This window comes from Paenibacillus sanguinis 2301083 = DSM 16941 (genome assembly GCF_000374825.1).
Lineage (GTDB): Bacteria > Bacillota > Bacilli > Paenibacillales > Paenibacillaceae > Fontibacillus > Fontibacillus sanguinis.
This window is the reverse complement of record NZ_KB895377.1, coordinates 230,686-345,747: the sequence shown is the minus strand read 5'-3', so window position 1 is coordinate 345,747 and position 115,062 is coordinate 230,686. Positions and strand designations below refer to the sequence as shown.

The window sequence follows — 115,062 nt, the reverse complement described above, 5'->3', positions numbered from 1 at the left end:
TATAAATCAGCAGTGAAATAAATATACCGTTGCGAATCGCCCACACCTGGGTCACTCCTGAAAAGATGCCTTCAAGCTGCAAGCCCCATACGCCAGCTTAACTGTATAAGGCAATCCAGATCATATGCTCCCTCACCACTAACTGCACCTCGTGGTTTGCTGTGAACAATGAAATAATTCCGGACGGAAAGCCCAACAGAATCGAAGCCAGCAATACAGCAAAAATAGTGCCCCAGACTGCCGACAAAGTATAAGAACGGCGGTAACTTCGGTAGCTGCCTGCTCCTAGCGCTTGTCCGGCAAGAATGCTGGAGGCATTCGCCAGCCCGCTGAATACGTAGGCCAGCAAGTAGTGAAGCTGCAGCAAAATCGCATTGCCCGCCAGTGTCAGCTCATCCATGCGAGCTCCCTGAACCATGAACAAGCTAGTCATGGTCAGCAAGCAGACCGTTCGCAGGAACAGGTCGCGATTCACAACCAGCATTCTCTTCGCATGGCTCGGTTCGAACAGCTTCCCAAGCTTTAGCTGCTCCAGGGACCATTTGCGACTATAACGCATAATGATGAAACCGACGATAACGCCAAAGATTTCTGACACCAGCGTAGCGACGGCAATCCCTGCTACTCCTAAGTCCAAATACAAGGCGAACCCGACGCTAAGCAGCATATTCAGCACATTCACCAACAGTTGAGAGACCAGGGTCCACTTGACTTTGGACATCCCTAGCAGCCAACCGGTAATGATATACTGGGTCAGAGCAAACGGCGCACCCCAGATACGGATGTTAAAGTAAATGCTCGCTTGCTGAAGCACCAACTCACTTCCCCCGATCAACTGTATGGAGGCCAGGAGAATGGGCTTTTGGACAATGATAAAGACCATGCCCGTCAGCAGAGCAATCAGCATGGGCCTCAAGCAGGCATAAGCAAGCTGATCGTCTTGCTTCGCTCCTAAAGCCTGAGCCGTAAACCCTGTGGTACTTACTCTAAGAAAGCCAAACAACCAATACATATTGTTGAAAATGAGACTTCCTACCGCCACCCCACCAATATAAGCAGCGTGCTCCAGACGACCTGCGACGGCCGTATCCACCGCGCCTAGCAGCGGTATTGATAAACCGGATAAAATGAGCGGTATGGCAAGCTTGAAATACTGTTGATGTGTCATGTCGCTCCTTTTATATGTAACTTTTACGATTTAAGGGCAATAAAAATGGGCATACTCCTGTATGAATGAATATTGACTTGCAGACAGGAGCATCCCATAAGCATATCTATATGATTGCATCTACCATTAATCGTACATATTACGGATAAATTATATTAAACAACATTTAGCCTTGTCAAGGCTAAATGTATTCACAGCAGAGGTGATCCATGTTTTGTTATAGTAGTATTTGCTTGCCCCGGCAGGTTGTACGAGGATCAGTCAGCAACGTTTCAGACACCGTTACGTCCTTTGCTTGGAGGTGATTGCCTTTCAGTATCAGTATTTTTGTAACACATGTATACAATCCTGAACAACCACTCGATAAAGATATGTTTATAGTTCTATAGTCCCAATTCAAACAGGTCGTATAATGATAATTATCCGACAAAAGTCATGGGTAAAAATGTAGAAAAAGATAGATTTTTGTTGGGTATTCATTTCGATTATAGGTCAAACAACCCACTTTTGCATAGTCCTAATTCATAAATTCTCTTAAGCAATCCTGCACATAATCGGGAGCTGCTTTTTTTATTTGGTCCACAGTATGGAGATAGCGCTGGGTTGTATTGATATGCGCATGCCCTAAGGTTTCTTGAACCTGTTGGAGCGAAGCACCTCCAAGCAAGGCTAATGTCGCGTTCGTATGACGCAGCCAATGAGGAGTCAGCTTCTTTGTAATACCGCTTTGTTCCCCCGCCTTGCCTATAATTCGCTCGATTTGTCTTGTTGTAATAGGAAATAATTTTAGCCCGGCCGGGGGATGATCCTGCTTTGAAACATGCTTCGCATAGGCTTCAAAGCGTTTCCATAAATACTCAGGAACCTTGATTGCTCTTGTCCTCCCCCCCTTAGTATATTGGAGTATGAGCCATACCCCTGAGTCCATAATATCTTTCTGAAAGTCCCCCCACACCATCGAGGTAAGTTCGGACACTCTTAAGCCAAGCATAACAAGAGATAAGCCGATCAAATAGTTCCTTTGGCCCTGCTGCTGCAAGCGGCCAAGCAATAACCCCACTTCATTCTTGGTCAAATAATTCCTGTGACTAGTCACCTGAATCATTGGCAAACGCACGTTTGAGGTTGGATTACTGGTGAAAAATCCTATGCTGGCATCACTTCCCCATCTGTACAACGACTTTAGTGGAGCTAAGGAAGCCGCAATGCTGGCTGGCGCCAGCGCCTGCCTAGATACCAGGTTTGGACGTTGTTGAAGGTATAGCTTGAAGGCTTCTATTTCTCTCCAGCTTACCGAATTCAGTCTTCTGTAGTTAATAAACTCCCGAAAGCTACTGATAGCCCGGAGATAACTCCTTTGTGTATTTTTTGCTGTGCAACAAGTGCTGATGAACATCCCTACAATTTTGTCGTCATTACAGCTATTTTGATTAAGCTCTAGCAAGTCTAGAGAATCTGTAAATTTTTCATTCATTTGTGTATTCATAGGTTCCCTCCAGGACATGACGTAACGAGTCGGAATATGTCGGATAATTATCATTATACGACATATTCCAACGCATCTTGACTACTACCTGCTTCATTGTACAAGGAAAAGGGCATAACGTTGTGAAATTTTTTCGATTGGAGATTATCTCGGAAGAAAATTTTGAAACTATTCAACGAGGAGGATAAGATATGAGCTCCTTGCAAGATGCTATTGTGCATCAGGAGTTGATCAAGCTGGATGCATCTCCCTTGTTTCAATGGATTGACTTTATGTCCGAAGAGCGACCTGATTTTTATCGCCACAGCCTTCGAGTCGCTATGATCGCAGATCGTCTCGGTACACAGATGAAGTTAAGCTATGCTGAACAGGAAAATTTACTGCGTGGCTGCTTTCTGCATGATCTGGGGAAGTTAACGCTTCCTCTGGATTTGCTGGAGCAGGTTCAACCTCTCTCTCAGGAGCAGTGGAATATGATTAGGCTGCACCCTCAGACAGGCGCTGACCTCGTACATACACTGTCCGAATTTGAAGAATCCGTAATTGAAGTTATTCTCCATCATCATGAACGTTGGGATGGTCAAGGCTACCCCCATGGGCTTCAGGGATCAGACATCCCTTTACTGGCGCGAATCTGCGCGGTAGCTGATTCCTTTGATGCCATGCTGAGTCCACGTCCATACCGCCAGCCCCTGTCGGCTAATGAGGCTCGGCTAGAGCTGATCAACCACAGTAATCTCCAATTTGATCCTGATATCGTCTGTCAGATGCTTAAACTGGTTGATTCGGAAATGTCTTATTGCAGTTTTATACAAGAAAGGTAGGAAGATTAGCTATGGCTATGCCATCGACAGACAAGGAGCAATACATTGAGTTCTGTGTAGATGAAGAGAACTATGCCATTCCCATCTCAGAGATTCACGAAATTATTAAAATGCAGGAGATTACGGAGATTCCTAACAGCTTCTCATATGTTCAAGGGGTTATTAATTTGCGTGGACGGATCGTTCCCGTCATCAGCCTGCGGAGTCTGTTCTTGCTGGAGCCAGATGAATACGGCAAGGCAACACGCATCATCGTTGTCAATCATCAACAGGAAGCCGTAGGAATTATCGTAGATAGGGTAAGCAAAGTAACAACTTTTAGCGATATTCAACCCCCTCCTGACAAAATTGCCAATATTAACGGCAGTTATTTTACAGGGATCGGGTTCGCCGCGGATGAAGGACTGGTCGGAATTCTTAAGCTGGATGAAGTGCTTATTGGAAACAACTAGGAGGGAAGCTTGGTGACAGATATGTCTGGTTACCGGGAGTTGTATTTGGAAGAGTTGGAAGAACAACTCCAATACATTGAGGAAGAGGTGCTGCATCTCGAGGATGAAGGAGCAACGAACACGGCCATTGACCGTCTGTTCCGTGCCGCACACACTTTAAAGGGCTCATCGGCAGCCATGGGCTACCAAAAAATGAAAGAAGTGACCCATCAAATAGAACACTTGCTGCATCAGGTGCGAAATGGCGAGCTTCAAGTAACCAAGCCCTTGATTAATCTGATGTTTGCAGGACTGGATGTTATGAAAGGACTTCAGGAAGAAATCGTAAGAACCGACACTGAGGCCTCCGATATCGCTCCTCTGTTGTTGCAGCTTCAACAGTTCAATCAACATGCAGCAGCCGTTGAAATAATGATAACAGATGAAGCTCCGGAGAAAAATTCAGGCGATCCTTTCAAATCCACTGTGAAGCAAGCGATTCAATCTGGCCTCCAGGTCTACCTGGTTTCTGTAGTTCTCGCTCCGGATACATTAATGCAGCATCCTCGATTGCATTTAATTGAGCATGAGCTCAAGGACGTTGGCCAAATCATCGGCAATACCCCCCTGGAATGGCGCAGCCTGAAAGAAGAGGAATTGAGAAAGGTTACCTGGATTCTAGCCACAGATGGAGAGAAGGGTGACGAACTGCACAAACTGATCAGTTCAATGCTGGATGTCGAGAGCGCAGAGGTCACCCCCTACTCTTCTACCTCTGTTGCCGAGGGAACAGCCAAGCAAGCTCCCGGCAGTCAAGAACTGATTATTTCACAACAAAGCGCTCCTGTTGAAATCAAGAGCAAAGCACAAACGATTCGGGTCAATCTGGAACGATTGGATCATTTAATGAATCTGGCAGGCGAATTAGTTATCGACCAGACCCGTGTGCAGCAAATCAAAACGCTGTTCCGCCAAAAGTTTGGACCTGATGATTTAGTCGAGGATTTGTTTGTACTATCCGATCACCTGAGCTTGCTGGTAAGCGAATTGCAGGATGGCGTAATGAAGGCACGCATGCTGCCCATAGAACAATTGTATAACCGCTTCCCACGAATGGTTCGCGATCTGGCAGATTCACTGGGCAAACAGGTTGAGCTTGTGCTGCTGGGCAAGGATACCGAACTAGACCGCACTCTCATTGAGGAAATTGGCGATCCACTAATTCATCTGCTGCGAAATGCCGTTGACCATGGTATCGAATCACCTGAGCAGCGCTCCCTGAACGGGAAAAAAGAGCGGGGAACTGTTACGCTGTCGGCAGCACATCAGGATAATCATGTTGTCATCTCTATACGCGATGACGGCGCTGGCATGGATGCGGACAAGCTGCGTGCCTCTGCTGCAAGCAAAGGGCTGCTGTCAGAGAGCGAAGCCCGTCGTTTGAGTGATGATGAAGCGGTTCATCTGATTTTCAAGCCTGGATTTTCAACCGCCTCACAGGTGAGCGACATCTCTGGACGTGGAGTAGGCATGGACATTGTGCGCAACGATATTGAACGAATGAGCGGCATGATCGATATTGAGACCACGAAAGGGCAAGGCACCGTCTTTCGTATACGTCTCCCTCTTACCCTGGCCATTGTGACCGGACTGCTCGTCGATATTAGTGGGCGAATTTTCATTATTCCGATGAGCAGTGTGGCTGAAATCACCCGAATAGAAGCCGAAGAAATAAAAAGGCTGCGCGGCGAGCCCGTGATCAAAATTCGCAATCAGGTCATTCCGGTTGCATGGCTGCATCATCATTTTGGCTATCCTGCACCATCCCCCCGACACTATTTACCCATGGTTATTATCGGAAGAGGAGAAAAGCGCGTTGCCTTGGCCGTAGACCATCTGCTCGGCAATCAGGAAATTGTCATTAAAAGTCTGGGCCGCTTTATCGGAAAAGTTGCTGGTATTTCAGGCGCGACCATTCTGGGTAGCGGCAATGTCGCACTAATCCTGGATATCGATGGTGTAATCAAGCTTTTAGGAAACATATAACCTACTAACCTTTTGGGAGGCTTTAAATCCATGAAATTTTTTTACAATTTAAAAATCAGTGTCAAGCTGATTTCCTCATTTCTAGTTATCTCTGCACTTCTTACCTTTGTCGGTTTGTTTGGTCTGAATAACCTTGGCAAGATGAACAACTCCGTTACATATATGTATGAGGATGGTCTACTGCCAGTTGAGTATGTACAGTCTGCTCAAATCAGCTTCACCCGGATTCGCCTACTGCTCCGCAGCATTTACATTGAAGAGGACAAGGCCACCCAACAGAGCTTTATAGATCTGCTGGATACCGAAAAAAATGCGTTGACTTCCAGCCTAGCTAAATTCCGTAATAATGCTAATCTGAGTGAACAATCGAAATCTACCCTTGCCCCCTTCGATGAGCTTTGGAGTACCTACGTCAGCTTGATTGATGAGGCAGTTCAGGCTGGTGCGAATGGAGATCTTGAAAAAATGAACAGGCTGATTGGACAGGAAAGTGAAGCGGGCAACCCGATTCGGGATGTATTGTATGCTCTGATTGACATCAATATTGCTGAAGCAACAGATGCCAAAGAATACATCTCTGCCATGTACGTATCCTCCCGCAATGTTACGATTATAACTATCGTAGCAGCGGTGCTGGTCTCTATTCTGCTCGGATATCTTATTTCTCAGATCATCTCCCGGCCGCTGGCCCGCGTTACTCATCTCGTTCAGCAGGTGGCTGATGGGAATCTGAGAAATACGCTGGATATCGATTACAAGGATGAGATCGGACAATTGGCTAAAGGCATGAACAGCATGATCGTCAGCCTGCGCGAGATCGTTAACAATATTATAAACCACTCTCACAGTCTGGCAGCTGCATCACAACAAATTTCCGCCAGCACGCAGGAAATTGCCAGCGGAAGCGCCAGCCAGGCAAGTGATGCTCAAATGATCAGCGAGCTGTTCAAGGAATTGTCCACAGCGATTCATGCTGTTGCCTATAATACAGAACAGGCTTCGGAATTGTCGAATGAGACAGTTCGCATCGCCGAAGAAGGCAGTGGAATTATCCAATCGTCGAGCGATAGTATGAAATCGGTGAGTCAGCAAATGACCCAACTGGAGGATGACTCGCAGAAAGTCGGGGACATCATTGGTGTAATCGAGGATATTGCCGATCAAACCAACCTGCTGGCCCTCAACGCAGCGATTGAAGCCGCACGTGCCGGCGAGCAAGGGCGCGGCTTTGCCGTTGTCGCCGACGAGGTTCGCAAGCTAGCCGAACGCAGTGGTGAGGCAACCCGGCAAATTACCGGCATCATTAAGGGAATGCAGGAGAACACACGATCCAGCGTTCAATCCGTACAGGAGAGTGCAGAACTGTCAGAACGCACCGGCGAGGCCTTTGAACGGATTGTCAACCATGTGAATGACGCTGGTCAGAAGGTTGTGGAGATTGCTGCGGCAAGCGAGGAACAGGCCGCTCAAACCGCTACCGTCCTCTCTGCGGTAGAGAATATTTCGGCAACCACACAGCAGACAGCCGCCGGCAGCGAGGAAACTGCGGCTACAGCTCAATCGCTGGCCCAGCTTGCTGAGGAATTGCAGCGCTCCGTCTCGGTATTCAAATTGAATGCTTGATACTAGTCACCTGTCAAGAGACCATGCATAGCAGCATGGTCTCTTTGCTTTGTTTTGTTTACTAATCTTGCTCACGAAGCTCCAGCAACTGCTGCAGCTTCGCTTCTGTAGGCGTTCCCGCCGCCGGGGTATAAATGCTGCATCTTAGATCGTCCGGACCGTACACCTTCAGGGAGGTTAGTTCGTAGACCATTTTGCCCGCCTTCGCATGTCTGAATTCCAGATGAACATCCGGCGCATAGCTAACCTCACTTTGCTCCCACATTTGCCGGAATTCCGGATAAGCCTCTTTCATCTCCGTAATGAACTGCTCATACCATTGATCCTCCACGTACTGACCGTAATAGCTGCGGAACATGGACAAGAACCCGCCGGAGAACTGCTCCCAATTCACCGCTAATCGGCGGAACTCCTGCCGGGTAAATAGCAGCCGGATTACATTCCTCTCTTCTGGCGGAATCCGCTCAAAATCCACAAACACATAGGCCGCTGCCTTGTTCCAGCCCACGATATTACATTTGCGGTCGGTGATCAGAACAGGACAATACTTCAACTCGCTTATCATCTTTTGCAAGGAAGGACTAAGCTGCACTCCCTCTGGCTCCATCGCATATTTGTCTTTGTCCGAAGTGTTCCCGAAGGCCAATGAATAGAGGTAACGCTTCTCATCCGCATTCAATTGGAGCGCTGCCGAAATGCCCTCCAGAACAGACGCAGATACCTGAATATCTCTCCCCTGCTCTAGCCAGGTATACCAGGTTGTGCTTACGTCGGCCAATTGAGCTACCTCTTCCCGGCGAAGTCCCGGAGTTCTTCTACGAGAACCCGCGGGAAGCCCCGCAGATTCAGGAGTCATTCTTGCTCTTTTGTTTTTGAGAAAATCGGATAGAACCTGCCTTCTGGCATCAGTCTGCACGGCAAATAGCTCCTTCCATCAGAATTTATACCAGTATAATGTACAACTTGTAATAGGATAATTCGTGTGTCATTATAACATTCAATAGAGGAAAAAAGAACTACTCAGGGAGGTTATCCGTTCATATGGAAAGAGTTGTTATTACAGGAGCGGGAGTCATATCGCCCTTAGGCAATCAGGTTGATACATTATGGTCTAGCATGCTGAAGGGGATATCCGGAGTCAAGGGTATTGAATGGCTGGATACGACAAGACATAAGGTGAAGATTGCCGGGACTATAGCCGACTTTGACCCCCTCGACTACCTGGATGCCAAGGAAGCGCGGCGAATGGACCGCTTCTGCCAATTTGCACTGGCGGCGGCAGATCAAGCAGTGACTCATTCCGGGCTGGATCTAGCGCAAGTCGATCACGAACGACTGGGCGTCTATGTCGGCTCGGGGGTGGGAGGGATACAGACATTGATGAAGCAAGCGGAGACGCTGGGGACACGGGGGCCGGAGCGAGTGAGTCCGACACTGGTTCCGATGATGATCTCTAACATGGCTGCGGCACTGATTAGTATCAAATATCAGGCGCTTGGGGCAACGCTCTCTCCTGTTACTGCTTGTTCCATTGGCAATACAGCTATTGGAGAGGCCTTCTTCTCGATTCAGGCAGGCAGGGCTGATGTAATTATTGCCGGGGGAGCCGAAGCGTCGCTGACCGATATCTCGCTTGCCAGCTTCTCCAATGCTACCGCTCTTTCCACGCGGAATGAGGAGCCCACTCGGGCAAGTCGGCCATTTGATGCGCATCGCGACGGGTTTGTCATGTCAGAGGGGGCCGGTATGGTGATTCTGGAGTCGCTAACCCATGCACGGCAACGTGGCGCCACCATCCTGGCCGAGGTTATCGGATATGGAGCCAGTTCAGATGCCTATCATATGGTAGCCACCCCTGAGGATGGTCATGGTGCCGCCAGGGCTATGCGCTTGGCTCTGGCTGAAGCCAAGCTGCAACCTGCGGATGTGGATGTGATCAGCGCCCATGCTACCAGCACCTGGATCGGGGACCGCTCCGAGACGGCGGCTATCAAATCGGTGTTTGGGGAAGCGGCTTACCAGATTCCCGTGACGGCCAATAAATCAATGACAGGCCATATGCTGGGAGCATCCGGTGCCGTGCAAGCCATCGTTCTGATCAAATCCCTGCAAGAGGGGTTGATTCCTCCAACCATCAATCTGGAAGAGCCAGACCCTGCTTGCGATTTGGACTATGTTCCCCATCAAGCCAGGGAAGCCAAGCTTCGTATCGGGATATCCAACTCCTTTGGCTTTGGCGGGCATAATGCCGTGATTGTATTGCAGGCCTATCCCGCCGGTGCCTAGCTTAAATGATGCTTTTCCATCGTCTGAAGCAGCTCGATCAACAGCGCATTGGACTGTGCCAGAAGAGAGGGCTGCTTCACCATCTCACCGGGAGATTGGACATAAGGGCCGCCAGGCTCCAGTTCATCCGCACAATGCTCCAGCAGTTTGTCGATGCTGTCATCACCGCATTCCAGGTGGAATTGCAGCCCAACCACATGTCCTTGGTATTCAAAAGCCTGATTGGCACAGCCAGCACTGAAGGCCACCGTCTCTGCGGTTGGCGGAAGCTCAAAGGTATCTCCATGCCAGTGATAGGGAAGCAGCTCGCGCGGGAATTTTTTGAAAAACACTGATTCCTGGTAGCTTTCCTTCATGCTCACCGGATACCAGCCAATCTCTTTATATGGATTCCGGTAGACCCGTCCCCCAAGAGCTTCCGCTAGCAGTTGAGCGCCCAGACAAATGCCGAGAATCAGCTTTCCTTGAGCAATGGACTCTTGAATCAATTTTTTCTCCCGAGCCAGCCAAGGATGCTTCTCTTCATCGTAAACTCCCATCGGGCCTCCTAAAACAACAAGCATATCGAACTCCGACGTAAAAGGCACATCCGCTCCTTCATATAGTAGAGTGCCTGTTAGCTGATGTCCCCGCTCCATAGCCCAATCCGCGATGCGGGCCGGAGACTCAAATGGAACATGCTGTAAATAATGAATTTGCATAATAACGCTTATCCTCCCCTGGATTGACTGACAGGTCAATATTATGGCTATAATAGCACGTTCCTTCCGGCAGGAAAATAAAAAAAGCGAACCACATCCGGTCCGCCTCATTTTAACTAGGCTCCTCTTGATAATACCTTAAGCCTACAAAACGCTTATTATCCTCATCCCAGAGTCGATAACGAAGGGATTGCAAGCTAAGGCGAAAGCCAATAGCCGGGACATTCTTCAATAAATCATTACTTTCGTGTATACGCTCTAAAAAATAATTGGGGGCTTGAGGAACCAGATGATGAATATGGTGATAGCCAATATTTCCGGTTATCCATTGCAACCACTTAGGCAACTTGTAAAAAGAGCTGCCCTGTACGGCCGCACGGACATATTCCCACTCATCCTCATACTCGAAATACGTATCCTCAAATTGATGTTGCACATAAAATAACCAAATGCCCGCGACTCCTGCCAGGTATAGGATCGTCCCTTGGATCAAGAGAACTTCTTTCCAACCCAATAACCAGCCGAGTACAGCCATCAAGCCAACAATCATTATATTCGTGAAGTAAGTGTTTAGCCGTTCTTTACGCTTGGCTCCCTTACGATTCCACCGATATTCAAAAAGGAATAGAAACACAGGTCCAAGTCCAAACAAAATTAGCGGATTGCGATATAGCCGGTAACCAAGACGTTTCCAAAAAGGTAGACCAGCATATTCCTTCACCGTCAAGGTCCATATATCGCCCGTACCTCTCCTGGATAAATTTCCGCTGGTTGCATGATGGACAGAATGCTCATTTTTCCATTGGCCAAAGGGGAAGAAGGTAATAATGCCTGTTATTGTACCGACAACTTCATTTGCTTTCTTTCCTTTAAAAAAAGCTTGGTGACAGCAATCATGAAAAATAATGAAGATACGAACCAGAAATCCCGAAGCCGGAATGATGAATGCCAACGCTAGCCAGACAGAAACCGAAAGACTCATATATGCTAGGCTCCACAGCAGGATAAAGGGCAGAATGCTATTTATTAATTGCCATATACTTTTCTTTAATACGGGCTTGCTGTGAGATATGACCTGTTTCTTCCAGCGATTGAATTGCTGTATTGATTTCATTACACTCCCCGTTTCCTCACGTAGTCCCTATTCGTGCAAGCGTTATAAAGCAAACAGCCTAACACAAGGCAACTGCCCCATAGAATGAGAGTCATTGAGGTAAAAATCCCCTTAATCGTACTTATCCACCGAGTATTCTTCACAAGCCTCACAGTTCGATTATATACCATCAAATTTTCACATCCTCATCTATGCAATCCTCTAACCAGTGAATATCTTTGATTTATATAAATAACCAATTTTCTGATGGTTCCCATCATTATTTTAACCTTATTTCCAAATTACTTATTCAAAGCTTTTTTCAAATCAAGCCCTGCCGTGAAGATAGGTACGTTCCCTGCCGGAATTTCTATCTTTTCCCCTGTTTTCCGGCTTGTCCCGGTACGTGCTTCGCGACTGCGAACATCAAATTTCCCAAAGCCAGCTAACCGGACCTCTTTACCTTCCGCTAAAGCTTCAAAAATAGAATACAGCACATGAGTAACTGCCTTCTCGGCATTCTTTTTTGAAAATCCACTCGATTTTGCAACCTCTGCCACTAACTCATCCTTGTTCATTATACGATACCTCGCTTATTTGAATTTGAATTTCAAAAAGACGGTGATTACGTGTCATTGTTGCAAATGTAAATAAACAAAAAGCTGCCCCATGAGAGCAGCTTTCCAGAAAAAATTAATAAACTTTAGAAACATTCTCAGCTTGCGGTCCGCGATTTCCCTGAACCACATTGAACTGAACACGTTGTCCTTCGTCTAACGATTTGTATCCTTCACCTTCAATAGCGCTGAAGTGAACGAATACATCATTACCTTCTTCGATTTCAATGAAACCAAAGCCTTTTTCTGCATTGAACCATTTAACTGTACCTGTTTGCATGTGAATCCTCCAAAATTGTATTTAACACGAGCATTAGATCTTTAACAAATCCATCATTGATGTCCGCTAATGTTTCGGTTAAACTAACGATATCATGTCCGCTAATGTAAGTCAAGAAGACTTCGGAGGTATGGAAAATGAAAGAAGCTTACGAAATTTCCAAGCAACGTGGACAGGTGATTCAGAACTTCATCCATGTTCTCACTACACAAAAGGATCTCAGTGCCAAGACGCTGAGAGAATATGCAAGTGATTTGAAACATTTTATCCATTGGTTTGAAGCCTTGAACGGTGTTGAAAACAAAGAGACCTTTCCCATTGAACAAATCGTCACGTCTACCTTAATGAGTTATCGGGAAGACATGCAACAAACTATGGGACTAAAAACGACAACGATTAATCGTCGACTGGTTACTTTGAAACGTTTCTTTGATTGGGCTACTTCAGAAGGCATTATTGCCGTTGACCCTTCCAAGTCCGTCAAGCTGTTACACGAAGACAAAGAAAAGCCGAGGAAAATGACAGACCCGGAAGAAGAAGCACTTATTAATGCTACTCTGCAATTTGGTTCCCTCCGGGATCAAACCCTGGTATTTCTAATGCTGCATACGGGATTATGGCCGATGGAAGTATGTAATCTCAAGCCTGAGGACATCCGCTTGGATATGCCATCTCCTTACCTTATTGTTCAATCCGGAGTACGAAATAATTATCGAGAGGTCCCGCTGAATGCTGATTGCAGCACTGTATTAAGAAGATACCTGGCTAACCTTTCACCAAATTCCATATACTTATTTTCATCTGAAAAAACCGGAGATCGATTAACGGAGCGCGCACTTCGTCATTTAATCAGAAAATATATGAAAGCCGCTCAGCTCGAAGGACTTCAGGCTCACCATTTACGTCACCGATTTGGATATGTTATGGCAAAAACAACCCCTGTGCACCTATTGGCCAAAATCATGGGACACGATAGACATTCTACAACCATGATTTATATGGACGCCAACAGTACAGAGGGGCTATAACAGGCACTTATATCCTATTTTCTCTTAACCTAAAACAACTTCATCAACAAGCACTTTCTTGCGAGCTGCTCCACTGCGGATAGCGGCCTTCACCACCGCTGTCCGGATTCTCTCCACAACGCGATTATCAAATACATCCGGAATAATATAATTCTCGTTCAGTTCTGACACCTCAATCACGGAAGAGATGGCTTCCGCCGCAGCCAGCTTCATCTCATCATTAATATCCGTTGCCTCGCAATCCAGCGCTCCACGGAAAATACCGGGGAAGCAAAGCACGTTATTGATCTGATTCGGATAATCAGAACGCCCCGTCGCCATCACCTTAACATAAGGAGCAGCGATCGCAGGGTCTATCTCCGGCATCGGGTTAGCCATGGCAAACACAATCGGGTCCTTGGCCATATTCTGCAAATCTTCTACCTTTAATGCCCCTTGCGTAGAGACGCCAATAAATACATCCGCCCCCTTAATCACCTTTGATAAAGGTCCCTGCTCGTTATCCGGATTTGAGATTTTGGCAAATTCAGCCCAATGCTGCTTCTCATAGGCTGCGCTCCGGTTGATAGCGCCTTCCCGGTCAACGCCGATGAGACGAACCGCTCCTGCCTGAAGCAGCATTTTAGAGATGGAGATACCGGCAGCACCTACCCCATTCACCACGATCTTGGCCTGACGAATGTCCTTGCCGCATACCTTTAAAGCATTAAGCAAACCAGCCAGCACCACAATCGCCGTTCCGTGCTGATCATCATGAAATACGGGAATATCCAGTTCTTGTCTGAGCCGTTCCTCAATGGCAAAACAGCGAGGTGAGCCGATATCCTCCAAATTAATGCCGCCAAAGGTGGGTGCCAATGCCTTGACGATGAGAATAATTTCTTCTGTATCTGTGGTATCCAAGCACAGCGGAACGGCATCTATGCCTGCAAACTGCTTAAATAGAGCTGCCTTCCCCTCCATGACAGGCATGGCTGCTTTGGGTCCAATATCGCCCAAGCCGAGTACGGCCGTGCCATCCGTTATTACGGCTACCGTATTGCGTTTTGTAGTCAACTGGTAGGCCTTCTCCTGGTCTCCATGGATTGCTTGACATACCTCGGCAACGCCCGGCGTGTATACTTTAGAGAGGTCCTCCTTGCATAAAATCGGATGCTTGAGCATCACTTCCAGTTTCCCGCCTTCGTGCAAATGCATAATTTCATCTAACCTCTCCACGATTGTCGCCTCCCCATTTGATTCCAAGTTAACAATTCCCCATCCGATAGCAGACACTTTGTCTGATTTTATATGAGAACATTCCAGAATAACAAAGCCACATGCAAATCATAAACCAGTCCACCGCAACAGAAAGTCAAATTTATCACAATTTTAATTAAAACTGCATCTTTCTCAACTCGATGCAAAAAAGAGAAGACACTCTAAACGAGCGGCTTCTCTATAATACTTCCGTCTGTCTCTTGTAAATCTCGTAATTTTCTTCGTCAAAACAAACAAATTGTATGTTCTTGATGCCATCATGCATATCTATATATTCCTGAACTGTACGAATAGCAATTTGCGCGGCTTCCGCTTTGGGGATCTACCTTGGACTTCGTAATATCTCCGTATATGACCTCTATCGTTGCTTTGTTCATTGAGATTTCACCATCGTTGCCTTTCTTAGTCTGGTTTCTATTATGTCTAGAACCGATCTCTATTCCTTATGTGCCCCAGCTTGTCATTTAATTCATCGAGAGATTTCTGCAATTGTTCCATCTTTCTTAAACCTACCGTCTGATTGCCGATAATTCCAGCAAAACCAATAATCAGAAATAGTCCTAAAATAATTTCCATGTTGATTTCGTATCCCTTCTATTCCTTGAGTTCCCTACTTTTCTTTGTAGCAATCTCGTGCTGCTTCCATTTCTGTTATTTGCTGATTTTGGCATCAAGAAAGCCCCAGCCTTCAGAGCGCTCGATCTGTAAAGGTTGGGACTTTTGTTGTCTGAGCATATATTAATTATACACTATTCCTTGCACGCAGACTGATCGTGATTACAGCGCTGGGCCACTTTATCCAAGGCGGATTGAAGTGTATATTCCCGCAAATATTGATACAGATGTTGTTCTGCACCAATCATCACTTCTTCAATGACGCATCCATCCCGATTGACAGCTTGGGGTTTCTCAGCAGTCTGATCAGCAAGTAAATGATGCTGCTGAGAGTCCGAATTGGAGCATTCAAACAAATGCTGTCGCCCCTCTATTACCTGAATTACATCCAGAAAAGATACCTGTTCCGCCGATTTTGACAGCTCGTATCCGCCGTTCACTCCCGGTGCTGCCCGTACGATTCCATCTTGTCTCAGCTTGGACATAATTTTGGACAAATAGCTATCCGAAACACCAAGAACTGAGGACAATTCCTTGATACCCACATTCTGCTGCCGCTCCTTACGAGCTAAATAAAGCAACGCATGCAGTGCATAGTCTGTACTCTTGGAGAATTGCATGATGGTCTCCTTTCGCTCAAGATTGTATCCATTAACGATATTTATTGTCCATAATATAGGCTTAAGGAAGCTTTTTCAACTCCTTAAATCACTGCTTCCTTTGTCTGCATCTCAATCAATATACTATCTTATCTTGAGCAGCGGCCATTTTTCCAGCCATTTTTTGCTTTGTATTCTTTGATGAAAAACATCATCATTCATATAGAGTGGACTCTTTTGAATAACCAGATCAAATAAATCCTGTAATCCGTAGGGTGCGAGAATGACAATATTGTCCTCATCATCAAGGCTAATCCCCACAGCAGTAGCTGTTTCCGGCCACCTCTTCATCGCATCCGCCACCGATAAATAAGGTTCATCTTGATTTCTGATATGCATGCGGGCTTGATTTTTACATGACCAATGGTATACATTCCACTGCTCTCTCAACACCAATTCATGTCTTTTCTCTATTTCCTCACTAAGATTGCTTGGATCGAAATAAAGAATGTCCACATCGTTGAGCGGGGTGGGATCGGCGTAACCATGCAAATAATCCCAAACCCGATTACGTACATACCCCGCAGCAATATACCACTCAGGCAGCCCTAACTGGCGAACCAGTTCAAGATCTCTGAGCAAATACTCATTAGAGCGCAATATGTCAATAAGCTTTTGTTCAAGCATGTTCAAGCTTACCTCCCTTCCCAACCATTTTGTCAGATTTGTAACTGCTCTGCAATATACCTGGTTTATTCTCGATGCTTGAATCCCCCTCCGGCGATAGACAGCCGACAGGGGGATATTGTAAACCATCCATATTTAGAGAAATTTCAAAAAAGTTTGTGACGCTAAATATGTGAGCTATGATAAACGCCTTTGGTGGCCTTTTTTTATACTATTGTTAAGGAAACCTCTGGTGCTATAGAAGGACGTCCAAGGGACAGATAGTGAAGTCCATATCGTTGGCAATTCTCGGCCATGACCGTAATATCCAGCATATTTCTGGCATCTAAAATATATGGTGATCTCATAACCTCCCGCAATCTCCCCCAATCCAAGCACTTGAACTGATCCCAATCGGTGACAAGGATCAAGCAATCACTCCCTCTGACCGCCTCATACATGTCTGTCGCTACATCCACATTAATCTGCCGATCCGGCAAGCAAGTGACAACCGGATCATAGGCAGTGATGCGCGCTCCCGCTTCTTGCAGCATTGAACAGATCCTGAGCGCAGGCGATTCGCGCGTATCATCAGTGTTCGGCTTGAAGGCCAGGCCGTAGAGCGTAACCCGCTTATTCCGCAAGCTGCCAAGCACCTCCTCCAGCCTGCGGCGAATGACCTGGACGCGCCGCAGATTGATCGCCTCGGTTGCTTTTAGCAGTTCCATATCCAGATGCTCCTTCGCCGCTAACGCCATAAGCGCACGCAGATCCTTGGGGAAGCAGGAGCCGCCATACCCCGCCCCGGCGCGCAGAAACTCGGAGCCGATCCGATGGTCAAGGCCCATGCCCTTTGCAACCGCATCAATCGAAATCCCCAGGGCTTCGCATAAGTCCGACATCATATTGGCATAAGATATTTTCATGGCTAAAAACGCATTGGAAGCACATTTTATCAACTCGGCTTCTCTTAACGAGCATTTGATGATCGGGGATTGTATACCTGCGTAGATTTTCTCCAGCCGATGATGAATCTCTGGACGAGAAGCGCCAAAGACGATACGATCCGGCGCAAGAAAATCCTTAACCGCGGAGCCCTGCCGCAGAAATTCAGGATTATGAGCGACCGCAATGGATGAAAAATCAGAGGCTAGTGATTGCGAAAGTTGTGGATTAAGATAGGCTTCAATTTGCTCACAGGTTCCTGCGGGAACCGTGCTTTTGATAATGAGCAGTGTGTCTTTGCGCAGCAGCGGTGCAATCGAAGCGATGACCGACCACAAGGCGGAAAGATCAACCTCACCGGAATCAGAGGAAGGCGTGCCGATGGTCAAAAAGACAGCGTCGCTTGCAGGTACAAAAGCAGCGGCATCTGTCGAGTAATCCAGCAATCCCCGAGGCTCGACCTCGCGGATCATATTTTCAAGCCCCGGCTCCCAGAGCGGCATGACACCGGATTTTAACAGCTTGATCTTCTCTTCATTTACGTCTGCACAGACCACTTGATGACCAAGATGAGCCAGCGATGCGCCGGTGACCAGACCGACATAACCCGTGCCGATGACTGTTATTCTCAAGCGGATTCACCCTCTTTCCGCGGATACCCGTTTCGGGCTGCTTCCGAATGCTGCTCGCTTTGGACAATCTGCTGACAACGGGTGTAGATCGCTCCCATCGCCTGATCCCAAGTGCGGCCTTCCGCCTGCACTCTGGCCTCCATACCGAACCTGCGCCATTTGTCCGGTTCATCGAACCAGTCACACAAGGCCGCAAGAAAGCTCTCTACATTGCCCGCCTTGGCGTGCAGCCCGGTTCCCTCATGCCGGACAATTTCGGTGACGCCTCCCCTGTCGGCTACAATTGCAGGGAGACCGGAGGCAGCCGCCTCCAACACAACGTTACCGAAGGTTTCGGATGCAGAGGGGAATACGAATACATCAGAGGATGCATATAGAGCAGCAAGCTCATCCCCGTTTTGAAAGCCGGTGAAGGTGACATTCTGGGGAGCCTCTCTCCGGCCTTGCTCCAGCAGCGGGCCATCGCCGACGACAAGCCAATGCACTTGACTGCTTATGCGTTCAGGCAACCTGTGCATTAATTGAAGCAATACATTCAGGTCTTTCTCTGGAGCCAGTCTGCCAACATATAGCAGAAGATATCGTTCCTTGATTCCGTAAAGCTCGCGGACAAGGCCGGAACGCTTGGCAGGGGTGAACCGATCGCAGTCAATCCCCCGCGACCATAGCTCCAGATTGCTTAATCCATTGGACTGGAGCTGTTGAATCGTCTCTTGTGAAGGGGCGAAAACAGCGCGGCAATGCCGATGGAACCATTTCATGTAAGACCAATACCAGGAATGAGCAAACGGGAACCAATAGGATTCAAGATACTGGTTGAAGTGAGTGTGGTACGAAGCAATGATGGGGATTTGGAGCTTTTGAGCGGCATACATACCAGCGAGACCTACGCTAAATGGGGTGGCAATATGAACAATGTCTGGTTTGAATAGAGAAAGCTCCTTGCGGATACGCAGTAAATTGGGAATAGCGAATCGATAACCCGGGTAAGCCCAGAACGGGATGCTAGCCAGTTGGAACACCAGATTCTCATAGACTGGCTCTGGTTCCGTGGGCAAGAATAGCCTGCATTCATCTCCCCCAGCGGACAGATACTCGGTCCAACGCTTTAGGGTTAGCGCGACGCCATTGACCTGAGGGACAAACGTGTCTGAAAAAACCGCAATCCTCATTTAGCAACTCCTTTCTCATACCTGTTCCCAAAGTAACACGCCATCATAATCGCTGATTCATCGCAAAGTAATCTTTATGATAAAATAAAGGCATAAGTCGCCATAGCAAAACTGCCCTCCATTTATCATGAGGGCAGTTTCTTTGTTCCATATTATTTTTATTATTTTTTCTAATTTCTCATGTTTTGGGGATTAGACGGCACATGCGGTTCTTGCATTCCATTAAAAGCAAATTGGTTGCTTGAAGCAGATTGCTCGAGTTGTCTGCAAGTCTGCATCACTTGTTGCATTTGCTGAATGGCGGTTTGATGCCCCTGCAGAGCAGTTTGAATAACCTGCACGGCATTTTTTTCTCTTTGTGCCAATTCCTCTAACTTGACGGCATTTTGCTGCTCTTGTTGGAGAAGCTGCTGATAATTCTGAGAGGCCTGCTGAGTCTGGGCAATTAACTGATTTACGATCTGTTCACATTGTTTAATCTGGTTTGTAAAGTCCATATTCATGGATTTTCCTCCTTAGGGGTGGTTGCATTCAAGTGTAGAATGCTCATTCCGCCTACATAATATCCATTTATAACCTGGATAACCTTCTTTACAGCGCATCCTTACAATTTTATATCTGCAATTATGAATAAGTCCGAGCAATCCAATTCTAATTTGGGGGCGCTGCCTCCCTGATCAGACTCTGACCAGGAACAACCCCTTTCTTCTTATCGCATGGCTTAATCCGTTCCTTGCCGTTCCTTCGGCAAACGCCGCTCCCTGACACCTCGGTTCTGAATAAGCAAGGCTTCTCCACTGATGTTATCTATCAAATTGTAACCGATCGCTTTGCCGACGGGGACGCTGTAATCTAATTGCCGGTTACACGGGGGATACCAACAATATCAACCACCACAACAACACAACAGATACCTGCTTCAAGGAAGCCATCAAGCTCTGGCTTGATATGGGGATTGACGGAATTCGGGTAGATGCGGTTAAGCATATGCCACCGGGCTGGCAGAAGAACTGGATGGCTTACATTTCAGGTTACGAGCCCGTATTTACCTTTGGTGAATGGTTCCTTGGCGTTGGAGAATATGATCCCAATAATTTGGCAGCCATAATATCTAAGCACAAGAACATCAAGGACCAACCCGGGTTATCCAGCTGGTCCTTGTTAAGTTTCATTATACCATTTTGGCTTGAACAGCCTGAAATAATCATGAGCCTCTAGCACTCTCTCAATCTTCTCCATCATTATCCCTCCCCATTCAATTCCCATAATTTACTATATCGTATCCCAGTGCTGTGGACGAGTGAGGACTAAAGGTAGCTCTGTGCTATGATTTCCTTTAGCCGAGCTGACTTGGGATTGGGTCAGGAAGATGCTGCGAGACAGGTTCGCCCCCCGGAGATCAGCATCACGCAAATCTGCTCCAATGAGAACCGCGCCGCTAAGATCGGTACCTCTAAGGTCGGCAGCGATTAAGAGAGCGCCTCTTAGATTTGCTCCCCGGAGATCCATTTTTCTCAAATCCGCACCGATCAGGTCCGCTCCGCGGCCGATTTGCTTCTGACGCCGCGAGGGGATCGGCGGATGCTTGAGCTTGCTGAGGGCCTGCGTCCGCACAAGCTCACTCGTTTGAAGTAGCAAAGTATTAACAGCCTGCCGATGCTCTGCCATATCGAACCTTATGAGTTCTTCCGGGCTGAGAAGGGTGTGTCGCTCCGTCTGGTCAAGCATATCCTGAAGGTCCTTCTTAATGGTGCGCGTTGCTTGCTGGTCCAAGGCTTCAGATAGATGCCAGAGTAATTCATGAAGTTGTAGCATAATCAAAAATACTTTAAACATCGACTCCGCAGAATTCGGTGTTGACTTCCAATCATTGCCGCCAAAGGTGACTTGAGAAACCCGCTGTCCTGCTCCAAAGCAATCAAACGCGATACAGCCTTTGAGCCCCTGCTTGCCTAGCGTTTCATGAATGTCGCAGCGAAAATCGGTCTGTAAATGAGTACAGGGACGTCCTGCTGCCTTGTCCGCCGGAAAGCCTTCCGAGGCTGAGAAATATAAAGCCGTGCAGCATAAGCCAAAGCACCTCTGACAATCTGCACGCAGATGCTCCCTACTCTCAATCCGCTCATTTTCTATATTAGAATGTTTAATCAGACTCACCTCATACATGCAGTTTCATTGGCTTACATACTCCTGTATACTTGCCGAAACTATTATATCAAGAATTTCGAGTGAAACAATCTTACATTTATTTAATGAAGCTCACCAAGATGGTTATTATTCTGAATACGATTGAGAACGGTATGCTGGCAAGCATAAAAAAGCCGCAGTCATACCCTAACGGGGCGTCTGCGGCTTACTCTCCTGGCATCATAATCATCAAAAGAATTGGGGATATTGCCTGGACATACGATCCACTTGCTCCAGCAGGCTGCCCGAATGATCCTTCACTGCTTGGCGCAGGGACTCGGCATCACGACGACGAATGGCAGCCACCATGTCCTCATGCTGAGAAATATGGGATTGCCGCGCCCCCTCCATCTTGCCATATAGCAGACAAATCCGGTTATAGTGGGATGCCACCTCTTCGATGGTATACCAGGCAAGCGATACTCCCGCTGTCTCAAAGATCAGTTGGTGAAAGCGATTGTCCTTATGGTAAAACTCGATAAAATGCTTTTTGTCCATATACTTCTTCTGCATATTAATCAGTTCCTGCATCGTATCCGCAACCAATTCGCTGCATTTGCGAATAAAATCATCCACCACAGCGGACTCCAGAGAAGTCCTGATGAACCATTCTTCACGCACGCGCCCCAAGTCAATCTTGGACACTACCGTTTTGCGTTGCGGATAGATTTCCACCAAGCCGGACTGCTGCAAGCGAACCACCGCTTCCCGGACCGGGGTTCGACTTACCCCATAACGTTCGGATAGCTTTTGGACGCTCACGTCCATCCCTGGCTCGAGTGCCATGTTCATGATGTCTTCTTTGATTTTATGGTAAGTTACATCGTTTAATGAGCTGCTGTTATTCATGATCTTCAACGGCTTCCCTACACCTTCCTGAACCCACTCCTAGAACGTCACGATATATGCGCTCCGCGTCGGAGGAATCGTAACTGAAATACAACAGAAAATCCAGAATAAACGGGGAATAGTCTAATCTATTTAATTCTCGAGTAAATGACATGGCAGCAATTTCACTCAGCGCGCGTACCCTAGAATAGTTCTTCCAACCCAGAAAATTCCATAGTTCAATTTTCTTGGTTCGGGTATATATATCCGATTCAAGCCGTTCTTCTACAGCATGAAAGATTTCATGCCCCAAGATAGTATTCATTATATCATCCTGCCGGAATAGTTCAACCAAGCTCGCGGCCTTCCGGGATACCAATGAGGCCGCCCTGCGTAGGGGCTCATCCATAATAACGATGTGATTCGGTGGCGTATAGCAGGCGAACAGAATCCGGTTGCCTGTGATGGAAGATGACTCCAGTTGGACCCGAATCTTCATCTTCTCGGCAAGCAAGCGTACATCCCTACAACCATAATCGGTAATTATTCGCTGAGCGTAATCTTTACCGCAGCGGATGGCCTCCTCCGTCATCTCTATCATTTGCTCCGGGGGTATTCTGCGCTTTAATACATCTCTGGAGAAGGCATACGTTCCCCAGGTTTGGTCATCCAGCTGCAACAATATCCCGAGCATATCCTCCAACTGGTTAATATCCCGCATAGCCCCTCCATTTCCCGGACGATCTTAGCTTTGCTTCATATTGGCCGCAACCACAACGATTTCTGTATCTGGTTCAAAGGTAGATACCTCGATATCCATCAGCAGTTCCAATTGCTCAAATTCGGATGCCGTGAAGTCCATGACTCTCGCCCCGATACACAAATAATAGTCAGGCCGGGCGATAAGCTCTGTTTTATATACGGCCATATCCTCCCACAGCTTCTTCACCGCTTGCAAATAGTTGCCAGCCGTCGTCTTGATCACTAGCGCACGACCGCGCTGAATTTTAATAAAGCCTTTATTGTCTACAATGCGAATGGCTCCGGCTTCTCCTGGCTTGTTGGTCTTCTCGCCAAAAATATGAAAGTATCTCGTCTTTTGCAGGAGGTGCGTCCGTTCCACCGGAATTCGCATATCGCTTGCGGAGATTTCCTGCAGTTCCTCTTCGCTGCATTCCTTCAACAATTCATTGGTTTTCACTTCTGTAGAACCGGTAGCAATGGCCGTGACCTTCGAGGTTTGCGGATCGATGTCGATATGGATTTCTACGCTTTCCGGTGTGGCCCCACTTTGGATGGCCTTATTCATCGCTTCCATCTTGATGGCACTGATTTGCTCTTTGGAAGGCGAGGGGATGATCCGCTCCACCACGTCCCGTACCATGGCCAGTGCAACACCAATGGAGGAAATGACCTCCGCATTTTCAGGGATGCTGTATTTCAGCCCCATTTTTTCGGCAAAATAAACAATCAACGAAGCTGCGCCGCCGCCGACACCCACAAGAGAAATCTGATCTTTCTCCAGCTTGTATTTATCTGCCAGCGCCAAAATAACAGGCTCAATCTTGGCGTACGCCTTCTCCATGATTTGCCGGGCAATATCCTCGACTGTCGAACCGCAGTAATCGGCTAGCGCCTGCATCGCCTTTCTGGCCGCTTCCACATTGCCATGGGAGAAGTGATCTTCCTTGACCAAGCCAAGCACGTTGGCTGCACAGGAATTGGTAATGGTCACCCGCTCCCCGTTCTCCAGCCGAATCGCCACATAGTCTGCAGGGTCGCCAGGCTTGGGCGAGAAGAACTCAACCTTAGGTTCTTGGATGTTGGCCGGGTCGGTAAACACAGCGTAATCAAGCCCGGCAATATGCGCAGACCTTGGCCCCACATCGATGATCCCGTTCTTGTCAGCCCGCACAATGGAGCCTCCGGCTACCCCAAGCACCCGGACGTCCAACGAATTAACATAGGTAGGATGACCACCAACGATGGAATAGTCGATGGCAGGGCGACCATTCTTAATCACTCCGATATTTGTTGTGGTTCCACCCACCTCGAAATACACTCCGTTAGAAGCTCTTAAATACATTAAAGAGCCCATCACCGAAGCGGCGGGACCGGACAGCATCGTGAGGATGGGACGCTTCTTCATCTCGCTAATCTCCATCACTCCCCCATCGCCACGCATAATCATGAGCGGCACATGCACGCCAGCCTCATTAACCGATTGCTCCGTGGAATTGGCCGTATCCAGCATCTTGGGAAGAATGCTGGCGTTAATCGCTGCCGTTCTTGTGCGACGGGTCAATCCATATAGCTTGGTAATATCGGAAGCCATGGTGGTAGGAATGCCTTTGTTCTCTGCTTTCTCATAGACGAGTTGCTCCGGTCTGCCATTATCAACGCCGAAGGCCATGGACGGGACAATGACCTGAGCACCTTGCTCCTCCAGATCCTCAATCACTTGCACCACGGTCTCTTCCGTCATCCTTTTGACATTGACAAAATGGTTGTAAATTTTAATAGCCTTGCCATTACCCAAGTCGATATCAGACAGCTTCGTTTGTCTCTTTGCCAGAAATCCTTCAAATCCACCCTTGCCCATGCCGATAACCCCAACTTGGGCGATGTCCCCCTCAATCAGCGCGTTAGTGGCCTGTGTTGTGCTATGCGCAACAAAAACAACGTTCTCTGGCTGAATTAGATTTTCCGTCAGGCAATTCTGGAAGCATCTCACGACTCCGGCAGCTACACCTCGAGGGTCGTCATGCGTTGTTTTGACCGAGGATTTCCCGATAATATCATGGGTTTCATTGTCGATGGCTACCGCCTTGGTATGGGTTCCCCCTACGTCAATGCCCATGCGAATTATTCTACTCATGTTTGTCCTCCAATCCTTATATAGCCGGCTGCCGCCCTTAAGCAACGGCAACCAGCTTGCTCTATCGGCTCTCCGCCTAGTTGTTCACCACACTTTTTAAACCAAGCTGCCGTACATCACGAGTACGACGATACAAAGAATTATCCCGATCATCCAGCCGGAAGGAATGGACATCTTCATGAAGTCTTTGGCTGGCACCTTGGTATAACCAAATCCCCAGGCAACCCAGGATTGAGTAACATCCAAATGCTGTGGTGCAATCGTGGTCACGGCGAACAACGGGTACAGAAATTGAACGGGCCAGGCCGCCGTCGAAACGACTACAGCCAGAATAGCTGACCCCGAGCCGACCAGGTTCATCGGTCCGCGGAAGAAGCCAAGCGGTGTCAGGATGGCAAACACAATACATAATAACAAGGCCGTCTGCGGCATCACTCCACCAAATAGAATTTTAAAATAAGGTGAGGCATATGTAGCTGCATTGTTGAACATCGCCAGGCTCAGCAAAAATCCGATCATCGGCGCTACATCAATGGCGCCATCTGCGAATTGCTTGGATAACATCCGGCAAACACTGACAAATCCGCCCTTTAGCTTGCCGCAGGTTAGCAAGGCGAACAGGCCCGCAAAGATAAATCCGAAAATAATCGGAATTTTGAACACTACTACACCGATGACCGGCAAAATAATAGAGACCCAGGAAATAGCCGGCGCATCCTGAGAGTTCTGTTCTTCAGGTGTAGTAGCTGCCCAGGCACGAGAGATTTTTTTATTGTTCATAGACAGATTGGCTACAATAAGCACGATGACCAATGAGACGGCCATGGCAATCATTCCAAAGCCAAAGTAAGCATTATAATCATAGCTGGCATAGCTTTCATTAGCCGTAGCAAAGATGGCTTGATACTGCTTGAAGTTCACGATATTTCCGAAAATCCCGGCCATTATGGAGCCCATGAAGGAGAATAAAGCCACTGAGGAAGGAATACCTAAGGACAACATGATCGGTAGCACGATAACAGCAATTGAAATGACGGGGCCGATCCCGGTCATGGAGGTGAAAATAACGGCTGTCACAATACAGAGCAATGACATCGTCACACGTGGTTTGTCTCCGCCTAGCTCTACCACTTTACGAATCAGTGTGGCAGCAATGCCGGTATCCATCAGGATTCGGCCAAAAAACGCCCCAAAGAAAACGTTTACAAGAATGGCCTTGCCATAATTTTCCGGTCCGGTCTGGAACACATTAGTTAGCACGGAGACGATGGTTTGCCCCTCCATCATGGAATTAGGCGCAATCGCATTGCCAATCAGAGCGATAGCCGTCCATAGTACAGACATGATGAAAAAACCAACCATGAGATTGTACCCCTTCACGCAATACCACACAAGCCCAAAAAATGATAGCACCATCAAGAAGCCAATTACATAATTCGTTACATCCACAAAATGCCCTCCTTTAATTAGGAATAAAAAAGCAAGGACTAACATACTAACATGCTATTTCTCTTACTGACATGTTAGTTATTCGGTCAAATATTAACATGCTATCTAGATAACGTCAATATGTTTACGCACACAAAGCTTGTTCCGTTCTGTAAACGGAAAAACTGCTTTTCTTGATTAGAAACTAAAAGGGAAACCATGAAAAATTCATAGTTTCCCGTAATCTATGATATGGAACTAGGAGGTCCGCTCTACTTTGATGGAAGAAGTCTTGTCATTGAAGTCAACACCCAGGTAGGAAGCATCCCCCAGCAGCACTTTGGTTGCTCCCTGAAAATCGCCATGCTCATAAAGAGTTACCTTGTAGCCGCTTGGTACTTTCAGCGAAGAGATGGAGTCGTTGGGGATCCCCTTTGCGACTAGATCACTTACGTTATAACTGCCAACATCCAGGCTGACAGCAGCCCCCTTGTAATTGGCATCAATATAAACGACAGGTATTTTTTCTACTTTGAGGGATGATGTCTTATCATTAAAATCGCCAAGCGATGCCGTGTCTGAAGTAACAACCCTTTGCACACCACCAAAATTCAAATGTTCATAAAGGGTCACCTTAATGCCAGGAGTCACCTTCAACGAAGAGAGTGTATCGTTTGCAATACCGGCTGCTACCATTTCATTATAGTTATAGGAGCCTGCTCCAAGTGCTACGGCATACCCGCCATAATTGGCGTTCCCGTAGAAGATAGCCCCCTCGGAAATCGTCTCCCCATAGGTGACTTGAGGGAATTCCCGGCGTGCTGCCTGATATTGACTTTCGAATTGACTTGGCCAGCCAAAAGCAGTTATGGCGAGCGACTTTAAATCAGCCTTGGCTGCACCACTCATAAAGTGTACGTACTCGCCCATATTCATATTTCTCGTATATTGGCCGGATGAATTTTTCGGATAGTGTTGAGCCAATAGCTGAAAATATCTATTTAGCACTTGCTTTTCCCCATAGCTGCTATAAATCGGATAATACCAGTTCTTAAACCAGTAGGTTCCTGCTTGCGGGAAGTTTTCCGCCTTACTGGTGAAGCTGTTGTAAATTCGTTGGGCTTCACTGTTTAAACCTAATGCTTTATAAACATCATATTGATAAATTTCAGCCCACTTGCTGTCTCCCCACAATCCAAAGGCGGGGGAACCCTTCGTGCCATTGGTTGCAAATTCTACGATATGGGCTACTTCATGAACCAGGATATCCAGATTCCAGCCGCTTGGATTTTTGAAGTCGGAGCCACCGATATCGATGACATTGCGGTAGTCGTGGTCGGCATTGTAAGCGTAGCCCGGATGACCGCCGCTATACTTCTTATTATGGACAATGACATAAAGTCGACCATCCCCGCCCATGGAGCCATACGTTTGCTTGGTGTATTTCCATACATCGGCAGCGGTCGAATAGATCCAGTTTATTTGATTCGGGTCAATATCATCATCTACATAAACCGCCACCTCATCATTGTAGTGCGCCAGCTTGAGCAGCTCCCTGTGCTCGAACCAGTGCTCTTGCCAGGTTGAGGGCGGAGCGCTCGCGGCTCTTGCCGGAGCTTGGGGAAGGGAACATAAAACGATGACCAACATCATAAAGAAAACCAATGATTTCTTCACAATCCATTCCTCCTCGTTTGTTCTTCCTTGAATTTTAATATTTTGTAATATTATTACATTACATGACTTAGATTAATAAATTTTGGTAGATAATGCAACCTGAAAATATACCTGAATCCGTGAAACTACTGATATGATTCTATTAGAAAACTGCTCTAAGATAGAGGATAATAGAGGAAAGAAACGATTTCCTTGTATTTCCGACTTCACCCTGGAGATGCACGATAAATCCTGTACGTTTCCAACTGGATCAATCCCTTGAGCAGCTAACGGCCCATTCCGGTTCGCAACTATAGGCCCGATGGCTGTTTCCTGTGCGGATGTGTTAGCGGCCGGGAGTATGGCGACTCAGACTCTTTATGCATAGAAGAAACGCATTTTGCACAGCAGCACTTTGCTATCTGTGCTACTTTTAGAGTAAGGAGGGATGGTTTTGAATGCTTTTGAGAGGATGAACGAGGTTGTTCGCTATGTGGAGGAGAACCTGACGGAAGCAATCGATTATGACAGGGTGGCAGAGATTGCATGCTGCTCGAAACAGCAGGTGCAACGGCTTTTTTCCTATCTGACGGGCTATACTCTTACCGAATACATAAAGCGCCGCCGGCTGACTCTGTGTGCATTTGAACTGCAACAGCAAAAAACGAAAGTCATTGAGATCACGGGGCGTTACGGTTATGAATCGCATGCTTCTTTTGCCCGGGCGTTTCGTGACTATCACGGGATTTCTCCGACGCAGGCGCGTGATAAAAGCGCTGTATTTCAAATCTGTCCAAAGCTGACCTTTCAAATTCAACAATTTCCGAAGGAACGGGGAGAGACGAAAATGGCGGTATTGGGAAAAATCGAATTCTATGACTTGCCTGCTACTCGGATGATCGGCAAGCGGGTAGTTAACGGCGGGGGAGAAAATCCCGTTCCGGCCTTATGGGAGGAGTGTTTTCGCGAAAATACCTTCGCTGTGTTGGACCAGCAAAAGGCCGTTGTGGGATACTGGGTGGGGTGGATGGGAGAATATCAGCCGGATACGGCAACCTTCACTTATTTGGCAGGCCAATTGATGCCTGAGGGGACGAAGGTGCCCGAGGGATTTGACTACCGGGATTTACCTCCATGCCTGCTGGCAAACGGGTTTATCAACGGGGACTTTGAGAACGGAGATATCTTCGCCCACTCCCATGAATTGACGCTCGGCGGAATCGCCGCGAGCGGTTATGAGCCGGATTATGCTTACGGCTGGAGCGCCGAAGCTTATGCGTATGATTTGTCCTTTGCAGCGAATGAAGGCACGCTGAATTATCTTTGTCCATGCAAGCGGAGGTAACCCGGCGATGCAGTCGAGAGTTAAGTTATTCCCCATATCGGAATCCGTCCACAGCCCATGGTTTCCGGTGTTCCGACGTCTCTATACTACGTTGACTGGTTAAAAAAATGAGTTCAGACATTCCCATTCGGGTTGCCTGTTGGCATGCCGCTGCTTTCCCATGCCTATCTTTAGGTGCCTCTTCTGGATTTTGGCACGCTCTTCAAACTGTCCCTTAGTAACGAGATTTCACGGCTTCAGGATATACTTTATGAAAAATAAATAAACATCTGCTAGGCACAGATGCAGGTTAATCCCAAACTTGATCTAATCGATCCGCGTAAAATGATATGGCCTTCTTGTAATCCTGAATCCCTTGATCCGTGCTCGTTTCTGCCAATTGCTTCAACAGGATTCCCATCGCTTCACTATGTGCCTGCTGATTGTATAGAACCATAGCGTAGAACACCTGAAATTCACCGCGCTCCGGGAATTCTTGTATAGCATTCTCAAATATGGCCTGGGCCTCATCATACAACCCTAAAGTCCTGTAGGTACTTCCCAGTCCTAAGATCGCCCCTTGTTTTTCCACGCCTGCTAACCCAAGCTCTAATGCTTGTTTATAATAAGGCACAGCTTCACTTTCTAAGCCCATAACATCATGAATCCAGGCACATTGATACCAGATGGATGGATTCAGCGGATGCTCATCCAGTAACCCTAGCAATAACGAGCGTGCTTCTTCATGGCTCCCGGATTCTCTTAATTGAATTGCTCTATTTAATGGATCCATTCCTCTCATCCTTTATGCTAATTTAAGTTAGTGCGTCCGCGAATAAACCACAGCCCCGCCCGACCCCAAAATGACTAGACTCTTGCCGGTTGGAGAGAATCCACATTTGAGGTCACCATCCAACCGCTTGATATCAAGCAGCGTCGCATCCTTAAGATATTGATAATTTGCTCTAAACAGATGCTCAAGGATTACCGAAGCTCTGGGCCACCAAGGATAAATGACTTGAACCGACCACCCATCGTTAGTTACTTTAATCCCGTCCCCGGCCTCAAATCCAAAAATATCAATAACTTCATCATCAATAGGAAGCTCAAAGGATAATTGGTTATGACTCATTCTACTATCCACCAATTCAGCATCCCGGTCCCTATGGATCAAAGCTCCTGTTGCCACCTCTGTTATGCTATACCCCAAGCTACTAATTAGTACCAGGTTCTCATTTCGATCCCAGCCACACGCGATACATCCGGAGGCAGGGATCAAAATCTCATTCTTCCAGGGAGACGGTGGGCTGGACTCAGACATCCCTTGCGCTTGATGCAACAGGTCCATTTCAAATTGGGTTCGCACTTCATGATTGGGTTTCTTCGGAAAATCCATGATTTCTCTTCCTCACCTCGGTTGGATGGATCATCTGATTATCTTTATTGTACGGGGAAATGAACATTAAGCCAAATACACCTAAGCCTACACCTGGATCATCGTAGATGTGCACAGGCAGCTTAGAGCAGCAGGCCATGAAGCCCTAAAGCATAACAGCCACCCTATTTAACAGGAAATCCTCCAGTTAAAATTTTTAATAGATAGAATCATTAACCATTATAGGGAATTCATCCATATAATTTGGCTTAAATCGCTGAATATGGGCTAATAGTATGGAATTATTTGGAGCTTTTCCAGTTAAACTCCAAAATTCAGCTCATTTGCATAAATTAGCTGGAGGATTTCCCACTCATGTGCATCAGCATCAAGGGACATTATGCAACAGCAGCTTTTACTATCTCAATTTGGTATGGGCATTCCCCTCTTAATCTATTTTATAATGGGCAATTTGCTGTTTGTCTTTTTTTGTGCTCAGTGGTTATGTGCTTAGTGGTTATGTGCTTAGTATCGGGATGTTGGAAAAAGAATACGATAGTCAAACTTATCAAAATTTGCTGCATTCCAGCGCCATACGTAGATATATTCGGCTTGCCGTGCCAGCAGCGGTATCCGTATTTCTAGTTTACTTTGCCATAATTTCATTCATTTTACCTTTTTAAATACGTTCTCAGCATTCCTGTTCAGTAAAATAATATCTTATTTCAGCTATAATGTTGCTTATGCTCTCACGTTTATGGTGTCTATGGTACCTTTGTTTGTATTGTCGCACTACTTATATGAAGTATATTGATCAAGGTGCACTAAAGCTGGCTCGGCAGGTTGAAAGCAAGATGACAGGCTAATGCTGATTGAATCCAGCGGGTTAACCCTAAATACAACTTGTTGCTTGAATCTGTGAATCGCTAGGCTTGCTCCTACAGTTACTGGAGGTTATATAATGGGGCAAGAGAGGAGGAAGTGACGATGGACGCGACCTATTATTCCGTCGGAAAATTTGCCGAGCTAAGCGGCATTCCGATACGCACACTTCATTATTATGAAGAAGTAGGACTGCTGAATCCGCGCCGTCAGGATAATGGACATCGTATTTATGGTTCAGCTGATTTAATCACCTTGCAGAAAATTATCGGCTTGAAGTCGCTGGGCTTTTCTTTGGAGCGTATTCGCCAGTTCATTCATCAGCGGGAACCGGAGATGAACTTCGCCAATGCCCTGCATATGCAGCAGCAAGCCCTGCAAGCCGCCCGCATTGAACTGGACAAGTCACTGGAAATCATCGAGCGACTGCAAGCCATCCTCCAACATGAGGGAGAACTGGAGCATGACATGATGTTTCTGCTGATCCGCAACATGCTAAGGGAGGACAAGCAGCGCAGCTGGGCGGCGGAGCATTTGTCGGAGCACACGGTCGCCAACTTGTTCGATATCTCCCGGAATACCGCCGTTGAACGGGATCGGGATATGCTCGACTTTGCCGAAGCCGTCAGACATCTATCGACCGGTGAACCCGATACTTCGAAGGTCGAAGAAATGCTCGGCTTCTATATGCAACGAATCCTCCACTTTCTGGATGACAAAGCGATTGCCAGCTTTGCCCGGATTCCGGAGGAACAACATGATCAATTGGACAGGCTGGTCGATATGCCCTTCAACGAACGGGAAATCGCCTGGCTGAATGAGGCGTTAGCACACTATGCAAGCAAATTTGGCCTGCCTGGAATCGATAGGTAGTAGAACATAGAACAGCACAAACACCAATGAATGCAGGAGTGTCACCTGCTTTTTTTTGCAAAAGCTATTGAAGAATTAAGGAGGAACAAACATGCCAGGAAAATTGGAGGAGCGATCAGCACAATTAGCTGCGCTCATGCAGCAGATTAGAGAACAGGAAAGCTTTAATGGTGTAATCCTGGTTGCCGAGCAGGGAGAGCCTTTGCTTTATGAAGCCGTGGGTTTCGCAGAACTGAGCCAGGGGCAGGAACCGGCGCGTATGCTTACGACAGAGTCGATGTTCGAGTTAGCCTCGGGCTCCAAGCCGATTACGGCGCTAGGCATCATACGCTTGCAGCAATTGAGGCATCTGAAGTGGGATGATCCCGTGTCCAGATGGCTGCCCGAATTGCCTTATCCGGGCATTACCGTCCGACATTTATTGAACCATACCTCCGGGCTGCCGGATTACATTGCGCTATTTAGCGAGAAATGGGATCATGCACAGATCGCTGTCAATCAGGATGTCCTGGACATGCTCGCCGCTCATCGCCCTGCTCCACTGTTTGCGCCTAATGATCATTGGATGTATAGCAATACGGGCTATATTATGCTTGCTCTTCTGATTGAACGAATCAGCGGCCAATCCTATGCGGACTTTCTGTCCGAGCAGATTTTTCAACCGCTAGGCATGGCACGAACGCGCGTCTATAATCGTCGTCTTCATCCTGGAGCTGTTCCGGCGGACTATGCCTGGGGCTACGTCTACCGACTGGAGCATCATGGATACGTGCTGCCGGACATTGTTCCGGAAATGAATTATGTCTACTACCTGGACGGCCTGCAAGGAGACGGCATGGTGAATAGCACCGCGATGGACCTGCTTCGCCTGGATCGTGCGCTGTATGACGACAAGTTTATTCCGCCGCAGCTGCGCGAAGTCATGTTCACCCCTGTGACACTCCATAACGGAGAGACGTTCGACTACGGATTCGGCTGGCTGATCGAGCAGCATCCGCAGTTAGGCCGAGCGGTAAGCCATAGCGGTGGCTGGCCGGGATATGCTACGTTTGTGAAACGCTATATCGAGCGGGATTTGACACTCATCCTTCTGCAAAATGGAGAACGGGATTACAACTATACCCAGCAGTTGATCCGGAGTGTGGAACAAGCACTCGCCGGCGAGCAAATGGACATGCCGCAGTCAACAGCTCCACGCACCTTAATTTCACTGTCTGCCGAGGATTATGAGCCGCTTCTTGGCGAGTACCTGTTCAAAGAACAGGAGCAATCGCTGCAGGCAAAGGTCTATGTGAAAGAGAGTCAGCTCTGTATGCGACTTGACAACGGGATGGTATTTGTATTGCTGCCCCTCAGCCCTACACGCTTCTACGAGCAGCAAACCGCAACTGAGCTGGAATTCGACGAGTTCAAGGCGGGCAAGAGCTCCCGGTTGATCTGGTATGATCCCGAAAGCGATAGCGTGGCAGAACGCATTTAGTCGCGATTGCAGCACTCACGCAAGGCCTGGGTAGGAGGAATACGAACCAGGCCTTTACATAAGCTTGAAATGCAGACTGTGCATCATATGATGTACAGTCTATGTCAGAACTTCTCCACTGCGAGCATCAATGATATATGGGCAATCGATCATGTACATCAATTGATAGCTCCCCTTCTGCGAATGCCAGACGTAATAAGGCTTGGATACCACGGAGTCAGCAATTTGTTGAAATGCCTGCTCCTGATCTAGGACATCCGGGACTTTCTTGGGCAAATCCCCAATGCTCATATCGCTGATGATGTTGAAGCTTTCCCGATCTACCATTACCTTAACTGGAAATGCAGCCGTATATCCTGCATCGCAACGCTCCACGATGGCTACAAGCATTCCGCTCTTACGCAAAACCCGATGAATTCTCCATTGCCCCGATTCCTCGGGATAGGTTCTGCGGCCCCATCCACATACAGCCTCATAGACCCGTTCAAGCTCCTCACTGCTGATAGGAACAGCGTCGGGATGCACGGCGTCCCAGTCAATCACCCCATCATAGCATTCACTGAATGACACATGCTGTACGATACGTTTTCCTATCTTACCTGGCGAGTGGATCGTCTCCGGCTCCTGTAGCCGCGCAAAATTTTTGGCAAAGATTATCAATATTTTTGGCAAAAATAACATGCTGTCTATGCGTTAATCTTGATTAGCCAAGATATCATTCTTTAGAGCTGTTTTCATGAATATTGGGAAAGATTTTGCAACGTCATTATGATTCTTATAACTTTGGATGTCCTCGATCAAAGTGTATCCTTTATTATTAATATCCTTTATCAGATCGAGCACATGCTCTTGATATGTATATCGGTCATTCACAGAATAGTGCAAATAAATCTTTGTTTTTGTATTTCCCTCAGAAATAGCCTGTGGTAATAATGTGTTCAGGAAATTAATGCTTACTTCTTTTGTATCTCCCATGATGCCTTTAAGAATTTTGCTGTGCCAATCGGCTTTTAAATAGCTTCCTATGTAATATTGTGGGGCACCAGCAATAATGTAATCAGCTTCATGCTTAGTTCCAAAATATAAAGCAGAAGTCCCGCCTTTGCTGCTTCCTAGAAATACGGTTTTTGTTATCCCGTATTTCTTTTTGATTATTTCAATTAATTCATCTACAGATTTTTCTACATAAAAATCGTTGTTCTCACCTAAATAGTATGTCCCTCTATTACCATATCCAAAGTTGTCGAGGATAAATAATTTGTTGGTTCTAATGTTATTTAAACTCCTAATGTAGTTATATTTTGGTCGTTCATTTTCACCTGAAAACCCGCTAAATATGACAATCAAAACACTTGATTTTGCCTTCGAAAATAAATAACGCAATGTACGGTTACCGTTTTTATATTTTTTTTCATTAAATCTAATAATCGACTTAAGGACAACTGATTTTACTGATTTTTTTATATTCATAAAGAACCTTCTCTCTTCAACTAAGAATATACCTTCTCTAAAAGTATATCTTAATTAAAGAGAGAAGATAATGGTAGTTATTGATTATCTATTGTTGTGTAATCAATTGAGAAACTAAATTCTCCATGTACGTCTTTTGGGCCATTGAAACAACAAACCTATTTTCGTACTTTGCGGGAGAACTAGTCGTTTCAGGCAAAACTTCAATAGGTAAGAATGATAGGCTCATTCTTATAGTGAAATTTTCATGTAAAAAGTCACTATCCCCATCAATGATTCTAATTTGTTTTGTGTTTTCCTCATTCCCAAACAAACTTTCTAATTGCGCAAAATCGGTGTTATTGGGGTCGAAATGAAATTCGTAAATCTCTCTATTGGCATTTTGATAATAACCTTGCTTCCCATTAACCGTAATACATGGCAGCTCAACACCATTGTTAAACTTAACATTCATTTTCCATTTCTCCTTTTCATATTATTCGAGCCATAAATTAAATGTTGTGGTTTTAATGTTCGGGACATTAGCCCCTCCACCAATTCGGATATGTACCCGAATATAGTGATATCCTGTTAAATTCGATACATCAACTTCGGTTATTTCTCTTGAGAACGTCTTTGTTTTAAAAGCACTTGCATTTGATTCAGTATAACTCCCTGTCTTATTGGTACTTGCGATAACATAACTCCAAAAGTTGTCTGAAAAATTATCTACACTTTGCCAATCTATACATACTTTGCTGAAAGGGCCTAAGTCTATGGGTACATCCGTTACATAAGATGCTTCTGTTACAGAACCAACATTTCCAGTGAGTTTAACATCAATACTTCCGGAGTTTTTAGAGATCGTACCGTATGTTGTATGATAACCGGCAACCAAAGTGATATTTTCAACGCCTGCTTTATAAATATCGAGGAGGATAGACCAAAAATTACGTATGACCCCATCAACGTTTGACTGACCTTTTTTTGCATCACGGATCACTCCGCCAATGCTTGTCTGTACTTTTTTTACTGAAGTAATTACCCCGTTATAGTTAAAGCGGATCGGCAATTTTATGCACCTCGCTCTCCTTAATATATGAACCCAATTTCGCCATTGCCGAGTTCAGATGAAGTAAAATCCGTAGCAGATTTTAGAGCAGTATTCCTAGGTCGTTTTGTTGTATAGTCTGTTCCAGGACCTGTTTTACTTGCATTCCAGGCCGCATCTGCTTTATCATAAGCAGCTTTCACCGCACTTGGAGTCGCAGCCTGATCGGTAGCTGTACTACTGGTTGACGTGTTAAGTTGTGTAACGCCTCGCGCTTGCGTGGTTGCAGAAGGCAAGTCGGATGCTGTATGTGTATGAGACTTTTTCGCCGCATTTAAATCGGTATAAGCTTTTGCATTTGATTCCGAAGCATCCCAAGCTGTTCGTTCCGCTGCCGTAATATGAATCTGAGAGTTATTAGCATGATTTTGGAACTCCACGCTCGATACAATGCCGTTCTGGGTGGGGTTGGTACGAATACTTTCAATCTGTGTTTGCAGCTCTTGATCGTTTTCATAAAGCGTATCGATCGGATTATTAAGTACGTCCGCATGGCCCTGATCCGTAACGGTAAAACGTCTCGGTGGTTTTATTGGCATTTCATTTCGCCCCCTTAATAGATGTCATCTACCTCAAATATAAATTCCATATCCCCATCTTTAAGCTTGTTCCCCATGGTTCGTAGGGCCGTGAATTTACCTTCCGTATCCACCAACGCCAACTCATTTATGATCTGTCCGGTAAGCTCATTTTCCGCTAACGGGCAGCGGTAACGTATCGTAGCAGGAGCAATGAATTCATAGCTGTCGATATCCTTTCGCAGCAACTCATTGCGAAGCGTTTCTTCAGTTCCATCCACTGGCAAAGGATTACCCGAGGAATCAACGCCACCATTTCCGAACGCCATTTGTACCACCTTGGTTAGGCTACCACCTTCAGCCCGAGCACGCGCTACTTGTGCACGCGCATAAGCTGTTGTAACCGTCAATACCTGTTCTGCCATATTAACCTCCTAAATATTTACGATTGTCTCCGAAGAACTCAATAGCCGCGATCCGTCCAAGGGGACGGAACCGTCAAGTACCCAGTAGTTGTGCCGCTGTCGAATAACGGCATCTTGGCTGGCTTCATTTCTGTTTTTACTCCGGATGACCATCTGATTATTGAAACGTGGTCGGTTCCCGGCCCACCCTGACAAAGAGGGATGACCATTAAGGAGTTGAACACCGTCCAAGTACCATGGATATCCTCCGAAAAAATTCACTCGCGTCCGAAGTCGAAGCAAAGTGTCTAACTGACTCTTGTTATGAAAATCAAACCTTATCCCATAATTCGGCTTTGAACGAGCTGGTTTGATCTTCATTACTTCAGCATTGATAACAGAAAGACTATTAACTCCTGGTGGTGTCTTGCTGCCAAGGTAGATGATGAACTCAGCCCAGCGATCCGGATCATATAGATAATAGGGTTCGATGTAAGACTGATCGTATCCAAGAGCCTTCAATGCGGTCAGAATGCCATTCTTCGTCCCGGCTTGTTCGGCGATGACGTTTTTCATGAGCAGCCGCATTCTGTAGCTTTCAATATCCTCACCCTTTAGTCGGGGCATGTCCCGTTCGCGGCCATGTTCTTCGAGAATCCGCTCACTGGCCGAAATAATCATGGACTCCTCGCGCACCCGGAAAATGTCCTGCTTGGTCTGGTCGAACAGCTTACTGATCACCTTGAAAAAGATGTAGAACTGGTTGTTTTTCTTGATGACCTTTTTCAGGGGGCCGAACAGGAGGTAGTACATATAATCGACGAACTTCTCGAACATGGCCATTACCCCCTCAAAATAGTGATGCTGACCGATCCAAGCACAATCACCTTGTTATTGTCCAGGACAACGTCCTGCGGCGGATTAGTGACCTTGACGTTCTTGCTTATGCTGATTCCGGAGCGGATCGCATAGATAATGTCTGCGTGGTTCAGCACGTTCAGGTCTCGGCCTTTCTTGATGCGCAACAGTTCTGTCAGGATGGCCGTGGCCTTCGTTTCGATGCCATCCTCCGAGGCATCCACTGGAATCCAGACCGTGACAGCGATGTCCTGCGTGACGGTTTCGGAGGGCTTAGCAAGAACATTATCGTCCGGTCCTTTAATGGAATCAGCTGCAGCCTGAACTTGGGCGAGCAAACCTTCGCTCGGTGTTCCGGCGGTGCCGGTGACGATAATATCAACGGTTCCTTGGCCGCGAGGATGAAGGTCGTCCACTTGAACAAAGAGAACGCCAGGGATCGCCTCACAAACCGATTTGTATTTCGCTGCAATAGGGAGAGTCGAAAGCTCTGACCAGCTGTTCAAAGTGCGCGCCCGAAGGCTTTCAATGTCCTCCAAGTCGCTACCCTCGCGAGAGATCCAATCGGCTTCATTCATGATTTCGTCGATCCCTTCAATATGCGTCAGGGAGCGCCGGATCTGACCCGGCGGCACGTTGTAGGCCGAGCCCACTTTCTCAGCTTCCACCGGCACGCGATAGGTGAGGGCATCCGCTGGCATCGTGACGTTCTCCAGGACAACGAATCGAAGCTCCTCGCCCATGATGTCCGCTTCGGTTTTGAAAATATCGCCCTTGGCTATCCGGATCGCTTCACCGGCTGCCGCACGCTTCAGCGTAACATTACCCCTGGTCTTCACCGGCTGCTTGCGCTTCTTGGAGAAGTCGGCAGCCTTCAGCTCCAGCCAATCGCCTTCAGCGTGAGAAACGAACATATTGTTTAAGACGTTGCGGAAGAGCGTGACCAGGTCGATCCGGATCTGAATGGCGATCATCATCAGCGTGTAGAATATGCCGCCAGGCGAGAAGTTCGTGATGCTGAAGCCTTCATCTTGTAACTCCTCCTGGAGAGAGCTTGCGAGCTCGTCTCGATCAGGAACGGGGAGGATCTGATTCATCACCTGATCGTCGATCATACGATTTTCACCTCAACTTTCACTCTGTCCAGCTCGATGTCGAGCTGATATTGCAGATCGTCGCCTTGGAACTTGAAGGATATCTGGACGCCGATCTTGTCGTCGGCAAATTGAACATTGGCCGCGATCGTCTCCGAGTTGATTTCCTCGCGTCTAGATAGCTTCAGCTGAACGCGCTGGGCGAGTTCAAGCCTGGTGAGCTCATCGTCCGTTGATTGGATAAAATCAAGCAGCGACCAGCCCCAAGTTTCGTCATAGAACAGCTCGCCTTCTTGGGTCATCGCCTCTAGTCGGATGTCCTGAAAGAAACAGTCCGGTCCGGAAACCACAAGCGCATCGCCATTGGCCGCAGGGGCGAGCTGCCAATCCTCGTTTAGCAGGATGTCTGTGTCGTTTAATCCAGCCATCAGCTCACCACCTTGCCGACGATGTAGGGATCGAGCTGGCCATACATTAGCAGGATGGCCACCGTGTCATCCACTTCAAAAGCTTGATCCGACTTCACGTTCGGGATCTCCGGGAATCGATCATCGACAGCGCCGGTATCGTCCAGAACTTTGAGATTATACTGGCCAGCGGCGGCGCGGGTAATCTTGGCCCGCATGGCTGCCGGATACAGAAGATGCGGATATTCGGTTTTCATGCGCTTGTCGATTGCCGCATTGGTCATTTCAACGATCGACATGGAAACCACCACCTAAAAATAGATTTTCGTCCGGATGAAGCCGGTGACCTCCGTGGTGAAAACCACCTTCTTCACCGCGAATTGGCCGGATACTTTCGGATGTGAGACATTGATTAAATGAGAGTGCCGCACAAATGGAGCGGCGACCGTTTCTAGCTGCCAAAGCCCTCCGAATTTTTCGAGGGAAACGATGTTCTCGGCATACTCGAATTCATAGATTTTGTCCTGCTCTGGCTGCTCGCCCCAGTAAAAGACCCCGGAAGAGAAGAAGAATGGCTCTTTGATCTTCCAGAGGGAATGAACGGTTTCGATGACCGAAATGACGTTCTTCCGAAAGATTGGCACGGAGGCTTTCTTTGCGTAAATCTTAGATGAGATCCTCGCTTCGCTGATTCCGGCCTTGCCCAGGCAAAAGGAAAGGATCTCCTGGGGCGTTGCATCAAGAAAGGTGTTCGTGATCAGCGTATCCTCCAACAAAACCATGGCGTCCTTCAGGATGATCTCGTCCTGGTTGCTGCCGCCGGAATACGGGCTGACAACGAATCCCTGGAACACTTCGTCCAGATTGCCGTTATATCCGATCTTAACGACAGCGGCGTCCCTTTTGGCAACGGAAATCTGCTCCTGGAACCGGTCAGTAAATCGGACCTTACCCCAATCAAAATAAGAGTCTGCCGAAGAGTACACTTCGATCTCAATCCCTTGCGAAAGTCCATAGGGGCCAAGCTCGACGTTGATTTCCGGATAGAACAGATCATCATCCATGGCAATCGCTCCTTTACATCGGCATCCGCAGGATTCCGTTTTTGTAGACCGAGGTGTTCTTGTTATCGACGGCAGCCGTTTTGGATGTCTTATTCGTCGTCTTCGGAGCCGCACCGCGATCGCTGGTCAAATAACTCTTGTAATCGGCACTCAGTGTTGAGCTGGGCTTGGCGGCTGCTTTGGCGGTCGTCTTTTTGCTTGAGCTCTTGGAGCTGCCTTTTTTGGTGGCCGTAATCTTCGTGGCTACGTATTGCCAGAGCTCAATAGTCACCGCGATCGACGAGGTATTGTTTTGCTCACGCGAGGCTAAGGACTTGAATATGACTTTATTGATCCCCCGAACGGATGAGTGCGAGCTGACGAACGTATGCACTTCCGGCTTTGTCTGGCCAGGCTTCTGAAAGAGCTTCTGGATGATCTCCAGCCGCCGAAGCTTAGTCATGTTTGGGCTGTCCTCCAGGATTAACTCCAAGGTGATTTTGCCATCCTCGTAACCGGTGGCTTGTTTGGGCTTGGCCGTTTTGCCTTGGACTTCTTGCTCCTCGACCGTGGCCTCGCCTTTGATTTCGATGCTTTTGAAAAGGCCGGGGAGGACAACGCCTCCAACCTTCACGCCGGTATCATCGACATAGATCATGGGTGTCCTCCTATCCAGCCGGGGCCGGTGTCGGCCCGTTGCCATTGTTGTAATCTTCGATTTCCTTCAGCAATGCGAACAGCAGCGGCAAGTCTTTTATCTTGCTGATGTCCGGATTGATATTCAGGGTATGGATGTACAACCCCGTTTCTTTCTCGGTCGTTGTATTGTTGCTTTCCGATTTCTCGGTAAAGGCCTCGCGCAAGTTGATTTTTTTGACTTCGCCATCGCGGCCAAGTCCCATTTGTCCAAAGGCCTTGTCCGTCATTTCAGCCGGAATATCCTGGCTTTGCTCCATGCCGGTTCCGATCGTTTCGAATACTCGGCGTCCGGAAAGGGTCAACTGCGAGAGCGGTCCGGTGTGCGCATCGGAGAATGGGAGCAGCTCGCGGACTTTAGCCAAGCCGTTTTTGACCATTTCCACCGGCTTGTTAATTACGCTCTTGATCCCGTCCGTAAAGGTGGTGATCACCTTGGAGCCGGACTCGCGGAACCAGGTTAATGCGCCGGTTATAATGTCCTTGGCTTTCTGAATGCCACTTCTGAAAAGTTCAGTGACCCCATTCCACAAATTCACAAAGAAGGCCTTAATACTTCCCCAATTGTTTATTATCAACATTGGAATGCCTATGAACGGCAGGAAGGCGGCGATGGCCACCTGAAGCCATACCGGCATCCCGGCAAACAAGTTCTTGATCCAGTTGAACCCGGCGACGATGCCATTAATCGCTGAGTTCCAAGCGCTCTTGATCCAGCTCGTGACCCGGTCCCAATTCGTCCATAACAGGATGATCGCCGCGATCAGGGCGACGATGCCGATAACGATCCATGTGACCGGATTGGCCAGCAGGGCAGCGGTGAATGACCATACCGAAGCGATCATTCCAGGCATTGCTCGGGCAGCGCTCAAAATGCCTTTGCCGAAAGCTCTTATGCCATCGCCAGCGTATAGAGCGACTATCCGCATTGTTAAAAAGAGGTCGCTCCCCATTTTTAAGACCTTGTAAAATCCGAGGAAAATGCTCACGCCTTTTGAAACGATAAGCCCGATGCCGCCAATAGTGGTTATGAGTGTTCCAGCAGCTGCAAGCAATGTACCGATAGTGATGATTGTCAGCATGATGTATTTGGTTAGCTGCTGATGACTATCGATCCAATTAGAAACCCTCGATACAACTTGCTCGCCTCGATCAATAAAGGCGTTGAATGTCGGGAGGAGCATATTCCCTACATCTTCGCCGACGTTATGGATTTTCTGCTGAAGCAAATCCCACCTATCCGGGCTGGTATCATTGATTGCATTAGCCATTTCCTTGACTTCGCTGATCCCTTTACCCATGGAGTCATACAGCGATAAAATGCCATCTTGAAGATCTCCCGTTTTGTTGTACATGAGATCCACCATGGCTACGGCTTCATCTGTACCGAACGCCTTCTGAATTTGCATCTTCTCGGCAGCGTCGAGGGTATCTCCAAATTTGCCCCTGAGCTTATCAAGGATCTGAGGCAAGGAAAGAAGCTGGTTATTCGCGTCCGTGAATTTAAGCTTTAAGGTATCCCCGGCCCTGGCCGCCGACTGCAAGAATGCCCGGTACTTCGTCCCGGCCTCGCTGCCGCTCATGGTTGCCTGAAGCATGCCAAGGATAGCGAATTGTTCTTCCATCGGGACTTTGGCCGAAGTCGCCGCAGCTCCCAAGGAGGAGATCGCTTGCGCCATTTGCGGACCGTCCGTCTTAAAGATGTTGGCCGCATGGCCAATACCAGCCGCAAACATCTCGCCAAAGTCGATATCACTCATATCTTTGTAGAAGCCTTTGTAAATCCCGTAGCCGGTCGCGAACAACGAGGTCATCTCTGCGATGGTAGCTTTCGTTCCTTTGGCCGTAATACCGGCCATTTCCGTATATTTCGCAACGGCTTCGTCATTCAGGGATGCGATCCCTGATTTGATGTCATAGGCAGCGGAGATAAATTGAGCTTTCGACGTTCCGGCCCAAGTGTCGGAGAAGTTCTCTGATGCCTGCTCTAGCGCCTGCAAGTCCTTAACCCCAACGGATTTCAGTTCGCCAAGCGCGCGCTGCGTTTCGAACGTTGCTTCGACAGGGGCGAGGGCTGTGTCCGTGATTTGCGCGCCGAGCCCGGTCATGACAAGTCCCGTTTTGGTCATACTGCCGAAGCTTTGATTTAGCCTATCAATCCGGCTAACCGAGCCGTCTACCGTGGAAGAGATCCGGCTCATAGGTCCGGTTAGCTGGTCGATCATGCCGACAATGACCGACAGCCTGAACACAGAATCGAGACTCATGTTATGGCCTACCTCCTTTCTTTTGTGATTATTTGTGATATATTGGAAACAACGATTCGTAAGGAGGAATACAAGTGACTGCGATTTGGTTCATGGTTCAAGTATTGTTTTTTGCACTCTGCGCTGGTGCGATTATATCGGTCCTCATCTTTGTCCCACTCGGAATTTACATAATCCCTTATGCTTTATGGATGGGAAACCAGCATACGTTGGGCCGACACCTTGACAAGAAAGATGAAAAGTTTTGGAAGATCGTGAAGCACGCGACCATACTTTATAAAAGCTGGATTCGCCGCCAGAAACCGTCCTTTTAAGGGCGGTTTTTTTAATCCCCGAATACCCTCACAATCGCCTTCGCCAAAATGATCTCTTCAACTTCCTGAACATACCTCGCCTGGGCGAGAGTATGAATGAACTCCTCCAGATCCATTTGCCCCGGTTCGGTCTTTAGAAGAGCAGGAGGCAAAAAGCGATAGATTTCCAGTGTTCCGGATTCTATAACGTTGCCTTTTACCTCCTGAAGGGCACTCTCTAAAGCTGCTTTAAATTTACGTCTTTGCTAAGCCCAAGCATGGCCAGCAGCTTCTCGCCGATCGCAAGCGAGAGCGCCGGATATTCTTCCAGATCCGCCTCAAGCTTCGCGGCCTGTTCTTCCACGATGTTATCCAGGATGAAGTTCTTCAGCGCTTTGGTCGGGCTTTGCGCCGTGCCTTTTACGTACCGGTCATAGCTGGCCGTGGCGGGGCGCTTGAAGCAATATTCCAGATCCACCGTAGTCGCGTCATCAGGTTCGATCGTTGCTTTGACCTGGTAGACCTTGCCGTACTTCGATTTATACTCCTCGACCTTGGACGCTTCTTTAGGATTGCTCATGGGTATCTCCTCCGAATTTGTCATTTTTTTTTGATAATTTGATAGGGAAGATGAAGTCTTTAAACCGGCTTGACTCCGTCCCGATCGATGCCGTTTACAATGAGCAAGTCGAGATCCACCTTCAGGGATTTGTCGCCTTGTGCATTCTTCTGATCGGCCTTCGTAATCGTCACGGTGTTAAGGACATCCGTTCTCGTCCTGCCGCCATCATTGGCGTAACTGACGACGATCTTGGGGATGACCAGCTTGTACAGAGGGACGCCTTGCGATTTGCAGTAGTCAATCAAATCGTCGAAGTCATCGCGAAGAAGGGACATCTTTCCTTCCGATTTGTAATTCCCTTCACCGTAGCCTCTCGGGCGCTGGCCACGACCATAGGCGACTTCTTTCTCCAGCTCGTCGTTGTAGCTGATTTCCTGGAGCTCAAGGTTCAGGCCGGGAACGGCCACCGTAACATCGCTCCAATCGTATACCTTGCCGTTAATAATCGACATGAATTAAGCGCCTCCTGTAAACGGATTTTCCATGCCAAGGTCGATATCGATTTCCCGAATCCGGCCAATGGGTACGAACCGAATGATCACCTTGAGCGTTTCGCTGACTAGAATATCCTGGTCTTCAGGAACGATGATCCGCCCGGAGGAGATCTCCTTGGCGCGGGCCATATCGTCGATCGGGGTTTCGATGAACTTAGCGATCGCTTCCAGACTGCCCTGGACATCCGACATATCCACCTGGCCTTGCAGCTGCTTCAGGGCTTCTTTCCGTGTCTCGCGGATCAGCTTGTTCTTAACCCGCACGTCCTCGGCGTACCGGTAGTCCGATCCATCCGGCGCCATCATTCGAGCGTTCGTGACATAGAAGCCTTCCAATCCTTCGTATTTCCGGAACGTGAGATACTTCTCGTCATCCAGCAGGCCGATGTAGTCTTCGATTCCTTCCGGCAGCAGCTTCAGCATTTTGGACTCCGTAACGCTGAAGGCTTTTGTCTCGCCAATAGATTGCTGCACACCAGCCAGCGAATACCAACCGCACACGATCCCGGCGTTGTTGATGTCCATCGTCCGTCCATCGGACTTGGTATACAAGCTGCGGGCGGCGATGACCTGAACGTCGGTATGACTCAAGCCCTTCCGTTCGTCCACAAGACGCTGATAGTACGCATCGACGGTTTCTCCCGCCTCTGGGCGCGGGGCTTCCAGCACGGCGAAGACTGGCTTTTTGTACGTATCTCGCAGGGTGGTCAGCTCCGTAGCCACCGCAAACCAAAGCGCTCGGGATGAATCTCCGACAATATGGATGAATTCAAAAGAGATCGAGGCGTTCCGAAGCGTGGCCAATGCATCAAGCATGTCCTGGTTGGACATTTGCGGTGCTTCGGATTTGACTCTAAACTCATCGCCAACCTGGAACGAATTCACCGGATCGGTGGCCGCCTCTGAGAATTTGAAGGTCAAGCCCGTCTCCGGGATCACCAGCTCGCCACTTAGCGGCACAGTCATTTCATCGCTGAAGGAGTATCCACCATCAACCGAATAGCGCAGGGCTGCCGCATTCAGGCCGCCGGATTCCGTTATTTTGACGATGATTTCATAGGCATCGTTGGGCTTCCCCGTAACCGTTACCTCGCCGGTTCCGGAGCCGGTCTTTTGTACCGCTTCGACCGTACCGTCCACGCTGGGCGTAACCGGGATACAATAGATCTTGCCCGATCCGTTATCGACACTGTCCAGGACAGCATCGGCAAGCGGGGAGAGGCCGAGCAGCTGTTTGATTTTAGCTGGGCTCATCGTACCGCTGATCGTGATCGGGGCGGTAGACTTCACAGGGGAGACGCCGATCTTTACGTGAACCCCCGTTCCGGATGCCGTCCCGACGCCCAGGCCTCCGTCGGTAATCGTTGTTTTGACGTCTCTAAGCATTCTTCTTCACCTTCCTTTTGACCATGACCGGACTCTCGCAAAAACGTTTGATGGCCGCTTCAAAATCGGCCTGGCTCACTTGCCGCCCAGGTTTCCAGTTTTCTGCGGCAAGAACGCCCTGATAGATGTTATCCGGCACGTTAAGGCTTTGCTTCAGCTCGCCAATTTCCAGAAGTTCAGGGGCCGGCCCCTGAGAAATTGATGCTTCTTTACTCGCTGCCATGTACATCCTCCTTTACTTGTTCAATGCTCTGCACGTTGTAATCCGTGACAGGAGCAAAGTCTGTGTCTTTATAAATGCCGCCGAGGAACTTCACCTTCAGTTGCACGGCGATTTTGGCGGCAATGATGCTGTCATCCTTATCAACCCAATCGGCTTCCTCGACTTCGATAGCCGTAAAGTTCCCGTCGATGTAAATACCGGCGTCCAGGGAGGCCATGAAGGAGCTGAAGATCCGATCGCATTTTTCCTGGTCGTACTCGCCGATCACAACCGTGATGGTTATTGTTCGGTCGTACAGCTTCCGGCGTTTGTGCTTGCTCCCATCTTCAGCGAAATAAACCTTCTTGGAGGAGGCTCGCGCAAAGGCGTCGCCTTCGGGGATGACAGCCCCGACGTGGCTGTCTCGGAATTCCTTCAGCGATTTCATGCTCGTCCGAATTTCCGACTTGATCCCGGCTTGTTTGAGTTTTGAAATTAGATACTCTTTGCACTCTGCGATCATGGTCTATTCCTCCGCCAAGGCATCTTCCAGCGTGCCTTTGATTTCCAACATGTCTTCCTCGCTGATTCCGAGGAACGGGCGGGCCGGGATCTTGATCGTGACTTTGACCTGTTGTTTACGAATCCAGCGCTCGCCGATCCGGAAGACAAGGCCTTTCGACGTCTTGGCCCGGATCGTGACTTCGCGGCCTTTTTCTCCGAATTGATGGGTGCGGGCATAGATTTTGTTCGTGCCGACCGCAAACCCGCTAGCGGAAACGCTGCTCTTGATCGAGTTCTTCAGGCCTGCCGTATCTGTCAACGTTGTGCCGCCGTTTTGGGAGGCTCGGATCGACGACTGCCAACCTTTGCCGTCCGGCCCTTTTTCCTCCTTGAATCGCTCGCGCGTCGAAGTCCGTATCGCTTCGGCCAAGACCCGGCCCACACCTCGAATATCGACTTCTTCAAGCTGCCGCAGCCGCTTCATCAATCGCCGGACGTCGCCCTCCAGTCGAATGCTGAACATGATCACATGCCCCGCATGCTATCTCGCGAGAATCGCCTTTCGCTTGAATGAGCGGAGAAGGCGGCGCTCGCCTTTTGGGCGTTACCGACGCCGCTGACGCCGATATCGATCATGCCTTTGGCTACATTCTCAAAGAAGCGGATCGCGGCATTGTACCGGTTCAAGTAGTTCTTGTCCTTCTCGGACTCGTCAATGCCGATGCGGGAAAACAAGTTGTATATGGCGATGTCCTTGGCAAACTTGTTGATGGCCTTCGGAACGACGGAAAGGGGGACGGGGTATCTTTTTGCAAGATACCCGTCAATTTCCCCAGCGGCGTCGGCAATGGCCCCGGCGATGATCGGGGCGATCTTCAGCTCGCGCTCGTCCGGATCGTCGATATATTCGTTACCGATCAGCACGTTCAACGCGTCGTCTTTGATCATGCCCCGAACTTCTTCGTTGGTGCAGTACATCAGAACCACCCTTTCAGGCCGATAGTTTCATAGCTTGAGGAGTATTAAATCTCTTCGCCAGTAGACCCGTAGGCCATTTGCCAGAAGCCATAACCGGCATTGCTGCGGCCATCCACACCATAAAGGAACTGCTTCTTCATGAAAACGTTCGTGTCCGTTTCATTTGTCAGAGATACGAACTTCGGCTCTTTCCGCTTTTGATAAATGAGCGGTTTGAGCGGGCGGTTCGTGCAAAGCAGATACCAGGCGTCATCCGCTCCGGCAAGTTCCGGAACAACCAGCAGTTCCGCTGTTCCTTTCAAAGTGTTCGTCGTGCCGTCAATTTGATCGGCCAGCAGAATCTTGCGGCCTTCCTTTTCGTTTGCTGGAGCCACAACCAACAAATTCGGAACCAGTTTCAGCGGCTTGTCTTTCTCGTCGGTGAGTGACATGATCTCCGTTCTGGCCGCGCTATACGAATCGGGAGAAAGCTTCTTCTTACCCTTGTTGCTGACCGTCTTCTTGCCTAGCTTGTGATCTGTGGCAAAGAAAGGTTTCTTGTCATAGCAAGGTTTAGTGAACCCCTCACGAAGTAACCCGAACACAAGATCATCTGGATATAAGGCGGCACTTTGGCCCATTTCTTCGACAATCGGGGTATAGATCCCGATACTGTCATCCTCAATGTCGTTACGATCCACGCCGACCGTCAATTCATGGTCCTTGTTCTTGATGGTATAGTCGGATGCTTCCAGGTTCTGAATTTCACGGTCGCCAATCCATTCCCGCATCTTAGGAAATTTGCCTAACCACTTGTAGTTTTCTTCGCGGGTCGTGCTAGGAACGAGGGTCGCGACTTGCTCCCATTTCGTTTTCGATTGATCAAAGGCTTTCTGGAAGATCACCTTAAAGCCGGTATAGATACCCCGAAGGGCTTGCTGGTTTACGATCATATGAATCTATTCCTCCTCGATAGTGTTTTTTGATTCATTCAAGCGAATGTGATGAAGGACGGGATTACAGGATTTCCACGATGACTTCAGATCCTTCAAATCCCAAGACTTTTCCGGCCACGCTGGAATCCGTGGCTGTGACGGAAACAGTCTCATCGTCTTCGATATAGCAGTTCTTCAGTACATCCTTTTGAGCGATAGCTCCGGTCGCCGAGTTATTGAAGGTAAATACGCCGCGGGCAACCCGGACTGTAGCTGCGCCATCCGCCCCGGCTGTGTTATCGACGAATTCTTCGGATCGACCGGCTGCCGTTAAATCAGGCGCTTTTTCACCGGGGATCGCAAATCCATCCGCATCAAGGGCGACCAGGGCTCCATCAAAGATTTTGGCCCCGCCTTTTACGGGGAGTACGATCAATCTTCCAGCGAATTCCGTAGTGTTTCTTCCTTGCGTCAGCATGCTTTTAGCTCCTTTCAGAGAGTAATTGTTATTTGTCGCCGTATTTTTCGAGGTCTTCCTGGGATACGCCCAGCTGCTTGCATACGGCCAGCGTCGTTTCGTCGTTCGCCGGGGCTTTGTCCTTATTGGCTTCGATGTCGAGCTCGCCAAGAGGAACAGTTTGCGGCGCTTTCTCAACAAATTTGGCAAACCCCTGCGGATCTTTGAGTGCATAATCCTCAGCCCATTCCTTTTGAGCTGCGGAGATCTTGCCGTCTTTCAGAGCTTTTGTGACCAGCTCGTCCGAATCCTTTTTGTCGAGCCGGGCTTTCAAAGCCACAAAGTCAGCTGCCGGTACAAATCCGTTCGGGTTTTTAAGCGCCATGATTGCAGCTGCAACATCCTCGGTTTTTGCAGTCTCAGGTACGCCGAGCAGGCTAGTGATGGTCTTATTAGCTACCATGCCGTCTTGTGCGGCAAACTGTTTGCAGCATTCCTTTACTTTTGCAATAATTTCCTCGTCTGTCGCGTCGTCGGGTAATCCCAGCATCTTCGCGCATTCCTTCAAAAATTCATTCATCTTGTTTCCTCCTTGTTCATTTTGGATTTCTTCGTACTCGGTCACGTCAATCGAGTTGACGATCGGGAACATACCATCGATCGCCGGGGTATTCGTCAAAGCAACCGAGTGTAAAACAACAGCTTTGGTATCAGCTTTTCGAACCAGGACGACAGGTGACAGGTAACGGTATTCCTTATTCTTGAGGTACTCCACAGCCTTCGGTGTCCATTCCACTTTGGCGGCAATCGCGTCAGGCTGGAGGATGATCTCTTTGATCCAGCCTCCTGCAGGAGCCTGCACATTGTCGAGGGTTTGATGCTCATAGTCCACAACGATGTCCAGGTTCCGTTTTTCCATGGCTGCCTTCATCGCCTGGAAAGACTCGTCATCGACGACAAAGTCTCCTTTTTGCGATTTCACCAGGCCAAGGGGCAGTATCTTAACGATGTCCGGAACACCTTCAACCTCGGTGGCGGCAGCCGAGCAAACGATCAGTTTTTTGATTGTGATCACCTCCTTACCCGTCATTTGCATCTGTAACGACGTTAGAACGCGTTATAACGTCGTTAATAGATTCATAGCCACTATTCGGTAGTCAAAATAGGAAGGCGTCTTAAACGGCCTTCTAGGGGCTCGTTTTCGTTTTTCGTTTCTCTCGCTGCTCAAACGCCTTTCGAAGCGGCTCAGGGTAGCTGCTGACATCCGGTTTGAAAGCATCCTTGGCCGGGTTCGTCGCGAAGTTTGGATCGGGAATGATGTTCGTGAATCGTCCGTTCACTTCTGCCGATACCGGCGGCGATGTTTCGACCGTTAGGCCGCGCTCTCGAACTTGCCGCTCGGAAAGTGTCTTGACGCCGCAGCGGCAGCGGAAGCCGTTCGGCGGATACCAGGTATTCCAGATCGGGTCATCCGCCCGGAAGACCCGGCCATCCATCGCAAGGTGTGAAGGTCGGGTGTGCTGATCGTTCACGGCATCGTACTGCCAGTATGGCCGCAGCCGCAGGACGGACGGATCGGTCATTTGCTTGTAATGCCCGACGTTGTAGGCCGTCTGAACGTTGGTACGGAAGATATTGTCCGCCTGAAAGTTCGTAATCCCTTCGTAGCCTCTGCGCTCCAGAAAGTCGTTCATCCGATCCTTGAATTCCCGCATCGTCCGACCTTCCTCAATCGCCTTCAGGAGCTCGTCCTGAAACTTCTTGAGGATCTGAATCTTGCTATACCCCGAAACCGTAAATGCTTGATGCCGGTATTCCTCGGCCAACTGATAAAATTCAGAAGACTTCAGAAGGAGCTTGTTTCCGAAAAACTCGGCTGCCTCCTCAAACTTGAAGTCCGGCTCGGTCAGCAGCTCAAAGAGATCCTTCATACATCATCAGCTCTCCCCGTCAGGTCGGCGTAAAACATCGACTTTGCCAACAGCTCGTCGAGATCCTCGACGTCCATCTTGGCATATAGCGAGTTTACGAAATCCTGATCCTCCAGATTGGCCTTCAGCTCATTCAAGCTTTCAGCCTTGCCAACCATATTGAGAATCGGGGCGAAAATCTTAGAGAATACATCGGCGTTATGCTTGATGGCCATATCGGCCAGGGCATCAATTTGCGCCTGTGTTGATGTGGATTTCCCTTGATCTTTCAAAACCTTCAGATCGGAGAGCGACTCCTTGAACGGAGCAGCTACGGCCACTGGCGGCGTAGCGATTTCTTCGTCAGCTTCAGGCTTTGGAATGCTGAACTTCTTGTAAATGTGCGATGTAGGAACCTTGAGCCCAACCTTGGAGATCAAGGTGTCGTAGATCTCGGCTGTTTGTTTAAGGTCGTCCGCTTCTTCACAGTCAAAGCGAAGGTAAGGAATCCGTCGATCCTCTCCAAAATTGAAGTAGACCAACGGGCGGATCAGATCTCGCCGGAGCGTCGCCGCCAGCGCTTTACAGTCAGCGACCGTTAAGTCGTGCCGGACCTCGTTGTGCGTTTTCGATTGGGAATATGATCCGCTTCCGGAATCCGAAGTTAGCGTTTGGCCAAGGATCGCCTTGGAGATCTGCTCGTCGCAATATCTTGCCAGTGACTCATATACATTGATGCTCGTCGTCTTGCTGGATTCCTTGAACTCGATCTCCGTACCGTTCGGAATAATTCCGGCGGCGTCGGTCCCGATCTGGATCAACGCACGCATCAGGGCAAGCTTGTCATCTTCCGAAGCAGACGGATCGTATTTACCAAGCCGCAGCGGCATGCCAAACACTTCGCAAAAGCTAACCCAATCCTTCAGGTCGTAATTTTTGAACAAGTACATCCAGGCGACAACGCGTAGCACCCCCGCCCTGGATGGATGTCCGGATCTTGCTTTGTAGCGGTGAACTACAAATTTATTAGGCACGAGAGGTACTCCGTTTGGAGACTCACGAGTTGCGATTTTCAATACATCGTCGTTATCCCATATGAGGCGTTTCGGATGACGCCATTTGATATCCTGGATGACGGTATGGCCATCGTCGTATTCCCATATGATTTCCGATACCGAAATGCCCTTTCCGATCGCGTCGAGAAGGTCGATGAAAATGTCTTCGAGGTTCTCCAAAGCTTGAACCTGTTCCTTGACAAATTCAGCGATCTGTTTGTCGAACTCATCGTCCGAAAAGGGGATGATCTCGTAGTCGAGGCCGGTTACGGCATTCTTACGGGTTTGGAGCTGGCTAAACAAATGAGGATCTTTCTCCTCCATTTCTTCAAATAACTCCATCTGCCGGAGCACATCACCAGCATCCGCTTCCCGGAAGATTTGCGCGAGACGCTGCGGAGTCAACCCGTTCGACGGGTAGCTCGAATATTTGTCTTGAACCTGGGCGACGCTGATTTCCGTCATATCCGGTTTGGGGGTCGGGGCAGAGCGTTGTTGCTGTTTGCCTTTACGTTTTGCCAATTCGATTCACCCCCTTAATATCCGCCGCGCCGAAATTTCAGCGCCCGGCTGATGACTGATTTGTAATCTACTTTGTTGGTCGTCTTGATGCTGAGTGCCAGGCGAACGGCCATTTCCAAACCGTCCGGGCCATCGTCGTTCCGGCCCATTGGAAACTCCTTGAGCTGCTGAAGCAGCGTTTTGTGTTTACGGGAAAACTTCAGGTATCGGTTCTTGACGAGCGGTTGCAAGCTTTCAATCCGCATGAATTTGTTCTCGCGGCTTTGGATCTCCTCGATCGGGAGGTACTCGCCAGCTTCCGCCGACTTCTTCGCCAGGACATCCTTGAAGTAGTGTTGGAATTGCACCGTCTCCACGCCGAACCGGTAGAATGGCTTTTTCAGTTCCCGTTTGGCCCGTTTCGACATTTCGATGGCGTCGTCTATAATGACGTCTGGATGGCGCTTTTCAATCGACGCTTCGGCCACATACATGTAGCCGGTGACGGTGTCCTTGGCGATGACGATAATCGAGCTGGTATCCGATTTCTTGTTCTTCCCGAGCGACGGGTCGTTTGCCGCAACAAGAATGAATTTCGGTGCCGAAAAGTCAATGGAAGGATCGTCATCGTAAAAGTCGAACCATTCCTCGTTGAAGGTACAACTGTCCGGATCGATCGGATCATTTTGGATTTCCGAGTTAAAGGATGCGTCGCCCTCGGAAAGCTTGATGATCATCAGGTCGTAATAGGAGAGCTTCTCCTCCCAAAGGACTTCTGTTCCTTCCAGCATGGCTTCCCGGTTTTCCTCAAAGTACGCAAGAGCGTCTCCCTCGCGAGCCGGATTGTCCAGATCGTTATAGATAACTTCCCATACTTCCCACAGGCTTTCCTCGGTTGAGAAGCTGATAACCCCGCGATAAGTAACGCATTGATAAGATGGGTTCTTCAGCACCTTGGATAGCAGGGAATCGTAGTGCAGAATCGTACCGATATACACGATATCTGTATAGGTGTCCCCGGCCTTCGAAACCGCTTTGTAAAACCAGCTCTCCAGCTTCTTTCGCTGCTCCGGCGTGTTGACATTCTCGTCGTTTTCAACATCGTCCAGGACGAGGAGATCCGGACGCCAGTTCCGATGTCGGCGGCCGCGAATCTTCTTGCCGCTGCCGATCGCTTCGACCTTGATGTCCGTAGACGTCAGCAGCACGCTACCTTTCCAGACCTTCCCCTTTAGGCTGCCGAAGTCTTCAATGACTGCGGCATTGTCTTCCAGCTCGGTCTTGATGTCGGTGAGGAAGCCTTCGGCCTGGTCGCTGCTGTCCGACAAGATAATCGGGTAATGCTTGTACTCATAAACCACGGCGTGAAGGGTATCTTTGAACGTGAAGTTTGTCGATTTTGCATGACCCCGGGGAGCAGCAGTTCCCCGATGGCAGCCCTTGGCCCGGGAGATCTTCTTCTTGTCGGTGATCGGGTTCAAGCCCTTCATGACGCCTTGCGTCCAAATTCGGTCCAACTCGCCGTGAAACTTGGGCGACTCCCGTACAAAGTAATGGGGTAGGTATGCCCGGCCAAAGTATTCTAGATCGATCGCGCCAAGCTTTTTCCGTAGCCCGTTCGGTCCGGTCAACTCATCGCCTGCCTGGTACGCCTGCCAGAGTGATTGGCGGTACTCAGCGTGTTCTTCATTCCTACAAACGTAACGCTCGAAGAGATCCCGCTGATAGGCGAGGTTCTGGATCTGCTCCTTGGCCTCGTCGTCCTCCTCCAGTTGGCGGATATAATCGTCCAGCTTAATCATCGGCCATCATCTTTTCCTTGGCTTTTTGCAGAACCTCTTTCAGTTGGGCGGCCAGAGCAGCGTCCGACTTGATCGCCGCCATGATGTCGGATTCCATTCCGGAGAATGCCAGGTCGATTTTCTTCTGCATGTCCTGGCGGACCTTGTCCTTGTAAACCTTGCTACGGGACAAGGCGACCATCAGCCGTCCGGCCTTATCCAGATCCATTTCGTCCCATTCCTCTTGAGCTTGCGCCATCTTGCGCGTCAGCTCACCGGCCATGATCTGCATAGCGCCCTCGGTATAGTCGGCATCCGGGTTTTTCTTAATCAGTTCAACCAGAGCTCGGGTCTGTTCTTGAGCTTCCAATAACCGCTGGGTCGATTTATCCAATCGCAGGGCATAGCGACCGACTGCCGATTTACTGATCGCATAACCTTGATTGTCCAGGTACTCAACGATTTCCCAATACGTGATTCGAGTATCGGCCAGCATGGAATCGACCTGATCCTTGATGTGTAGCGGTAGATCGTCAATAAGACACCGTGTTCTGCGCTTTGCCATTAGAGCGTCACTCCCGGGTCATTCGGCGTGGAGCCCTCCAGGAGGTCGATTCCTTTGACGGTCAGCCGGATAACAGCATCATTGGCGTATGCCGTATAAGAGTTGATCCTGGCATCCGTAAACTCGATGTATTCTTTGCCTATGAGGTAATCCAAGTGTTTGGAAATGTCCGGACTCACGATTACGCCATCATTGACCATGACGTTAACGAGCTGCCGACAAAGTAGGGAATTGTTATAGCCCTTGACCAACGACCGCAGAATGTAGCCGCGAACCGCCTTGTTGTGCTGTGCTCCGCGATATTCTTGTTCATCCAGTGCCATGTTGGTTGCCTCCTTTCAGGAGCACGTCGTGGATCTTCTCCAACTTGTTGTCCACGTTGTTCATCGTGCGGATGAAGTCCTCCCGGGTGGTGTAGATAAAGGGAAGATCCGACTTGAGATTTTCGAGCTTTTCCTCAAGCGCATCCACACGTTCTTCAGTCTTCTTGTTTTGAGATTTTACTTCGGCGAGCGTTGACTTTAGAAAAAAGCCGATAACTCCGATGCCGAGCATCGTGGCCGACTGAATGATCCAGGAGTAATCCACTAGGCCGCCTCCTTCAGCTCCAGGACCTTGGACTCGATCGTGTGCTGGATATAAGCGTCTACGTCGCCGAGGGTTGTCGTCAGGACGGCGAGATATTCCGGCTCCAACATCTTGAGCACTTCATCGAAAGCCTGTTTCCCCAGTGCGAGCAATTCCTCCCTAGAATTTGTTCCGCTTTTGATGCCTTCCCGAATCGCTTTGGCCGCCGTTTGTTCGGTCGATTTGACCGTCTTGGTCGCCACATCGTCGAGTCGAGTGAGGGCCGTCAGGACAAGAGAACGCTGCTCATCATTGTCAATTTTCTGCGCCTCAAGCCGCAGCTTGGCGACGGCCTTCTTGATGTAGTACATGACGGCTGCACAGAGCAAAGTCAGCACGCCGAGCGCGAGGTTTGTCAGTATGTCTTGGATGGAGTTTTGCATCGTGATCCTCCTTCTTTTTGAGAATAAAAAAACCAGTATAGGCAATGTCCTATACTGGTATCGTAACTTGCAGCGCTATTCGTTTTTAGAAGGGGTTCCCCACGTAAATGCCCCGTTTTCCACAATTAGGGAAAACTGATTATCATCAATGATAGCGGGCGGTTTTTCGCCTTCGACGATCTCCCGAATACGTCGTTCACTGAGCTCATACTTCCGTGCTAAGTGCTTCTCGTTGTATCCCGTGTATTCCTCACGGATTCGCTTGTCCCGAATAGGGCGTTTGAAGAAATCGAGCGTCGGGAGGTAGATCTCATCACCGCCGGTCATCTTCACAAGCCTTATCAAATTATCAATGCCAATCGCCTTGGCGTATGAACAGTAGGGTTCCGGGATCATGTCGGCAGTCAATTCATTGAGCCAGTCTTCCACGGGAATATCACCTCCCATTATAGCAGGGTCATTTTATTTGGCAATCACCCGGCTTTCAACCCCGAAGCCAAACGGACTTGATCTGCGAGGCGATTAAACTCGTCCCGGGCCTCTTTATATTCCTGAACGATGTACCAACCGGCAGAGAGGAAGCGGATGATCTTTTCGGCGTCACCGGGCTGAATGTCCGTTCCCCGACGCAGCTCGTCCGCCAGGCGGTTGAACTCGTCCGCCATGTTCTTTTGAAGAACGAACCAGGCAGCAGAGAGAAAACGGATGATCTTTTCGGCGTCGCCGGGCTGCACCTTGTGTTTGATCGCTGGAGGCGTAACAGGCTTGTCCGCTTCGGAAGTATCCCACCAGCCTTCACCGCCGTAAGATTCATTGAAATCGACGGTCATGCCCGTAAGAGACTGACCGTTTTTGTACTGATAGACATTAGCCTTCGAACTCTTTTTACCACCCGACCAGGCGTAAGTTTGCCAAAAGGCCGATGCTGCTTTCCGCTTCGACATCTCTTCGATGACCCGGTACGATCCATAGACACCAACTTTATATCCGGGAATTTGGGAAGCAGCTGCCTTCAGATATGCTTCGATTTTATCGAAATCCTTGGCCTGGGCGTCATAATCCACGGCAAAGTAGATGACGCTACCGACCGGCTGCTTGATCAGCTTCGCCTCCTTGAAGGCTTCGGCTCCATCTACCTGGCCCGCCGCCGATCCTCCAGCCGGACGCGAAGCCGAAGTCTCGAAGACAGAAATCACTTTCATTCCAGCGGCAGTAATGGCCTCAGCTTCAGCACGGTTCAGGCGTTTCCATCCCAGGCGCTGCGGCACTAAATACCGAGCGGCAAATGTGTATCCAGCTGTCGCGATTTTTTTGGCATTCGCCGCCGTGATCGGGGCGGCGCAATCAATTCCTTTTTTCATTGTTTTCTTCCTCCTTCTGGATGGATGTGTATTTTTGCTAAAACGACTTTTTTCTGAATGTGCATTACTCTTTAACTTCCCAACCCCAAATCATCCATGTTGCGGGATTGTACCATTTCCCTTTGTATACTCGTCTTGCCGTTACAGAATCAACCGAATTTTGTTCGCCGCACTTAGGGCATACCGGCATGAGGAGAGGGATCGAAAAAGTCATTTTCCCAACGATTTCATTACAATGATTGCATCGTGCGTATTCATCCCACACTTCATTCACTCCTTCGTAATCTTACTATAGTGAATTTCCAGCTTTAGTTCCGCCGGATCATAGGCGATCTCAGCGATTTGTCGATCTACCGGTTGCTTGTGTACTTGCTTAAGCAGACTTTCCAGGCTAACGGCTGCCGATCCGGCGGTCAGCAACCTGCTAGGAAACAATACGAATGATCGATTAGGATCGGGAGGAGTTGCAAATGGTATCGGCTCAGCACTAGGTTTTGTTTTGGCCATTAGGATGCACTCTCTGAAGCCCTACGAATAATTCCTTTGATCATATGGCCGTTTCCTTCTTGGTAGGCCTGGTCGGCAAGCCGCTTCACTTGATAGTGGAATGAAGACGATCGTCGCTTTTTAGAAATGACTACAGCTTCAACCGGCTTTGATCCGTCCCGCTTGTAACCGCCTAATAGCGGGTTAGGAACCAGCTTATCCACAAGGACGATATCTCCGATATCCGCCGATTCTCGAATGATCAGAATTTCTTTGACCTTTTTCGTGACTTCACGCTTAAGGGCGGCCTTTTGCTTTACTGTCATCTTAGAAACATTGACTGCGTATTTACGGAGATAAATAGCCCGCATGGCTAAATCGAATTTATTACTGTTATTTGCGCATTCCAAAGCTAGGGCATTGATGCATCCAAGCTGATCGATCCATTGAAACTTCTTAGGGTTTAAGAGGGAAAGCTCTTCCTCATCATTGAATGTCATTTCCTTGAGTCCTCCTTTGCCAAAAATTTTGAGAATCAAACTAAATCTTTGAATCGAAAATTCAGCAGCAGCGGATCTTCATCCGAGCCCAGGAACATTTGGCCGATATACTTTTTTTCTGTCTTGGCGCTCCGAGACTTTTCGAACAGTCGACCGGCGGTAGCCTCCGAGAGGAAGCCGATCAGATCCTCGAAGTATTCGCTGGTGTAAATGATCGGCAGCCCCTTACGATAACGGAAATCAACAATGCCGTAAAATTCCTTGACCCAGGTGTCTTTTTGACTTTCTTTACAAACGTCATCCACGATCAGGATCTCGCAGTTATAAAGCCGCTTTCGGATCTCGTCCACTTTGTAAGCCTCATCAGGGATGTTGTAATAGGCCATCCACTCCGTGAACCCGGAAACCCAATTAAAGAAAACCGGCTGAACGCCAAGCTCGACGAGCGGGACGACGGCAGCCGTTGAAAGATGCGTCTTGCCAGATCCCGACTTCCCCAGGATGCCAAGCCAAGGAACCCCTTGCAGCCCCTGGCCTTTCTTTACGCGAGCGGCCAACGTATCGGAATACTCCTTGACCAGCTTGTACACTTCGGCCACCCGGCGATCCACGCTTTGAACATCGAATGTGTCGAATGTCTTTTGGACAAATTCCTCGCTGATATTGCTGGACTTCAGCATCCGCTGGACCCGCTTTCGCTCCTGGCATTTGCATTCTACAGCGAGGTTCTGTTCCGGATAGAAGACGATGCCTTCGTCTTGACATAGCGGGCAATCAAAGACCGGAGAGTCTTCGACGGAAGGCTTCTTGGGCGTCTGTGTCGCGCCCTGGGCTCGCAGCGCCTCGACCCTTTGCAGCAGGCCGGGGAGGTACTGGTCGATCGCTTCCATGTGCTGCGCCTCCTTTTTGGTTCCGCTTGTTCCGCATGATGCCCCGGGTGTAATCCTCCCGGTGGGTCGGATATTTTTCAATATGCGTTGAGAGGGACTGGATCACGACGTCGGAATCGAACTTGTCCCAGTATTCATATTCGCGTTGCTTTATGTTCTCGGAGATTTTCCCTGAGCGACGGGTGAAGCGTACCGTTTCCCAATATGCTTCAATGACTGCCTTTTGCGCCGGTGTGTACCGATCCAGCAAGTTTGCCATCAGCACGAACTCCTTTCGTAGACCAGCGGCATCCTGGCCAATCTCTTTCAAAGATGAACTGCCGCAGCTGCTCGTCAGTCTTACCTTCTATTTCATCAAGGGGTAAGGAGCAGGGCTCCCCGGCGTGAGCTGCGTAACCAACATAATCCCGGGCCGTCTTAATCAGATCGGACCGACTGAAGCGACGAAGAATACCCCTCAGCTCCTGGCTGTCCGATGGCGTAAGCATGACAGGGTTAGCCATTGACCGATGATCCTTTCTCGCGAGCTCGGCGTTTCATGTTCTTCAGCGCCTCGATCGTTTTACTGGCAGCTTCCGGCGAGAGGTAGCTCGGGTGACTGACATGAAGCCGGTTCTCCAAGAAATGCCGAAGCCTGCGCGGATCGCTTTTCCAGCCGAGTTCTTCCGCCAGTTTGTTGATTTGCCAGATTTGATTCGGCGTCGCACGAGTTGGCGGATAACCCTTGAGAAGCGAGGTTAAGCGGTCAATGACTTTTATAGCTTGATTCTTGCTCAGGGCCTTAATGCTAGTAGACCTGGTCACAACTTGGACCAGGTCATGCAGTTCGTCGTCATTCAATTTGGCTTGCTTTGCGAGGCCGTAGATCTTCTTGATTTGCGGATAGGTGATCTTCTCCATGGCGGGCACCTCACAGATCGGCCAGCTTCTCGCGGTCTACCTCATACCAAAATGTATCCTCGACCGTGAGCGTCGCGCCGACCTTCAGGATTTCATTTTCCGGGTACTTCTTCAGGTTGTCCTTATCGATCTTCTCCGGTGGCTGGACGATACAGTCCGTCATGCCGAACTCCTTGATCTTGCGGATCACTTCCGCCAGCTTGGCAGCAGCGCGAGGAAGCGCAATCTTCGTACTCTTCCGATAGCCGGTCCGGCCGAAGTTAATCTCCTTTGTCTTCCGATTTCCCAGGTCGTCGCGGTTCGCCTCGACGAACTCCTTCATCTGGAGCTCCAGCAGCTTGATACTTTCCTTGTGCGGCTTCGCCTCCATTTCGGCGGCGAGCTTGAGGTCTGAGATCTTCGTGTTCATGTCCGCCTCGATGCGCTCGACGGCGAGCTGACACTCGCCGATTTCCTTCAGCGTCAGGTCCACGTCGTCCCAGCTTTTGAGTGCCGGAGCGTCCGGCAGTTTTACTCTTGCCATGCTAATTCCTCCTCGTGTTCAATTTCAATGAATGTATGGATATGCTGACCGGCTGCACAACTAAAAGCGCAATGCTCCTCGCGGTACAGCTGATCGGCGTCAAACACGGTAATCACTTCCCAAAGATGGCGTTCCATTTCCTCCATATTCTGCTGAAAAGGATCTCTGATGAAAATCTGACCATCGATGACCGCATAGTCCGGAGATCCGCAAAGAACGATCCCAACCTCGCGATCCGTAAGCCCGGATATAATCGCCACCGGTCTTATGGCGACCGGCAGCACAACATGACCTAAAAGTGCGAAGAGACGAGAAATAGGTTCGGTTGGATTGGTGAAGGCAGTCATGGCCGCACCCCCTACAGCATCATCATGGCCGTGGCGTTCTTCACCGTTTCGGCGGTGATCAAGCCGCTGCCGACGCTGGCATCGTCCAGGCATTTCTGGAGCAGCTTGGACAGCCAGCGAATGCCGCCCTTGGATGTGCGGGTAATCAGGCCGACGATTTGCGATTTCGCCGCATCGTTCATGTCGTAGTCCTGGAGGATGGTGAGGATCTCGTCGCGTGAGAGGCCTTCCGTCTTATAGAGGTAATCGATACGGCTATCAATCTGCCCGTAGTTCTCCCCGATGGTCCGCTTCTTGAGTTTCTGTTCAACCCACACCGGACCGGCCATGATCAGGCTGTTGCCGTAGTCCTTGGTTTCGTCGTGAATGGTCCGAAGGATCTCGATCTTGGTTATGTTCTTAGCTGGCATCAGCTGCTCGATCTCGTCGATGATCAGGACGCGCGGGGCTTCCCGCAGCGTCTCGATGATGTCCTCAAGCATTTCCTCGCCGCGCCCGGCAGGGGTAGCACCCACGGCTTTCGCGATGGCTTTCAGCAGACCGGACCGACTCATCATCCCGTTAGCCCGGATAAAGACCGCTTTGTCATTTCGGGATGCGTACTCCCTCAGGGCGTGGGTCTTGCCGGTTCCCGCATTCCCCAGCACCGCGCCGATACCATTCATGGCTTCGGTCGCGACGCACAGGCCCAAGATGTTACTGGCGTCCTTGGTTTTGACGAAATCAGCTCGTTTGGTCGCGGCCACTTCAAGGGCAGCCGGTTGCGGGCCGATCGTGTCGTACATGTACTTTTCCAGCGCTGTCAAAACCTCCTCAGAGGCTTGGCCGGTCTTGCGAAAATTCCAAATGTATGTGTGTGACTTGCCGATTGCATCGGCGATTTCCTTCTGTTTCACGCCCTGACGATCAATGCGGTCGGTCAAAAACTGCTGAAGTGTGTCGATTCGTTTGGTTTTATTCATATCAAGAAGAGCCATTGCCATTGTAATTCCTCCTTGTTATCTCACGTTTTGAAGGAAGGCCTCGCCGATCTTGCCGAAGAAACTGCTGGCTTCGGTAGAGGTTGATCCTTCGGATTCTTCATCCAGCTTTTTCATGTCGCTTGCCATTTTGCTTGTCCGATTCAGGCGAACCACATTCGATGCGGCAGCCGGCTTTTTGCGGGTGTTCTTACCACAAACGATATCGAGGATCTCTTCATCGTCGGTGTAATCCTCCAGGACCATTCTCCGGGCTTCAGCCGCAGTTACGCCGTAACTGTCCAGGGCCTCTTGTGTGGATCTGCGAGCAGCCGCTTTTCTGCGCTGGAGTTCCTTGTGTTGTTCCTCGGTCGCGAACATGGACAGCATTTCTTTGGTTTGTGCCTTACAATGCAGCTTGCCATTGTGGTAAACGTAAAGCTCGTCCAATCGGTTCGGATCGTAGCGAACTGTAACCGATTCGCCTTGCAGATTGTACAGCGCGTCGTCGTGGAAGAATACGCCGAATTTCTTGATATCCCCGCCCGAGGAAACGGCGGCTTTATCCGACTTCATCATGAGGAGATCCAGTTCTTCTTCCTGCGGCATGTCCAGACGATAGCGCTCCTCAGATTGATAAACCTCCAGCGGAGTCATGCCGTTCAGTCCGGCATGCGGAGTGTTGTTGTACTTCTTCATGTACCCCTCGATCAGCGTGGCGACCTGATCGATGGTTAGGCCCGATATAAAGAGCTCCTTCTCGTTCAGATCGTGAGGCCGTTCAGCCGGTGACTCTCCGCAAAAGCCAAGCACGTAACGGCTCATCCGATCACTGAAAGTTCGAAATGCCCGTTCGATCGGTTTGGCTTTGGCGTTATACGGAAGCGCGAACCGTGTGCCGATCTCTAGAGATTTGAATAACCCTTCCTGCTCCAACGTGAAATCGTGAAGCGGTGTCCGTTTGCCGCCGTTCAGGTGCTTGTTCTTGTATTCCTTCCCGTTATCCATGTACACATAGCCCGGCAGCCCCCATATCGGGGAGTCCTCCTTCGGAAGGATTGCATGCCGTATGGCCAAACCGACAATGTGACTGCTGCCGTGGGGGCCGATACACCAGCCGACGAAAGCCCTCGACCTCATATCCATCCAAGCCGACAACGTAAAACGCTTGATCGAGTTGCGGTGAGGAACGAGGATCGCGATCGTGTGACCGTCACCGACCCACATTTCATTAGGCTTGAGTAACGTAAGATCGCGCGTCGCCTGCGGCAAATACTTCGCTTCGAAAGCTTTCTTTCCGTCCCGTGCCAGCGACAATTCCGGTTTAGGTATCCGGGCGATCTCGCGGTACATGGTCGCCTGGGAGATCGGCTTCCAACCTTCTTGTCCGCACTTCTTTAGGTATTGCTCATATACGATGGAGCCCTTTGGTTGAAAAGGCTGCATATAGAAACCGCGAATGAAGTGGGCTTCTTCTCGGCTTAGCTTACGGGATCTGCCCCGGGTTTCGTGCGGCTTCCGGAGCAAGGCCGAAAGCCCGCCCTTTTCGTAGTCATCCATCCAGCGGTACAAGGACCGTTGGCTGACCCCATACTCATCGCACAAGGTTTGAATGGCGGAAACCTTAGACCCGTGCGGCAGCGCTTTGACTTGCTCGATCAGGTCGATACGGTGAAAGGCGTCCAGCAAATACTTTTCCAATTTCCCCTGGCCATAGATCTGCTGAAGCTCGCCGAGTGTGTACTGCTTTTTCTCATCCTCAATGTTGGCCTGATCCACTTGGTCATCTTCGGAGTGTTTGCGGAGATATTCCCGCTGCTTGTCCGCCGGAAGGGATGTTAGGTCGATCTGATAAATTTTCCGGTTCAGGCGGTTCGTTTTTTCCCTGGTGCGAAATTGACCTTTTTGAGCCCGGATCTGTACGGCTCTTTCCGTCAAATTATATAGTTCGGCCACATCTTTAATGGGCAGCCATACGCTCACGCAATCACCTTCTTTATTTTCAAGTTCGCATCGTCTATACTGAGATAGAGAGTATAGATGATGCGGTTACGATTCCGGGAGCGGCTTTGTGGATAAGGGCTCCCGGTTTCACATTCGGCCGTCAGTTTATGCTCTCTCTTGCTGTTCATTGAATGTCCCTCGCAACTTCAATTTTCTTTGGATGCCTTCTTCTCTTCCAATCTCATACCCGACCGAATGAAGCATATTCTGAACCGCTGCGATTTTCGCACTCAGTTCCACGACAACTTGATTAAGCTGTTCCTTCAGCACTCTTTCCTGTTCCTCCAGGAATGCTGCATAGGATTCTAGCGCGGATTTCTGAGCCTGGGAAAAGGTTAGCTGATTGGACTCGGATTGAAGATTTACGCCTCCGAGAATCTCCTTCACGATCCCCATGGCCCGCTCCGTCTGAACAGACGTAACGTCAACCGGTTCTTTTGTCATCTGCTATATCACCTCCTTCTGCTGGTCATCTTGATCCAAGCCAAGCCGGAAGCGAATCATTGTTTTGTACTTGGTACCGGACCGGCGCCCACGCAAAATATCGGTCAAGTAATTTTCATTCACGCCGATATCGTTAGCCAGTTCCCGTTGCGTCATGTTTAGCTCAAGAAGACGCATTTTGACCTCCACCCCGAAGGAAGAAGGCTTCGTTAAAACTTTGCTCACAGGCACTCACTCCTTTCATGTTGCATACCCTAAGATGGAGGCATTACTTGCTTTCATGTTGTGCCGTTAGAAACTCGATTCATTTAGCCGTCACACCGTGGCGGCTTTTTTTTGCACTCACCACCTTTCATGAGAGTGTCCGGCAATAAGCCGGTAATTTTCTTCGTGCTATTCAGTTTTCAAAGAGCGGACCACAATTTGAAAATCTAGCTGCTTGTGATAGGCGGTTTATCCAAATTGTGTTAAACTGATGCTGTGATTTCGTATCTAAACCTATTATAGTTTTAATATTAAAACGGGTCAAGTGATTTTGATCTAATATTAAAACTCAAAAATGCATTTTATTTCGAAAGGGGTTTTAATATGGGAACGATAGGGGAGCGACTAAAACGCTTGAGGGAAGAGCAACATATTTCTTTAAATGATTTGGCGATGTCCACTAATCTATCCAAAGGTAATTTGAGTAGCTACGAAAACAACAAAATCAAACCATCAGCAGATGCGCTTATTTCGTTGTCTGACTTCTATAATATTTCGATTGATTGGATCTTAACAGGCAAAAACAGAACCCCTCTGCAAAGCACAGGAACCGATGAAACTTCAGATTATTCTACAGATGAAAAGTCCTTGATTAAAATATTCAGACTACTAACTGAAAGACAAAAGGGGAAAGTTGAACGTTATGTTGAGGAGATGCTTGAAGATAATGAGGCCCCCGGGTCATCGATTTATCGAAGTGGAGAAGAGACCGCAACAAGTGAAAAGGCGGGCTAATTTTTTGGCCTTCATGACGTGATTTCGTATCATTTTTTTTGCTTTTCGCTTTTTCGCATTAGCTTTCTGATTTTAATCGCAATTGAAAAGCCGCCATCCCTTTGTTAGCAAGGGATCAAGCGGCTTTTCGCATTTGAAATAAATAGCGCGTTGATTTTTCGCATTAGAATTGATCATGGTACAATGGACAAGGGCGAGGGGCGGTTGCGTTCTTCGATCGTGCTGAGTTCGAGAAACCCTGTAGTAACAAGCTTCTAACGATCTAGTAACGATTTGCTAACGGAAGTTGTAACGACTCTGAGGATAGACGGCGGCGCTTTTTCAAAATCACGAACTCGAAATTCGTTTGCCAAATTTATTGAGAATTTTTTCCGTCCTACTCATCCCACGGATTCCCTTGTAGAATCGGGTTTTCTCGCGTTTTCCCGGGTCGTTTTTTGGTTTCTCTGTAATTGTCACTATATTTGATAAACTACAGCTCCGTTTGTCCTGCCATTGAGTCATTCATCCAAAAAAGTCGCCTGTTCAACGGAGGTTGGCCCAGAAAGGGAGCATGCCGTTCGTATGTCAACGTTTCGCCGGTCGTTGTATTCAGGAAGGTCTCCCCAACACCATAGCACCAGGCAGGAGACTGGCTGGAATCCGGAACATAGATAAGCTCAAAGGCCGCCCGTGCAATTCCACGTGCTTGTTCAGAGGACGGCGGCGATTGCGGCGGATCGCATACGGGAATGTCCTGTAGCAGATGGTCGCTGTAATCAGAATAGGCCACCACTTGTCCATTTCGCGCCACTTCGACATGAATCGGCATCGGCGGATAGAAGGGGATGCCGTTCCACGTCCGTCTGAACGCAAACATTGTCCCCTCATCCCTATCATTCATCTGGACAAGCTCCAGACTACCTGCCTGCTCCGTCAACCCTGCAAAACGCTCTACCCATTGCAAAGCACGGGCTTTAGCTTGCTGCGGCGTTATGTCTATGCCTGCCGTTCCTTGCTGCGGTCTCGCTTCCCTGTTGTGAACGATGTAGAAGGAACGCAACTCGCGAGTCCGTCCATCCAGTTTTACCATGGCAGACCCGGGAGGATTCCCTTCCTCCTTGTCCTGTCCCGATTCCGGCACCCATTCCAATTCAATACTATATTCTGTATCATAGGTCGACGACAACTCCTGGCGAATCAGCGATGCCTGACGATATAGCCCGGTTAATCCCAGTTCTTCTTCCCAATACTGCCATAACCTACTCATATCCAACTGTTCAATTGCCATCATTTCTCACCTCAACTGCGTAATAGCTCCTAACTCAACCTATCATTATATTAATCTATTTTTTGGGCTTTCGTAAAACGCAATAACTCACCATCCAAAAATTATATATATTATCATTATTTTACTGAATGATTCCCTAGTGTTGCAGTTTAAGCACAACATGAAATTACTCTACTTGAAAGGGCGATAAGTTGGCGTAGTTTATGAAATAAGTTCTGTCATTTAATAAACAAATAGAATCTAAAGGAAAAATATCAATAGTTCATTTTAGCGTTGACATTGAACCAAGGTTTAATGTTATTTTCTAAATAGGAGGTGAACAATATTTATGAGTACGATAAAAGCAGTTGCTAACAAATTGAATCTATCCGTCTCAACAATTAGATACTATGAAAAGAATGGACTCTTAGATATTCATAGAAAAGAAAATAATTATCGTGAATACAGCTTAGATGATGAAAAGAAGTTAAAGCTAATTTTAGTCATGAAGTATTCCGGATTTACAATCAAAGAAATCAAAAAGTTATTATCATTAAATAACGAAAAAGTTTTGGAAGACGACTGTATCAGAGAAACTAATCAAATAATTTCGATGAAAAAGAATGAAATACTGATGAAAATTGAGAATTATAAGAATGTTATAGAGTTGCTAGATATGATGAAACCTCTAGCTGTAGCTAAGGCAACAACTGAAAATGAGCTTGCACTTGAAAAGCAAATTGATCTAATTTTCAAAAAAACAATCAAGGAGGACTAAAATGAAGACAACAATTATAATAGGTCATCCATACCCAAAGAGTTTTAATTATGCAATTTTGGAAAGAATCGAGAGGAAAACAAATGCTACTGTAATAAATTTAGTAACGGATAATTTTAATCCAGCTATGCTATCAAATGACCTTGCTGGCTTTTCTAGAGGGCAATTCTCAGATCCTCTTGTAGGGAAATATCAGAAAATTTTATCAGAAACGGAGAAGCTTATCATAATAACACCAATTTGGTGGTACGGACTTCCTTCAATATATAAAGGATTTCTTGATAAGGTAATGCTAAAAGGATTCGCTTATGATGAAGAAAAAGGCCGTTTAATTGGTAAATTGAAAAACATCAAAGAGACAATAATTATAACAACCGCTGAAGCACCTCGATGGTATATAAAATATTTTGCAGGCAACCCAATAAAGGCTTTAAAAAAACGTGTATTTAAAGATATGGGATTAAAAAATGTAAAATGGGTTCATCAAGGTAATATTAAGAAAATTACTCAAGAAAAAAGAATTAAGTTTCTTGATTACGTTGAGAAGATTTAGTTAATTGTCTACCTCGATGTGATAGACTACAATGAACGTTTTGCTGAACGAGTCATTCGCGGCTTCGGTGATGTAGAGGTAAAGAAGAAACTGAATGAGATGTTTGAAGCGCGATATCCGGTGTGGGAGGAGCAAGAAAAGCAGCCTTTTCCCGTGTTTCTTTGGGGCGGGGAAACCCCGCCCCAAAGAAACACCACACCCAATAACGAATACCCGAGAAGTTACTCTCTCTTTTTTCTGTAATATTGGATTACTTTCGTAAAATGTGTTTCATTCTAAGGCAGAATGGTTAATTGTATACAACATATTATTGCGGTGATACGAACGATTCCGAAGGAAAGGAGTTTGTTGCTTGCTTACGATTATGCACATATCCATCCGGGGCCTAGAGAAGCAGCAGCTTACAGGCAGGGCTGGTCTGGCTTCCTACAGGGATTAACTGGGGAACCCGTATATGAGAATGCATACTCTTGATCCTAATTTGATTTTATTAATGCTAGCTTGCTTGACTTGAGTCTTATTCCTACATAGCAAGGTCTCCGCTTTCCGTTCCTGTTGCATTACACCCCCTCAAAGTAACTGTTGATCTCTACGATGGATGATGATATGCCTAACGTTCCCGTATAATATGGACTCTGCTTGGAAAAGGAGCGATTGAATGATAGTTCTGGAACATGTGAACAAAGTTTATGAAAATGGATTTCAGGCGCTGAAGGACATTAATCTTGAGTTCAAAAAAGGAGAGATTACCGTCCTCATTGGTCCAAGCGGCTGTGGCAAATCTACAACGATGAAGCTGATCAATGCCCTAAACACGCCATCTTCAGGCAAAATACGAATCGATGGCAAGGATATCTCAAAATTAAATCCGGTGGCACTGCGGAGAGATATCGGTTATGTCATTCAGAGCGTTGGATTATTCCCCCATATGAACATCTCCAAAAATGCAGCGGTGGTCCCACGCCTGAAAAAATGGGATAAAGATAAAATCGAGCAAAAAGTAAACCAACTGCTGGACTTGGTCGGACTGGATCACACGATATACGGTACGCGTTATCCTTCCGAGCTGAGCGGAGGACAACAACAACGAGTAGGGGTCGTGCGAGCACTTGCGGCCGATCCGGACATTATCCTGATGGACGAGCCCTTCTCAGCCCTCGATCCCATCAGTCGTGAGCAGCTTCAGGATGAATTGATCCGATTGCAGCAGGAGTTAAATAAAACCATTATTTTTGTTACTCATGATATGGATGAGGCGATCAAAATTGCCGATACGATCGTGCTGATGAAGGAGGGAGAAATCATTCAAACGGGCAAGCCGGACAGCATTTTGCGCCATCCCGCCAACGATTTTGTACGTGACTTCATCGGTTCAAAGCGTCTGAAAAATGAGAATGAAAGCACCTATGAAATTCCGCTCGTCGATGAAGTGATGATTACCAATCCGGTGACCGCATTTCCGAGCCGCGGCCTAGCTGAAGCCATCAAGATGATGGAAATGAAACGGGTTGATTCACTCCTGATCGTCGATCGCCAGCGGCAGCTTCAAGGGGTAGTGTCCATTTATCGCGTGCTCGATCAATATGGAGAGGAGAACCAAACGGTAGCCGATGTTATGCGTCCTGTGCGCTACTCGGTGGCTTCGGGCAGTACGCTTGCTCAGGCCATTGAGATCATGGATAGCTATCAGCTCAGCAATCTCCCTGTAGTCGACAGCAACAACCGCTTTCTTGGACTGATTACAAGAGGCAGTGTTGTCAAACATCTGGCAGAAGTGTATCCCACGATAGTTCGCCCGGAGCCAGTCGGAGAGGGTGAGTGATATGAACGCACTGTGGAATTTCATTGTGGAGCGTTACCCCGACATTCTGAAGGCTTTACAGGAACACCTGATCCTTTCCTCCTCATCCGTACTATTAGGAACGATCATTGCTGTACCCATCGGTATATTGCTCGTATACAACCGGGCAGGCTGGAGCAATCGTATTGTTTTCTTTATAGCTAATCTATTTCAGACAATCCCCAGCCTGGCTCTTCTGGCCATTCTGATTCCATTGCTTGGCATCGGCATGAAGCCCGCCATTCTTGCCCTTTTTCTTTATTCCCTAATGCCCATCCTCCGGAATACTTACGATGGTTTTAATGCTGTGGATAAAGCCGTGCTTCAATCTGCAAGAGGTATGGGGTACAGCACCGCGCAAACCATTTTGAAGGTTCAGCTCCCGCTATCGCTTCCTTATATCATGTCCGGCATACGTATTACAACCGTCTATATCATTAGTTGGGCTACACTCGCTGCCCTGATTGGCGCCGGTGGATTAGGTCAGCTGATCGTATCAGGACTTGGTGTCAATAAGCCTGAAATGATATTCATAGGCGGCATTGGCGCTGTCGTGCTGGCTTTTGCAGTTGACGGTCTGCTAGGGTTGCTGGAGCGCTGGTTAAGCAAGCACTACCATCAGAACCATCCCCGGGACACTGCGATATGAAGCATAATCTAGGTAAACAATCCATGGGACGGAATAAGGAAGGCGTGGTGAAACTGAACAAGTTGAAATGGGTCTCGATCTTGATTGGTATTATGGTTCTGGCCGCTTTTGGCTCCGGATGCGGTATACAAAGCGACCTGACGATTGGAACGCAAACCTATACCGAAACTAAAATTATGGCTGAAATGTACAAAGCACTGATTGAAGACAAAACTGACCTAAAAGTGGATATTATCCCGGACCTGGCTTCAAGTTCATTGGTTATTAATTCGATGAAAAAAAATGATGTTCAAATGGCCACCTTGTACACGGGTGAAATCTTTAACAATTATTTCCCCATCAGCGGATCGAAGGATCGCGCTATGGTTTTACAGGAAGCGCAAAAGGGATTTCAAGACCATTTCGGGTTTACCTGGATGGACCCTCTAGGGTTTGAAAATACCTATGCATTTACAGTCAGAAAAGAATTGGCTGAATCTGAAGGATATACCCAAATTTCCGATGTCATCAAGGATATGGACCATATGAAGCTTGGCGTAGATACTACATGGCTGGAGCGAACCACGGATGGCTATCCGGCTTTCTCTAAAGCCTATGGTATTACATTCGGACAGGTTTTTCCTATGGAGATCAGTCTGGTATATAGTGCAGTAGCCAATCAACAGGTAGACATCGTATTAGCCTACTCTACAGACTCTCGGCTGAAGGCTTATGAATTGCAAACTCTTCAGGACGACAAGCAATTTTTCCCTCCCTATGATGCAAGCCCGGTATTGCGTTCAGATCTTGTGCGGAAATATCCGGAGCTCGAGCGTGCTATAGCTCCTTTAATTGGCAACCTGGACGCAGATACCATGATATCCCTGAATTATCAGGTGGATATTGAGAAGAAAAGCGAGCGGGAGGTCGCTATCGCTTACTTGAAGGAGCAGGGTCTTATAAACAGCTAAAGGAGGGTAAATATGGAGCAAGAACAATTAACATTTACTGACTTTTTGTCCTATATATCTCGAAATCAGGGGTTGCTCTGGGAATATTTTATCCAGCACATCACGATGGTCGTCATCGGCCTAGGGCTGGCCTTTATCGTTGGTGTACCTCTAGGCATTCTTTGTTCCAAAAATAAATGGGCCGCGAAGATCATCTTGTCGATTACTAATCTCCTTCAGGTGGTTCCCAGCTTAGCTATGCTTGTGATGCTGATGTTATGGCTAGGGCTTGGAACAACCACGGTGATGGCGGGGCTCTTCCTGTATTCCCTGAATCCGATCACACGCAATACTTACGTTGGATTGAGACAAGTCGATGCGAGCTACATTGAGTCGGGGAGGGGAATTGGCATGAGTCCCTTCCAACTGCTCATTAAAGTGCGTTTCCCCTTGTCTTTAACTTATATCATGTCAGGTCTGCGGATTGCCGCTGTCATCGCTATCGGCGTGGTAACCATCGCTCCTCTAGTAGGAGGAGGGGGCCTGGGGCGAGAAATCTATGCCGGGCTGAACAGCAACAACTCCTTGCGGATTTTTGCAGGCGCCATTCCTGCTGCCTTTCTGGCCATTGGTGCAGATATCCTGCTTGGTCTTTTGCAGCGCAGGGTAGATTTAGCTAGACGCAAGTCCTCAAATGTAACATCTTCATCCGTGAATTCGTCAGAGCTTACGTAGCGCTTGATGAACACGGCGAGACAGACCCGGAGAAGTTATCACAATCTTCCGGTCTGCCTCGCTATACAACTAATAGGAGTCTGGACACTTTTTTATCAGCATGTCTTTCAATAAGGAATACATACAATCCCATTCCTCACTTTTGAATTATTCAACTCTACCTTCTTACCACATCTTAAATTCACCTGCTCTACACCTATATTCCCAAAGCCTGCTTGACCTCCGGGATCGACAGGCCGTCACTGCGAAGCTGCTTGATTAGTGCAATGCGCTTGATGCTGGCTTCCCGACGGTACCGCCGCGTCAGGTTCTCTCCGGCCTGCTCGAAGGGTAACATCCCCTCTTCCGTGTAGAACTTCAAAGTGCTGTAGCGGGTAGCAGTCAACCTTACCAATTCGCCGATTGTCACGAACTCCGAGGCTTCGATAGCTTCCATGGAACGTTGTCTGGACATAAGTGTCTATCTCCTTTAGCTTACCTCAAAGAGGTAGTTCAAAGTGGACGTTTAGGGATTAATCGCACCCCTTGAATCGGCACGCGCATCGTTACTAAATGCGGGACTGCTTCGTACATCAGATTGTCGATTTTAATTGTGGGGATTTCTCCCTCACGTACTACTGTAAATACGTGCCCTTGGGTCTCCAGCCGTTGCTTTACCGCACCCAGCCGATCTTGGGAATTTGCAAACCAGGCCTCTGTTTCAATAAAAACCGCCTGCGACCGCTCCAGCAATGGGAACAAAAACAACATGCCCTTGCCGACTGCCGTTTGCACAAAGGCTTTTTTCCAGCGTAAAAAATGCTTCACCATCATGCCCCAGCCCAGCCCAATTCTCATCCAGAAAAGTGTATGAGCGATGGGGCTTGATGTATCCAGCTCATTGATTCTCAGCGCCACCTGGGCCAGTTCCTGCCCCGAGAATAGATCAGGCAGACAGCCGCTTTCGCGCAGCAACCACAACAGACAAATCGTTTCATCGCTCACCGGGCCGTTCTCCAATACTTCCGCACGTAGGCCCTCCGCGATTCGCGTATATTCAGACAATTCGCTGCGGTACTCCTTAACCGCCACACCTGAGGACTCAAAGTACATATCACAGCCCAGCAAATGGGGGATTTCCTCCATTGCTCCAAGATCCATAAGGGAGCGAGTCATAACCTGCTCCAAACGCATGAGCTTTCGTTGGGGTAAGGAGGAAGCCCGCTTTAACCACCAGCATAATTGTCCATGACGTCCCGGCTTGCTGCCTTGCAGCCAGTTTATTACACCATTCTGATAGGCTTCTATTCCGGCCTCACTCACACCCGGCTCGCTAATCTTTGGACCAGCCGGGAGAGACTTCAATTCAAGCTCAAGTTCACCTTCTCCTTGATCAGCAGCACGCAATTTTCCGTTCAGGTAACATTCCAGCACCACCGCCGCAGCCAACACGCGAAGTGCTACCTGCTTTACTACCGACTTATGGCTGCTTCGCTGCGCATTTAGAGCAATCATTGAGAAGCTTTGGGCCAACGCAAATTCTGCCATTACCAATCTCCCCCATCTACATGTCATGGAGTGGCCAACCCTTCCAAGGTGCAAGAAAATAAAATATGTATCGATCTTATGAAGGCGGGTCACCCGTCCATAGAACCCTTTACTGAACCCTTTACTGAATCACTACTAAATTGCTACTTATTACTTATCACTTACTACTTACTATATATGCTTTTTCCCCCATATTTGTCAACCTGCATAGCAAAAAAACGTGCACAGCAAAAAACGGTGACCCTAACCCGGCTCTTAGAAGGAGAGCTTCTAGTTCAAAGCTTTCCGACGAAGAAGACCAGCGTTACAAGCCACCGTTTCAACCCTAACCAATCTCAAATCTCCAACTATCCAGCATTGTTAAGGCAAGCTAGTGATTTTATCCTCTATTGGAGTTCTCGGCTTCACAGCCGGAATTTCGGCCGGGTAACCAATGCCAAACAGCCCAATCACGTCTTCAGACTCCGACGCCCCCAGGATTTCACGATTATGGGCTGCTGCTCCCAAGGAAGACCAGAAGGTGCCTGCGCCAGCTTCATGGGCAGCCAGCATGAAGTTCTGCACAAAGCAAGCCGTTGCCATTACATTCTCATCGCGCTCCAAAGCCGTTGTGGCAGACTTGGAGAAGATAGCTATGACCAGGGGAGCACCGCCAAAATCCGTCTTATGCTTAAGTCGTCCTCTGGTCTCAGGTCCCACGAACAACACCCGCCACGGCTCTGTCATCCGGTGGTTCGGCGCGTAACTTGCCGCCGCCAGCCAAGCCCGTACATCCTTCTCACGGATTGCATCAGGCTTAAAAGCCTTAATGTTTCTACGTCCAGTAATTGCATCAAGCACCGACATTGCGATCTCTCCTCTCTATCATTACTCCCTTATCATAACATGCGTTAGCGGATTAGACTCGCGTAATATCAACAACGACTATACCCGCAATTGCTGCAGGTCTTGCAGCCCTCCGTATTGATTAGCGAAGCAGAGCCACAGGACGGACACAAATCAAGGGAAGTCGCCGGAGCCGAATGAATGCTGTGTGAATGACGCACCTCCTGATCAGCCCAAGCCCCTGCAGGATCGCGACTTATGTCATTATCGCGGCTTGAAGAGCTGTCAGGGGCGTGCATTGAAGCCGCTGGCTGCAAACCAGTGGAATGAGCAGCCGAAGCTTCGCCAGAAGCCAACGTCGCCGCTACCGGAGCCGGATCATGGCCGTCATAAGGGCCATCATGACCCACATGCATCTCCAGCGCTTTGGCAACGGCATCAGCAATCGATTCCACGCGGTTGGCTCCAAAGCCAATGGCTCCCGTACCGCCAATGCCTTTGAGATGCTTGATCAACAGCTCCACCTTCTCCCCATGATCGCCATATCGCAGGAACAAGGAGCAAACCCTGCCCAACGCTTCAGCCATGGCGAACACATCCGAACCGGCCTTGCCAACATTAAGGAATATTTCCCCCGGCGTGCCATTCAGATCATTGATCGTGATATAAGCCATTCCGAAGGGGGTATTCAGCTTATACGTGGCTCCCTGCAGCACTTGCGGCCGCCGCTTGTACTGGTTGCCGGACGATCTGGATAGCATGGAATCGCTGGCCTTTACAGCAGAATGACCGGGATGGAGTCCAGAGGCGGACACCGACCGGCTGTCTCCATGGAGCAGCGCATCCGGCTCAGCTTGTTCATTTGCCCCTGCTTTATTGGCCGATGGATGCTCTTCCTCTGTCGCCTTTATTTCCTTCTTCTCCGTTTGCAACACCTGTACATCCCGGCTGCCATCCCGGTAAATAGTCACACCCTTACAGCCCAAATCAAAGGCCAGCTCGTACAACCGTTTTGTCTCTTCTACAGTAAAGTCCGCTGGACAATTCGCCGTTTTGGAGATGGAGCTGTCCACCCAGCGCTGAATCGCTGCCTGCACACGGATATGATCCTCAGCCGACAGACTCATAGCCGTCACAAAATAGTCCGGCAGCTCCTCTCCCGGATGGGCATTCATCCACTCCTGAGCGATCGGTACAAATTGCTCGTCAAAGCCTAGGCGGCTCTGACGGTAATATTTGAAGGCAAAGTACGGTTCAATGCCTGTTGAAGTGCCAACCATCGTCCCCGTGCTGCCAGTGGGCGCTTGCGTAATAATAGTAACGTTACGAATGCCCTGCTGGCGAATGGCCTCCCCAACCTCGGGGTATACCTCTGTTATTGCCTTCATAAATCCACTCTGCAAATAAGGGTCGGCCTCAAATGCCGGGAATGAGCCTTTTTCCGCTGCAATATCCGAGGAAGCCAGATAAGCCTCCCGCGCGATAAAGCCATACAGCTTATCCAGAAATTCCAGTGATTCCGGGCTGCCGTACCGGATGTTCAGCTTGATCATCAGCTCGGCCAGTCCCATTGTCCCCAGACCAATGCGCCGTTCCTTCTTCTGATTTTTTTCGTTTTCTTCAAAATGATATGGCGTCTTATCAATCACGTTGTCCAGGAAGCGCACCGAATAACGAGTCGTGGTTGCCAAATCGTCCCAAGCGACATCATGGTTCGTGTCATCATAGAAGCGCGACAGATTTATCGCAGACAGATTGCAGACGCCCCAGCCTGGCAACCCCTGCTCCCCGCACGGATTCGTGCAAATAATCGGGTTGAAATACCAGCTATTGGACATCTGATTGTAATACTCCATAAATACGACGCCCGGCTCCGCCGACTTCCAGGCGGATTCGATGATCGTATGCCAAATTTCCCGAGCCTTGACCGTACGATAGTGGTTCACCCGGCGGCCCGCCGACTTCCACTTATCGAGATCGCCATCCCAGACCTCATTATAGTCTTCATCCGTCGTATCCGGAAAGACCAGCTCCCAATCGAGATCCTCCTTCACCGCCTTCATAAACGCATTGCTCACGCAGACGGACAAATTGGCATTGGTCACCTGTCCCATCGTTTGCTTAACCGTGATAAAATCCAGCACATCCGGATGCCAATCGTTAATCATCAGCATCAGCGCCCCCCGGCGGCTGCCCCCCTGCTCGATCAGTCCCGTCGTATAGCTGAACAGGCCTCCCCAGGATACAGCGCCGCTAGACGATCCGTTCACACCCTTGACCACCGCTCGCCGCGGTCGCAAGGAGCTGAGATTGATGCCAACACCGCCTCCGCGCGCCATAATCTCCGTCATTTCCGACAAGGTCTTCATAATCCCGCCACGGCTATCTTTAGGGGACGGGATGACATAACAATTAAATAAGGTAAGCTCGTCGCTGGCTCCCGCTCCGGCAGCAATCCGGCCACCCGGCACCAGCTTCCAATCATCCAGAATGTGCCGGAATTTGGCCTCCCACTCCTGCTGAAGCTCTGGCGTTTCCTCCACAGAGGCCATCGCCTTGGCCAGGCGGTTCCACATTTCCTCCGGCGTCTTCTCTATATTTAAGGTTAGCTTCTCGACATCCGTCTCCACCAGTTCACCAGTGCGCGTCCGAACCGTGGCCATACGTCCTTCGCGGGCGACAATCTCCCCAACCTCTTTGGTTGGAAATTTCGGATCGTCCTTCGTCAGCACAAGAACCACATCACCTACCTTGGCATGGCTGGGGTCCGGATTTTTCCACGCGTAACGGTCCAGAAATATTTTCTCGCTTAGACCTTCCAAGCGTTGTTTGGGCATAGGAACCTGATTCACCAACAAACACCCTCTCTCCATTGTTTCATTCTCACTTATGCCTTCCTGTACATAGCCTTGATCCCCTAGGGCAATCAACTTATTATATGTAAAAACCACAACATATTGTATCTATCAATCATTATACTACACTATATATCGTTGTCACCGTAGAAAACACCGTATTTCCCGGCTTGTACGTAAACCCAAGGTGCCCCGGTAGCCGTTTCCTCGCGTTTTCTTATTATTTGACTTGTGGGTATGCCTTAGCTTCCCCATGCCTCTTCTCACACATGCAGACCAGACTCAATCCCGGCACGCATTTCATAACCAAGTTATGAACCCCCTCTTTTTCGTCCATACTACACCTACATCTGCAATCAGGTCATAGTAACCTGCGAGCTATAAAGGTGGGGTGAACAAGTTGCCGGAAGACTGATATGGAGCTGGAAACAGCGAGTATACGGCCCTGTCGACGGCTGGCTTTTTATTGTCACCACGCTTATGAATCTTGTTTCATTTCAAAAAGTTAAGGTGAATACGCACCATAAGGGAGGTTATCCATCTTGAATCCGCATCCCCCCAGCCCCACGGGCAGCTCCTTGACGGAGCAAACCGCAAATATCCGACTTACTCCCGAGTTTGACCGTAGCTGGTTCAGCGAACTGACAACTCGGCAGCAAAAGGGAGGCCCATGGGACGACTGGAAGCTGTTTAACCTTGCCCTTAAAGCAGAAACGGCCTCACTTGTCACTAGCTTTGAGGAGATGCAATGCCTGAAGCATTTGCAGGAAGTGACCCCTTTGCCGCATCAGACCGAAACGGCACGCAAGGTGCTGTTTGAAATGCGTGGACGCGCCATCCTCGCTGACGAAGTGGGGCTGGGCAAGACGATTGAAGCGGGGTTGATTTTGAAGGAATATATCGTACGTGGTCTCGTTCGCAAAATATTAATTCTTGTTCCCGCCTCCCTGGTACTCCAATGGGTCAGAGAGCTGAACCAGAAGTTTGGGATTCCTGCCGTAGCGCAGAAGAAGGAGCACTCCTGGCAAAATGACGTTGTTGTCGCATCCATGGATACAGCCAAGCGCGACCCGCATAAGAGCATTCTGCTGAATCAGGAATACGACATGCTGATCGTCGATGAAGCGCACAAGCTGAAAAATAAAAAAACGACCAACTACCAACTCATGCTGCAATTGCGCAAGAAATATTGTTTGTTGCTGACCGCTACCCCGGTGCAAAACGATCTAAGCGAGCTATTCAACCTGATTACGCTGCTCAAGCCAGGACAGCTAGGTGGACATAGCGATTTCTCGGCCAATTTCGTCGTCGACAAGCGGCTTCCCAAGAATGAGGATCAATTGAAGGACGAATTGTCCAAGGTGATGATCCGCAACCGTCGGGGCGAGGGTCAGCTTGAATTCACCAAGCGAATCGTTCGCAATATCGATGTGGAGCTATCCCAGGAGGAGAAGAACCTCTACGCCGGAGTTACCTCCTTCGTCAAAGATCAATACCATGCCGCAGGCGGCGATTTGAACAGCATGTTATCACTTGTCACCCTACAGCGGGAGGTGTGCAGTAGCCGGGATGCCGTTTTCGTTACCCTGGTTAACCTCTCGAAGAAGCTTGCTCCCGACTCTCCCATCCGTGACCGGATTTGGGAGCTAGTAGATCTGATTCGGCAAATCCAGGCCAACAGCAAGGCCGAGAAGACCATGGAGCTGGTCAGGGAAATGGACGACAAGGTGATTGTCTTCACCGAATACCGAGCCACTCAGGAATATTTGCTAAAATATTTCCGCGACCGCGGCATGACGGCTGTGCCTTATCGAGGCGGCATGAATCGGGGCAAGAAGGACTGGATGATGGACCTTTTCCGCGGACGGGCTCAAGTGATGATTGCCACCGAAGCCGGAGGCGAAGGCATTAATCTGCAATTCTGCCATCAGATGATCAACTTCGATCTGCCCTGGAATCCGATGCGGGTAGAGCAACGGATTGGGCGTGTTCATAGGCTGGGACAGACACAGGACGTCAAAATCTACAACCTGTCCACGCGAGGAACAATTGAAGAGCACATTCTCCATCTGCTGCATGAGAAAATCAACATGTTCGAGAAGGTCATTGGCCATCTGGATGTCATTTTGGAGCAATTTGAGAAGAAGCACTCCTTGGAGAAAAGCATCTACAAAATGATCCTGGAATCTGACAGTGAGGATGAAATAGCGAGCCGCGTGAAAACATTAGGCCAGGAATTTAATCATATTCAATCCGAGCTGGATGCCCAGGCGGATCGAACCGAGCCTGATGGCGGACTCCAGCATTTATTGGGAGGGTGAAGAGACATGTCCATGACCCAGGAACAAATTCGTGATTTTGTCATGACCTATCTGGAAGCGACAGAATGCAAAATCCTGGAGAAATCGCCGCATCACGTCACGGTCAAGCTATCCCCCCGTGCTGACCGCGATCTGACGAATCGTCCCTACTATTGGGGATTCATTGAGCGGACCGGGGCGGAGCCGGAGACCATGTCCTTCTCGTTTATCTTTAATCCTGAGCAATACCAGGCGGCCGAGAAGAAAGCGCAAGCCACGGCGAATAAAAAGGGGGAATCTCCTTCAGCGGAAGCTTCTGAGGAAGACAGCCTTCTGGGCCGCTATTTTGGCGGGGTCAGACCGCTGCCCATACTTGGACCCGGCCGAATTCAACGGGAAGAGTTGACCTTCGGCAGCCCGAGGCTTAAGCAAATTTTTGAAGCCGCCCGGCGCGGTGGAAGATATGTCTATCTTTTTGAAGAGACTGCGGCCCGCCAGCGCTTGTCTCTGTTGCCTGCCGCTTATGAACCATGGCTGGGCGTTTGCTTCAAGGTCGAGTTCTGCTGTGATATGAAGCGAGAGGAACTGCACAACTACGGGATTTCCTTGCTCAGCGGGAAACTGGATGAATCGTTCCAGGACCGGCTGGCAGCTACGAAGCTCTCCCCTCGTCTGCCCGAGAACGTGCATATCGAGCCCACCGAGTTGACGCTAGACGAAGGTCGTCAAGTCTTGGAGGCAACCATTGCCGCCAAGCTGGAGAGCTATGACGAGAGCTGGGCGACCGCAGCCAGAGAACGGCTAAGCGATGAGTTAACCCTCATCGACGCCTACTACCGCGATCTGCTTAAGGACCCCGATCCCGAGCGGGCCGCAGGCGCACAGGAGCAATACGAAGCCAGACGCAGCGAAATACGCTGGCAGTACGAGCCGAGAATTGTCGTATCCGCCTTGGGCTGCGGCATCTTTCATCTACGTTCGCCACGCTGACCAGAAATAGACCTGACTCGCTAAAAGACCGCAAAAATAGAAGCGGATCCATCCGGCGCCGCGCGACAGGTTGCAACATCCTTTTCTCACCGGCTTCGGTACAATGGACGAGCAGCCAATGTCTCACGGCAATTAGCACCGATTAATCCCTAGGGAGGCGACAAACATGCCCATCGGAAAACCGGAAATGACGTGGTCGATCACCTGTAAAATACTATTGTGCGCTACGATGATATATAGTGCGACAGCTTTACCGTACAGCGGCAGCTCCGCCGCCGTGGCCGCCCAGGCAGCAAGCGGCACAGCCCGTCTGGCTGCGGGTAGCGAGTCCGGGCTGGAAGACGCCCTTGCCCGGCTAAACGGCGAGCAAGCGCCTGAGGAGCTCCGCCGCTTTGCGGCAGATGCCATCAGCAAGCTCGCCTCCGCCGAGCCCTTCACGGCATGGGCCGGCGCCAGCGCCAACATCGAGCCACTCGGTCCGGGCACCCATAGCTGGCTCGTGACCATCACCCCGCCGGGCGCAGCGGCACCGGGCGGGGATATGGCCGAACCGCCGCCAGCCTCGGCGGCGCGCGGCTACCTCATCATCTCCGCTACGGCGCGCGGAGATTACAAGCTGGTCGAATACGGCTTCGGCACTTATGCCGTATTCGACCAGGCCCTGCTTGAGGCCGCGCTCCGCAATGGCGGCCTCGGCGCAGCCGAAGCGGGACGCGGCAACGCCGTCCCGCTCTACGCCGGCCCGGCATTGACCGCGTGGATGGTTCGCCAGGATACGGGCGAACCCCAATACGTCAATGCTGCCGACGGCGAATGGCTACCCGAGACCCCGGGTAGCTGGGACAAGCAGGCGGCGAAGTATGCGCCGCCCCGGCTGGCCGCAAGCAGCCGCAGCACGCTTGCTCCCGGACGTCTCGCGCTGACTGCCGAGCGCTTCGACCCTTATGACAACCTGCTGTGGATGACCGGGGAATCCGTCGCAGTTGATACCAACAGCTTTATCGCCAAGCTCAAAGCCAGCAAGCAACTGGTCTATGCCACCTCCGGGCAGGACCGGACCTACTCGTTCCCGCTGGCCGTGTATGGCTATCAGACCTGGACCGGAGGCAGCTCTCAACCCTCCGACCCGGGGAATGCTGTGTACGTTGTCACCAGCTCGGACAGCACAATACGTGTTATCGCGCTCGATGCCCTGACCAACAACGGCAAATTTACCACGTTTAAGAGGTAGTTCAAAAAGGCGTCTTCCCAGGGCGAAGCTGTTTCGAGAAGGAAATTCGGTTCCAAACTAAATCAGTAGTTGACGTTTGGGCGAAGGGGAGGCGGGTTCGTAGGGTTCTTCCAATCGCTGTTGTTCATAGATTTCTCTATTTCCTAAATTCCAATAATGATGTAGAAATCCATTCACAAAGGCGACCACTCCGTTTTTTCAGAATCCCTGCGACCCTCCGCTCCCTGGCTTCATCGGAGCTCAAGCGTTTTGAAAAAACGCACATCGGAAGCCTAAGCTTCGCTCCTGTTAACCCGACTTTTTGAACTCGCACTTTAAATAACCATACACAAAAGCAGGCCCCTGCTTCCCTAATGGGAAACACTGAGGGCCTGCTTTTTGTTCTGTCTTTCTTTTCTCCAGCTTATCATAGATACACATCCTCACAACTAGCTGCTAGCTGTGTTCCGATTTCGACTCGGTTTCCTGTCCTTTTTCCTTCCTCCGGTTCACCTTGGGCAATTCCTTAGCCCATAAAGAAAGGGAGAACGGAATCATGCCGAACCAACGCTGTGTCCAGGGCTCCCTGGGCTTGGAGCGTTCACGGCGCACCTCGCGCGGCGTCTCCACATAATCCACTACACGCTCCGTAATATATTTGACCAGCTCATCACCTTTAGCCATGGAGATCACCTCCTTTACGCTGTAGCTGTTCTTTTACTATCAGTGTGTCCGGGTCGGTCATTTTTTAACCTCGGCTCACTCCCCTACATGCATGATTTGCCCCGCCTAGGCTCAATCTATAGGAAGCATGGTGAATAAACAAGCCAAACCGCATGAAAGGTGAGATTTATGAGACGAATTGCCCTTATTTTGCTCGCCCTGCTGATCATGCTTCCACTTGCCTTCATGGGGGGAGTGCCGGTCGCAAGAGCGGAAGGCGACAACGACTTCCGGCATGCCTTCCCCGAGCCGGTCATTCTGATTGATGCGGGACATGGTGGAATCGACGGAGGGACCTCTTTCCAGCAGATTCTGGAGAAGGACATCAATTTAGACATCGGGCGCAGACTGTATCTTGTGCTGCGCAGCCATGGCTTCCGTGCCATCCTGAACCGCACGGGCGATTATGCCCTGAGTGATGATAATCGCTGGTCACGTACCCGTTCCCGCCATCTCAGAGATCTGGCTCAGCGCAAGGAGCTAAGCGAGCAGGTGCCTGCGGTTATCGTGGTCAGTCTGCATGTCAATTGGGGGAAGAACAAAAATAAACGCGGCCCGCTGGTGCTGCATCAGAATGAAGGCCGAAGCGCCTTTCTGGCGAATTCCATTCAACAATCCCTGGCACGGCTTTATGAGCCAAACGCCAAAGTGTCCCGCATCCCTGAGTTGGGCAAGCCGTTTTATCTGCTGAATCACATCGACTGTCCAGCCGTCATCGTAGAGACTGGCTTCCTGAGTAATGCAGAAGACCGCGCCCTTCTAACGAATGGACGCGGTCAACAGAGAATTGCCGAAGCATTGTATCATGGCATCATGGAATACCTTACGGTAATGTAAACCCCGGTCCCGGAGAGACTCCGGGGCTGATTTGTTCCTGAGCAAGCTGGCGAATGCCGATAAACTCCACACCCTCAGCTTGCAGTATCGGAATGTACTTCTTTAATACAGCAGCGGACTTCCGGCCATGGACACCAACATGTCCAATCAACACGCAGTTGTCGCGTGTCTCCAGCATTTGCTGGGCCTTACGCAGCTGGCCCGCCATATGGTTCTCGGTATGCAAATCATCCAGGAACAGATGATTCTCCAGTTGCGGCAGCCCCTTCTCCATGCTTAGCCGTCCAACAACGGAACGATAGTTAGTCTTACTGTCGACGAAGAAGAGTCCACGCTCTCGGCAAACCTCCAGAATGACGGACATCACGCGGTCGTCTCCGGTCACCTTGGAGCCCATATGATTGTTAATCCCAATGGCATAAGGGACTTGATCGATCGCAGCTTCTACCCGTTGTCTGACTTCAGCATCCGTCATCCGCGTGAGGATTGCACCGGGACCCAGCCATTCCGGCCGCCCCTGCTTGGGCTCCAGCGGCAGATGCACCAGCACATCATGCCCAAGCTCATGAGCCCGGAGCGCATCCTCTCGCGAGGTTGGCAGAAAGGGCATGACGGCAACCGTCAAGTGAACTGGCAAGGAGAGCATTTCCTCCGTCCCCCCCATGTCGTTGCCCAAATCATCAATAATGACTACCAGCTTGCGGGACTTTTCTACTCCCTTCCCCGTCTTGACCTGCAAATCCTGCCCCGGCACAATCAATCTGGACTTCACCGCAGCAGCAGAACTAGACGGCGGAAGCAGCGCAGGGATCGATGCTTCCGCCGTCGGCAGAAGGAATTGCAGCTCGCTACCAACACATAAGGCAGCTACAATTATGAAGGTTAAACATCTTGTCTTGACTAGCATGGACATCACGCCTCCTCCATGCTAGTATGACTGTCCCTTTCGGGAAACATGCGTTATTTGCCCATAACCCGGACAGGAATTCTGAATTGGCCAAGGCTCAGCTTGTCCGATGACTGCATTACAGATTAACCCAGGCGCCCCCAGCCTTGGCCGATTGCTCTTCTGCTTCCACCAGGGCCACCGAATCCGCCGCGCTTTCCGGTGTACAAATCACGATGTCTGCATGGTTCTTGATAGCTCCGATAAAGTGCTTCAACTCACGATAATATCCGTCTTCCGCAGGCAGCTCCGCCTTGAAGCCCGGCTGATCGTTAGGATTAACCGTTACCGTGCCGCCGTCAAATACGAGGTTGCCTTGCTCGAAATTAACCCGATAGCCCATGTAAAAGCCGTGATCCCCTTCCAGCGTCCAATCCACTTGCGAGTTGATGACCTGGCCGTCCGGATAGGCATAATGTGTGGAGGCAATGTCATAGCCGCTGCCCGGAATGACGTTGCGGGCGAGGGTCGATACCTTCTCAGGTGTGCCGAACAGCCACTGGATCATATCGGAATCATGAATATGCATATCCAGCAGGGCGCCGCCGCTTAAGCTTTCATCCAGGAACCAATTTTTCGGCGCCTCCGAGCCGCGATAGAAATAGCCAGCCGTCACCTTGCCGAAGCGTTCCTCCTCAATCGTTGCCTTCAAATATTCATAACCTGGCCAGAAGCGCAGACATTGACCGATCATCAGCTTTCTGTCATGCTTGCGGGCCGTATCGGCCATCTTGCGCGCATCCACAGAATGGCGGGCCATCGGCTTCTCGCAAAACACATGGTAACCGCGCTCCAGCAAGGAACAAGCCATCTCCGCATGGATATAGGTCGGAACCGCAAGGTCGATCATATCCAGTTCCTCCGCAGCCAGCATCTTCTCGATATCATCATATAACCGGTAGGCGGACAGATCATAGACCTCCTGGCCCGTAGACATATTACCGCCCGCTTTGCTGTCCTTCAATTCATCAATAATCAAATCACAGATAGCCACCAATTCAATCTGCTGACCTTCATTCATCAGTCGTACATAATTATCGAAATGCATACGGCCCATAAAGCCGAAGCCAACCAGTCCAATCTTCAACATATGGTTTCCTCCTTGAAATAAAATAGTGAGTGTTCAAAAAATCAGGTTTTCAGCACCGAGAAGGTTGGATGAAGCCAGGGACTGAGTAGCGGAGCGTAGACAGATCTACGTGAGCAACGGAAGTCCCGGCTGAATTCAAGATTCGACGCCGAATTTGCTCCCTGAGCCACTTCGTGATCAAAAGATGACTTTTTGAACTACCTTTCCCAGAATGGCGTCCATGGCCGCTGAGGTATTGTAAATAATTTGATGCGCATGATGCTCATAATGCGGAATCATCTCAGCGGTAACGTAATTCGTATAGCCTACCTCCTGGAGGGCAGCGACGACAGCCGGATAGTCCACATTGCCAGCCAGCAGGTCCACAAATCCGTGCAGTCCACCCGCTTCACGACGGTAATCCTTGAAGTGTACCTTCTTGATGCGGGAACCGAGAATCCGGACCCAGTGCTCCGGGTACCCCGAATACAGCACATTGCCGATATCCAGATAAGAGCCCACATAAGGGGAATTTACAGCATCGAGGAATCCACGCATTTCCAGCGGGGATAACAGGAATTTATTCCATACGTTCTCAATCCCGATAGAGACGCCTACTTTTTCAGCTTCGGCAGCCAGCTTGGTGATTGCTTCGAGCGCACGGTCGTAAGCTTTATCATAAGGGACAACCTCAGACCCCGGGTTAAAGTCCACACCAACCGCTCCTGGAATAACCAGAATCGCATCCACACCCAGCGCTGCCGCCAGCTCCAACTGCTTCTTGCAGATATCGGCCGCCTTGATCCGACTCGACTCCTGCTCACTGGTCATGGAATAGGACCAATACAAGCCGGTCGCCAGACCACAGATTTCCAGACCCTCCTCATCCAATTGTCGGCGGATTTGCTGGACCTCCTTATCCGTTGTTTTCAGCCCAAGCTCACCGTCTTCATTGAGGGACAGCTCAATCCCTTCAAACCCGGCTGCTTTAGCTACGCGAATGCTTTCCTCAATCGTAGTCCCTTCAGGGAAGGACCAAATATTAATCCCTTTTTTCATCATCGATTCCTCCAGTTTCTAAATTTATATAAACGGAATGTTGGCTCAAAACCGAATTAAGTTTCTCCAGAATCCCTACGACCCCCTGCTCTATAGAGCCCTGTTGTCAAGCACTGATTTTTAGTTTGAGCCGAAATGTTATATCACAAATTGCATCCGACCAAAATGGGCGGGGATATGAAAATTAACCTCTCCCGTTGGCCCCCACGCCTGATACTCTCTTGTTCCGTCCGGCTGTTCATCAATGCGATAGAAGTTAACTCTCCACTCCGTCCCCGCCACCGGGGCTGGAGCAAATTCCTCCCATGGCAGCCGTAATTCATAGATTCGTCCATATTCCACAGGAACAACACGGGTGACTAACCGCTCCATGTTCCAGGAGGTATCCGCTCGAACGGTTCCACCCTCAGTCCGCTCAACCCAGGCATCGAAGATGACATTGGACGGGCTGACCTCGATTTCGATGTAGCGCCATCCTTCGCCGCTCATATCAATGAACACTTCCACGACATCCTGCTCATACAGCGGGTCGTCTCGATGCTCATAGTGGGATATCGCATATAAATCCTTGCACCGGAATTGAATATGCCACGCCTCGGTTGTCCAGCAAGCACGCACCTCTGTTGCTTCCTGGACCGCGCCGCCCGTTACTGTATCAACCAGTGGAACAGGTGTGATTTGATCCCAAGGGATACTCGCTTGCTGGTCTATCACAAGCTGCTCGCACAAGTAGATCGGCACGTGGATGCCTACCTGTAAAATCGTTACAACCACCTCCTATTTGTATTTTTCCGTTTTTAATTTACCTCAGATATTTAAATTGATATTCTTTTTATATATCCTTAATTATATTGATTTTGTGAAAATAATTATTTAGTGCAAAAAGATAATTTTTGTATTATTCCGTGATAATATAAAATGGGATTAGGATAAGTGCAGCATAAGGAGGAACCACCTGATGAACGAGGAGTACGCATCCGCCGTCAAGACGCTAGACGCCCCCTTCACGGCCTGGTCGCCAGGCATCCATTACGCCCAATTCCAGACCCTGCCCCCTTGCCAGTTCCCGGTGAGAAGGCTCTATGATTTTGAACTCCTTTATGTGGCCCAAGGAGAACTGGTAACAACCATGCCTGAGCAACGTTATGTGCTGTCTGCGGGACAACTTATCTTCCTGTCCCCCGGGAGATATCACCAGAACAAAATCGTGGCTGGGCCAAAAACCAAACTGCTGGGCATCCATTTTGATTTTTTTGGCGAGTTGATGATTCGCAGAGAAGAAGATTTGATTGTGGGAGAGGATGAATTGGTCTGGGACAAGCTGGCTGCTGAGCCAAACCTCGGGGGAGGTCCTGCCTTCTCCACCGATCCGCTTTATACCCCGTCCCTGGAGTGCGTACAATTTATGGTGCAGCTTATTCATGAATTCTCCAGGCGAGATCTGGGTTATGAGTTGGTGTGCAAAGGGTTGATGCTGGAAATACTCGCTCGCCTGCTGCGCTCACAAATGACCCGGCGAATCGCCGGTGTATCAGAGCATGGCGAGCGAATCGAGCGGCTGACGCAGCGGATTGACGCAGCTCCGGCCGAGGATTGGTCCAACCGGCGGATCGCTGCCGAATTGCAAATGAGTATTGATCATGCCGCGAAGCTGTTTCGGCAGGTGGTAGGCGTTCCTCCTGGAGAATTCGTCAGGGGGATTCGGCATCGCGAGGCGTGCAGGCTGCTTCGGGATACGGAGTGGACCATCGAGGAAGTGGGCGCCCGGGTGGGCTACCCGGATATTCATCATTTCAGCCGACTATTCCGGGCCAACGAGGGCATATCCCCCCGCGCTTACCGCAAGCTGTCCAGTATTTTGTAGAAAGCACTGCGACTATCGGCTTATTTTCAGCAGCAGAGGCTGCTTGTGGTGCAACCATTTTTGTCACACTTCGTACAATTTAATTAGCAGAATACAACCGGTATAAGTGCGTGTTTAAAAATCATTTTTTTGAATTACCTCTATAAAAAGAGTAAACAGGTGTGAGGAGAGTGGAGCATGGGTCTTATCCAGTTAAAATGTCCAAATTGCGGGGGCCAAATCAATCAGAAAAATGACGATATGTTCCAATGTCCCTTCTGTAATACAGAGCTAATCATGAAGAAGAATCATGTGTACCATGTGGACCAGACTATTAACAATTATTACGGGACAACGCCCGCTAAGGTGCGGTCTACACTAAATACAAAATGGATTGCAGTCCTGGTTCTGGTTATAATGGCTGGATTCTTGGCTTATATTTTTTTTAATAGCGCTACCTCGGTCAGACAGGAAGAGGTGCGGGTGACTGCGGTGCGCACAATACCGGAGAGCCAAGTGCTTCTCTCCTTTGTGCAGCAAATTCTGGACAAGGGGAAGGCACAGCCCACCACCGAGGACCTGGCCCGCATAAGCTCTCTTTCGGTGCAATATATCGATAATCAGTGGCATTTTACATACAGCCTGCAGGACCCATCAACCAATGGAAGCAGCGCCCCGCAGGTCTATGTGATGCAAGACAAACAGTTAAATACTCAGCGTATCGAGCAAAAGGATTTTGAAGCATTTATTGGTCTTACGTCGCTTGAGTTGAATAATACCTATGAAATTAACAAATCTGAATCGCTTAGTTTAGCTCATTTGCAACATCTAAAGAGCTTTGGCGGGAGCTTTAATGAGTCTTTCCAGCAGGCCGCAGCCTATTTGGGGGACAAATCGCGCGTGCAATCACTCACGACACAAATACGCAGCAATGCTGAACTTGCGCTATTACTTGATTTTAAGAACCTGCACTCACTAAATCTGACTTATGTGGATGAATCAGTAACAGACTTTCATTTGCTTGGTCAACTGCCCTTGGACAGCTTGACCGTCACAGGGCTGGATAATCTCAACTGGATTGGCGCCATGACAGATTTAAAGTCTTTAGCTATCGAATATAGTGAGGCGACTGACTTCAATGCCTTGTATGGGCTGACCGCACTGGAAGAACTGCGCCTTCGCTTTGACTCCAATTTGAAAACGCTGGATTTTGTGGCCAACATGCCCGCTTTGCAGCTATTAGAGTTAACAAACAGCGATATTTCCAGTCTGGAGGCATTACGCGACAAGAAGTCCCTGACCCGGGTCTACTTGTCCTCCGTACATCAACTGGATCAAGTGGATGTCCTGAATACTCTGCCCTCGCTGAAGGAACTTTCTTTACAAGGGTATTATGGCAAGGCCGCAGAACTGCAACTGACGCATTTAACCAAGGCAGAGCTTCCGATTGCCTTTGTCGCACAACTGGATGCCCCTGCTCTACTCTCGTTAACCGTAAATGCCAGCGACAAGAAAATGCCTTTGTCGTTACTCCGGTCCTTCCCTAAGCTGGAGCATTTGACGATTAGCGAGGCCTATCCTCTTGTGGATATTCCAGCGCTGAATCAATTGAAGAACATGCATACACTTGTGCTGCATGATATGTTTTTTGCAGAAGGAGTAGATGAGTTGTTTGCATTACAACAGGTCACTACACTGGATTGCAACGAATGTGTATTCACTCTGGATGAAAAAAATCCCATTGCAAATTCGACGCTGGAGCAGCTGCGGCTGACTAAGCCTTCTTTTCGAGTCGATGGTGAATATATCAACGAGGTAGACAAAGTATTGCCCTACTTTGCCGGGTTGACTTCGCTACGCTCCTTCTCCATGCAGGATAGTGTCATGCAGTCGCTGGCCTTTATGGAGGGCTGGCAACAAATAGAGGAGCTTCATCTGGAGAACAATGCCATAACCGACTTGCAGCCGCTGATCCAGTTGTCTAATTTGAAAAAGCTTTATCTGACAGGCAACCCGGTAAGAAATGCATCGGTGTTAAGCGAAGATGTTCATGTGTATTAACTAACCTGTGTTTTAGATGAGAAAAAAGAAAAGCGAACAAGCAGCCCTTGCCTTCAACGTTATCCAACTGCAACTAGATGGTTTGAAGGATACTGCTACATTCGCTTTTCATAGGCACAATTCACTTAATCACTTTACATCATCTTATCCCGACTATTCATTACTTCGATAAGCAGGTTTGCGCCAAGCTTGAACCCATGCAGGAATGCAGCCTCCACATGCATACTGTTGGCGCTGTCGCAAATTTTATAGCTCGTTTAGGGGTAGCTCAATAGCAATCGGCAAAATTTAGCGTTGCTCGTTTGTTGATAGTTGCTTAACCGTTGCATAATAAAACATAATAAACGCAGAGCCTAATAACAAGCCGCCTATAATATCAGTGAACCAATGCACCCCGGAAATGAAACGCCCAATCACCGTTACTGCAATTACAGCAGCAGATATGACCTCTGCTGTTATTCTTATGGGTTTATTTTTAATCCGTATATGGAACTGCATAATTGCGGTAGCCATGATACATAGCACAATCATCGTATGGGAAGATGGATAGGATGCTTCTAATGCACTACCTAAAAGAATGGGTCTATAATTAACAATGAAGATTTCAAAAAAAATATACGAAGCCATCACGACAAAATAAAACACCCCAAGCACAAGAATATCGCTGTCCACACTTTTGATACTTTTTCTTTTGAATAGCTGTACAAATCCCAATATTGCAAAACCTAACGCAACAAGGATAGCTACAACACCAAGCCAATCTGTGATACGATACCAAACTAAGTTTCCTCTATTTTCTCCAACTAGTTGGAGCATGGAGCTATTTAGGGTAGAAAATGCAACAACGGATTTCTCTGGCCCGATGGGGCTAACATTAATTGTTAAAGCTCCCACTGTGAGTAAAACAAATAGCAAGAGTAATGTTCCAGCAAAAATAAAGTGTTTTCCTTTTTTCATAATAGCATTCTTCCTTTTCTGTATTTTGCGTTCCTGTGCGCTAGCCACATCCTTATCGTGCGATCAAGCATAGAGACATTCCAGAAACTAATCGTCACAACGGCAAAAAAGCCCTCTGACACTTTTCGTGTCAAAGGGCTTTGTACAAGACTTTATGTCATTTATTTAATGCGATTCCCCTGTATTAAAAGGACTACCTTCAGCATAAAGAACATAAAAACTAATGATGTGGCATAAGGCTGCTGCGTATTGATGAATACAAGTATGGCGAAAGATTGCAAAAGTATAGATATAACTTTGCTGGCATTCAGCCATTTTTCATTATTGAAATATTGTATAGCTAATTCAACAATGCCAAGTACGGCCATTGAGATAGGTAAGGTAAAGTATATTATACGGGTAATAGAGGAACCGTCGCTAAATACAAATAAGTTTACTGCTCGAATAACTTCGCCATCAGGCTGCACAAAGAGTGGAAGAAATAAGAAGGCAAGAGCCATCAAATCCAGTACACCATATATCAGGCTAAAAATCTTTTTTATATTTGTGCGGTTTTCATCTACGGCCAGAGAAATCAATTCTTCCCCCGACAACAAGTCATCAATAGATATAGAAAAAAGCTTTGATATGCCTTTAAGCGAATCAATGTTTGGATATCCCTTGCCAGTTTCCCATTTTGATATAGCTGTTCTGGACACAAACAATTCTTCAGCAAGCTGTTCTTGTGTCATTGATTTTTCTTTTCTTAGCTGCTGCAATTTTTCATTAAATTCCATAGGTAACCTCTATCCTTAATGTTAATCATACAATTATAAATGGTATTGAAAAATAATAAAGACTACAAAATAAGCAAAGTCCGAAAATACTTTTCCCATTGCTACTATAAAACAAAAAACTCCTCCAGGCAGCTTATTAACTGCCCGAGGAGTGACGAAGCATTAATTTGTAGGGGATCATCAGCTTGACCGGAATAGCATAGCGATTCTCTAAATAATCGAGCAGCATCTTGACCGCGAACATGCCCATTTCCAGCTTGGGAACATGGATAGTAGACAATGGAGGCGAAGTAAACTCGGAGATTTCAATATTATCCACTCCAAAGAAGGCAATGTCCTCAGGAATCTTAAGCCCGCGTTCCGTCGCCGCCCGCATGGCAGCAATCGCCATCATATCACTTGCCGAGAAGATCGCCGTCGGCCAGTTCCCGTGGCTCTCGAAGGCTTGCTTGGTCAGTTCGTAGCTTAACGCCACATCCCACTTCACATCGATAACCCAATCGTCGTTGATCGTCAGTCCGGCCTCTTGCATTGCGCTTTGGTAACCCAGATAACGTCTTTCTTTTCGGAAGTCCCCGCCCAGCTCCGCACCACCGATATAAGCAATTTGCCGGTGTCCTTGGGAAATCAGATACTGGACCGCTTCCTTCGCTGCGGATGCCCGGTCATAACGAACCGTCGGAATTTCCTTATCCGCCAGGTCGATGCCAACAATGACGCCTACGTTCTCCCGAAGCCACTTGTAGGCCTCGTATTCAATACGCTCGACGATTAGCACACCATCCGGACGATGCTCCTTCACCAGCGCCTGCAATTGCTGGAGATCGCCTTGCTTCTCCAGACTGTGCACGAACTCCAGTCTCATCCCGGATGCGGTAAGCTCCTTCTCGATTCCCTCCAGAATAATGGAGAAATACGGATTATTGTACTTATTTTGAGGCATCGCCACGATACAGCCTACCCGGTAGCTCAGCTTGAGCGCCTGCTTTTTGGCTTTGTTGGCTCGCTGCGTATTATAACCAATTTGCTCGGCGGTTTCCCAAATTTTGCGCCGTGTCTCTTCGCTGACGGAGCGGTTGCTATCATTCTTCATGACTCGTGATACCGTTGAGATTGACACTCCTACTTGCTCGGCAATATCTTTTAATGTCGCCATCTTTGTTCTATTCCTCTCTGCAATCCCGTCGCAATAATATCTATATAGCTGAACCCAGCTGAATGTCCCTCTAATGGGAATTCCTCACGCTAATTCAGCGTATTTTCACCAAATCAGAGGTTTAGCGGGAAATTCTCATGTTAATTTAAAGGTTTTTCCGCCAAAACGATCAATTTATGACAATTAGCAGGACAAAATCCATATAAACAACCTATTTCTGCTATATGAAATCATTTAACAGGACCTTTTCCCGTTAAGTTGGGTTGAGTTAGGATGAACCCTGAGGCCCCTGAAGTCAGGTGTCCTCTGCTTTCTTCCCTTTCCTCTGCTAATCTGGCTTTCCTATCGCTTCTGCGGAATTTCATTATCGCTTGCACAATCTGCTTATCCCATTGCTCAACTTCAATTTTATAATATAGAACACATATATAATATAACTCAAAAAAAGAGAAAAATTGCGGCAAATTTATTCTACATTTCTTATCATCATATGTCAAGATTGCCTGGGCAAAGAACAGGCCATATCTGGGGCTTCCCCTTCCGACATGGCTTGGTGGTTTTTCTGTATTTTACTGTTGATGACGTTTAAAAGTGTGGTGAACAATTTTTGCCGACAGGCCGATATGGAGCTGAAGCAGCGAAGCGGTCGCCTTTAAACCCGAATTTTAACCTTGTCAGGTTTAATTAATTCCAAAAATCCGGGTTTAACAGCGAGTGTAAGCCCATATCGGCCGTAGGCCCTTATTGTTCACCACACTTTTACTGTATTTGCGTCGCCAGCTCCGAAATGGCAGCATCCAGATCCCCTTCGCCAGACAGCGGGAGCTTCAACATTTGCTCCCCATAGGTCCATACTAGATCCGTTTTCTTCACCGTAAATGGCGAGATAATGCCAAACTTCTGCGCATCCAGGAAAATTTGGTTCGCTTCCCCTGCTGTTTCTACATAAGTATCTGCCGCCTCTTTATTGGCTGGCAAGGAGTACCCTTGTTTGGCCAAAGCAATTTGCCCTTCCGGACCAGCCAACCAAGAGAGCAGCTTATAGGCGGCTGCTTCATGCTTCGTATTGGCACTGATCGCTACCCCTGCTGGCTGAACGACAGTTTGAGTGGTTTTGAATTTAGGCAAATAAGTCATGCCATAATCGATACCCGCCTCTTGATAGTTCGTCGTATTCCAGTTGCCGCCCGGGTTCATGGCTACCTTGCCTGTCGTAATGCTCAGGTTAACCTGGCCCCCAAGTCCCTCAATCTGAGCCGGAGTCGTGTTGATCTTCTTGTTCTTGGTCACATTGATGAACAATTCCATGACTTCCTTGGCCTCCGGAGTATCCAGAGCCAGCGAACCATCATCATTCATTAATTTAGCTCCATTTGACCATAGCTCCGGTTCAAGGAACCAGTCCATAGAAGAGCCTGGAGAAATGGACATTCCCCATTGGACGATATTTTTGGCATCAAAGCCTTCTTCGTCCGCACTCTTGCCGTTTTTATCAATCGTCATTTTCGTAGCAATCTCGATGATTTCATCCCAAGTGGGTTCCAGAGAGGGTACAGGTGCATTTTTAGGATTCCGTTCGGCATCATTGAACAGGCCCTTATTGTAATACCAGACAATGACATTCCCGTCTATTGGCAATGATACCTGTTTATCTTGATATTGATGCAGGCTAAGCAAACTGCCATCGATGTTTTCCAAATTGAATCCGCCGTCTGCAAGTAAGGTGTCCAGCTCCTTATAGATGCCCAGTTCAGCATATTTTTCGATGTACGCGTAGCTTGTCTTGAACACATCAGGAAGGGTGCCGCCAGCCGCATTGGCTGTCAGACCGTCCCAATAACTGCCCCAATCCTTGCCTTCCAGCTTGACCTTAATGTCCGGATTGGCCTCCATAAATTGATCCAGCAGTTCTTGCACCCGTTGCAATTCCTCGGCGGTTCCCCACTGGGAATAAGTAATGCTTACAGGTTCAGCCGCAGTAGCGCCCGTTCCGGCGGAATTATTCGGCTCTGCCGCAGGTTGATTTGTTGCTTGGGAACAGCCCGTTAGACTAAGAACCAAAGTCAAGAGCAGGCTCAAACTCCCCAATAGCCATTTGCGCTTTGTTTTCATGCAAAATTCCCCCTATGGATAGTATGGAAACAACAAAATACCAACGATTTAGCCGAGTTATCCCTTGGTTCCTGTCAGCACCACCCCCTCAACAATGTAACGTTGACCGAAGAAGTAGAGCAGGCCGATCGGGATGATACTGATGAAGGCTCCGGCCGCCAGTGCCGGGAAATCCTGACTGGTCTGTCCGATAAGCAACTGTAGTCCAACGCTGAGCGTAAACTTCAAATTGTCCTTGAGGTACAGGAAGGGCCCCAGAAAATCAAGCCAGGAATTAACGAAGGATAAAATAACGGTAGTGATAATAATCGGCTTCGACAACGGCATGATGACCCTGGTATAGACTGTCCAGCGATTGCCGCCATCGAGATAAGTCGCCTCGTCCAGCTCCATAGGAATGCTCATGAAAAATTGACGAAATAAGAAGATGTAGTATGCGCTTCCAAGCCAGGCTGGAACGGTCAGAGGCAGCCAGGTGTCGATCCACCCAAGCTTCGTGTACAAAACATAGGATGGGATCATCATAATAGATGGCGGAATCATCAAAGTGATGAGTACAACCGAAAACAGCTTGTCTTTGTACTTGGTCTTGAACCTGGCAAACCCATAAGCAACGATCGAACTGGAGAGAACAACGCCAATCACGACAATGATGGAGATGCTGAAAGAGTTTTGAATCCAGCGCCACATCAACGGCTGTACGGCGAATAATCGTTCAAAGGCCTCAAATGTCAGCTGCTCGGGAAGTATAGCCGGAGGGACCTTGTAGGTCTCCGCCTTGGTCTTCATCATCGTAGAAAGCAGCCACACCAACGGGCCAACAAACAACAGCAATGTCACTGTCAGCAAGAAGTATTTGGTTATCGTCATAGAAAGCCTGCTTTTGCGTCCTTCACTCATCGATGTGCCCCCTAATTTCCGGATTCATTATAAACATACCGATTGGATAATTTCATAAGCGTTGTGGTCACCAGGGCAATGAGTACAAACAGGAAGATTGATTGAGCCATGGCCATACTGAATTTCAAATCGGTAAAGGCCGATTTATAGATGTTATAAACAAAGGTATAGGAAGCATAGTTGGGTCCGCCCTTCGATAGCAGCATCGCCTCCGTGAACATCTGGAAGTTATACATCGTTTGAATAATGACAACAAATAGAATGGATGAGCTGATCATCGGCAGCGTAATGGAGAAGAATCGCCGAACCTGGCTTGCTCCATCAATTTCCGCTGCTTCATACAAGTGTCGGGGGACATTCTTCAAAGCAGCCAGGAAGATCAGCACCCCACTACCGGAAATCCATACCTGAAGCAAGATAATGACCGGCTTGATGGTATGCTCACCGCCTAGCCAATCAATCTTGTCGGCACCAAATATACCGAGAGCAGCATTCAATATTCCGAACTCTGCATTAAATACCAGCCGCCATATAATGACCGTGGCTACGATAGGCACAAGTGTAGGCAGGTAATAAAATGTCCGGTACAAAGCGATACCCTTCACCTTGAAATTCAATAGTGTAGCCAGCAGCAGCATGCCTGCGGTCACGATGGGTACCCCGAGCAGCACGAAGTACATTGTATTGAACACGCTCTTGGCGAAAATCGGGCTTTTCAGCATCTCTATAAAGTTGCTGATGCCAACGAATTGATAATCGGTGGAACCCGGCAGCTTGGCGTCTGTAAATGCATAGAAGACAGAAGTACCGAAGGGAACCAGGAAGAAGACGCAGAAACCGACCATCCAAGGCATAATGAATAGAAAAAAGCCCAGCGTATCTTTTCTACTCGAAGTAATCATCACAACACCCCGTGGTCTTGGAGTTCCTGTACATACACATAACGTTCCTCAACGATGGATTTCTCTGCGGCCAAGGCGATTAGCAAAGCATTTCGGCCTACCTGAGCGCTGGCAAACGGCTGCTTGCCCGTACGTATACATTCCAGGAAATCAATACGCTGTGTTTGCCCGCCCGTGTGTCCACCTTCGATGGAATCGGAGGTCACATCCACTTCGAGATGATCACGGCTGCAATCATGTCCGCCTGTAATGTCGATAGTCTTGTCATTTCTAGCCAGCATCTGAGCCCCGTTGCTGCCGATCAGACCGAATTCCAGGCCATCATCCGATAGATTCCGTGGCTTGAGGTACAGACATAGACCCAGGTTCGCCTTGCTTCCGTTATCATAGTCAATAGTGATGAAGGCATGGTCGACTACAGAAGAATCGTCAATATATTTTGCTGGATAATGGCTGTAAGAATTCTGAATCAGATTTCTCTGCCCCTGCTTAATGATGTGCTGTCCCCCGGAAGCAAACACTCGAACCGGGGTGGCTCCAATCATCCAGTTGAAGATATCAAAGTGATGGCAATCCTTCTCAACAATGGACCCCCCCGATTTGGATTTGTCATAAAACCAATCGGCTGGCGGGAATGAATCGCGGAATTCCTTACACCACATCATTTTTACATCGCCTAACCGCTTCTCCCCAATCTCATGCGCCATTCTGCGGTACAGGTTGGAGTAACGGTAGACCAGCCCGATTTGCAGCACCCGCTCATGCTTCTCCGCCGCTGTAATGATAGCGTCGCAATCCTCCAGGGTATGAGCAATCGGCTTTTCCAGAAATACATGCTTTCCGGCTTCCAGAAACGCAACCGCAATTTGCCGGTGCATATAGTTCGGTACGCTGATGACGACCGCATCCAGATCCTCCTTGCCCAGCAAATCATGATAGTCGGAACAGATGGTTGGGCTGCTATGACGCAGTTCTTTGAGTGTCCGTTCCACATTCGACTCATTCATATCGCATATGTACCGCACCTCACATTCTTCCAGTCGGTCAAATCCCATGCAGTGATGCGAACCCATATCGCCAACACCAATAAACCCCATTCTGATCTTGCCCATAGTTGTCATACTCCTTTTCTTATTTTTTGCCGCAAATAATAGATTGTCTTATTGCCATATTATTTGACGCGAATAGCTTCTCAAGGGATAAAAACAAGCATTATCCCTCCATATTTTGCTACTACCTACTGCACAACCTGACCAAACACCCTCTTGAAGTACTGATTCCCAAGGAACAGCGCAAATCCCATTCTGTAGCAAAAAGCAAGATCGAATTCTCTACTCCTTTGAAATTTGCGTAGTAAATATTAATTATTTGCGGCAAATTTTTATTAACTTTATTATTACATTTCTTTTGAGAAAGTCAACGGTTATTTTTTGCAGTTGTTAGCGCTTTCCTGGTTTATACTCTTTGACAACGTAAAAAACCCTCGAATTGTCACAAAGACAATTCGAGGGCTTGAATGGCGCAAAATTTTTCTAGGGCCTAATGGATCACCACCATTCTGGCAATCACTAAATACTAGCCTTTCATCGAGCCCAGCAGAGCTCCTTTGGCAAAATGCTTTTGCAGGAACGGATACACCAGCAGAATCGGTATGGTCGCCACCACGATAACTGCCATCTTGATTGTCTGATCGGGAGGGGGCACCGTGCCGTCCAATGTCGAGCTATGGTCCAGTCCGCTTGCAAGCACGACAATTTGCCGGAGCAAGATTTGAATGGGCCATTTTGCGCTATCATTTAAATACAGAATAGCCGACATATAGGTATTCCAATACGTCACTGCATAGAACAAGGAGATCGTTGCAATAGCGGGCAAGGACAATGGCAGCACAATCCGGAAGAGAATACCGAAGTCACTGCAGCCATCAATTTTGGCCGACTCCTCCAAGCCTTCGGGAATGTTTTGAAAGAAATTTTTCAGAATAATCATATTAAAGGCACTGATCGCTGACGGGATGATTAGCGAGGCATAGGAGTCGATCATCCCCATCTCCTTCACGACCAGAAACGTAGGAATCAAGCCGCCATTGAACAACATCGTAAATACAACCATGAAATTGATCGTCTTGCGGCCATCGAGATCTTTCCGGGCCAAGGCGTAAGCCATCAACGCCGTGAGCATCATGCTGAACACAGTACCGAACAACGTAACGCCAATCGATACACCCATAGCTTTGAATATCGTATTCGTCGAGAAGATGAATTTATAAGCCTCCAGGCTCCACACCTTCGGGATCAATACGAATTTATTCGCCGCCAGCTCCGCATTCGTCGTGAACGAACCAGCTACGACATGGATAAAAGGCAGCACTGTAATCAGGGCGATGATGGCCAACAGTGTAAAATTAATGGCAGCGTAAACTCTGCCGGCAATGGATCTATCCTCTACCATTTGAACTCCTCCAACCTTCTCGGGGCTGATATCTTACTCTTTAGGACAAGCATTAATAAACGCCCTCTTCTCCCATTTTCTTGGATATTTTATTGACCAGCATAACCATAATCAAGCCAATAATCGATTTGAAGAACCCAATCGCTGTACTATAGCTATATTGCCCCTGCCGTAATCCGGCAGTGTATACGTAAGTATCAATGATCTCCGCAACTCCGCGGTTCATTGAATTCAGCAGCAGATACACGTGCTCGAACCCAAGATCAAGAACATGCCCAATCTTCAAGATGAACAGTGTAATAATCACGCCCCGAATCGCCGGAAGTGTAATATGCCAAACCTGACGGAGCCGACCCGCCCCATCCATCCGGGCTGCTTCATACAATCCCGGATCGACGGCCGCAATAGCCGCCAAGTAAATAATCGTTCCCCAACCTGCTTCTCTCCATATGACTTGAAGAATGTAGATCGGCCTGAACCAATCGGGATTCAGCAAGAAGTTGATCTTCTCGAAGCCGAGATAAACGAGCAGCTCGTTAATGATGCCGCCATCCATCGTCACCATGACGTAGGTAATCGAAACGATAATGACCCATGACATAAAATGCGGTAAATAGACTAGCGTCTGGAACAACCGTTTAAAGAAGCTGCCCCGCAATTCATTAAGCATGAGTGCCAATATAATCGGCACCGGGAAATAAATAAACAGGTTAAGCGCGAACAAAATAATGGTATTCATCAAAATGTTCAGGAAATCCGGTTCTGTGAACAATCGTTTAAAATGCTCCATGCCAACCCATTCACTGCCCATAATCCCGTTATAAGGCTTATAGTTCTGGAAGGAGATGATTAGTCCGTACATGGGCAAATATTTGAAAATGATAAAATAAATCAATCCTGGCAGCAGCATGACATAAAGCCATTTGTTTCGCCATATCCGCCTTTGGAGCTCACCTGTATTCCGGCGTTTGCGAGGCTTGAGCCCCGGTCCAGCGGTCGACGGAGCGGTTGCTTCCTGCATGTGTCTCTTCCTCTCTGCTTCATAATTCATTTGAGCAGGCTATGGAGAATTTGCTCCGATAGCCTGCCCAGTCATTCATTTATTTGGCGGCGTTGTATTCTTCAATAATTTTGTCCCCACCGCGAGATTTCCACTGCTCCACGGCCTGATCAAAGCCGGCCTGATCAATTTGGCCATAAATATATTGGTAAGTGGCATCGGTAATAATTTGCTGCAATTCTACACCCTTTGACGTATAGGTTGGCGAATCCAATGCCGCTGTTGGGTCTGGCACCCCAACCTTCACATTTTCCTTAATCAGCTCTTCCGCATGAATCCGCCCAGGCAAGGTGTTATAGCTTTCATACATTCCGTTCGTCTCAAATTCACCGATTACGCTGTCTTTGAACGGCTTCACTTCCCGTTCGATCAATTCCTTGTCGTCCGTCACCTTGGCCTTGCCATCCACTACCGTATAATGCGTTCCTTCGATGCCCCAATACATCAAATTGGCTACTTCAGGTGTCATCATCTTGTCGAAGAACGCCAGCAGCTTCTTGAGCTCCTCCTCGCTCTTCACCGAGGATTTGGGGAACAAGACGATATTGTTATAGCCCGGAATCATCCATTGCGCAAATGCTCCGTCTTTTCCGGCAACCATGCTATGCGTATCCAGCACTGCATCAGGTGCGTTCTTGATCAAATCCTTGTTCAGCGAGTCGATATCCTGCATGGAACCGCCGATATACATACCGGCCTTACCGCTGGTGAACATGTTAACAGCATCCGTTTTGCTTGTTGCTGCAAAGTCCTGATTCATGTAACCGTTATCACGAAGCTTCTTAAAAAAGTCCATGGTGTCCACATATTGCGGGAACATGAATTCCGGCTGCAGGCTTCCGTCCTTCTCTCCCCAATTGTTTGGTGTACCGAACCAGGCGGAGACCGTCTTGAACGCTCCATAAACCAGTTCATTGCGGTCAACAAGTCCGATGGTATCCTTCTGTCCATTGCCGTCAGGATCCTGTTCCGTAAATGCCTTGGCCATCTCGAACAATTCATCGACGTTAGCCGGTGCGGATATCCCCAGCTTATCCGCCCAGTCCTTGCGGTAAATCATGCCTTGCCGAGCCAACGGTCTGCCGATGTACAGCGAATACAGCTTGCCGTCGACCCTGGTATTGTTCAGAATTTCAGTTTTCATCTTGCTCAGGTTCGGGAATTCGCCCAGGTAGGGTTCGATTTCCCAGAACTGTCCATCTTTAATAGCTTCCTTCATCTGAATAAATGTAGTCTGATTTTTGAGGTAGGTAACTTGAGGCAGAGAGCTTGTCGCAAAAGCGGTGTTTAATTTCTCTTCGTACGTATCTGCGGGGAAAAATTGATATGTCAGCTTCGTGTTTGTTAATTTCTCAAGCTCGGTCTTAATGGTATCTGGTGGAGTTTCGGACGTGTTAAGCGGAAGCATAATCGTAATCTCCGTTGGCCCTTGCGGCGCTTCAGACTGATCCTCCGCGGTCGACGGAGCCGTATCTGTTGTCGCTGCGCTGCCGTTGCCCCCTACATTGTTGCCGCTTCCACAACCAGCCAGCACAAGGCTTAGCGTCAGAATCGCGGTCAGCAAGAGGGTGAAAGATTTGTTTTTCATACCGTTTTGACCTCCAATGAAATATAATCATTACTCCTTCACATTACATTTCATTGAAGCATTTCAGAAACAATCATTTGCTCATAATCCTGCCCTATATTCCTGAATAGACGGCATATCTGAACAAATGATTATCATAGTGATTCCTTCTTGAGGTTGGCCCCGACCTGGTTGCCCTATCCCGGCATGCGCCGGGAGAACTGGCTTAATCATAAAAAGGCAAGACAATAAAGTCCTGCTTCGGTGATTTGGTCAGTACCCGACTAATCTCCTTGCCAACCAGCACATCGTCCTCAATTCGGATGCCGCCAATTCCGGGTAAATACAAGCCCGGTTCAATCGTCATAACCGCATGTTCCCGAAACTCATAATCAGAACGATAGCTGATGTAGGGAGCCTCATGGATATCCAGCCCGATGCTGTGACCAGCCCCATGATTGAAATATTCATTCACCTGTTCTCTGATCAAAGGATTACGGATGATGGCATCCAGCTCTTTGCTCTTCATCCCGCCACGAATCGCGCCAATCCCGGCCTGGCCGGCCTCCAGCACCCAGCCATAGATTTCGGTCAGCTTAGGGTTAGGTTCTCCTACGGCAATCGTCCTTGTGATGTCAGATACATAGCCCTGGTAGGTTGCCCCAAAATCAAGAATGACCGTATCCCCAAGTTCAATAATCTTATCGCTGGCTTCCCCATGCGGATAAGAGGAGCGGACACCGGAAGCTACAATCGTTTCAAATGAGGTCTTCTCAGAGCCAATCTTCTTCATGAAGTATTCCATTTCATTCGCCACTTGCTTCTCTGATACACCGGGACGGATGAAATTCAGGATGTGCATAAATGTCTGATCCGCAATTTTGACGGCCTCAACAATCTTTCTTATTTCCGATTCATCTTTTACCGCCCGGAGCTCCTCAATCCAGCCATCCACAACCCGTGTCTTGGCAGGCACCACCGTTCTGAACAACTCTCCGTCACTGTAGCTCAGATGCCCGCCCTCAAAGCCAATTTCGGCAATCCCCTGCTTGCGAACCAGCTCTGCTGCCTCATCCGGCAGAGAACGGGTCCAACAGATCCTCTGAATCCGGCTATCCAGCTCTTCCGCGGCTTGCTCAACATACCGGCTATCTGTAATGAAGAATACCATATCCGGGGTTAAGAGCAGACAGGAATCCTCTCCGGTGAACCCACACAAATAGCGGACATTTTTCGGGTTGCTTACATATAGAGCTGGCAGCCCTTCCTCTTTCATTTTATCAAGTAAACGCGTTATACGCTCCATCTTCTCATCTCCTGATAGAAATAGAAAGAAAGGGGGAAGGTCCCCCTTTCTCCAGCTACACGGTCTTCACATATAAATGATAATGCTCATGATTAAGCTCGGCTAAGGGCGCAAATTCGATATTGCCCTGCTTGTAAGTAAATCGATTTGTATCGGGTATCCGCTCAAAATGAGCTGCCAGATTTTCTCCGTTCACCGGCAGTTGAAGGTATTCCCGCTGCTCCGAGACCGCCGCCAGAATATAGGGGCCGAAGGCCAGCGAGGCCGTATCCCCTTGATCCGGGGTGAACTCCAGGCGCAGCTCTGGTGCAAAAGCAATGCTCACCCGATCCCCCTTGCTCCATGGCTGCGAAAGTACGATATAGCCATCCTCTTCTACCTCCTTCACTGGAGTCTGATTGACGGTCACTACAACCTCTCCATGATGCCAATAAGGCTTACGCACTTTAAGCTGTGCCCGCTTCAAGGCCTCGATTCGCAGATCGACCTCTCCGTTAAACATTTCGGGTACGGATTGCACGACATGCAATCCCTTATCCTCATCCTTCAGCAGCGAAGGCACAAACAAGTTGACATACAGCGCATCGTCATCTACGAAATAGATGGATTCCCCATACTTGAAGTGATTCTCCAATCCGGTTCCGTGGCAGCAGGAGTTCTCTTCATCATACCCCTTTTGACCGCCAGGGCTCGTTGGCATGAAATAGGTGCTGGCCCCCAGACACTCCTGATCCGTTGTGGCCAGAATATGATTAAGCAGGGTACGTTCGTAATAGTCCATATACTTTACATCCTTCTCGTACATGTAAAGCTGCTTGGTCAGCTTGAGCATATTGTAGGAGGCACAGGTCTCCGCCGTATGCTCCGTAATATGCGCGCCGATCTTGTACGGCTGCTTGAACATTTCCCCTTCCCCCGTGCCGCCAATCGAATAGATATGAGCATCCACCACCGAATTCCAGAAAAATTTAGCGATGTCATAGTATCTCTGCTCGCCGGCCGCTTCAAATATTTTGAATGCTCCGACAATTTGCGGGATATGCTGGTTGGCATGCATCGCTCCCAGAGCATCCACCTGCTGCTCCATCGGGAAGAACAAGCGGTCGTTGTCGAACAGCTTGGCAGCCATCAGATGCCGCTCCTTCTGCGTATACGTGTACAACTCGGCAAAAGACTCATTGATGCCGCCAAATTCTCCGGCGATATACAGCCCCCACATTCTCTTCAACTGCTCATGAGGGAGTACGCTTAATCGGTTGTACACCCAGTCTCCCACCTTATCAGCGATGGTCAGCGCCTGCTCAATCCCCGCCTTGTGATAGCTATCCAGCAGGCCAGCCAGAATCTTGTGCAGTGTATAATAAGGCGCCCAGATTTCCGGATACCTTGTGTATTTCTCCAGCAAGTCGAACTGTTCCTCGGAGTAGGCGCTAAGGAAGCCGTAATGATAACGGCCATCGGCGGCAAACGCTGCCTGCACCTTTTCCAGCTCGGCAACCATATAGGTCAACTTGCGATGAATTTCTTCGTTCCCGGTGGACGCATAGCTCAAGGCCAAAGCCGAAAGATAGTGCCCGGTAGTATGACCCTTCAGCAAGCTGTCGTCCGAATCCCAGCCGATCATCGCAGGCGCTTCAAGCGTATCCAGCCCTGCGGCTTTCCGGAAGTTATAGAGCATCTGATCATCATTAACGCCCAGCAGGAATTGCAGTCTCCGATCCTGCGCTGTTTTTAGCAAGGAGGCTCCTTCAAGCTGCACCTGCTGCACCGCAATATCATCCAATTGACGCGTCTTCACGCGCGTTGCCTTCACTTCATTTCCTACAACCATTACCGCTCCTACCTCATAGACCGTATCCTTAAGCTGACCGTCAGCCTTATATTCACCAGGATTGGAGAAGCAACGCTCATCTCCCTCTTTCCAGGTGACAGCATGAGACAAAATATCCCCGCTAACTGTCTGAATCGCAACTGCCGCAGGCAGATGGAACTTCTGATTGACCTGTTGGTGAATCTCGACAGGAAAAATTTTCTGGACCTGAATCGTATTTTTCTCCTCCAGAATGGTAACCTCAAAGACCTTCTGCATTTGAGCTTCCCCGTACTCGAAAGTAGCGGTCAGCGGAACCACCCGGTCTCCCTTCCCGTATTCGGGCTGCTTGACCTTGCCTGTGCCATCAATCCAACGGTCATCCTTGGACTTCCAGGTAATGCGGGTACCGTTCTTCCCGGTTGATGGCAAATGGATATCAAACTCGACCGTTTTCAAATTCCCCAGGTGCAGTGTGTCAATGTCTCCTTGAACGATGTCCAGATCCGTTTTCTTGGTTGACATAAGCTTTCCTCCCCACCATACTTTCAATCGCCTTCACACCATTTATGTTACAAGAAAAAAAATTCAAAGTAAGTAGTTGAAAAAAAGAATAGGTGGACTATATTTACTTATAGAGGTAGTTCAAAAAGTCGTCTTCCCAGGACGGTGTAGTTCGAGAAGTAGATTCAACGTCGAATCTTGAATTCACCCGGGACTAGAGTAGGCTTCCGTAGTATGTTTCCTTCAGAAACATTTGAGTTGCTCACGTACCCCTGCTTCCGAAGTCGTTTTCTCCGAAAACGTGTACTCCGCTACTCAGTCCCTAGCTTCATTCAACTCAAGCGTTTTGAAAAAACGCACATCGGAAGCATAATCTTTGGTCCTGGAAACCCCACTTTTTGAACACATTTTAAAGAGGCAGTTCACAGATTGAAGAGGTAGTTGAAAAAGTCGTCTGAATGGCCAACTTGAATTGGAGGAGCTGACGTCATGTACTTCGTGGATCAAGATTATAGCAAGCAGGCAATCTTTCTGTCTGCCGGCACTTTTATTACCAATCAGCCCTGGATTCATAAAGAGCGGATTATCGATAGCTACGAAATTATCAGTCCCGTGGATTCTACACTGTACATGGAGAGCGACCATATTCCCTATGCCATAGAACCCGGAGAAATTCTGCTTCTCCCGCCCCACACCCTTCATCGTGGACTCAAGCTGTGTGACGGACGAATGAAGTTCCACTGGCTGCACTTCTCCCAGGCCCAGCTACAGCTACGCAGTGAAGAAGAGGTGCTTCAGGATATCAGCGACAAAGACCCGGAGAAAATGATTATTTTACCCGTGTACACCAACAAAATTGATTCCCGGCGGTTTCACGTCATGTTTAATCAATTGCTGGATTTGTATCAGGAAAAGAAGCCGAAGGATTACCTCAACGCTTATCTATCCTGCCTGCTATATGAGTTGACCTCGGAAATTACCCACTTTCTCATTCACAAGAAATACAACGGCAACCGCCTGCAACCAATTCAGGACTGGATTCGCATCCATGCCTTTGAAGACATCACCTTGGAACAAATCGCCGAGCATTTCAAGTACAACAAAAATTATTTGTCCCGCATTTACAAGGAAAGCGCGGGCATCGGCATCTCCGAGCAAGTTATCAAGTTCAGGTTGAAGCATGCCAAGGAGCTATTGACTGAGACCGATTTAAGCATTATTGAGATTGCTTCGGAGGTTGGCTATGAAGACTCTAAATATTTCATGCGCCTCTTCAAGAAATACGAGAGTGTAACCCCCACTCAGTATCGGAAAACATTCTACTGCAAGCACTACAACAAAAAATAGCTGCCTGCACTATCGTCCACTTAAAGTAAGGTTTGCGCTACCGCAATGGACCACGCCGGATGCTATCATGATAAGTAAGCGGTTACACAAATCCGATATTATGGGGGGATGAACATGGTGCAGCATATTGAATGGGCAATTGAAACAGCCCGGTTCATTGATTTTCACCGCATCGAAATCATGTGGAGAAGTGATGTTGAAGGGGCTGGCAATCCGCGGTCTTATCTGGTTGAGCTTGATGGAAAGGTCTTGCCGGTCTATCTCAATGAGGATAAGGAAGCCTGGGACTCCTGGTGTGTCTACGAACAGTCAAAGCGTAGAACAACGCTGTATCTGCAGAAGCCCATCGAGCTTGGCGATCTGGGCAAAGTGAAGCTGTCGGTGATCGGTTCGATTCGTGACAAGCCACACAACCAGCTTATCAAGCTTGAAGGTTACCCCATTAAAAGTCTGGAAAGCTTCTATACCCGCTTCACCCGCAGCTCGTCAGGGATATTGATTAAATCCTCGGATAACGTCGATTTCGAGATCCATCAAAGGGCTTGCACCATCATTGAGATCATGCTTGGCAAGCGTCCGGAGATTACCCGCAAATTGGTAGAACACGGTGCAGCTCTGGCCATTTACGGCCTGCAAGAGAATGCCTATGACGTTCCGGAGCACCGGGGCGGGGCCGACTTTTTGCACTATGAGGTCGAGGGCTTTGGAGGAATGACTGATATTCCTGTGACCTCCGTATCCGAGAAGAACATCATGCGCTATACCGAGGGACCTTATCAGACCAAATACAAGCATGAATCAATTTTGGCCCATGAATTTGGCCATGCCATTCACCTTATCGGGATCAACAATCTGGAGGATCAGACCTTGGCCGGGGAGTTGGTCAACGCTTATAAGCATGCCGTCGATCATCGGCTTTGGCCCAATACCTACGCCATTTCCAACTATGAAGAATATTTTGCTACCCTGACGGCCGTCTGGTTCAATGTTATGGCAGAGAGCAAGGATGGCTCCTGGGATGGGGTCAGAGGTCCGGTCAATACGCGTGACGAATTGAAGTCCTATGATCCTGTAGGTTATGCCTTCTTCGCCTCCATTTACCCGGAATGCACCTTCCCTGAGCCATGGAGCAGCACGCCCAACCAATTTCCAGCCCCATCTGCTTGATAATCAATCGGACCACCCTAATAACATATAAAGCTGACTACAAGCTGCTCCGGCTCTCCGGCCAAGCAGCTTAAAGTCAGCTTTATCCTTGTCTATAGGTTGATTTTACTCTACTTCCAAGATAAACAGCCGGGACAAGTAATCTCCCCGTTGCACCTTCGAGGTGTAATCTCCTGAGGTACTGTCATTTAGGAGAATACCGATCTGCATCAGCTCATCTCCGTAATAGTTGCGTTCTCCTGCTTCCTTGATGCAGTACTTCAGGTCCGCAGCCAGCCCGGCCAGCTTCAGGCGCGGATATCCGACGTTCACCGGGGCAAGGGTGCGATAATACCCGACAATAGCACGGCGCCGGTCAGGCGAGACTACCATCCAGGCGGTGATATTCCCCGCAAACGGGCTTGCCAGGCGGTAAAAGACACCGTGCTGAATCAGCTCGCGATGCTCCTTCATGAAGGTAATCTGCCCGCGAACCTCTGCCTTCTCTTCTTTCGTCAGCAGGCTAAGGTCCAGCTCATATCCAAACGTCCCGAAATAAGCTACATTCCCTCTGGTCGTTAGTGGCGTGCAACGGTGAGTCTGATGATTAGGCACCGCCGACACATGAGACCCCATGCTGCTTAGCGGGTATACCAGCGATGTGCCGTATTGTATTTTCAAGCGTTCCACAGCATCGGTGTCGTCGGAGATCCAGCCCTGCGGGCAGTAGTGCAGCATCCCCGGGTCGAAGCGTCCTCCGCCACTGGCACAGGATTCTAAGAGCACCTTTGGAAACTTCGAGGTTAACCGGTCCAACAGGTCATACAACCCTAGCATGTACTGGTGATAGACTCTTCCCTGGAATTCGGAGTTCTGTCCGGTGGAAAACACCTCTGACATCGAGCGGTTCATATCCCATTTCACATAGGAAATCGCCGCCCCCGATAGTATACGGCTCAACGCAGCATCCAGGTAATTAATGACCTCCGCCTTCGTCAGATCCAGCACGTATTGATTGCGGCCAGGGCTGGCTGCGCGGTAAGGAACCGCCAGCAGCCAGTCGCTATGGCTGCGATAAAGCTCGCTATCCTTACTGATCATCTCCGGCTCGAACCACAAGCCAAATTGCAGACCAAGTTCGGTAATTTTTCGCGCCAGTCCAGTAATGCCATCAGGCAATTTGTCCGGGTTCGGGTACCAATCGCCAAGTGAAGTCGTATCCGTATTCCGCTTGCCGAACCATCCATCGTCCAGTACAAACAGCTCCACGCCCAAGTCAGCCGCTGACCTGGCAATCTCTACGATTTTCTCTTCGTCAAAATTCATGTAGGTCGCTTCCCAGTTGTTAATCAGGATCGGACGTGCTCTGTCCCGCCAATACCCCTTTGCCAGTCTGGTGCGATATAACTCATGAAAAACCTGGCTCATCTGATTCAAGCCCTCCTGGGCGTAGATCATAACGGCTTCCGGTGTCTGAAAGCTGTCCCCTGGAGCCAGATTCCACTGAAAATACTGGGGATGAATGCCGATCATCACGCGCGCCACATCATAGGCGTCCACTTCGACTTGTCCCAGAAAGTTACCGCTGTATACGAGACTGATGCCGATCACTTCTCCGGCAAATTCCGTCGTCTCCCTGCGTTTCAGGCCGATAAAGGGATTGTAGAAATGACTGCTATGACCGCGCAGGCTATAGATGCCCTGAACACCGCGGTGCAGGGGCTGCGTCTCGATATGACGCTCCCTGCCCCAGGCGCCGGTCAGTTCGATCATCTCATAGTTGGCATCCGGCAGGTCCAGACTTAAGCTCAAAGCGCAGTCCAATTTCACATGCTGTTGCCCCTGATTAATGATCTTCATGCTGCGGGTCAAAGCCGGCTGATCTCGAAAAATCGTATATTGCAGCTCTATCTCACAATCCAGCACAGCATCTCTTAGATAAAGGAGCAGCGTATCCGCCTCCCCCTGCTCGTCTACGTAGGTAGACGGCAATCCTTGCAATGAGGGTTTGCCGGAAATCACCACATGCCGAGCATATTCGAATGCAGTTGTGTGGCTGCCATCCTCCTGAACAAGATCCAGGGCGCAATGTCTCAAATCTCCCGAGCCATAGACGGAAAGCTCTTGCTTCACCTGCTCCAGTGAAAATCGAGCGTTTCCTTCAAATACACAAGGAGACATGTCGCGAAATCCTAGCTCGAGCAGATGGGTAAAGTCCTCACGGTCTCGGAGCTTGGGGCCGTAGTACAGGTGGCCGGGCTGATGATTTGGCATCAGAACAAAGATATAACTGATTTGTTCATTGTAAAGATGAAATTGCCTGGATCGGTCATGATAGACAATAGGCACTCGCGCTCACTCCTTTCACATGCTAGACCATGTCCTTTTCAATGTTTTTGGAGAAGACAAAGATCATCAGAGCCGTGACCAGCAGCAGGCCTGTCATCATTGGGAAAAGGTTCACTTGCTGGTCCGCAGTTTGATAAAAGTTGAACAAAATCAACGCAATCCCGTTGCCGATCGTACCCGCTTGCCCCCAGGCGGTTTGCATCTGGGTCTCATAGGCATCCGGCGATAGCTTAGCCACAAGGGATGAGCCGATTGGCCATACCAGATTATCCGAGAAGGTCAGGAACAGATAATAAAATACCATCCAGAGCAGACTGTAGGGTGCTGAATCCTTGAACATAATGATTGGAATGGTGAGTAGTCCATAGCCTAGCGCCGAGAACAAAATGCCCAGACCATATTTATAAGTTGTCCGGATTCGGGTAGCGCGGGTCTTCGTCCACATCCAGACGAACACCGGGGCCAACACCAGCCCAAAGATCGTATAGATCGTCCCCACGGAACCGGGAGCAATTTCAAACCCGAACAGATTGCGATTGATCTTCTGATCGATGAAGATGGCCACCGTTGAGGTCAGCATGACACCGCATAAAGCCATCACGATTTGCGCGGAGAACAGCTTCAGGAACGGCTTCATCCGTCTGCGGTCCAAATCCGTCAAATCCTTCTTGCTGAGCAGATTGGTCAGGAAAACAATAGGAATGATGAAGGTCGCTGAGGTGATGATATTCAGTACGCCCTGGAACGAAATAACATGCGTGAGCACCAGCGTGATGATGGTTCCCAGGATGACAATCAGCACGGCCATGAATTTGATAAAGATGCTCTTGAACTTGCCCTTTTCCAGCGGCTTGACCGGCAAATCGCCCAGCGGGCCAAAAAATTTATGTTGAGTAACCCAAATCACGGCACCATAGAGAAATGCAGCGATGGCCGCAATTAAAAAGCCAACATGAAAGTTCTTCATCCCGATTTGACCAACCAGCACCGGGGCAATCAGACCGGCAATGTTGTTGGCAATCGTATGAATGGTGAAAGCCGCATCACGTCGGCCATTATCAGCTTTACGATACAATTGTCCAGTCAGCGAAGCATTGCTTGCACCCATGATCGGCAACGACATCAGGAACAAGGCGATAAAGGCAAATATCCTGCCTTGGGTAAGTGAAAACGCCGGTATAGCCAGAATCGCGAAAGCCGTCCCTTTGACGATATTCCCGATAATCAAAGCTTTGCGCATCCCCAGCACCCGGTCCGCCAGCCAGCTTCCGAAGATGCCAAAGATCGAGTTGCAGGCCCCCATCGCTGTAACCATGGAAGCGGCTTGCCCTTGCGTAAATCCCAAGCCCTTCATATACGGGGAATACAAATAGAAAATTAAAATGGCATACAGGGCCCCCCAGGCAAAGGAATTAAAGAAATTCCCCGCTGCCAGAGCCCCTACTCCCCTTGGATGTCCGAAAAATTTCTTGTCATCCAGGACCTCTTCCAATCTTGCTTCGTTCGAACTCGACCCGTGCTGCAATTCATCCTTCATCGTGCTTCCCTCTTTCGTCCGAATTTCTTGACAACGCTTTCCTCTAAAATATAGCAGATAAATTTTTTCAAAACGGTAGCGGATAGTTGGGATAGGTGGACATTTCTTACCTAGATAAAGGAAGGACGAGTATTTTATTTAAGTAAATTCCATACAAAAAAAGATGACCCCCCTTTTTATCGGAGAATCATCGAGCAGAATCATCGATAGATTTAAAACAAAACAATCCCGGCAATAGCCGATAAACCAATGACTGCAAAAGGATGCAGCTTGTATTTGGCTACCAGCAGAAGCGAGCCGCCGCAAATCAGCAACGTTCCCGCCATTGTCCAGCTAAAGAAGGATTCCGTTCTTCCACTGAGCCCGAAATGAATAGCCGCATATATAATCAGACCCGTCACGATCGGGCGCAAGCCATAAAATGAAGACTTGACCCAGTCGTTGCTCTGGAGACGCAGAAAAAATGCCGTAATAAAAATAACGATAAGGAGTGAAGGAAGTATGATGCCAATCGTGGCTACAATGGCTCCCCCTACCCCTGCTTGAGAGTAACCAATCAGCGTTGCAGCGTTCGTGGCAATGGAGCCTGGGGCCATACCTGCCAGGGCTACTACCTCCTGGAACTCAGCCGCGTTCAGCCACTGCTCGATCTCCACCTCCCGCTGAATCAACGTCATGACCGCATAACCTCCGCCAAAGGAAATAAAGCCAACCTTAATAAAGACTAATAATAACTCCCATAACATGGGCAGGAAAGCTCCTCTCAAATATAATACTCGGGAAAATGAAGCTCATGCTTCTCCTGCGTCGTTGCCCGTTCCGTTCGCACGGTGAACCTGAGTTTGCGCTTAATCAACACAATAAGAACTCCGGCAATGGGTCCTCCCACAATCAGATACAACGGATGGATGCCCGTGAATAATAGCAGCCCGGCTGCGGTTGCCGCAATGAGCAGCGTACTGGCATCAAGGATAGATGTTCTCCACATTTTAGCCGCTGCCAAAATGATAAGAGCCACAACGGCCGCATGTATTCCCTTCAAAGCCGCCTGAACCTTGGCATGGTCCTTGAAGAATGTGTTCAGCATGCTGAGCAGGAGCACCATCACGAAGGTCGGCAGCGTGATTGCTGTCACGGCGGCCACCGCTCCTGCAACACCGGCGAGTCGATAGCCGATAAAGACAGCGGAATTGACAGCCACGCCCCCGGGAGCTGATCCCGAGATGGATACCATATTGCCCATTTCCTCGCTATCGAGCCAGCCCTTTCTGTCGACAATCTCCTTCTCAATCGTGGCAATCATTGCATACCCGCCACCAAAGGTGGAGGGTCCAATCTTCAAGAAAACTCCGAATATTTGCCCGAGCAATTGTATTCGCTGGATCCGTGCATGATTCATCTTGTCTCACCCTTTTCTGTTTGTCATGCGTCACCGCGAAGTGATAATCTTAGTATAACATAAAATAATTTCATTTCGGATTAAAGTATCCATAATATTGTCTCTACAGGTCATTCGCCTAGCTTGGACAAGTTTAAAAATCAGGTTATTATACTCAAGAAAAATCCTTTTTGAATTTATGTTAATGATTCAGATGATATTAACTGGAAATTCTGTGGTACTGCAGCTATACTAAAGATATATTCCGACTAAATAACTTGGAATGGAGAAAGGTATTTATGATGGTTCATGCCAATCCACCGCTCAAAAAACAGGTGTATGCTCATATCTCCTACCTCGGGACGGCCTCCAAAGCCGATTTGCTCAAGGATTTTCCTGTAACCAGCAGCAGTATGACACGTTTACTGGAAGAGATGACCTCGCAAGGTCTGATTCTCGTCTCTGGTCTCGGTGATTCAACCGGCGGCAGAAAGCCGCTGCTATTTCAAAT

General features: G+C 48.7%; 119 protein-coding genes and 1 pseudogene (2 of these 120 cut by a window edge). 27 read left to right on the top strand and 93 right to left on the bottom strand.

Annotation, left to right across the window (positions count from 1 at the left end):
* From C557_RS24050 to C557_RS0105100, 3 genes are all read right to left on the bottom strand, one after another.
* On the bottom strand, positions 1–46 hold the 5' end (the start) of the coding sequence (locus tag C557_RS24050; RefSeq protein WP_018750758.1) for a hypothetical protein. The gene continues 137 nt to the left of window position 1, outside the view; 46 of the gene's 183 nt are visible here — the first part of the coding sequence; its start codon is at positions 44–46; its stop codon lies beyond the left edge, outside the window.
* Positions 47–97: 51 nt separating this feature from the next.
* Positions 98–1,168: an MATE family efflux transporter gene (locus C557_RS22990; RefSeq protein ID WP_018750757.1), complete on the bottom strand. Its 1,071-nt coding sequence runs from the start codon at positions 1,166–1,168 to the stop codon at positions 98–100.
* A gap of 517 nt (positions 1,169–1,685) precedes the next feature.
* On the bottom strand, positions 1,686–2,654 hold the full coding sequence (locus C557_RS0105100) for a tyrosine-type recombinase/integrase (RefSeq protein WP_018750756.1): 969 nt from the start codon (positions 2,652–2,654) through the stop codon (positions 1,686–1,688).
* A 191-nt stretch (positions 2,655–2,845) separates the two neighbouring features.
* On the opposite strand from C557_RS0105100, the gene C557_RS0105095 reads away from it, so the two are divergent.
* The 4 genes from C557_RS0105095 to C557_RS0105080 are packed head-to-tail and all read left to right on the top strand — an operon-like array spanning position 2,846 to position 7,578.
* A complete protein-coding gene (locus C557_RS0105095) occupies positions 2,846–3,478 on the top strand; it encodes an HD-GYP domain-containing protein (RefSeq protein ID WP_018750755.1) in 633 nt (210 codons plus the stop codon).
* 11 nt (positions 3,479–3,489) lie between these two features.
* A complete protein-coding gene (locus C557_RS0105090) occupies positions 3,490–3,930 on the top strand; it encodes a chemotaxis protein CheW (RefSeq protein ID WP_018750754.1) in 441 nt (146 codons plus the stop codon).
* A gap of 21 nt (positions 3,931–3,951) precedes the next feature.
* A complete protein-coding gene (locus C557_RS0105085; protein WP_040676465.1) occupies positions 3,952–5,955 on the top strand; it encodes a chemotaxis protein CheA in 2,004 nt (667 codons plus the stop codon).
* Positions 5,956–5,985: 30 nt separating this feature from the next.
* Positions 5,986–7,578 (top strand): methyl-accepting chemotaxis protein, encoded by a 1,593-nt coding sequence (locus tag C557_RS0105080; protein ID WP_018750752.1) that lies wholly within the window; start codon positions 5,986–5,988, stop codon positions 7,576–7,578.
* A gap of 61 nt (positions 7,579–7,639) precedes the next feature.
* On the opposite strand, the gene C557_RS0105075 is transcribed toward C557_RS0105080, so the two are convergent.
* The gene (locus tag C557_RS0105075) at positions 7,640–8,494 is read right to left on the bottom strand and encodes a helix-turn-helix transcriptional regulator (protein ID WP_026263304.1); all 855 of its coding nucleotides are present in this window, start codon (positions 8,492–8,494) and stop codon (positions 7,640–7,642) included.
* Positions 8,495–8,619: 125 nt separating this feature from the next.
* Here C557_RS0105075 and fabF point away from each other — a divergent pair, with 125 nt between their 5' ends.
* Positions 8,620–9,864, top strand: a complete 1,245-nt coding sequence (fabF, locus tag C557_RS0105070) for a beta-ketoacyl-ACP synthase II (RefSeq protein WP_018750750.1) — start codon at positions 8,620–8,622, stop codon at positions 9,862–9,864.
* Here fabF and C557_RS0105065 read toward each other — a convergent pair.
* From C557_RS0105065 to C557_RS0105050, 4 genes are all read right to left on the bottom strand, one after another.
* On the bottom strand, positions 9,861–10,565 hold the full coding sequence (locus tag C557_RS0105065) for a type 1 glutamine amidotransferase (protein ID WP_018750749.1): 705 nt from the start codon (positions 10,563–10,565) through the stop codon (positions 9,861–9,863). The two genes, fabF and C557_RS0105065, sit on opposite strands and share 4 nt — an antisense overlap.
* A gap of 112 nt (positions 10,566–10,677) precedes the next feature.
* The gene (gene desA / locus C557_RS0105060; protein ID WP_018750748.1) at positions 10,678–11,679 is read right to left on the bottom strand and encodes a Delta(5) desaturase DesA; all 1,002 of its coding nucleotides are present in this window, start codon (positions 11,677–11,679) and stop codon (positions 10,678–10,680) included.
* 281 nt (positions 11,680–11,960) lie between these two features.
* Positions 11,961–12,236: an HU family DNA-binding protein gene (locus tag C557_RS0105055; protein ID WP_018750747.1), complete on the bottom strand. Its 276-nt coding sequence runs from the start codon at positions 12,234–12,236 to the stop codon at positions 11,961–11,963.
* Between the two features lie 115 nt (positions 12,237–12,351).
* Positions 12,352–12,555, bottom strand: coding sequence for a cold-shock protein (locus C557_RS0105050; protein ID WP_018750746.1), 204 nt, complete (start codon positions 12,553–12,555; stop codon positions 12,352–12,354).
* A gap of 137 nt (positions 12,556–12,692) precedes the next feature.
* Between C557_RS0105050 and C557_RS0105045 the strand changes: the two genes are divergently transcribed.
* Positions 12,693–13,583, top strand: coding sequence for a tyrosine-type recombinase/integrase (locus tag C557_RS0105045; RefSeq protein WP_018750745.1), 891 nt, complete (start codon positions 12,693–12,695; stop codon positions 13,581–13,583).
* Between the two features lie 24 nt (positions 13,584–13,607).
* Here C557_RS0105045 and C557_RS0105040 read toward each other — a convergent pair whose 3' ends face one another.
* From C557_RS0105040 to C557_RS22980, 6 genes are all read right to left on the bottom strand, one after another.
* Positions 13,608–14,780, bottom strand: coding sequence for a malic enzyme-like NAD(P)-binding protein (locus C557_RS0105040; protein ID WP_083930085.1), 1,173 nt, complete (start codon positions 14,778–14,780; stop codon positions 13,608–13,610).
* 812 nt (positions 14,781–15,592) lie between these two features.
* Positions 15,593–16,078: an RrF2 family transcriptional regulator gene (locus C557_RS0105030; RefSeq protein ID WP_018750742.1), complete on the bottom strand. Its 486-nt coding sequence runs from the start codon at positions 16,076–16,078 to the stop codon at positions 15,593–15,595.
* A gap of 123 nt (positions 16,079–16,201) precedes the next feature.
* Entirely contained in the window at positions 16,202–16,744 is a 543-nt protein-coding gene (locus C557_RS0105025; RefSeq protein WP_018750741.1) for a nucleotidyltransferase family protein, read from the bottom strand.
* 206 nt (positions 16,745–16,950) lie between these two features.
* On the bottom strand, positions 16,951–18,300 hold the full coding sequence (locus C557_RS0105020) for a UDP-glucose dehydrogenase family protein (protein ID WP_018750740.1): 1,350 nt from the start codon (positions 18,298–18,300) through the stop codon (positions 16,951–16,953).
* Positions 18,297–19,472: a glycosyltransferase family 4 protein gene (locus C557_RS22985; protein WP_018750739.1), complete on the bottom strand. Its 1,176-nt coding sequence runs from the start codon at positions 19,470–19,472 to the stop codon at positions 18,297–18,299. The genes C557_RS0105020 and C557_RS22985 overlap by 4 nt, the downstream gene beginning before the upstream one ends.
* Positions 19,473–19,642: 170 nt before the next feature.
* Positions 19,643–19,975 (bottom strand): hypothetical protein, encoded by a 333-nt coding sequence (locus C557_RS22980; protein ID WP_018750738.1) that lies wholly within the window; start codon positions 19,973–19,975, stop codon positions 19,643–19,645.
* A 349-nt stretch (positions 19,976–20,324) separates the two neighbouring features.
* Between C557_RS22980 and C557_RS25345 the strand changes: the two are divergent.
* Positions 20,325–20,567 (top strand): annotated as a pseudogene (locus C557_RS25345) (alpha-amylase); the annotation flags it as partial.
* 177 nt (positions 20,568–20,744) lie between these two features.
* Here C557_RS25345 and C557_RS0105000 read toward each other — a convergent pair.
* From C557_RS0105000 to C557_RS22975, 6 genes are all read right to left on the bottom strand, one after another.
* Positions 20,745–21,638: a pentapeptide repeat-containing protein gene (locus C557_RS0105000; RefSeq protein ID WP_018750736.1), complete on the bottom strand. Its 894-nt coding sequence runs from the start codon at positions 21,636–21,638 to the stop codon at positions 20,745–20,747.
* A 210-nt stretch (positions 21,639–21,848) separates the two neighbouring features.
* Positions 21,849–22,508, bottom strand: a complete 660-nt coding sequence (locus tag C557_RS0104995; RefSeq protein WP_018750735.1) for a GntR family transcriptional regulator — start codon at positions 22,506–22,508, stop codon at positions 21,849–21,851.
* Positions 22,501–23,208: a hypothetical protein gene (locus tag C557_RS0104990; RefSeq protein ID WP_018750734.1), complete on the bottom strand. Its 708-nt coding sequence runs from the start codon at positions 23,206–23,208 to the stop codon at positions 22,501–22,503. The genes C557_RS0104995 and C557_RS0104990 overlap by 8 nt, the downstream gene beginning before the upstream one ends.
* Positions 23,209–23,232: 24 nt before the next feature.
* Positions 23,233–25,365 (bottom strand): hydantoinase/oxoprolinase family protein, encoded by a 2,133-nt coding sequence (locus C557_RS0104985; protein ID WP_018750733.1) that lies wholly within the window; start codon positions 25,363–25,365, stop codon positions 23,233–23,235.
* 96 nt (positions 25,366–25,461) lie between these two features.
* Complete coding sequence (locus tag C557_RS0104980) at positions 25,462–26,814, bottom strand: hypothetical protein (RefSeq protein ID WP_018750732.1); 1,353 nt, start codon at positions 26,812–26,814, stop codon at positions 25,462–25,464.
* 237 nt (positions 26,815–27,051) lie between these two features.
* Complete coding sequence (locus C557_RS22975) at positions 27,052–28,470, bottom strand: beta/gamma crystallin-related protein (protein ID WP_018750731.1); 1,419 nt, start codon at positions 28,468–28,470, stop codon at positions 27,052–27,054.
* Between the two features lie 433 nt (positions 28,471–28,903).
* Between C557_RS22975 and C557_RS24045 the strand changes: the two genes are divergently transcribed.
* Entirely contained in the window at positions 28,904–29,794 is an 891-nt protein-coding gene (locus C557_RS24045) for an AraC family transcriptional regulator (RefSeq protein ID WP_018750730.1), read from the top strand.
* Between the two features lie 289 nt (positions 29,795–30,083).
* On the opposite strand, the gene C557_RS0104965 is transcribed toward C557_RS24045, so the two are convergent.
* Both C557_RS0104965 and C557_RS0104960 read right to left on the bottom strand, forming a co-directional pair.
* Positions 30,084–30,566 carry a tetratricopeptide repeat protein gene (locus C557_RS0104965; RefSeq protein ID WP_018750729.1) on the bottom strand — a complete coding sequence of 161 codons (483 nt, stop codon included), beginning with the start codon at positions 30,564–30,566 and terminating at the stop codon, positions 30,084–30,086.
* Between the two features lie 27 nt (positions 30,567–30,593).
* Positions 30,594–31,169 carry a hypothetical protein gene (locus C557_RS0104960; protein ID WP_018750728.1) on the bottom strand — a complete coding sequence of 192 codons (576 nt, stop codon included), beginning with the start codon at positions 31,167–31,169 and terminating at the stop codon, positions 30,594–30,596.
* 966 nt (positions 31,170–32,135) lie between these two features.
* Between C557_RS0104960 and C557_RS0104955 the strand changes: the two genes are divergently transcribed.
* Positions 32,136–32,903, top strand: a complete 768-nt coding sequence (locus tag C557_RS0104955) for a MerR family transcriptional regulator (RefSeq protein ID WP_018750727.1) — start codon at positions 32,136–32,138, stop codon at positions 32,901–32,903.
* Positions 32,904–32,994: 91 nt separating this feature from the next.
* Positions 32,995–34,383 (top strand): serine hydrolase domain-containing protein, encoded by a 1,389-nt coding sequence (locus tag C557_RS0104950; protein ID WP_018750726.1) that lies wholly within the window; start codon positions 32,995–32,997, stop codon positions 34,381–34,383.
* Between the two features lie 99 nt (positions 34,384–34,482).
* Here C557_RS0104950 and C557_RS0104945 read toward each other — a convergent pair whose 3' ends face one another.
* The 13 genes from C557_RS0104945 to C557_RS0104885 all read right to left on the bottom strand — a co-directional run bounded on the left by C557_RS0104945 (position 34,483) and on the right by C557_RS0104885 (position 44,230).
* Positions 34,483–35,055 carry a hypothetical protein gene (locus tag C557_RS0104945; RefSeq protein ID WP_169338202.1) on the bottom strand — a complete coding sequence of 191 codons (573 nt, stop codon included), beginning with the start codon at positions 35,053–35,055 and terminating at the stop codon, positions 34,483–34,485.
* A 21-nt stretch (positions 35,056–35,076) separates the two neighbouring features.
* A complete protein-coding gene (locus C557_RS0104940; protein WP_018750724.1) occupies positions 35,077–35,853 on the bottom strand; it encodes a serine aminopeptidase domain-containing protein in 777 nt (258 codons plus the stop codon).
* Positions 35,854–35,941: 88 nt separating this feature from the next.
* Positions 35,942–36,307 carry a hypothetical protein gene (locus C557_RS0104935; protein WP_018750723.1) on the bottom strand — a complete coding sequence of 122 codons (366 nt, stop codon included), beginning with the start codon at positions 36,305–36,307 and terminating at the stop codon, positions 35,942–35,944.
* 21 nt (positions 36,308–36,328) lie between these two features.
* Positions 36,329–36,904 carry a hypothetical protein gene (locus C557_RS0104930; protein ID WP_018750722.1) on the bottom strand — a complete coding sequence of 192 codons (576 nt, stop codon included), beginning with the start codon at positions 36,902–36,904 and terminating at the stop codon, positions 36,329–36,331.
* Between the two features lie 20 nt (positions 36,905–36,924).
* Positions 36,925–37,482: a tail fiber protein gene (locus C557_RS22965; protein WP_018750721.1), complete on the bottom strand. Its 558-nt coding sequence runs from the start codon at positions 37,480–37,482 to the stop codon at positions 36,925–36,927.
* A 14-nt stretch (positions 37,483–37,496) separates the two neighbouring features.
* On the bottom strand, positions 37,497–37,886 hold the full coding sequence (locus tag C557_RS0104920) for a phage tail-collar fiber domain-containing protein (protein ID WP_018750720.1): 390 nt from the start codon (positions 37,884–37,886) through the stop codon (positions 37,497–37,499).
* Positions 37,887–37,895: 9 nt separating this feature from the next.
* A complete protein-coding gene (locus tag C557_RS24355; protein WP_018750719.1) occupies positions 37,896–38,702 on the bottom strand; it encodes a hypothetical protein in 807 nt (268 codons plus the stop codon).
* Between the two features lie 5 nt (positions 38,703–38,707).
* Positions 38,708–39,838 carry a baseplate J/gp47 family protein gene (locus C557_RS0104910; RefSeq protein WP_018750718.1) on the bottom strand — a complete coding sequence of 377 codons (1,131 nt, stop codon included), beginning with the start codon at positions 39,836–39,838 and terminating at the stop codon, positions 38,708–38,710.
* Positions 39,835–40,245, bottom strand: a complete 411-nt coding sequence (locus C557_RS0104905; RefSeq protein WP_018750717.1) for a hypothetical protein — start codon at positions 40,243–40,245, stop codon at positions 39,835–39,837. The genes C557_RS0104910 and C557_RS0104905 overlap by 4 nt, the downstream gene beginning before the upstream one ends.
* Positions 40,245–40,523 (bottom strand): hypothetical protein, encoded by a 279-nt coding sequence (locus C557_RS0104900; RefSeq protein WP_018750716.1) that lies wholly within the window; start codon positions 40,521–40,523, stop codon positions 40,245–40,247. The genes C557_RS0104905 and C557_RS0104900 overlap by 1 nt, the downstream gene beginning before the upstream one ends.
* A 12-nt stretch (positions 40,524–40,535) precedes the next feature.
* Positions 40,536–41,288: a hypothetical protein gene (locus tag C557_RS0104895; protein WP_018750715.1), complete on the bottom strand. Its 753-nt coding sequence runs from the start codon at positions 41,286–41,288 to the stop codon at positions 40,536–40,538.
* A 13-nt stretch (positions 41,289–41,301) separates the two neighbouring features.
* Positions 41,302–41,925, bottom strand: coding sequence for a hypothetical protein (locus C557_RS0104890; protein ID WP_018750714.1), 624 nt, complete (start codon positions 41,923–41,925; stop codon positions 41,302–41,304).
* Positions 41,926–41,935: 10 nt separating this feature from the next.
* Positions 41,936–44,230: a phage tail tape measure protein gene (locus tag C557_RS0104885; protein WP_018750713.1), complete on the bottom strand. Its 2,295-nt coding sequence runs from the start codon at positions 44,228–44,230 to the stop codon at positions 41,936–41,938.
* Positions 44,231–44,304: 74 nt separating this feature from the next.
* On the opposite strand from C557_RS0104885, the gene C557_RS0104880 reads away from it, so the two are divergent.
* A complete protein-coding gene (locus C557_RS0104880) occupies positions 44,305–44,544 on the top strand; it encodes a hypothetical protein (RefSeq protein ID WP_018750712.1) in 240 nt (79 codons plus the stop codon).
* A gap of 217 nt (positions 44,545–44,761) precedes the next feature.
* On the opposite strand, the gene C557_RS0104870 is transcribed toward C557_RS0104880, so the two are convergent.
* From C557_RS0104870 to C557_RS0104725, 30 genes are all read right to left on the bottom strand, one after another.
* Positions 44,762–45,103, bottom strand: coding sequence for a DUF6848 family protein (locus tag C557_RS0104870; RefSeq protein WP_018750710.1), 342 nt, complete (start codon positions 45,101–45,103; stop codon positions 44,762–44,764).
* A gap of 59 nt (positions 45,104–45,162) precedes the next feature.
* Complete coding sequence (locus tag C557_RS0104865) at positions 45,163–45,597, bottom strand: hypothetical protein (RefSeq protein ID WP_018750709.1); 435 nt, start codon at positions 45,595–45,597, stop codon at positions 45,163–45,165.
* A gap of 3 nt (positions 45,598–45,600) precedes the next feature.
* Positions 45,601–47,025, bottom strand: coding sequence for a DUF2586 domain-containing protein (locus C557_RS0104860; RefSeq protein ID WP_018750708.1), 1,425 nt, complete (start codon positions 47,023–47,025; stop codon positions 45,601–45,603).
* Positions 47,018–47,248, bottom strand: a complete 231-nt coding sequence (locus tag C557_RS0104855; protein WP_018750707.1) for a hypothetical protein — start codon at positions 47,246–47,248, stop codon at positions 47,018–47,020. Before C557_RS0104855 ends, C557_RS0104860 begins: the two co-directional genes overlap by 8 nt.
* Positions 47,235–47,750, bottom strand: coding sequence for a hypothetical protein (locus tag C557_RS0104850; RefSeq protein ID WP_018750706.1), 516 nt, complete (start codon positions 47,748–47,750; stop codon positions 47,235–47,237). The genes C557_RS0104855 and C557_RS0104850 overlap by 14 nt, the downstream gene beginning before the upstream one ends.
* Positions 47,751–47,753: 3 nt before the next feature.
* Positions 47,754–48,254, bottom strand: a complete 501-nt coding sequence (locus C557_RS0104845; protein ID WP_018750705.1) for a phage virion morphogenesis protein — start codon at positions 48,252–48,254, stop codon at positions 47,754–47,756.
* A 2-nt stretch (positions 48,255–48,256) separates the two neighbouring features.
* Positions 48,257–48,679 (bottom strand): DUF1320 domain-containing protein, encoded by a 423-nt coding sequence (locus C557_RS0104840; protein ID WP_240472920.1) that lies wholly within the window; start codon positions 48,677–48,679, stop codon positions 48,257–48,259.
* Between the two features lie 74 nt (positions 48,680–48,753).
* Positions 48,754–49,641, bottom strand: a complete 888-nt coding sequence (locus C557_RS0104835) for a Mu-like prophage major head subunit gpT family protein (protein ID WP_018750703.1) — start codon at positions 49,639–49,641, stop codon at positions 48,754–48,756.
* A 64-nt stretch (positions 49,642–49,705) separates the two neighbouring features.
* Entirely contained in the window at positions 49,706–50,101 is a 396-nt protein-coding gene (locus C557_RS0104830) for a hypothetical protein (RefSeq protein ID WP_018750702.1), read from the bottom strand.
* A 28-nt stretch (positions 50,102–50,129) separates the two neighbouring features.
* Complete coding sequence (locus tag C557_RS0104825; protein ID WP_240472919.1) at positions 50,130–51,155, bottom strand: phage protease; 1,026 nt, start codon at positions 51,153–51,155, stop codon at positions 50,130–50,132.
* Positions 51,156–51,267: 112 nt separating this feature from the next.
* Positions 51,268–52,011 (bottom strand): phage head morphogenesis protein, encoded by a 744-nt coding sequence (locus tag C557_RS0104820; RefSeq protein WP_018750700.1) that lies wholly within the window; start codon positions 52,009–52,011, stop codon positions 51,268–51,270.
* Positions 52,008–53,567 (bottom strand): DUF935 domain-containing protein, encoded by a 1,560-nt coding sequence (locus tag C557_RS0104815; protein ID WP_018750699.1) that lies wholly within the window; start codon positions 53,565–53,567, stop codon positions 52,008–52,010. Before C557_RS0104815 ends, C557_RS0104820 begins: the two co-directional genes overlap by 4 nt.
* Positions 53,568–53,581: 14 nt before the next feature.
* Positions 53,582–55,348, bottom strand: a complete 1,767-nt coding sequence (gene terL, locus C557_RS0104810) for a phage terminase large subunit (RefSeq protein ID WP_018750698.1) — start codon at positions 55,346–55,348, stop codon at positions 53,582–53,584.
* Positions 55,341–55,892, bottom strand: coding sequence for a phage protein Gp27 family protein (locus tag C557_RS0104805; RefSeq protein WP_018750697.1), 552 nt, complete (start codon positions 55,890–55,892; stop codon positions 55,341–55,343). Before C557_RS0104805 ends, terL begins: the two co-directional genes overlap by 8 nt.
* A complete protein-coding gene (locus C557_RS0104800) occupies positions 55,892–56,215 on the bottom strand; it encodes a hypothetical protein (RefSeq protein ID WP_018750696.1) in 324 nt (107 codons plus the stop codon). The genes C557_RS0104805 and C557_RS0104800 overlap by 1 nt, the downstream gene beginning before the upstream one ends.
* Entirely contained in the window at positions 56,202–56,480 is a 279-nt protein-coding gene (locus C557_RS0104795) for a hypothetical protein (protein WP_018750695.1), read from the bottom strand. Before C557_RS0104795 ends, C557_RS0104800 begins: the two co-directional genes overlap by 14 nt.
* Positions 56,480–56,902: a hypothetical protein gene (locus C557_RS0104790; RefSeq protein ID WP_018750694.1), complete on the bottom strand. Its 423-nt coding sequence runs from the start codon at positions 56,900–56,902 to the stop codon at positions 56,480–56,482. Before C557_RS0104790 ends, C557_RS0104795 begins: the two co-directional genes overlap by 1 nt.
* A 75-nt stretch (positions 56,903–56,977) precedes the next feature.
* Positions 56,978–57,331: a Mor transcription activator family protein gene (locus C557_RS22955; protein ID WP_018750693.1), complete on the bottom strand. Its 354-nt coding sequence runs from the start codon at positions 57,329–57,331 to the stop codon at positions 56,978–56,980.
* Between the two features lie 44 nt (positions 57,332–57,375).
* Complete coding sequence (locus tag C557_RS0104780; RefSeq protein WP_018750692.1) at positions 57,376–58,263, bottom strand: DUF1906 domain-containing protein; 888 nt, start codon at positions 58,261–58,263, stop codon at positions 57,376–57,378.
* A gap of 270 nt (positions 58,264–58,533) precedes the next feature.
* Positions 58,534–58,770, bottom strand: a complete 237-nt coding sequence (locus C557_RS0104775; protein WP_018750691.1) for a hypothetical protein — start codon at positions 58,768–58,770, stop codon at positions 58,534–58,536.
* Positions 58,770–59,249 (bottom strand): hypothetical protein, encoded by a 480-nt coding sequence (locus C557_RS0104770; RefSeq protein WP_018750690.1) that lies wholly within the window; start codon positions 59,247–59,249, stop codon positions 58,770–58,772. Before C557_RS0104770 ends, C557_RS0104775 begins: the two co-directional genes overlap by 1 nt.
* 35 nt (positions 59,250–59,284) lie before the next feature.
* Positions 59,285–60,139, bottom strand: a complete 855-nt coding sequence (locus C557_RS0104765; RefSeq protein ID WP_018750689.1) for an ATP-binding protein — start codon at positions 60,137–60,139, stop codon at positions 59,285–59,287.
* A 209-nt stretch (positions 60,140–60,348) separates the two neighbouring features.
* On the bottom strand, positions 60,349–60,642 hold the full coding sequence (locus C557_RS22950; RefSeq protein ID WP_018750688.1) for a hypothetical protein: 294 nt from the start codon (positions 60,640–60,642) through the stop codon (positions 60,349–60,351).
* A complete protein-coding gene (locus C557_RS0104755; protein WP_018750687.1) occupies positions 60,635–61,039 on the bottom strand; it encodes a phage protein GemA/Gp16 family protein in 405 nt (134 codons plus the stop codon). The genes C557_RS22950 and C557_RS0104755 overlap by 8 nt, the downstream gene beginning before the upstream one ends.
* A 10-nt stretch (positions 61,040–61,049) precedes the next feature.
* A complete protein-coding gene (locus tag C557_RS0104750) occupies positions 61,050–61,562 on the bottom strand; it encodes a host-nuclease inhibitor Gam family protein (protein WP_018750686.1) in 513 nt (170 codons plus the stop codon).
* On the bottom strand, positions 61,550–61,909 hold the full coding sequence (locus C557_RS0104745; RefSeq protein ID WP_018750685.1) for a hypothetical protein: 360 nt from the start codon (positions 61,907–61,909) through the stop codon (positions 61,550–61,552). Before C557_RS0104745 ends, C557_RS0104750 begins: the two co-directional genes overlap by 13 nt.
* Before the next feature lie 11 nt (positions 61,910–61,920).
* Entirely contained in the window at positions 61,921–62,892 is a 972-nt protein-coding gene (locus tag C557_RS0104740) for an AAA family ATPase (protein WP_018750684.1), read from the bottom strand.
* A gap of 15 nt (positions 62,893–62,907) precedes the next feature.
* The gene (locus C557_RS0104735; RefSeq protein WP_018750683.1) at positions 62,908–64,851 is read right to left on the bottom strand and encodes a Mu transposase C-terminal domain-containing protein; all 1,944 of its coding nucleotides are present in this window, start codon (positions 64,849–64,851) and stop codon (positions 62,908–62,910) included.
* Between the two features lie 126 nt (positions 64,852–64,977).
* Positions 64,978–65,316 carry a hypothetical protein gene (locus C557_RS0104730; protein ID WP_018750682.1) on the bottom strand — a complete coding sequence of 113 codons (339 nt, stop codon included), beginning with the start codon at positions 65,314–65,316 and terminating at the stop codon, positions 64,978–64,980.
* Between the two features lie 3 nt (positions 65,317–65,319).
* A complete protein-coding gene (locus tag C557_RS0104725; protein ID WP_018750681.1) occupies positions 65,320–65,541 on the bottom strand; it encodes a helix-turn-helix domain-containing protein in 222 nt (73 codons plus the stop codon).
* Between the two features lie 363 nt (positions 65,542–65,904).
* Between C557_RS0104725 and C557_RS24040 the strand changes: the two genes are divergently transcribed.
* The gene (locus C557_RS24040) at positions 65,905–66,315 is read left to right on the top strand and encodes a helix-turn-helix domain-containing protein (RefSeq protein ID WP_018750680.1); all 411 of its coding nucleotides are present in this window, start codon (positions 65,905–65,907) and stop codon (positions 66,313–66,315) included.
* Positions 66,316–66,787: 472 nt separating this feature from the next.
* On the opposite strand, the gene C557_RS22940 is transcribed toward C557_RS24040, so the two are convergent.
* Positions 66,788–67,588 (bottom strand): YcdB/YcdC domain-containing protein, encoded by an 801-nt coding sequence (locus tag C557_RS22940; protein ID WP_205621589.1) that lies wholly within the window; start codon positions 67,586–67,588, stop codon positions 66,788–66,790.
* A gap of 325 nt (positions 67,589–67,913) precedes the next feature.
* Between C557_RS22940 and C557_RS0104710 the strand changes: the two genes are divergently transcribed.
* The 6 genes from C557_RS0104710 (at position 67,914) to C557_RS0104680 (ending at position 73,048) form a co-directional block, all read left to right on the top strand.
* Positions 67,914–68,342: a MerR family transcriptional regulator gene (locus C557_RS0104710; RefSeq protein ID WP_018750678.1), complete on the top strand. Its 429-nt coding sequence runs from the start codon at positions 67,914–67,916 to the stop codon at positions 68,340–68,342.
* 1 nt (position 68,343) lies between these two features.
* Positions 68,344–68,895 carry an NAD(P)H-dependent oxidoreductase gene (locus tag C557_RS0104705; RefSeq protein WP_018750677.1) on the top strand — a complete coding sequence of 184 codons (552 nt, stop codon included), beginning with the start codon at positions 68,344–68,346 and terminating at the stop codon, positions 68,893–68,895.
* 658 nt (positions 68,896–69,553) lie between these two features.
* Positions 69,554–70,717, top strand: a complete 1,164-nt coding sequence (locus C557_RS0104695; protein WP_018750675.1) for a betaine/proline/choline family ABC transporter ATP-binding protein — start codon at positions 69,554–69,556, stop codon at positions 70,715–70,717.
* Position 70,718: 1 nt separating this feature from the next.
* On the top strand, positions 70,719–71,384 hold the full coding sequence (locus C557_RS0104690) for an ABC transporter permease (RefSeq protein WP_018750674.1): 666 nt from the start codon (positions 70,719–70,721) through the stop codon (positions 71,382–71,384).
* 23 nt (positions 71,385–71,407) lie between these two features.
* Positions 71,408–72,334: a glycine betaine ABC transporter substrate-binding protein gene (locus C557_RS0104685; RefSeq protein ID WP_018750673.1), complete on the top strand. Its 927-nt coding sequence runs from the start codon at positions 71,408–71,410 to the stop codon at positions 72,332–72,334.
* 12 nt (positions 72,335–72,346) lie between these two features.
* Positions 72,347–73,048, top strand: a complete 702-nt coding sequence (locus tag C557_RS0104680) for an ABC transporter permease (RefSeq protein WP_018750672.1) — start codon at positions 72,347–72,349, stop codon at positions 73,046–73,048.
* 196 nt (positions 73,049–73,244) lie between these two features.
* Here the strand turns inward: C557_RS0104680 and C557_RS0104675 are convergent, their stop codons facing one another.
* The 4 genes from C557_RS0104675 to C557_RS0104660 all read right to left on the bottom strand — a co-directional run bounded on the left by C557_RS0104675 (position 73,245) and on the right by C557_RS0104660 (position 78,237).
* Complete coding sequence (locus tag C557_RS0104675) at positions 73,245–73,502, bottom strand: helix-turn-helix domain-containing protein (RefSeq protein WP_018750671.1); 258 nt, start codon at positions 73,500–73,502, stop codon at positions 73,245–73,247.
* 38 nt (positions 73,503–73,540) lie between these two features.
* The gene (locus C557_RS0104670; protein ID WP_018750670.1) at positions 73,541–74,575 is read right to left on the bottom strand and encodes a hypothetical protein; all 1,035 of its coding nucleotides are present in this window, start codon (positions 74,573–74,575) and stop codon (positions 73,541–73,543) included.
* Between the two features lie 360 nt (positions 74,576–74,935).
* Entirely contained in the window at positions 74,936–75,421 is a 486-nt protein-coding gene (locus C557_RS0104665; protein WP_018750669.1) for a nitroreductase family protein, read from the bottom strand.
* Positions 75,422–75,489: 68 nt separating this feature from the next.
* Entirely contained in the window at positions 75,490–78,237 is a 2,748-nt protein-coding gene (locus C557_RS0104660) for an adenosylcobalamin-dependent ribonucleoside-diphosphate reductase (RefSeq protein ID WP_040676443.1), read from the bottom strand.
* Between the two features lie 560 nt (positions 78,238–78,797).
* On the opposite strand from C557_RS0104660, the gene C557_RS0104655 reads away from it, so the two are divergent.
* The gene (locus C557_RS0104655) at positions 78,798–80,576 is read left to right on the top strand and encodes a DEAD/DEAH box helicase (protein ID WP_018750667.1); all 1,779 of its coding nucleotides are present in this window, start codon (positions 78,798–78,800) and stop codon (positions 80,574–80,576) included.
* Between the two features lie 6 nt (positions 80,577–80,582).
* Complete coding sequence (locus tag C557_RS0104650; protein WP_018750666.1) at positions 80,583–81,545, top strand: YqhG family protein; 963 nt, start codon at positions 80,583–80,585, stop codon at positions 81,543–81,545.
* A gap of 132 nt (positions 81,546–81,677) precedes the next feature.
* On the opposite strand, the gene C557_RS24830 is transcribed toward C557_RS0104650, so the two are convergent.
* Entirely contained in the window at positions 81,678–82,031 is a 354-nt protein-coding gene (locus C557_RS24830) for a hypothetical protein (protein ID WP_169338201.1), read from the bottom strand.
* Between the two features lie 55 nt (positions 82,032–82,086).
* Here C557_RS24830 and C557_RS24825 point away from each other — a divergent pair, with 55 nt between their 5' ends.
* Positions 82,087–82,776 (top strand): hypothetical protein, encoded by a 690-nt coding sequence (locus C557_RS24825; RefSeq protein WP_154656138.1) that lies wholly within the window; start codon positions 82,087–82,089, stop codon positions 82,774–82,776.
* A gap of 435 nt (positions 82,777–83,211) precedes the next feature.
* Here the strand turns inward: C557_RS24825 and C557_RS0104640 are convergent, their stop codons facing one another.
* Positions 83,212–83,439 carry a YqzE family protein gene (locus C557_RS0104640; RefSeq protein WP_018750664.1) on the bottom strand — a complete coding sequence of 76 codons (228 nt, stop codon included), beginning with the start codon at positions 83,437–83,439 and terminating at the stop codon, positions 83,212–83,214.
* Positions 83,440–83,664: 225 nt separating this feature from the next.
* Here C557_RS0104640 and C557_RS0104635 point away from each other — a divergent pair, with 225 nt between their 5' ends.
* Complete coding sequence (locus tag C557_RS0104635) at positions 83,665–84,315, top strand: N-acetylmuramoyl-L-alanine amidase family protein (RefSeq protein WP_240472928.1); 651 nt, start codon at positions 83,665–83,667, stop codon at positions 84,313–84,315.
* Here C557_RS0104635 and C557_RS22935 read toward each other — a convergent pair.
* The 4 genes from C557_RS22935 to C557_RS0104615 all read right to left on the bottom strand — a co-directional run bounded on the left by C557_RS22935 (position 84,302) and on the right by C557_RS0104615 (position 88,130).
* The gene (locus C557_RS22935) at positions 84,302–85,222 is read right to left on the bottom strand and encodes a divergent polysaccharide deacetylase family protein (RefSeq protein WP_018750662.1); all 921 of its coding nucleotides are present in this window, start codon (positions 85,220–85,222) and stop codon (positions 84,302–84,304) included. The genes C557_RS0104635 and C557_RS22935 overlap by 14 nt on opposite strands.
* A 118-nt stretch (positions 85,223–85,340) precedes the next feature.
* Positions 85,341–86,351, bottom strand: a complete 1,011-nt coding sequence (locus C557_RS0104625; RefSeq protein WP_018750661.1) for a Gfo/Idh/MocA family protein — start codon at positions 86,349–86,351, stop codon at positions 85,341–85,343.
* 177 nt (positions 86,352–86,528) lie between these two features.
* The gene (locus tag C557_RS0104620; RefSeq protein WP_018750660.1) at positions 86,529–87,389 is read right to left on the bottom strand and encodes a sugar phosphate isomerase/epimerase family protein; all 861 of its coding nucleotides are present in this window, start codon (positions 87,387–87,389) and stop codon (positions 86,529–86,531) included.
* 138 nt (positions 87,390–87,527) lie between these two features.
* On the bottom strand, positions 87,528–88,130 hold the full coding sequence (locus C557_RS0104615; protein ID WP_018750659.1) for a carbohydrate-binding family 9-like protein: 603 nt from the start codon (positions 88,128–88,130) through the stop codon (positions 87,528–87,530).
* Between the two features lie 217 nt (positions 88,131–88,347).
* Here C557_RS0104615 and C557_RS0104610 point away from each other — a divergent pair, with 217 nt between their 5' ends.
* The gene (locus C557_RS0104610; protein ID WP_018750658.1) at positions 88,348–89,253 is read left to right on the top strand and encodes a helix-turn-helix domain-containing protein; all 906 of its coding nucleotides are present in this window, start codon (positions 88,348–88,350) and stop codon (positions 89,251–89,253) included.
* 177 nt (positions 89,254–89,430) lie between these two features.
* Entirely contained in the window at positions 89,431–91,293 is a 1,863-nt protein-coding gene (locus tag C557_RS0104605; RefSeq protein WP_018750657.1) for a leucine-rich repeat domain-containing protein, read from the top strand.
* Between the two features lie 134 nt (positions 91,294–91,427).
* Here the strand turns inward: C557_RS0104605 and C557_RS25650 are convergent, their stop codons facing one another.
* The 13 genes from C557_RS25650 to C557_RS0104540 form a co-directional block, all read right to left on the bottom strand.
* Positions 91,428–91,538: a DUF6809 family protein gene (locus C557_RS25650; RefSeq protein WP_420805388.1), complete on the bottom strand. Its 111-nt coding sequence runs from the start codon at positions 91,536–91,538 to the stop codon at positions 91,428–91,430.
* A 43-nt stretch (positions 91,539–91,581) separates the two neighbouring features.
* Positions 91,582–92,250, bottom strand: coding sequence for a phosphatase PAP2 family protein (locus tag C557_RS0104600; RefSeq protein WP_018750656.1), 669 nt, complete (start codon positions 92,248–92,250; stop codon positions 91,582–91,584).
* 161 nt (positions 92,251–92,411) lie between these two features.
* Positions 92,412–93,026, bottom strand: a complete 615-nt coding sequence (locus tag C557_RS0104595) for a helix-turn-helix domain-containing protein (RefSeq protein WP_018750655.1) — start codon at positions 93,024–93,026, stop codon at positions 92,412–92,414.
* A gap of 136 nt (positions 93,027–93,162) precedes the next feature.
* Complete coding sequence (locus tag C557_RS0104590; protein WP_018750654.1) at positions 93,163–94,182, bottom strand: LacI family DNA-binding transcriptional regulator; 1,020 nt, start codon at positions 94,180–94,182, stop codon at positions 93,163–93,165.
* Between the two features lie 759 nt (positions 94,183–94,941).
* Positions 94,942–96,294: an ABC transporter substrate-binding protein gene (locus C557_RS0104580; RefSeq protein ID WP_018750652.1), complete on the bottom strand. Its 1,353-nt coding sequence runs from the start codon at positions 96,292–96,294 to the stop codon at positions 94,942–94,944.
* A 57-nt stretch (positions 96,295–96,351) separates the two neighbouring features.
* Positions 96,352–97,194 (bottom strand): carbohydrate ABC transporter permease, encoded by an 843-nt coding sequence (locus C557_RS0104575; protein ID WP_018750651.1) that lies wholly within the window; start codon positions 97,192–97,194, stop codon positions 96,352–96,354.
* Positions 97,195–97,205: 11 nt separating this feature from the next.
* Positions 97,206–98,096, bottom strand: a complete 891-nt coding sequence (locus tag C557_RS0104570; protein ID WP_018750650.1) for a carbohydrate ABC transporter permease — start codon at positions 98,094–98,096, stop codon at positions 97,206–97,208.
* A complete protein-coding gene (locus C557_RS0104565; protein WP_018750649.1) occupies positions 98,096–99,208 on the bottom strand; it encodes a Gfo/Idh/MocA family protein in 1,113 nt (370 codons plus the stop codon). Before C557_RS0104565 ends, C557_RS0104570 begins: the two co-directional genes overlap by 1 nt.
* A 463-nt stretch (positions 99,209–99,671) precedes the next feature.
* Entirely contained in the window at positions 99,672–100,547 is an 876-nt protein-coding gene (locus C557_RS0104560; protein WP_018750648.1) for a carbohydrate ABC transporter permease, read from the bottom strand.
* A 52-nt stretch (positions 100,548–100,599) separates the two neighbouring features.
* The gene (locus C557_RS0104555; RefSeq protein WP_018750647.1) at positions 100,600–101,568 is read right to left on the bottom strand and encodes an ABC transporter permease; all 969 of its coding nucleotides are present in this window, start codon (positions 101,566–101,568) and stop codon (positions 100,600–100,602) included.
* A 79-nt stretch (positions 101,569–101,647) separates the two neighbouring features.
* The gene (locus C557_RS0104550; RefSeq protein WP_018750646.1) at positions 101,648–103,195 is read right to left on the bottom strand and encodes an extracellular solute-binding protein; all 1,548 of its coding nucleotides are present in this window, start codon (positions 103,193–103,195) and stop codon (positions 101,648–101,650) included.
* A gap of 205 nt (positions 103,196–103,400) precedes the next feature.
* Positions 103,401–104,480 carry a M24 family metallopeptidase gene (locus tag C557_RS0104545; protein ID WP_018750645.1) on the bottom strand — a complete coding sequence of 360 codons (1,080 nt, stop codon included), beginning with the start codon at positions 104,478–104,480 and terminating at the stop codon, positions 103,401–103,403.
* A gap of 55 nt (positions 104,481–104,535) precedes the next feature.
* Positions 104,536–106,815, bottom strand: coding sequence for a beta-L-arabinofuranosidase domain-containing protein (locus tag C557_RS0104540; protein WP_018750644.1), 2,280 nt, complete (start codon positions 106,813–106,815; stop codon positions 104,536–104,538).
* A 468-nt stretch (positions 106,816–107,283) separates the two neighbouring features.
* On the opposite strand from C557_RS0104540, the gene C557_RS0104535 reads away from it, so the two are divergent.
* A complete protein-coding gene (locus C557_RS0104535; protein ID WP_018750643.1) occupies positions 107,284–108,141 on the top strand; it encodes a helix-turn-helix transcriptional regulator in 858 nt (285 codons plus the stop codon).
* A 114-nt stretch (positions 108,142–108,255) separates the two neighbouring features.
* Positions 108,256–109,308, top strand: coding sequence for a hypothetical protein (locus C557_RS0104530; protein WP_018750642.1), 1,053 nt, complete (start codon positions 108,256–108,258; stop codon positions 109,306–109,308).
* A gap of 105 nt (positions 109,309–109,413) precedes the next feature.
* Here C557_RS0104530 and C557_RS0104525 read toward each other — a convergent pair whose 3' ends face one another.
* From C557_RS0104525 to C557_RS0104510, 4 genes are all read right to left on the bottom strand, one after another.
* Positions 109,414–111,636, bottom strand: coding sequence for an alpha-galactosidase (locus tag C557_RS0104525; RefSeq protein WP_018750641.1), 2,223 nt, complete (start codon positions 111,634–111,636; stop codon positions 109,414–109,416).
* Between the two features lie 22 nt (positions 111,637–111,658).
* A complete protein-coding gene (locus tag C557_RS0104520; protein ID WP_018750640.1) occupies positions 111,659–113,173 on the bottom strand; it encodes a peptide MFS transporter in 1,515 nt (504 codons plus the stop codon).
* Between the two features lie 212 nt (positions 113,174–113,385).
* Positions 113,386–113,919, bottom strand: a complete 534-nt coding sequence (locus C557_RS0104515; protein WP_018750639.1) for a chromate transporter — start codon at positions 113,917–113,919, stop codon at positions 113,386–113,388.
* A gap of 17 nt (positions 113,920–113,936) precedes the next feature.
* On the bottom strand, positions 113,937–114,572 hold the full coding sequence (locus C557_RS0104510; RefSeq protein WP_018750638.1) for a chromate transporter: 636 nt from the start codon (positions 114,570–114,572) through the stop codon (positions 113,937–113,939).
* A 278-nt stretch (positions 114,573–114,850) separates the two neighbouring features.
* Here C557_RS0104510 and C557_RS0104505 point away from each other — a divergent pair, with 278 nt between their 5' ends.
* Positions 114,851–115,062, top strand: the 5' end (the start) of a protein-coding gene (locus C557_RS0104505; protein ID WP_018750637.1) for an ROK family protein. Its footprint extends 979 nt past the window's final position; 212 of the gene's 1,191 nt are visible here — the first part of the coding sequence; the start codon lies at positions 114,851–114,853; the stop codon falls past the right edge of the window.

What these genes read in the sequence shown, in the direction of transcription:
- C557_RS0104780 (WP_018750692.1), bottom strand. Translation starts at nt 58,263, where the DNA reads ATGAAAAAAGGAATTGATTGCGCCGCCCCGATCACGGCGGCGAATGCC.
- C557_RS0104605 (WP_018750657.1), top strand. Translation starts at nt 89,431, where the DNA reads ATGGGTCTTATCCAGTTAAAATGTCCAAATTGCGGGGGCCAAATCAAT.
- C557_RS0104545 (WP_018750645.1), bottom strand. Translation starts at nt 104,480, where the DNA reads ATGGAGCGTATAACGCGTTTACTTGATAAAATGAAAGAGGAAGGGCTG.
- C557_RS0104740 (WP_018750684.1), bottom strand. Translation starts at nt 62,892, where the DNA reads ATGGCAATGGCTCTTCTTGATATGAATAAAACCAAACGAATCGACACA.
- C557_RS0104800 (WP_018750696.1), bottom strand. Translation starts at nt 56,215, where the DNA reads ATGGCACTGGATGAACAAGAATATCGCGGAGCACAGCACAACAAGGCG.
- C557_RS24040 (WP_018750680.1), top strand. Translation starts at nt 65,905, where the DNA reads ATGGGAACGATAGGGGAGCGACTAAAACGCTTGAGGGAAGAGCAACAT.
- C557_RS0104690 (WP_018750674.1), top strand. Translation starts at nt 70,719, where the DNA reads ATGAACGCACTGTGGAATTTCATTGTGGAGCGTTACCCCGACATTCTG.
- C557_RS0104835 (WP_018750703.1), bottom strand. Translation starts at nt 49,641, where the DNA reads ATGATCGTAAACCAGCAAGCCCTTCGGGGTATCTATACCGGCTTTAAG.
- C557_RS0104635 (WP_240472928.1), top strand. Translation starts at nt 83,665, where the DNA reads ATGGGGGGAGTGCCGGTCGCAAGAGCGGAAGGCGACAACGACTTCCGG.
- C557_RS0105045 (WP_018750745.1), top strand. Translation starts at nt 12,693, where the DNA reads ATGAAAGAAGCTTACGAAATTTCCAAGCAACGTGGACAGGTGATTCAG.
- C557_RS0105030 (WP_018750742.1), bottom strand. Translation starts at nt 16,078, where the DNA reads ATGCAATTCTCCAAGAGTACAGACTATGCACTGCATGCGTTGCTTTAT.
- C557_RS0104570 (WP_018750650.1), bottom strand. Translation starts at nt 98,096, where the DNA reads ATGATTACTTCGAGTAGAAAAGATACGCTGGGCTTTTTTCTATTCATT.
- C557_RS0104765 (WP_018750689.1), bottom strand. Translation starts at nt 60,139, where the DNA reads ATGGAAGCGATCGACCAGTACCTCCCCGGCCTGCTGCAAAGGGTCGAG.
- C557_RS0104935 (WP_018750723.1), bottom strand. Translation starts at nt 36,307, where the DNA reads ATGAATGTTAAGTTTAACAATGGTGTTGAGCTGCCATGTATTACGGTT.
- C557_RS0104660 (WP_040676443.1), bottom strand. Translation starts at nt 78,237, where the DNA reads ATGCCCAAACAACGCTTGGAAGGTCTAAGCGAGAAAATATTTCTGGAC.
- C557_RS0104890 (WP_018750714.1), bottom strand. Translation starts at nt 41,925, where the DNA reads ATGATCTATGTCGATGATACCGGCGTGAAGGTTGGAGGCGTTGTCCTC.
- C557_RS0104790 (WP_018750694.1), bottom strand. Translation starts at nt 56,902, where the DNA reads ATGCAAAACTCCATCCAAGACATACTGACAAACCTCGCGCTCGGCGTG.
- C557_RS0104895 (WP_018750715.1), bottom strand. Translation starts at nt 41,288, where the DNA reads ATGGATGATGATCTGTTCTATCCGGAAATCAACGTCGAGCTTGGCCCC.
- C557_RS22985 (WP_018750739.1), bottom strand. Translation starts at nt 19,472, where the DNA reads ATGAGGATTGCGGTTTTTTCAGACACGTTTGTCCCTCAGGTCAATGGC.
- C557_RS0104755 (WP_018750687.1), bottom strand. Translation starts at nt 61,039, where the DNA reads ATGGAGAAGATCACCTATCCGCAAATCAAGAAGATCTACGGCCTCGCA.
- C557_RS0104870 (WP_018750710.1), bottom strand. Translation starts at nt 45,103, where the DNA reads ATGAGCAATCCTAAAGAAGCGTCCAAGGTCGAGGAGTATAAATCGAAG.
- C557_RS0104575 (WP_018750651.1), bottom strand. Translation starts at nt 97,194, where the DNA reads ATGAGTGAAGGACGCAAAAGCAGGCTTTCTATGACGATAACCAAATAC.
- C557_RS0105055 (WP_018750747.1), bottom strand. Translation starts at nt 12,236, where the DNA reads ATGAACAAGGATGAGTTAGTGGCAGAGGTTGCAAAATCGAGTGGATTT.
- C557_RS0104730 (WP_018750682.1), bottom strand. Translation starts at nt 65,316, where the DNA reads ATGACAAAAGAACCGGTTGACGTTACGTCTGTTCAGACGGAGCGGGCC.
- C557_RS0104600 (WP_018750656.1), bottom strand. Translation starts at nt 92,250, where the DNA reads ATGAAAAAAGGAAAACACTTTATTTTTGCTGGAACATTACTCTTGCTA.
- C557_RS0104550 (WP_018750646.1), bottom strand. Translation starts at nt 103,195, where the DNA reads ATGAAAAACAAATCTTTCACCCTCTTGCTGACCGCGATTCTGACGCTA.
- C557_RS0104640 (WP_018750664.1), bottom strand. Translation starts at nt 83,439, where the DNA reads ATGGCTAAAGGTGATGAGCTGGTCAAATATATTACGGAGCGTGTAGTG.
- C557_RS0104920 (WP_018750720.1), bottom strand. Translation starts at nt 37,886, where the DNA reads ATGGCAGAACAGGTATTGACGGTTACAACAGCTTATGCGCGTGCACAA.
- C557_RS0104845 (WP_018750705.1), bottom strand. Translation starts at nt 48,254, where the DNA reads ATGTTCAGCATTCGACTGGAGGGCGACGTCCGGCGATTGATGAAGCGG.
- C557_RS22990 (WP_018750757.1), bottom strand. Translation starts at nt 1,168, where the DNA reads ATGACACATCAACAGTATTTCAAGCTTGCCATACCGCTCATTTTATCC.
- C557_RS0104595 (WP_018750655.1), bottom strand. Translation starts at nt 93,026, where the DNA reads ATGGAATTTAATGAAAAATTGCAGCAGCTAAGAAAAGAAAAATCAATG.
- C557_RS0105085 (WP_040676465.1), top strand. Translation starts at nt 3,952, where the DNA reads ATGTCTGGTTACCGGGAGTTGTATTTGGAAGAGTTGGAAGAACAACTC.
- C557_RS0104905 (WP_018750717.1), bottom strand. Translation starts at nt 40,245, where the DNA reads ATGGCTGGATTAAACGACACAGACATCCTGCTAAACGAGGATTGGCAG.
- C557_RS0105065 (WP_018750749.1), bottom strand. Translation starts at nt 10,565, where the DNA reads ATGCAAATTCATTATTTACAGCATGTTCCATTTGAGTCTCCGGCCCGC.
- C557_RS0104840 (WP_240472920.1), bottom strand. Translation starts at nt 48,679, where the DNA reads ATGATCAAAGACGACGCGTTGAACGTGCTGATCGGTAACGAATATATC.
- C557_RS0104680 (WP_018750672.1), top strand. Translation starts at nt 72,347, where the DNA reads ATGGAGCAAGAACAATTAACATTTACTGACTTTTTGTCCTATATATCT.
- C557_RS0105050 (WP_018750746.1), bottom strand. Translation starts at nt 12,555, where the DNA reads ATGCAAACAGGTACAGTTAAATGGTTCAATGCAGAAAAAGGCTTTGGT.
- C557_RS0104940 (WP_018750724.1), bottom strand. Translation starts at nt 35,853, where the DNA reads ATGAATATAAAAAAATCAGTAAAATCAGTTGTCCTTAAGTCGATTATT.
- C557_RS0104950 (WP_018750726.1), top strand. Translation starts at nt 32,995, where the DNA reads ATGCCAGGAAAATTGGAGGAGCGATCAGCACAATTAGCTGCGCTCATG.
- C557_RS0104620 (WP_018750660.1), bottom strand. Translation starts at nt 87,389, where the DNA reads ATGAAAAAAGGGATTAATATTTGGTCCTTCCCTGAAGGGACTACGATT.
- C557_RS0104850 (WP_018750706.1), bottom strand. Translation starts at nt 47,750, where the DNA reads ATGATCGCAGAGTGCAAAGAGTATCTAATTTCAAAACTCAAACAAGCC.
- C557_RS0104555 (WP_018750647.1), bottom strand. Translation starts at nt 101,568, where the DNA reads ATGCAGGAAGCAACCGCTCCGTCGACCGCTGGACCGGGGCTCAAGCCT.
- fabF (WP_018750750.1), top strand. Translation starts at nt 8,620, where the DNA reads ATGGAAAGAGTTGTTATTACAGGAGCGGGAGTCATATCGCCCTTAGGC.
- C557_RS0104965 (WP_018750729.1), bottom strand. Translation starts at nt 30,566, where the DNA reads ATGGATCCATTAAATAGAGCAATTCAATTAAGAGAATCCGGGAGCCAT.
- C557_RS0104745 (WP_018750685.1), bottom strand. Translation starts at nt 61,909, where the DNA reads ATGACTGCCTTCACCAATCCAACCGAACCTATTTCTCGTCTCTTCGCA.
- C557_RS0104910 (WP_018750718.1), bottom strand. Translation starts at nt 39,838, where the DNA reads ATGATCGACGATCAGGTGATGAATCAGATCCTCCCCGTTCCTGATCGA.
- C557_RS22965 (WP_018750721.1), bottom strand. Translation starts at nt 37,482, where the DNA reads ATGCCAATAAAACCACCGAGACGTTTTACCGTTACGGATCAGGGCCAT.
- C557_RS0104625 (WP_018750661.1), bottom strand. Translation starts at nt 86,351, where the DNA reads ATGTTGAAGATTGGACTGGTTGGCTTCGGCTTTATGGGCCGTATGCAT.
- C557_RS0104695 (WP_018750675.1), top strand. Translation starts at nt 69,554, where the DNA reads ATGATAGTTCTGGAACATGTGAACAAAGTTTATGAAAATGGATTTCAG.
- C557_RS0104565 (WP_018750649.1), bottom strand. Translation starts at nt 99,208, where the DNA reads ATGGGCAAGATCAGAATGGGGTTTATTGGTGTTGGCGATATGGGTTCG.
- C557_RS0104885 (WP_018750713.1), bottom strand. Translation starts at nt 44,230, where the DNA reads ATGAGTCTCGATTCTGTGTTCAGGCTGTCGGTCATTGTCGGCATGATC.
- C557_RS0104560 (WP_018750648.1), bottom strand. Translation starts at nt 100,547, where the DNA reads ATGGTAGAGGATAGATCCATTGCCGGCAGAGTTTACGCTGCCATTAAT.
- C557_RS0105080 (WP_018750752.1), top strand. Translation starts at nt 5,986, where the DNA reads ATGAAATTTTTTTACAATTTAAAAATCAGTGTCAAGCTGATTTCCTCA.
- C557_RS0104855 (WP_018750707.1), bottom strand. Translation starts at nt 47,248, where the DNA reads ATGGCAGCGAGTAAAGAAGCATCAATTTCTCAGGGGCCGGCCCCTGAA.
- C557_RS0104670 (WP_018750670.1), bottom strand. Translation starts at nt 74,575, where the DNA reads ATGGCAGAATTTGCGTTGGCCCAAAGCTTCTCAATGATTGCTCTAAAT.
- C557_RS0104750 (WP_018750686.1), bottom strand. Translation starts at nt 61,562, where the DNA reads ATGGCAAGAGTAAAACTGCCGGACGCTCCGGCACTCAAAAGCTGGGAC.
- C557_RS0104665 (WP_018750669.1), bottom strand. Translation starts at nt 75,421, where the DNA reads ATGTCGGTGCTTGATGCAATTACTGGACGTAGAAACATTAAGGCTTTT.
- C557_RS0104805 (WP_018750697.1), bottom strand. Translation starts at nt 55,892, where the DNA reads ATGGCAAAGCGCAGAACACGGTGTCTTATTGACGATCTACCGCTACAC.
- C557_RS0104650 (WP_018750666.1), top strand. Translation starts at nt 80,583, where the DNA reads ATGTCCATGACCCAGGAACAAATTCGTGATTTTGTCATGACCTATCTG.
- C557_RS24825 (WP_154656138.1), top strand. Translation starts at nt 82,087, where the DNA reads ATGGCCGAACCGCCGCCAGCCTCGGCGGCGCGCGGCTACCTCATCATC.
- C557_RS22935 (WP_018750662.1), bottom strand. Translation starts at nt 85,222, where the DNA reads ATGCTAGTCAAGACAAGATGTTTAACCTTCATAATTGTAGCTGCCTTA.
- C557_RS0104685 (WP_018750673.1), top strand. Translation starts at nt 71,408, where the DNA reads ATGGGACGGAATAAGGAAGGCGTGGTGAAACTGAACAAGTTGAAATGG.
- C557_RS0104985 (WP_018750733.1), bottom strand. Translation starts at nt 25,365, where the DNA reads ATGAGTAGAATAATTCGCATGGGCATTGACGTAGGGGGAACCCATACC.
- terL (WP_018750698.1), bottom strand. Translation starts at nt 55,348, where the DNA reads ATGATTAAGCTGGACGATTATATCCGCCAACTGGAGGAGGACGACGAG.
- C557_RS0104510 (WP_018750638.1), bottom strand. Translation starts at nt 114,572, where the DNA reads ATGAATCATGCACGGATCCAGCGAATACAATTGCTCGGGCAAATATTC.
- C557_RS0104960 (WP_018750728.1), bottom strand. Translation starts at nt 31,169, where the DNA reads ATGGATTTTCCGAAGAAACCCAATCATGAAGTGCGAACCCAATTTGAA.
- desA (WP_018750748.1), bottom strand. Translation starts at nt 11,679, where the DNA reads ATGAAATCAATACAGCAATTCAATCGCTGGAAGAAACAGGTCATATCT.
- C557_RS0104590 (WP_018750654.1), bottom strand. Translation starts at nt 94,182, where the DNA reads ATGGCGACATTAAAAGATATTGCCGAGCAAGTAGGAGTGTCAATCTCA.
- C557_RS0104710 (WP_018750678.1), top strand. Translation starts at nt 67,914, where the DNA reads ATGAGTACGATAAAAGCAGTTGCTAACAAATTGAATCTATCCGTCTCA.
- C557_RS0104515 (WP_018750639.1), bottom strand. Translation starts at nt 113,919, where the DNA reads ATGTTATGGGAGTTATTATTAGTCTTTATTAAGGTTGGCTTTATTTCC.
- C557_RS0104770 (WP_018750690.1), bottom strand. Translation starts at nt 59,249, where the DNA reads ATGACATTCAATGATGAGGAAGAGCTTTCCCTCTTAAACCCTAAGAAG.
- C557_RS0104995 (WP_018750735.1), bottom strand. Translation starts at nt 22,508, where the DNA reads ATGAATAACAGCAGCTCATTAAACGATGTAACTTACCATAAAATCAAA.
- C557_RS0104610 (WP_018750658.1), top strand. Translation starts at nt 88,348, where the DNA reads ATGAACGAGGAGTACGCATCCGCCGTCAAGACGCTAGACGCCCCCTTC.
- C557_RS0105095 (WP_018750755.1), top strand. Translation starts at nt 2,846, where the DNA reads ATGAGCTCCTTGCAAGATGCTATTGTGCATCAGGAGTTGATCAAGCTG.
- C557_RS0104705 (WP_018750677.1), top strand. Translation starts at nt 68,344, where the DNA reads ATGAAGACAACAATTATAATAGGTCATCCATACCCAAAGAGTTTTAAT.
- C557_RS22950 (WP_018750688.1), bottom strand. Translation starts at nt 60,642, where the DNA reads ATGGCTAACCCTGTCATGCTTACGCCATCGGACAGCCAGGAGCTGAGG.
- C557_RS0104865 (WP_018750709.1), bottom strand. Translation starts at nt 45,597, where the DNA reads ATGTCGATTATTAACGGCAAGGTATACGATTGGAGCGATGTTACGGTG.
- C557_RS0105090 (WP_018750754.1), top strand. Translation starts at nt 3,490, where the DNA reads ATGGCTATGCCATCGACAGACAAGGAGCAATACATTGAGTTCTGTGTA.
- C557_RS0104530 (WP_018750642.1), top strand. Translation starts at nt 108,256, where the DNA reads ATGGTGCAGCATATTGAATGGGCAATTGAAACAGCCCGGTTCATTGAT.
- C557_RS0105040 (WP_083930085.1), bottom strand. Translation starts at nt 14,780, where the DNA reads ATGCATTTGCACGAAGGCGGGAAACTGGAAGTGATGCTCAAGCATCCG.
- C557_RS0104540 (WP_018750644.1), bottom strand. Translation starts at nt 106,815, where the DNA reads ATGTCAACCAAGAAAACGGATCTGGACATCGTTCAAGGAGACATTGAC.
- C557_RS0105100 (WP_018750756.1), bottom strand. Translation starts at nt 2,654, where the DNA reads ATGAATACACAAATGAATGAAAAATTTACAGATTCTCTAGACTTGCTA.
- C557_RS0104820 (WP_018750700.1), bottom strand. Translation starts at nt 52,011, where the DNA reads ATGAAGGATCTCTTTGAGCTGCTGACCGAGCCGGACTTCAAGTTTGAG.
- C557_RS0104520 (WP_018750640.1), bottom strand. Translation starts at nt 113,173, where the DNA reads ATGAAGGATGAATTGCAGCACGGGTCGAGTTCGAACGAAGCAAGATTG.
- C557_RS0104955 (WP_018750727.1), top strand. Translation starts at nt 32,136, where the DNA reads ATGGACGCGACCTATTATTCCGTCGGAAAATTTGCCGAGCTAAGCGGC.
- C557_RS0104535 (WP_018750643.1), top strand. Translation starts at nt 107,284, where the DNA reads ATGTACTTCGTGGATCAAGATTATAGCAAGCAGGCAATCTTTCTGTCT.
- C557_RS0105000 (WP_018750736.1), bottom strand. Translation starts at nt 21,638, where the DNA reads ATGTATGAGGTGAGTCTGATTAAACATTCTAATATAGAAAATGAGCGG.
- C557_RS0104675 (WP_018750671.1), bottom strand. Translation starts at nt 73,502, where the DNA reads ATGTCCAGACAACGTTCCATGGAAGCTATCGAAGCCTCGGAGTTCGTG.
- C557_RS0104990 (WP_018750734.1), bottom strand. Translation starts at nt 23,208, where the DNA reads ATGCGGGATATTAACCAGTTGGAGGATATGCTCGGGATATTGTTGCAG.
- C557_RS22940 (WP_205621589.1), bottom strand. Translation starts at nt 67,588, where the DNA reads ATGATGGCAATTGAACAGTTGGATATGAGTAGGTTATGGCAGTATTGG.
- C557_RS0104775 (WP_018750691.1), bottom strand. Translation starts at nt 58,770, where the DNA reads ATGGCCAAAACAAAACCTAGTGCTGAGCCGATACCATTTGCAACTCCT.
- C557_RS0104830 (WP_018750702.1), bottom strand. Translation starts at nt 50,101, where the DNA reads ATGCTGACGCAAGGAAGAAACACTACGGAATTCGCTGGAAGATTGATC.
- C557_RS0104580 (WP_018750652.1), bottom strand. Translation starts at nt 96,294, where the DNA reads ATGAAAACAAAGCGCAAATGGCTATTGGGGAGTTTGAGCCTGCTCTTG.
- C557_RS22980 (WP_018750738.1), bottom strand. Translation starts at nt 19,975, where the DNA reads ATGAATATGGACTTTACAAACCAGATTAAACAATGTGAACAGATCGTA.
- C557_RS0104860 (WP_018750708.1), bottom strand. Translation starts at nt 47,025, where the DNA reads ATGCTTAGAGACGTCAAAACAACGATTACCGACGGAGGCCTGGGCGTC.
- C557_RS0104900 (WP_018750716.1), bottom strand. Translation starts at nt 40,523, where the DNA reads ATGTCGATCGTTGAAATGACCAATGCGGCAATCGACAAGCGCATGAAA.
- C557_RS24355 (WP_018750719.1), bottom strand. Translation starts at nt 38,702, where the DNA reads ATGTTCGAGAAGTTCGTCGATTATATGTACTACCTCCTGTTCGGCCCC.
- C557_RS0105025 (WP_018750741.1), bottom strand. Translation starts at nt 16,744, where the DNA reads ATGCTTGAACAAAAGCTTATTGACATATTGCGCTCTAATGAGTATTTG.